92 protein-coding genes (2 of these 92 running past the window's edge) are annotated in these 115343 nt (G+C 41.7%); 52 read left to right on the top strand and 40 right to left on the bottom strand.

Features of this window, described 5'->3' with window-relative positions; genetic code table 11:
* The 3 genes from L1077_RS05300 to L1077_RS05290 form a co-directional block, all read left to right on the top strand.
* On the top strand, positions 1–18885 hold the 3' portion of the coding sequence (locus L1077_RS05300; protein WP_237135902.1) for a non-ribosomal peptide synthetase. 1224 nt of this gene lie to the left of the window's left edge; only the last 18885 of its 20109 coding nucleotides appear in the window; its start codon lies off the left edge, out of view; its stop codon occupies positions 18883–18885.
* Positions 18886–18979: 94 nt separating this feature from the next.
* Positions 18980–19642, top strand: a complete 663-nt coding sequence (locus L1077_RS05295; RefSeq protein ID WP_237135901.1) for a DNA alkylation repair protein — start codon at positions 18980–18982, stop codon at positions 19640–19642.
* A 79-nt stretch (positions 19643–19721) separates the two neighbouring features.
* Positions 19722–20195 carry a GNAT family N-acetyltransferase gene (locus tag L1077_RS05290; protein WP_237135900.1) on the top strand — a complete coding sequence of 158 codons (474 nt, stop codon included), beginning with the start codon at positions 19722–19724 and terminating at the stop codon, positions 20193–20195.
* 90 nt (positions 20196–20285) lie between these two features.
* On the opposite strand, the gene L1077_RS05285 is transcribed toward L1077_RS05290, so the two are convergent.
* Together L1077_RS05285 and L1077_RS05280 are read right to left on the bottom strand one after the other, a co-directional pair.
* Positions 20286–20507, bottom strand: coding sequence for a hypothetical protein (locus tag L1077_RS05285; protein ID WP_039608023.1), 222 nt, complete (start codon positions 20505–20507; stop codon positions 20286–20288).
* Between the two features lie 256 nt (positions 20508–20763).
* Positions 20764–20988, bottom strand: a complete 225-nt coding sequence (locus L1077_RS05280; RefSeq protein ID WP_237135899.1) for a hypothetical protein — start codon at positions 20986–20988, stop codon at positions 20764–20766.
* Between the two features lie 279 nt (positions 20989–21267).
* Here L1077_RS05280 and L1077_RS05275 point away from each other — a divergent pair, with 279 nt between their 5' ends.
* From L1077_RS05275 to L1077_RS05255, 5 genes are read left to right on the top strand one after another with little or no spacing between them, the layout of a single operon-like run.
* Positions 21268–21921, top strand: coding sequence for a non-canonical purine NTP pyrophosphatase (locus L1077_RS05275; RefSeq protein ID WP_237135898.1), 654 nt, complete (start codon positions 21268–21270; stop codon positions 21919–21921).
* On the top strand, positions 21908–22564 hold the full coding sequence (locus L1077_RS05270) for a cupin domain-containing protein (RefSeq protein WP_237135897.1): 657 nt from the start codon (positions 21908–21910) through the stop codon (positions 22562–22564). The genes L1077_RS05275 and L1077_RS05270 overlap by 14 nt, the downstream gene beginning before the upstream one ends.
* On the top strand, positions 22561–23283 hold the full coding sequence (locus L1077_RS05265) for an SDR family NAD(P)-dependent oxidoreductase (RefSeq protein WP_237135896.1): 723 nt from the start codon (positions 22561–22563) through the stop codon (positions 23281–23283). Before L1077_RS05270 ends, L1077_RS05265 begins: the two co-directional genes overlap by 4 nt.
* 11 nt (positions 23284–23294) lie before the next feature.
* Entirely contained in the window at positions 23295–24545 is a 1251-nt protein-coding gene (locus L1077_RS05260) for a condensation domain-containing protein (protein WP_237135895.1), read from the top strand.
* A 6-nt stretch (positions 24546–24551) separates the two neighbouring features.
* Positions 24552–25922: a cytochrome P450 gene (locus L1077_RS05255; protein WP_237135894.1), complete on the top strand. Its 1371-nt coding sequence runs from the start codon at positions 24552–24554 to the stop codon at positions 25920–25922.
* Positions 25923–25942: 20 nt separating this feature from the next.
* Here L1077_RS05255 and L1077_RS05250 read toward each other — a convergent pair whose 3' ends face one another.
* Positions 25943–26857: a LysR family transcriptional regulator gene (locus L1077_RS05250; RefSeq protein WP_237135893.1), complete on the bottom strand. Its 915-nt coding sequence runs from the start codon at positions 26855–26857 to the stop codon at positions 25943–25945.
* A gap of 117 nt (positions 26858–26974) precedes the next feature.
* Here L1077_RS05250 and L1077_RS05245 point away from each other — a divergent pair, with 117 nt between their 5' ends.
* Positions 26975–27421: an SRPBCC family protein gene (locus L1077_RS05245; protein WP_237135892.1), complete on the top strand. Its 447-nt coding sequence runs from the start codon at positions 26975–26977 to the stop codon at positions 27419–27421.
* Positions 27422–27565: 144 nt separating this feature from the next.
* Positions 27566–28345 carry a hypothetical protein gene (locus L1077_RS05240; protein ID WP_237135891.1) on the top strand — a complete coding sequence of 260 codons (780 nt, stop codon included), beginning with the start codon at positions 27566–27568 and terminating at the stop codon, positions 28343–28345.
* Between the two features lie 45 nt (positions 28346–28390).
* Here L1077_RS05240 and L1077_RS05235 read toward each other — a convergent pair whose 3' ends face one another.
* The 6 genes from L1077_RS05235 to L1077_RS05210 all read right to left on the bottom strand — a co-directional run bounded on the left by L1077_RS05235 (position 28391) and on the right by L1077_RS05210 (position 33650).
* Positions 28391–28966 carry an NAD(P)H-dependent oxidoreductase gene (locus L1077_RS05235; RefSeq protein WP_237135890.1) on the bottom strand — a complete coding sequence of 192 codons (576 nt, stop codon included), beginning with the start codon at positions 28964–28966 and terminating at the stop codon, positions 28391–28393.
* A gap of 37 nt (positions 28967–29003) precedes the next feature.
* Positions 29004–29381: a MerR family transcriptional regulator gene (locus L1077_RS05230; RefSeq protein WP_237135889.1), complete on the bottom strand. Its 378-nt coding sequence runs from the start codon at positions 29379–29381 to the stop codon at positions 29004–29006.
* A gap of 57 nt (positions 29382–29438) precedes the next feature.
* Positions 29439–29804 (bottom strand): DUF2306 domain-containing protein, encoded by a 366-nt coding sequence (locus L1077_RS05225; RefSeq protein ID WP_237135888.1) that lies wholly within the window; start codon positions 29802–29804, stop codon positions 29439–29441.
* A 732-nt stretch (positions 29805–30536) separates the two neighbouring features.
* Complete coding sequence (locus tag L1077_RS05220; protein WP_237135887.1) at positions 30537–31535, bottom strand: sphingomyelin phosphodiesterase; 999 nt, start codon at positions 31533–31535, stop codon at positions 30537–30539.
* A gap of 277 nt (positions 31536–31812) precedes the next feature.
* The gene (locus tag L1077_RS05215; protein ID WP_237135886.1) at positions 31813–31986 is read right to left on the bottom strand and encodes a hypothetical protein; all 174 of its coding nucleotides are present in this window, start codon (positions 31984–31986) and stop codon (positions 31813–31815) included.
* Positions 31987–33482: 1496 nt separating this feature from the next.
* Positions 33483–33650, bottom strand: a complete 168-nt coding sequence (locus tag L1077_RS05210) for a hypothetical protein (RefSeq protein WP_237135885.1) — start codon at positions 33648–33650, stop codon at positions 33483–33485.
* Positions 33651–34064: 414 nt separating this feature from the next.
* Here L1077_RS05210 and L1077_RS05205 point away from each other — a divergent pair, with 414 nt between their 5' ends.
* The 5 genes from L1077_RS05205 (at position 34065) to L1077_RS05185 (ending at position 39640) form a co-directional block, all read left to right on the top strand.
* The gene (locus L1077_RS05205; protein WP_237135884.1) at positions 34065–34676 is read left to right on the top strand and encodes a LysE family translocator; all 612 of its coding nucleotides are present in this window, start codon (positions 34065–34067) and stop codon (positions 34674–34676) included.
* Between the two features lie 38 nt (positions 34677–34714).
* On the top strand, positions 34715–35425 hold the full coding sequence (locus L1077_RS05200) for a sulfite exporter TauE/SafE family protein (protein ID WP_237135883.1): 711 nt from the start codon (positions 34715–34717) through the stop codon (positions 35423–35425).
* 144 nt (positions 35426–35569) lie between these two features.
* Positions 35570–37471 carry a hypothetical protein gene (locus L1077_RS05195; RefSeq protein WP_237135882.1) on the top strand — a complete coding sequence of 634 codons (1902 nt, stop codon included), beginning with the start codon at positions 35570–35572 and terminating at the stop codon, positions 37469–37471.
* Complete coding sequence (locus tag L1077_RS05190) at positions 37468–39171, top strand: HEAT repeat domain-containing protein (protein ID WP_237135881.1); 1704 nt, start codon at positions 37468–37470, stop codon at positions 39169–39171. Before L1077_RS05195 ends, L1077_RS05190 begins: the two co-directional genes overlap by 4 nt.
* Positions 39172–39277: 106 nt before the next feature.
* A complete protein-coding gene (locus L1077_RS05185) occupies positions 39278–39640 on the top strand; it encodes a glyoxalase superfamily protein (protein ID WP_237135880.1) in 363 nt (120 codons plus the stop codon).
* A 41-nt stretch (positions 39641–39681) separates the two neighbouring features.
* On the opposite strand, the gene L1077_RS05180 is transcribed toward L1077_RS05185, so the two are convergent.
* Complete coding sequence (locus L1077_RS05180) at positions 39682–41040, bottom strand: hypothetical protein (RefSeq protein WP_237135879.1); 1359 nt, start codon at positions 41038–41040, stop codon at positions 39682–39684.
* 161 nt (positions 41041–41201) lie between these two features.
* Between L1077_RS05180 and L1077_RS05175 the strand changes: the two genes are divergently transcribed.
* Positions 41202–41567, top strand: coding sequence for a HopJ type III effector protein (locus L1077_RS05175; protein ID WP_237135878.1), 366 nt, complete (start codon positions 41202–41204; stop codon positions 41565–41567).
* Positions 41568–41654: 87 nt separating this feature from the next.
* Positions 41655–41903, top strand: coding sequence for a TIGR03643 family protein (locus L1077_RS05170; protein WP_237135877.1), 249 nt, complete (start codon positions 41655–41657; stop codon positions 41901–41903).
* A 47-nt stretch (positions 41904–41950) separates the two neighbouring features.
* On the opposite strand, the gene L1077_RS05165 is transcribed toward L1077_RS05170, so the two are convergent.
* The 5 genes from L1077_RS05165 to L1077_RS27420 all read right to left on the bottom strand — a co-directional run bounded on the left by L1077_RS05165 (position 41951) and on the right by L1077_RS27420 (position 48348).
* The gene (locus L1077_RS05165) at positions 41951–43528 is read right to left on the bottom strand and encodes a hypothetical protein (protein ID WP_237135876.1); all 1578 of its coding nucleotides are present in this window, start codon (positions 43526–43528) and stop codon (positions 41951–41953) included.
* Between the two features lie 185 nt (positions 43529–43713).
* Positions 43714–45162 (bottom strand): hypothetical protein, encoded by a 1449-nt coding sequence (locus L1077_RS05160; RefSeq protein ID WP_237135875.1) that lies wholly within the window; start codon positions 45160–45162, stop codon positions 43714–43716.
* A complete protein-coding gene (locus tag L1077_RS05155) occupies positions 45155–45937 on the bottom strand; it encodes a hypothetical protein (protein ID WP_237135874.1) in 783 nt (260 codons plus the stop codon). The genes L1077_RS05160 and L1077_RS05155 overlap by 8 nt, the downstream gene beginning before the upstream one ends.
* A 72-nt stretch (positions 45938–46009) precedes the next feature.
* Positions 46010–46789, bottom strand: coding sequence for a Hint domain-containing protein (locus L1077_RS05150; protein ID WP_237135873.1), 780 nt, complete (start codon positions 46787–46789; stop codon positions 46010–46012).
* 38 nt (positions 46790–46827) lie between these two features.
* On the bottom strand, positions 46828–48348 hold the full coding sequence (locus L1077_RS27420) for a S8 family serine peptidase (RefSeq protein WP_275424201.1): 1521 nt from the start codon (positions 48346–48348) through the stop codon (positions 46828–46830).
* Between the two features lie 841 nt (positions 48349–49189).
* Between L1077_RS27420 and L1077_RS05130 the strand changes: the two genes are divergently transcribed.
* Positions 49190–50821: a calcium-binding protein gene (locus tag L1077_RS05130; protein ID WP_237135872.1), complete on the top strand. Its 1632-nt coding sequence runs from the start codon at positions 49190–49192 to the stop codon at positions 50819–50821.
* 68 nt (positions 50822–50889) lie between these two features.
* Here the strand turns inward: L1077_RS05130 and L1077_RS05125 are convergent, their stop codons facing one another.
* Positions 50890–51120: a hypothetical protein gene (locus L1077_RS05125; RefSeq protein ID WP_063362337.1), complete on the bottom strand. Its 231-nt coding sequence runs from the start codon at positions 51118–51120 to the stop codon at positions 50890–50892.
* A gap of 247 nt (positions 51121–51367) precedes the next feature.
* On the opposite strand from L1077_RS05125, the gene L1077_RS05120 reads away from it, so the two are divergent.
* The 4 genes from L1077_RS05120 (at position 51368) to L1077_RS05105 (ending at position 58881) form a co-directional block, all read left to right on the top strand.
* Positions 51368–52543, top strand: a complete 1176-nt coding sequence (locus L1077_RS05120; protein ID WP_237135871.1) for an efflux RND transporter periplasmic adaptor subunit — start codon at positions 51368–51370, stop codon at positions 52541–52543.
* Positions 52544–52549: 6 nt separating this feature from the next.
* Positions 52550–55699, top strand: coding sequence for an efflux RND transporter permease subunit (locus L1077_RS05115; protein ID WP_237135870.1), 3150 nt, complete (start codon positions 52550–52552; stop codon positions 55697–55699).
* A 174-nt stretch (positions 55700–55873) separates the two neighbouring features.
* The gene (locus tag L1077_RS05110) at positions 55874–58258 is read left to right on the top strand and encodes a hypothetical protein (RefSeq protein WP_237135869.1); all 2385 of its coding nucleotides are present in this window, start codon (positions 55874–55876) and stop codon (positions 58256–58258) included.
* Positions 58259–58416: 158 nt separating this feature from the next.
* Positions 58417–58881, top strand: coding sequence for a hypothetical protein (locus tag L1077_RS05105; protein ID WP_440589537.1), 465 nt, complete (start codon positions 58417–58419; stop codon positions 58879–58881).
* Positions 58882–58886: 5 nt separating this feature from the next.
* Here L1077_RS05105 and L1077_RS05100 read toward each other — a convergent pair whose 3' ends face one another.
* Complete coding sequence (locus L1077_RS05100) at positions 58887–61157, bottom strand: acyl-CoA dehydrogenase (protein WP_237135868.1); 2271 nt, start codon at positions 61155–61157, stop codon at positions 58887–58889.
* Positions 61158–61357: 200 nt separating this feature from the next.
* Here L1077_RS05100 and L1077_RS05095 point away from each other — a divergent pair, with 200 nt between their 5' ends.
* The 6 genes from L1077_RS05095 (at position 61358) to L1077_RS05070 (ending at position 66799) form a co-directional block, all read left to right on the top strand.
* Positions 61358–63172: a M2 family metallopeptidase gene (locus L1077_RS05095; RefSeq protein WP_063362342.1), complete on the top strand. Its 1815-nt coding sequence runs from the start codon at positions 61358–61360 to the stop codon at positions 63170–63172.
* 130 nt (positions 63173–63302) lie between these two features.
* Positions 63303–64112 carry an ABC transporter permease gene (locus L1077_RS05090; protein ID WP_237135867.1) on the top strand — a complete coding sequence of 270 codons (810 nt, stop codon included), beginning with the start codon at positions 63303–63305 and terminating at the stop codon, positions 64110–64112.
* Positions 64109–65011, top strand: coding sequence for an ABC transporter ATP-binding protein (locus L1077_RS05085; protein ID WP_237135866.1), 903 nt, complete (start codon positions 64109–64111; stop codon positions 65009–65011). Before L1077_RS05090 ends, L1077_RS05085 begins: the two co-directional genes overlap by 4 nt.
* A gap of 60 nt (positions 65012–65071) precedes the next feature.
* On the top strand, positions 65072–65548 hold the full coding sequence (locus L1077_RS05080) for a SixA phosphatase family protein (protein ID WP_237135865.1): 477 nt from the start codon (positions 65072–65074) through the stop codon (positions 65546–65548).
* A gap of 61 nt (positions 65549–65609) precedes the next feature.
* Positions 65610–66071 (top strand): GNAT family N-acetyltransferase, encoded by a 462-nt coding sequence (locus L1077_RS05075; RefSeq protein WP_237135864.1) that lies wholly within the window; start codon positions 65610–65612, stop codon positions 66069–66071.
* A gap of 83 nt (positions 66072–66154) precedes the next feature.
* On the top strand, positions 66155–66799 hold the full coding sequence (locus L1077_RS05070; RefSeq protein ID WP_237135863.1) for an NAD(P)H-binding protein: 645 nt from the start codon (positions 66155–66157) through the stop codon (positions 66797–66799).
* 133 nt (positions 66800–66932) lie between these two features.
* On the opposite strand, the gene L1077_RS05065 is transcribed toward L1077_RS05070, so the two are convergent.
* A complete protein-coding gene (locus tag L1077_RS05065) occupies positions 66933–67328 on the bottom strand; it encodes a hypothetical protein (RefSeq protein ID WP_237135862.1) in 396 nt (131 codons plus the stop codon).
* Between the two features lie 215 nt (positions 67329–67543).
* Between L1077_RS05065 and dld the strand changes: the two genes are divergently transcribed.
* Complete coding sequence (gene dld / locus L1077_RS05060) at positions 67544–69259, top strand: D-lactate dehydrogenase (protein WP_237135861.1); 1716 nt, start codon at positions 67544–67546, stop codon at positions 69257–69259.
* A gap of 166 nt (positions 69260–69425) precedes the next feature.
* Positions 69426–70361, top strand: a complete 936-nt coding sequence (locus tag L1077_RS05055) for an endonuclease/exonuclease/phosphatase family protein (protein ID WP_237135860.1) — start codon at positions 69426–69428, stop codon at positions 70359–70361.
* 41 nt (positions 70362–70402) lie between these two features.
* Here the strand turns inward: L1077_RS05055 and L1077_RS05050 are convergent, their stop codons facing one another.
* Together L1077_RS05050 and L1077_RS05045 are read right to left on the bottom strand one after the other, a co-directional pair.
* Positions 70403–71746, bottom strand: a complete 1344-nt coding sequence (locus L1077_RS05050; protein WP_237135859.1) for a serine hydrolase domain-containing protein — start codon at positions 71744–71746, stop codon at positions 70403–70405.
* Between the two features lie 69 nt (positions 71747–71815).
* On the bottom strand, positions 71816–73249 hold the full coding sequence (locus L1077_RS05045) for an MATE family efflux transporter (protein ID WP_237135858.1): 1434 nt from the start codon (positions 73247–73249) through the stop codon (positions 71816–71818).
* A gap of 268 nt (positions 73250–73517) precedes the next feature.
* On the opposite strand from L1077_RS05045, the gene L1077_RS05040 reads away from it, so the two are divergent.
* A complete protein-coding gene (locus L1077_RS05040) occupies positions 73518–73736 on the top strand; it encodes a DUF1289 domain-containing protein (RefSeq protein ID WP_237135857.1) in 219 nt (72 codons plus the stop codon).
* A gap of 659 nt (positions 73737–74395) precedes the next feature.
* Here L1077_RS05040 and L1077_RS05035 read toward each other — a convergent pair.
* Together L1077_RS05035 and L1077_RS05030 are read right to left on the bottom strand one after the other, a co-directional pair.
* Positions 74396–75517: a response regulator gene (locus tag L1077_RS05035; RefSeq protein ID WP_237135856.1), complete on the bottom strand. Its 1122-nt coding sequence runs from the start codon at positions 75515–75517 to the stop codon at positions 74396–74398.
* A 14-nt stretch (positions 75518–75531) separates the two neighbouring features.
* Positions 75532–76611, bottom strand: coding sequence for an HD-GYP domain-containing protein (locus L1077_RS05030; RefSeq protein WP_063362356.1), 1080 nt, complete (start codon positions 76609–76611; stop codon positions 75532–75534).
* Between the two features lie 91 nt (positions 76612–76702).
* On the opposite strand from L1077_RS05030, the gene L1077_RS05025 reads away from it, so the two are divergent.
* Positions 76703–80704, top strand: a complete 4002-nt coding sequence (locus tag L1077_RS05025; protein WP_237135855.1) for a hybrid sensor histidine kinase/response regulator — start codon at positions 76703–76705, stop codon at positions 80702–80704.
* A 92-nt stretch (positions 80705–80796) separates the two neighbouring features.
* Here L1077_RS05025 and L1077_RS05020 read toward each other — a convergent pair whose 3' ends face one another.
* The 4 genes from L1077_RS05020 to L1077_RS05005 are packed head-to-tail and all read right to left on the bottom strand — an operon-like array spanning position 80797 to position 83571.
* Positions 80797–81285, bottom strand: a complete 489-nt coding sequence (locus L1077_RS05020; protein WP_237135854.1) for a GNAT family N-acetyltransferase — start codon at positions 81283–81285, stop codon at positions 80797–80799.
* 51 nt (positions 81286–81336) lie between these two features.
* On the bottom strand, positions 81337–82317 hold the full coding sequence (locus L1077_RS05015; RefSeq protein ID WP_237135853.1) for a hypothetical protein: 981 nt from the start codon (positions 82315–82317) through the stop codon (positions 81337–81339).
* A 3-nt stretch (positions 82318–82320) separates the two neighbouring features.
* The gene (locus L1077_RS05010; RefSeq protein WP_237135852.1) at positions 82321–83238 is read right to left on the bottom strand and encodes a hypothetical protein; all 918 of its coding nucleotides are present in this window, start codon (positions 83236–83238) and stop codon (positions 82321–82323) included.
* 48 nt (positions 83239–83286) lie between these two features.
* On the bottom strand, positions 83287–83571 hold the full coding sequence (locus L1077_RS05005; protein ID WP_237135851.1) for a YciI family protein: 285 nt from the start codon (positions 83569–83571) through the stop codon (positions 83287–83289).
* A 266-nt stretch (positions 83572–83837) separates the two neighbouring features.
* Here L1077_RS05005 and L1077_RS05000 point away from each other — a divergent pair, with 266 nt between their 5' ends.
* From L1077_RS05000 to L1077_RS04990, 3 genes are read left to right on the top strand one after another with little or no spacing between them, the layout of a single operon-like run.
* Positions 83838–85277: a PepSY domain-containing protein gene (locus L1077_RS05000; RefSeq protein ID WP_237135850.1), complete on the top strand. Its 1440-nt coding sequence runs from the start codon at positions 83838–83840 to the stop codon at positions 85275–85277.
* Between the two features lie 12 nt (positions 85278–85289).
* A complete protein-coding gene (locus L1077_RS04995) occupies positions 85290–85961 on the top strand; it encodes a TonB-dependent receptor plug domain-containing protein (RefSeq protein WP_237135849.1) in 672 nt (223 codons plus the stop codon).
* 53 nt (positions 85962–86014) lie between these two features.
* Positions 86015–87400, top strand: a complete 1386-nt coding sequence (locus L1077_RS04990; protein ID WP_237135848.1) for a TonB-dependent receptor — start codon at positions 86015–86017, stop codon at positions 87398–87400.
* A gap of 202 nt (positions 87401–87602) precedes the next feature.
* Here L1077_RS04990 and L1077_RS04985 read toward each other — a convergent pair whose 3' ends face one another.
* On the bottom strand, positions 87603–89009 hold the full coding sequence (locus L1077_RS04985; protein ID WP_237135847.1) for a hypothetical protein: 1407 nt from the start codon (positions 89007–89009) through the stop codon (positions 87603–87605).
* Between the two features lie 830 nt (positions 89010–89839).
* Positions 89840–90733: an IS5 family transposase gene (locus L1077_RS04980; protein WP_237135846.1), complete on the bottom strand. Its 894-nt coding sequence runs from the start codon at positions 90731–90733 to the stop codon at positions 89840–89842.
* A gap of 377 nt (positions 90734–91110) precedes the next feature.
* On the opposite strand from L1077_RS04980, the gene L1077_RS04975 reads away from it, so the two are divergent.
* From L1077_RS04975 to L1077_RS04960, 4 genes are all read left to right on the top strand, one after another.
* Positions 91111–92049, top strand: coding sequence for a hypothetical protein (locus L1077_RS04975; RefSeq protein WP_237135845.1), 939 nt, complete (start codon positions 91111–91113; stop codon positions 92047–92049).
* A 728-nt stretch (positions 92050–92777) separates the two neighbouring features.
* A complete protein-coding gene (locus L1077_RS04970) occupies positions 92778–93539 on the top strand; it encodes a metalloregulator ArsR/SmtB family transcription factor (protein ID WP_237135844.1) in 762 nt (253 codons plus the stop codon).
* Positions 93540–93550: 11 nt separating this feature from the next.
* Positions 93551–94582 (top strand): ACR3 family arsenite efflux transporter, encoded by a 1032-nt coding sequence (gene arsB / locus L1077_RS04965; protein ID WP_237135843.1) that lies wholly within the window; start codon positions 93551–93553, stop codon positions 94580–94582.
* Between the two features lie 9 nt (positions 94583–94591).
* On the top strand, positions 94592–95080 hold the full coding sequence (locus L1077_RS04960) for a phosphatase domain-containing protein (protein WP_237135842.1): 489 nt from the start codon (positions 94592–94594) through the stop codon (positions 95078–95080).
* Positions 95081–95174: 94 nt separating this feature from the next.
* On the opposite strand, the gene L1077_RS04955 is transcribed toward L1077_RS04960, so the two are convergent.
* Positions 95175–95621, bottom strand: coding sequence for a helix-turn-helix domain-containing protein (locus tag L1077_RS04955; RefSeq protein ID WP_237135841.1), 447 nt, complete (start codon positions 95619–95621; stop codon positions 95175–95177).
* Between the two features lie 251 nt (positions 95622–95872).
* Between L1077_RS04955 and L1077_RS04950 the strand changes: the two genes are divergently transcribed.
* The 8 genes from L1077_RS04950 to L1077_RS04915 all read left to right on the top strand — a co-directional run bounded on the left by L1077_RS04950 (position 95873) and on the right by L1077_RS04915 (position 100063).
* Entirely contained in the window at positions 95873–97036 is a 1164-nt protein-coding gene (locus tag L1077_RS04950) for a DUF819 family protein (RefSeq protein WP_237135840.1), read from the top strand.
* A 459-nt stretch (positions 97037–97495) separates the two neighbouring features.
* Positions 97496–97867, top strand: a complete 372-nt coding sequence (locus L1077_RS04945; RefSeq protein ID WP_237135839.1) for a hypothetical protein — start codon at positions 97496–97498, stop codon at positions 97865–97867.
* 173 nt (positions 97868–98040) lie between these two features.
* Positions 98041–98331 (top strand): hypothetical protein, encoded by a 291-nt coding sequence (locus tag L1077_RS04940; protein WP_237135838.1) that lies wholly within the window; start codon positions 98041–98043, stop codon positions 98329–98331.
* A 33-nt stretch (positions 98332–98364) separates the two neighbouring features.
* Positions 98365–98658, top strand: coding sequence for a hypothetical protein (locus L1077_RS04935; RefSeq protein WP_237135837.1), 294 nt, complete (start codon positions 98365–98367; stop codon positions 98656–98658).
* A 39-nt stretch (positions 98659–98697) separates the two neighbouring features.
* Positions 98698–98994 carry a hypothetical protein gene (locus tag L1077_RS04930; RefSeq protein ID WP_237135836.1) on the top strand — a complete coding sequence of 99 codons (297 nt, stop codon included), beginning with the start codon at positions 98698–98700 and terminating at the stop codon, positions 98992–98994.
* A 51-nt stretch (positions 98995–99045) separates the two neighbouring features.
* Positions 99046–99354: a hypothetical protein gene (locus L1077_RS04925; protein ID WP_063362383.1), complete on the top strand. Its 309-nt coding sequence runs from the start codon at positions 99046–99048 to the stop codon at positions 99352–99354.
* An 88-nt stretch (positions 99355–99442) separates the two neighbouring features.
* Complete coding sequence (locus L1077_RS04920; RefSeq protein WP_063362384.1) at positions 99443–99739, top strand: hypothetical protein; 297 nt, start codon at positions 99443–99445, stop codon at positions 99737–99739.
* 18 nt (positions 99740–99757) lie between these two features.
* The gene (locus tag L1077_RS04915) at positions 99758–100063 is read left to right on the top strand and encodes a hypothetical protein (RefSeq protein WP_237135835.1); all 306 of its coding nucleotides are present in this window, start codon (positions 99758–99760) and stop codon (positions 100061–100063) included.
* Positions 100064–100219: 156 nt separating this feature from the next.
* On the opposite strand, the gene L1077_RS04910 is transcribed toward L1077_RS04915, so the two are convergent.
* From L1077_RS04910 to L1077_RS04890, 5 genes are all read right to left on the bottom strand, one after another.
* Positions 100220–101503, bottom strand: a complete 1284-nt coding sequence (locus L1077_RS04910) for a hypothetical protein (RefSeq protein ID WP_237135834.1) — start codon at positions 101501–101503, stop codon at positions 100220–100222.
* A 300-nt stretch (positions 101504–101803) separates the two neighbouring features.
* A complete protein-coding gene (locus L1077_RS04905) occupies positions 101804–102775 on the bottom strand; it encodes a glutathione S-transferase family protein (protein WP_237135833.1) in 972 nt (323 codons plus the stop codon).
* 88 nt (positions 102776–102863) lie between these two features.
* Complete coding sequence (locus L1077_RS04900; RefSeq protein WP_237135832.1) at positions 102864–103283, bottom strand: DoxX family protein; 420 nt, start codon at positions 103281–103283, stop codon at positions 102864–102866.
* 242 nt (positions 103284–103525) lie between these two features.
* Positions 103526–104245, bottom strand: a complete 720-nt coding sequence (locus L1077_RS04895) for a DUF4397 domain-containing protein (RefSeq protein WP_237135831.1) — start codon at positions 104243–104245, stop codon at positions 103526–103528.
* A 147-nt stretch (positions 104246–104392) separates the two neighbouring features.
* Positions 104393–104677, bottom strand: a complete 285-nt coding sequence (locus tag L1077_RS04890) for a putative quinol monooxygenase (RefSeq protein ID WP_237135830.1) — start codon at positions 104675–104677, stop codon at positions 104393–104395.
* 102 nt (positions 104678–104779) lie between these two features.
* On the opposite strand from L1077_RS04890, the gene L1077_RS04885 reads away from it, so the two are divergent.
* Positions 104780–105658: a LysR family transcriptional regulator gene (locus L1077_RS04885; protein ID WP_237135829.1), complete on the top strand. Its 879-nt coding sequence runs from the start codon at positions 104780–104782 to the stop codon at positions 105656–105658.
* Here the strand turns inward: L1077_RS04885 and L1077_RS04880 are convergent.
* On the bottom strand, positions 105655–106575 hold the full coding sequence (locus tag L1077_RS04880) for a hydrogen peroxide-inducible genes activator (protein ID WP_063362392.1): 921 nt from the start codon (positions 106573–106575) through the stop codon (positions 105655–105657). The genes L1077_RS04885 and L1077_RS04880 overlap by 4 nt on opposite strands.
* Before the next feature lie 297 nt (positions 106576–106872).
* Here L1077_RS04880 and katG point away from each other — a divergent pair, with 297 nt between their 5' ends.
* The gene (gene katG / locus L1077_RS04875) at positions 106873–109086 is read left to right on the top strand and encodes a catalase/peroxidase HPI (protein ID WP_237135828.1); all 2214 of its coding nucleotides are present in this window, start codon (positions 106873–106875) and stop codon (positions 109084–109086) included.
* Positions 109087–109149: 63 nt separating this feature from the next.
* On the opposite strand, the gene L1077_RS04870 is transcribed toward katG, so the two are convergent.
* Positions 109150–109653 carry an RNA methyltransferase gene (locus L1077_RS04870; RefSeq protein WP_237135827.1) on the bottom strand — a complete coding sequence of 168 codons (504 nt, stop codon included), beginning with the start codon at positions 109651–109653 and terminating at the stop codon, positions 109150–109152.
* A gap of 387 nt (positions 109654–110040) precedes the next feature.
* Between L1077_RS04870 and L1077_RS04865 the strand changes: the two genes are divergently transcribed.
* Positions 110041–110208 (top strand): hypothetical protein, encoded by a 168-nt coding sequence (locus L1077_RS04865; protein ID WP_237135826.1) that lies wholly within the window; start codon positions 110041–110043, stop codon positions 110206–110208.
* Between the two features lie 354 nt (positions 110209–110562).
* Positions 110563–110727: a hypothetical protein gene (locus tag L1077_RS04860; RefSeq protein ID WP_155731824.1), complete on the top strand. Its 165-nt coding sequence runs from the start codon at positions 110563–110565 to the stop codon at positions 110725–110727.
* A 151-nt stretch (positions 110728–110878) separates the two neighbouring features.
* Here L1077_RS04860 and L1077_RS04855 read toward each other — a convergent pair whose 3' ends face one another.
* From L1077_RS04855 to L1077_RS04840, 4 genes are read right to left on the bottom strand one after another with little or no spacing between them, the layout of a single operon-like run.
* Positions 110879–111397: a GNAT family N-acetyltransferase gene (locus L1077_RS04855; protein WP_237135825.1), complete on the bottom strand. Its 519-nt coding sequence runs from the start codon at positions 111395–111397 to the stop codon at positions 110879–110881.
* Positions 111398–111426: 29 nt separating this feature from the next.
* Positions 111427–111873 carry a methyltransferase family protein gene (locus L1077_RS04850; RefSeq protein ID WP_237135824.1) on the bottom strand — a complete coding sequence of 149 codons (447 nt, stop codon included), beginning with the start codon at positions 111871–111873 and terminating at the stop codon, positions 111427–111429.
* 58 nt (positions 111874–111931) lie between these two features.
* A complete protein-coding gene (locus L1077_RS04845) occupies positions 111932–112534 on the bottom strand; it encodes a Crp/Fnr family transcriptional regulator (RefSeq protein WP_237135823.1) in 603 nt (200 codons plus the stop codon).
* Positions 112531–113001: a GNAT family N-acetyltransferase gene (locus tag L1077_RS04840; protein ID WP_196760590.1), complete on the bottom strand. Its 471-nt coding sequence runs from the start codon at positions 112999–113001 to the stop codon at positions 112531–112533. The genes L1077_RS04845 and L1077_RS04840 overlap by 4 nt, the downstream gene beginning before the upstream one ends.
* A gap of 377 nt (positions 113002–113378) precedes the next feature.
* On the opposite strand from L1077_RS04840, the gene L1077_RS04835 reads away from it, so the two are divergent.
* Positions 113379–115343: the 5' portion of a methyl-accepting chemotaxis protein gene (locus L1077_RS04835; protein ID WP_237135822.1), read on the top strand. Its footprint extends 1407 nt past the window's final position; 1965 of the gene's 3372 nt are visible here — the first part of the coding sequence; it begins with the start codon at positions 113379–113381; its stop codon lies off the right edge, out of view.

The following is a 115343-nucleotide window of genomic DNA, read 5'->3' as shown; positions in this document are numbered from 1 at the left end:
GCAACTGACTGTGTACCCTTAGAGCAAAAACATGTGCTTGCTGGTATTTCATCATTTGGCTTTGCAGGCGTAAACGCCCATGTGATTTTGCAATCACCACCAGCTCAAATAGCAACCCCAATCAATTTAGGCGCGCCAGCTGGTATTATGCTCTCCGCCAAAAAGCCTGAGGCCTTAATGGCGCGCGCAAAAGCACTCAAAGCCTTTATTGAAGCGCAAAACTTAACTGATGATAACTTGGCCGATTTGGCATTTACCCTACAAGTTGGCCGCGAAGGCATGAGCCAACGCTTGGCTTTTAGTGCCAGCTCAATGACTGAAGTCAAAGCACAGCTTAATTTGTTTATTGAAGGTAAAAGCGGCACTTGGCAACAAGGTAAAGCAGACAAAGACAACGCAAGTACCTGTATAACAGCAGATAATCAAAACACCTCAGACGCACTAAGCCAATGGCTATCAGGTGCGACTGTGGAGTGGTCAGCACTTTATACTGATGCCAAGCCACAGCGACTTGCCCTGCCCGGCTACCCGTTTAATCCAAAACCATACTGGATAACCTCAAAAAAAGATGCGCCAACAACCGAGGTTTTACACCCACTACTGCATAAAGCGTTACCGGCTTTTGATGAACTGCTGTTTAGCTCGACTTTTACTGGTGACGAATTCTTTTTAGCTGACCACCAAATCAATGGTGAGCGCCTGTTACCTGGGGTTTGCACGTTTGAAATGGTCCGTGCAGCCATCGCGTTATCCCACAATTTAGATGCGTCTCATACCATTCAAATTAAAAACGTCAAATGGCTACGCCCTATCAGCATTGAGCAAGGGACATCCACTGAGCAAAACACCGTTTATGTATCCCTTTGGCAGTCAGATAGTGCAATGCAATTTGAAGTGTGGCAAAAGCACGAAGGCGAACAACAAGTCAGTGCCTCAGGAGAGATGCAAGTGTCGCAGCACAGCGCGCCCGTCACCTTATTTGAATTAACCACTGAGTCTGATCAGCTGCTTTCACCAAGTGACGCTTACGCCACGTTTAAAAACATGGGCATAGACTACGGCCCCCGCTTTCAAGGCCTACAACAGTTAAGCAAACAAGGTATAACAGCAACCGCCAAAGTGGCCGTGCCTTCATCGTGCAGCCAAGGCTTTGGCTTATCACCTGCCCTTGTCGACGCAGCGCTGCAATCCTTAATCATATTTGCCGACCAGTCACACGCAGCCCTGCCATTTGCCACCGAGCAAGTGTGTTTTTACAACGCACAGCAATTAAATGAAGCACAGCACACTGAAGTCTGGGTCAAAGCGACACAAACAAGCAACGGCACAGATAACACACAAAAGTTTGATTTGGATATTTGTGATCTCGATGGCAACTTACTTATGGGCATTAAAGGTTTTTCAACTCGAACAGTGCCATTAGATGCTGTCAAACCAAGCACACAAGACCTGCTCACGCTTACGCCTTGCTGGCAAGCAGTCACACCCGACTTTGCAACCTCTCCTGAACTGCACGCTGCATACTTTGGGCCACAGGCATTAAAACCAGATTGGTTAACTGAAGGTACAGACACCAATCAGCTGGTTTGGCTGGCACAAGATGAGTACGCACAGCCGCTGGCTTTATTCCAACAACTCAAGCGCATGTTGGCAGACGGGTTTGATAGCAAGCCACTATCAATCACCTTAGTGACAAAACAAACACAAGCCGTTTTTGGCCAAAATGAACAAACTAACTGCGAAGGTGCAGGCCTAATTGGCCTACTGCAAAGTGTCGCACAAGAATACCCAAGCTGGACGGTGCGTATCATAGATGCGGAGCAATTAGATTCTCTCCCAAGTGAATTTACAGCGCAGCCTGCAGGGCTGTATGCGCATCGTACCGGGCAATATTTTAGCTTTGAGCTGGCGCAGCACACTTATCTAGATGCGGCAGCTAACAATGCAAGTCTGCAAAAACGAGGCACCTATCTCGTACTGGGCGGGGCTGGCGGTCTTGGCCAAGTATGGAGCGAATGGATGATAAAGCACCACGATGCGCAAATCATCTGGCTTGGCCGCCGTGAACTCAACACCGACATTCAAAGCGATATTGACCGCTTAGCAAAGCTTGGTAAAGCCCCTGTATACATTCAATGTGATGCCAGTGACAAAGATGCGATGGAAAGTGCATCTAAAAGCATCACCAGTCAATTTGGTGGTTTAAATGGTGTGGTACATTCAATTTTACACCTAGAAGACCAAACGCTGGCAAACATGGATGACGCGCAATTTAACCGCAGCTATCACGCCAAGCAGCAAACAGGTGAAGTTGCACTGGAAGTATTCAGCCAAGCAGATTTAGACTTTTTCTTGTTCTTTTCATCTATGCAGTCGTTTTCCCCTGCTGCGGGGCAAAGTAACTATGCCGCAGGGTGCGTATATCTAGATTCACTTGCTCGCACATACCAGCATAAGTGCCCAGTTAAAATCATCAATTGGGGATACTGGGGCTCTGTGGGCGTAGTCCAAGACGAGTACTACCAAAAGAAAATGATGGCGATGGGCATTGGCTCTATCGAGGCAGAACAAGGCATGCAAGCACTTGCCACCTTAATGGGCTCAAATTTAACGCAAGCGGGCGTGCTTAAAATCACGCAAGCCGCACTAACCGATACCTTTAAGTTACAGAGCTTTAGTGCACAAGGCGCGCAGCACGCATTCGCAAAGCAAAGCTCTGAACATCAAGCGCCTAAGCAAGATAGCAAAGCGCAGGTTGACCTAAACCCACTTTGCGCGGCACTCTGCCAAGCTGGTTGGCAACACCCAGCCCAGCGTGAACAAGCCCTTGCCATTTTGCCAGAGTATTTCAGTAAGTGGTGGACAGAGACCGAGCGCTATTTAGAGGCGCACCAGCTAATGAAAAATGGCGTTATTAAAACTGTTGAAGCTGTCCATAACTCAACCCCATCAGAGAATCTACTAGATAATTGTTTGGCGAATTTGCCTGCCATTTTAAATGGCGAGATCAAAGCCACAGATGCGCTCTTTCCCAATGCATCCATGGCCTTAGTCGAAGCGGTTTATCAAAATAATCCGGTTGCGGATTATGCAAATGCGGTGTTGATTGAGCAGTTGCAATCCTACTTGGCGACAGCTAATTTGGAGCCGATACGCGTGCTTGAGATAGGCGCTGGTACTGGCGGTACGACTCGCTCGGTTTTACCAGCGCTTAAACAGTGGCAAGTTGAAGAGTACGCTTATACCGACTTATCCAAAGCATTCTTTAACCATGCCAAGGCGCAGTATCAAACTGATTACCCATTTGTTGATACCAAATACCTAGATATCAGCAAGCCTCTTGCAGGACAAAATATTGATATCGGCAGCTATGATGTGGTGATTGCCACTAACGTTCTACACGCCACAGCTGACATTAAAAACACCCTGCAAAATGCCAAAGCCTGCTTAAAACAAGGCGGTGTTTTACTTATCAATGAAGTGGTACACACCTCCTTATTTACACATCTGACATTCGGCTTGTTAGAGGGATGGTGGCTAAGCCAAGATAAGCACTTACGCTTAGCAGGCTCGCCGATGTTGTCTATCGAAAACTGGCAACAAGCCCTTTATGAAACTGGATTTTTAAACGCCTTTGCCGCTGGTGATACCAGTGCGCCTCAGCAAGTTTTTTGTGCCCAGAGCGATGGGGTTTCTTTACAAGCAAAAACACCCACACACACCAAGAACAAAGACAAAAAAGATAACCCCAAAGCAACACAGAGTATGAGCAGTACACCAATACAACAGCCACAACACAATGCAGAACCCTCTGTGCTGACTGAATTTGTCCACAATGCGCTATTTGACATTGCAAGTGCCGCCCTAGACATGGCTCCTAACGAGTTAGACGCAGATGAGTCATTTGCAGACTATGGGGTAGACTCTATATTAGCCATTCAAATGCTGGATGAGATCAATGCCAAGTTTAACGTAAATTTGCCAGCGACCTTGCTGTTTGACTACCCGTCAATTGACACACTGAGTGCTTATATCATCGCAGAGCATAAAGAGCAGGTTTTAGCGGTAATGCCAGCACAAAGCGACAGCAACGCATCTGAACAAGCGGTTGAAGCGCAGCCAAGCCCTGATAGCACGCACAACTTGCGCACGCACGGCTCACACAACAAAGTAGTGCAAGCAGAGCAAGAAAACTTAACAACACAAGCACCTGTTCACAGTGGCAAAATCGCCATTGTGGGCATGAGCGGTCAATTTGGTGATGCAGACAACCTCGAAGAGTTTTGGACCATGCTGGCGGAAAAATGCACCTCAGTCAAAGCACAAACGCGATGGGATTTATCACGCCTTAGTGCCAATCAGCAAAGCTGGAGCAAATACGCCAGCTTGCTGAATGACATCAGTCTGTTTGATGCGCCCTTTTTCTCAATTACACCGCAAGAAGCCATGTATATAGACCCACAGCAAAGACTCTTTTTGCAAGAAGCGTATAAAGCATTAGAAGATGCCAATATGATCACCAAAGTCGCAGGCCAAAATGTCGGCGTATACTTGGGCTGCGCGCAAAGTGATTATGCAGGCTTGGCCGAAGAAGATGCGCCCGCACAAGTGTTTTGGGGCAATGCAGGATCGGTTATACCCGCTCGTGTCTCTTACTTTTTAAATTTAAAAGGCCCTGCCCTTGCCATAGACACAGCGTGTTCTTCCTCTTTGGTTGCCCTTCACAGTGCGTGCCAAGCTTTAAACAACAATGAGATCAGCAGCGCCCTTGTCGGCGGTGTTGCTACTTTATGCACGCCTAAATTTTCCATCCATGCGGGTAAAGCGGGCATGCTTAGCCCAGATGGTACCTGCTATACCTTTGACGATCGCGCCAATGGCTTTGTGCCCGGCGAAGGCGCAGGTGTGCTTGTACTGAAAAAGCTTGAAGACGCCGAGCGCGATGGCGACCACATTTACGGTGTGATCCTAGGCTCTGCCACCAATCAAGATGGCACCACCAGCGGGATCACCGCGCCAAGTTCTTTATCACAAGAGCAATTGCACCGCGATATTTACGCACGCTTTGACATTGCACCCGACTCAATTCAAATGATAGAAGCCCATGGTACAGGCACAAAGCTGGGCGACCCCATCGAGTTTCAAGCGCTGACCCGCGCATTTAGAGCCCACACCGACAGCAACGAGTTTTGTGCGCTGGGCTCGGTCAAAACCAACATCGGCCACTGCCTGACCGCAGCAGGCGTAGCTGGGGTGATCAAAACACTACTTGCCATGAAGCACCGCACAATTCCTGCCTCGCTTCACTATGAGCAAGGCAACAGTCACATCAATTGGCATAACACGCCATTTTTTGTCAACCAAGAAGCCATCGCATGGCAAAGTAACAACGGGCAAAAACGCCGGGCAGCGGTGAGCTCCTTCGGTTTTAGTGGCACCAACGCCCATGTTGTACTTGAGGAATATCAGCCTCAATCAATCAAGCAGCAAAGCACGACTACGCAACCTGTGATCATCACCCTCAGTGCCAAAAGCAAAGAGTCACTCAATGACAAAGCGCATGCCTTGAAGTCGTGGCTGACACGTAAAAACCTACAAGACAGCGCCCTGACTAACCTTGCCTTCACGCTACAAAGCGCCCGTGAAGAGATGGACCATCGCATGGCATTTACCGCAAGCACTATTGCAGATGTGCAAGATGGCCTGACGCAATTTACAAACAAGGCACGTGGTCACTACAAGCAAGGGGAAGTCAAACAAGGTAAAGAGATTTTAAGCGCACTTGATAGCAGTGACTTTATGCGTTGGATAGAGCAAGGCGACTTAAACAAGTTGCTGGCGCTTTGGGTTGTTGGTGCTGACATCGATTGGCCTTTATTGTACACACAGCAAACGCCAGCGCTATTGCGCTTACCCACTTATCCGTTTGCTAAAACGTCATTTTGGCTACCAGAGAAAAGTACACATAAATCCGTTGAAAAATGCGAGTCAAGTGCTGCGCTCGACTTTAATGGTCCAAGCGAAAACGTGCAAAGCACACAAGCTTTTGAACCTATTCCACAGCTACCAATCAAACAGGCACTTAATGCACCATCGGCACTGCTCCATTACAGTGCAAACTGGGCGGAAAAGCCGTTAACTTCTACTGAGCCTGCAACATATCATCGTCAAGTTGTACTGCTTGGTGACAACTTACCGGAAATATACTCGGTATCAAGCACGCGTCTTAGCTGCACGGCCACTGAAACTCAAGCGCAATTAGAAGCCTATACAAATGGACTTATCGGCTATTTTAAGCAGCTCGAACTGCAGCAAGGCACCATCACCAAAAAGACGCCGAGCAAGTTACTTGTTCAAGTTGTGGTGAAGGACCAAACCTCACTTTTATCTGCACTCAATGGTGTACTGAAAACAGCCGCCATCGAATACAGCAATATTGAGACTCAGCTAATTGCCGTTGATGATACAAATAATTTTGAGCACCTTGTTGAGGATGAAGCAAAAAAACAAGACGCCTGCATACGCTACCAACAAGGGCAGCGACAAGTTTTAACCTTTGACTTGCAAGCCTATCAGCAAGTTGACACCACCACTTTGCCTTGGAAAGAAGATGGTGTGTATGTCATAACTGGCGGCCTTGGTCAGCTTGGCCAAACCTTTGCCAAAGAAATCATCCAACATACTCAACAAGCACATATTGTGTTTGTTGGCCGCCGTGCACACAGTGATGCGATTCAATCACACCTTGATGCACTTGGATACGAGCCTTCAAGATTGAGCTATGTATCATTGGATATTGCCAATCATGATGACGTCAACGCCCTGTTTGCAAGCCTCAAAGCCAAGCATGGTGGTATCACAGGCATAATTCACAGTGCAGGAGTGATCAAAGACCAACTGATAAGCAATAAAACACCGCAAGAAGTCGCACAGGTGTTTGCGCCAAAAGTGGCGGGCTTAATCGCTTTAGATGAAGCAAGTAAAACATGTGATTTAGACTTTTTTGTCTGCTTCTCTTCCATTGCGGGTGTATTTGGCAATATGGGACAGGCAGATTATGCCTGTGCTAACGCCTTTATGGACCGCTTTATGGCTGCTCGTCAAACGCAAGTATCACAAGGCATGCGTAGCGGTTTAAGCCTGTCGATTAACTGGCCATTATGGTCAGAAGGCGGCATGCAGGTTGACTCATTAACCACGTCTATTTTGCAATCTCAAGGCATTAAAGTGATGCCGAATGAAGTCGGTATCGACGCGTTTTATCGTATTTTCACCTTGCACAACATCCCTACTCAGCACTGTTTTTTATATGGCGATGCCAGCAAATTAACACAGCTTTGGCACAGGCCTAGCACCACAACTCAAAGCTTCAACACTGGCTCTGTTGAGGGTGGAAAAAGCCACACCCAGATCCGTGACCACGTTAAGTCAATTATTACCGACATCACTAAAATCGATGTACAAGACTTAGATGATGAGGTTGATTTTAAAGACATGGGCTTTGACTCCATCATGCTGATGTCAGTGGTGCAACAGCTTGAGTCTGATACGTTTTTGAACATTGAAACTTTACCACCCGCACTGCTTTTTGAGATAAGCACAATCAATGAGTTATGCGACTATTTGGCTGCGCACCAACTGCCAACGCAAATGGATGAGCCTTTGGCTCAAAGCACACCAGCGAGTGCAAATTTACATGGGCCTATGCCACTGTCAAAAGCCCAGCAAGGTCTGTGGTTACTGCACAAGCAAAACCCGCAACTAAGCACTTACCACGTACCAATGGTTTTTGAAGTCAATGACTTGAATGTGGACTGCATGCAGGCTGCGCTTAACTGGCTCAGCCAAAAACACCCCATTTTGTCGGTGCAGCTTGCTGAAGTGGAAGGCTTGCCTCAGCAACAAATCACAGGGCTTACACCCACACTAGTACAAAATCACACGCCAGTGGCATCAAAATCAGCCTTGATTGATTTGATCCAAGCAGACATCAAGCTGCCATTCGCGATGACACAATCACACTCAGCACACAGCCCGCTGCTGTGGCGCGCAACACATTGGCAAGTCAACGGCCAGCTCGATGTGGTGGTTTTAGTATTCCATCACCTTATCATTGACGGTGTCTCTGCGACCCTATTGCTTGAACAATTATGGCAAACTTACCACGCTCTCGTCGCCAATGAACCGCTAGAGCAAGCTCAACCAGATACTGGCTTTTTCACCTACCTTGAGTGGGAAAAGCAGATGCTTAACAGCGAGCAAAGCACACAGCTAACACACTATTGGCAAACACAGTTGCAAGGTGTTGAGTCTGAGCTGACATTAGCTGGCAAGCAAGAAAAGCAAAGTGCGAATAAGCAAGCAAAGCGACTTGAACTGGCGATAAATAGCAACCAAGTGCAGCGTATTCACCAATTTTGCAGTAGCAATAAAATAAACCCTGCCGCGTTTTTCTTATCTGCGTTTCAAACCCTGTTGAGTGCTAAAACGCAGCGTGATGACATCACTTTGGGCGTGCCAGTGCTGCACCGCCCAACCAGTGATATGGCCAACTCATTAGGCTTGTTTGTAAACCAGCTGCCACTTAGGGCTTCTGTCAATCAGGTGCACTCATTCTCGCAATTGGCTCTACAAAACCAACACCAGCTTGGCGAGCTTATAAAGCACAGCGGCTATCCATTTGCTGAAATCGTCCGCGCAACGGGTGCTAAACGCGCGATGCACAGCCATCCGATTTTCCAAATCGGGTTTGCCTACCATAATTTCTTAAAACCAGATTGGATTGAGACTAATCAAGACTTGGTGAACGCCATTTGGCCTGACTGTGTGCAAGAACCTGAACTAGATTTAAGCTTGGAAGTCACGCCTTTATCACACAGCTTTAAGGTTGCGTTTAAATTTGATGAAGCCGTCTACCCTTCAGCAATTATTGATGCATTGGCTAAAGACTATACGGCTTTAATTGATGACGTAATGTTTGTAGGCGAGCAAGCACTTGGCAGCTTACCAGTCTTTGCTAACTTAAAAACCCTGCCTGCGGCTCAACCGACCCTAGTCGATTTATTTGAAGCACAAGCCGCTATGCATCCAGAGCACATTGCGGTTTGCTTTGGTATGCAGTCAATCAATTACCGTCAACTCAACGACAAAGCCAATCAATTTGCAAACACGCTCTTAAATCACCCTGAATTTAAGCAAGGCACTGAAAACCTTATTGCGCTATGTGCCAAACCTTCTATTGAGTTAATCGTCGCGATCCTGGGGATTTTAAAATCAGGAGCAGCCTATGTGCCCCTTGATCCCAACTCACCTGCGACGCGCATTCAACATATTTTAGAAGACGCCAAACCAAGTATTTTGGTGCTTGGCACAGAAGTGCAGCATGCAGGGGCCTACCAGCATCATCAGGTGATTAACTTGCAATCCGCCCTTGCAACTACTGTTCAGGTTGCCAATATCAATCGCGCATCTGCATCCAGCTTGGCGTACATCATTTATACATCGGGCTCAACGGGCAAGCCAAAAGGCGTTTTGGTTGAGCATCACAATGTGTGCAGCTTATTTAACAACACCCAATCGTTATTTGGTTTTAATGAGCAAGATACTTGGTGCTTGTTCCACTCTTATGCCTTTGATTTTTCGGTCTGGGAAATTTGGGGTGCGCTACTACACGGCGGCAAGCTTTTGATCCCCGATGAGCTTACTCGCAAAGAATCCGTGAGTTTTGCCAAATTTGTCATCGATAACCAAGTGACTATTTTAAACCAAACGCCATCGGCATTTTACCCACTGATGGACAAATTGCTGGCAAGCCCACACAATGCACTGCGTAAAGTGATATTTGGTGGTGAAGCACTCGATGTGAGCAAACTGGCTCCTTGGTTTGAGCAAGCACAGCCACACGCCGAGCTTGTCAACATGTATGGCATCACCGAAACCACTGTGCATGTGACCGAAGTCACCATAGATGCGAGCATGGTATATGGCGCACAAGCGCGCAGTACCATAGGCCGTGCCCTACCCGGCTACGAAGTATTGTTGTTAGATGAACAATTCAACCCAGTTCAAGCAGGGCAAGTTGGTGAAATTTTTGTCGCAGGTTGTGGCGTGACTCGAGGCTATCACAATCAGCCCGCGCTGACTGATACGCGCTTTATTACTCACAGCACCGGCAAACGCCTTTACCGCTCAGGTGATTTAGCCCGTTTCAATGAGTCTGGTTTACTGGAATACATGGGCCGAGCCGACGACCAAGTTCAGATCCGTGGTCACCGCATTGAACTTGGCGAAGTCCAACATGCACTACAATCACTGAGCTACATCACAGACGCCTATGTGACTAGCGCACAAAAGCAACGTGGACAAGTTTTGGTGGCGTATATCATTGCCCCAGACGCGCCGTCTACAGCGCAAATTCGTGCCGATCTACTGTTCAAGTTACCTGAATATATGGTGCCTGCTTATTTCGTATTGGTGCCCCATTTCCCAATTACTCCAAACGGTAAGATTGATAAGCAAGCATTGTCGAAGCAGTTACCATTTGTGCAGTCACAAACTGCAATGTTAGACGCAAAACCTAACGCCAGCACCCTCACTGCAACACCTAAACTGACTGAGCAATCAGAGCTCAAAGCAGCGGTGACGCAAATTTGGCAGCAAGTTTTAGAAGTCGAGCACATCGCCTCCAATGTGCCATTTTTCGAAGCTGGCGGTGATTCACTGCTGGCCAATGTGCTCACTGCTAAGTTTAAATCACAGTTAGATGTTGAGTTTCCGCTCACGCAAATTTTTCAATCCAGCACCATAGATGCGATGACAGACTTTATCGCCCAAGCACAAAATGCGCATACGCAAGCACCTGTCCAAGAGATAACAAGCGATGCAGCTAATAGCAATTCTGACAATCAAGAAAATCACACTCAAGATATCGCACTGATCGGCCTATCTTGCCAGTACCCTGATTCGCAGAACCACACCGAGTTTTGGCATAATTTGATCAACGAAAAAGACTTACTCAAACGACTCAGTGAGTCTACCGAGCAAGGCGACATTACCTGGCTCGACTCTTGGGTTGAGGGCCAAGACCAATTTGACCCAGAGTTTTTCAATATCTCTGAAAAGAACGCCAAAACAATGAGCTACTCGCAACGTCAATTGCTACTACATGCATGGAAAGCCATTGAAGATGCAGGCTACTGCGCTGAAAACATGCCAAATACGGGCGTGTATGTATCATCCTCTGGTGCGGATAACCCAGATTTAAACCTGCAAGACAAGTTTAAAGATGGTCAGTTTATTTTAAATGCTCAAGACTATGTGGCTTCGACCATTAATCAACCTGGTACACTGCCAACCACTATTTCATATCACCTTGGTTTTACTGGCCCAAGCTTGTTTGTGCACTCAAACTGCTCATCGTCTATGTCTGCCATCTCGTTGGCATGCAGCGCACTAAAAGCTGGCGAGATTGATTACGCCATTGTCGGCGCAGCTTGCCTTTACCCGCAACGTTACACTGGATATGAGTACGAAAAAGGACTCAACTTTGCAGGCGATGCACGCTGTAAGGTATTTGATGAACAAGCCGACGGTATGATTGGTGGCAGCGGCGTCTCTGTGATTGTATTAAAACGCGCCGATGATGCAGTCAATGACGCTGATAACATCTACAGCCTCATTCGTGGTATCAAGGTAAATAACGACGGCAAAGACAAAGCGGGCTTTTTCGCTCCGGGCACCAAAGGCCAAATGCACGTCATTGAGCAAACTTTAAAAGCGTCAGACATCTCCCCTGCTTCTATCAGTTATGTGGAAGCCCATGGTACTGGCACCGCCCTTGGCGACCCCATTGAGTTTTCATCTTTGCAGCAGGTCTATCAGCAATATAGCGGCGACAAACAGTTTTGCGGTTTAGGCGCCGTTAAATCTAACCTTGGTCACACAGATACGTTGGCGGGCCTCACTGGCTTAATTAAAACGTCGTTGGCGCTTTATCACAAAAAACTGCCAGCCTCATTGCATTTCAATAACGTTAATCCGCACATAGATTTAGCAAACTCTCCCTTTTATATGGTCGATAGCACACAAGATTGGCACACGCCGTTGTTACCAAGGCGCGCAGCTGTGAGCTCTTTTGGTATTGGCGGCACCAACGCCCATGCCGTGTTGGAAGAAGCCTGTAATATCGAGCATCACGAGCTTGAAAGCCAGCTGATAAATACACCGGCCATCATTGTGCTCTCTGCACACACGCAAGCGGTATTAGACAAACAAGTGGCGCAACTACATGACTATTTAGCTGCTAACAACTTAACTGAGCGAGATCTAAGAAGACTGGCTTTTACCTTGCAAATCGGCCGCACGGTGATGCCAATTCGCACAGGGTTTGTGGTCAGTTCTATTACTGAGCTGAAATCAAAACTCGCCGCGTACGTGCCAACAGCCACAACTAAGCCAACGCACTCAATTGATTTAGAGAATGCGATAAGAATTTTAGATCATCAAGGGATCTTAGCCCATTGGGTAGAAACCGGTTTCACAAACTGGGACTTTATCTATCAAGGTGCAAAGCTGCCAAAGCTCAGCTTGCCTACTTACCCATTTGCACTTAAAACCATTGGTCTTGGCGATATACAAACCGTGCAAGTACCTAAAGTGGGTGATGATGAACAGGCTAAAATGACGCTGAAAGCCCCTGTTTGGGTCAAAAAAGCCCAAAAAACAGGCCAAGCTAATTCGACTGCCGCTGATACAGAACACCACCTTGTTTTATGTGACTGCACTGCACATACGCAATTAAGTGAACTGCCAGATACGCAAATACATACATTGCACTCTGAACACTTCGCGATTGAGCAAAAAATTGCCGACTATGGCTTTCAACTGGTTGAGCTTATCAAACACTTAGCAAAGGCCAAAAAGCAGATAAAACTGCAACTGGTCATTGGCGACACTGCATCCGCCGATACTCAAGCGAACCTCTATACTGGCTTCCATGCGCTATTAAAAACAGCCAGCCTTGAGCACACAACACTGCAAACCCAATTGTTGGTAATAGGCACAGAAGTAATAGAAAGTGAAGTTGCTAGGATACTCCGTGCCGAACAAAGTGGCTTTGATGATAAATTTGTTCGTTACACCAAGGGTGAGCGTGAAGTATTAACCTATCAAGCAATTACACCAACTGAGCCAAAAATGCCGTTTAAAGCAAATGGCGTTTACCTCATCACAGGTGGTTTTGGTGGCATAGGTCAGCACTTTATCAAGGCGATCAGTGCACAGCCATTTAATAAAACCATTGTCGTGACAGGTCGTAAACCGCAAACCCATCCTGAAGTGCAAAAGCAGTTAGTGGCACTGAGCACATCAAATACACAATTGCAGTACCAAAGCGTGGATGTTTCACACAAAATGAATGTGCTTTTGATGGTTCGTGACATCCTTGCCAAACATGGCTCGCTGTGCGGTGTTATTCACGCGGCAGGCATTGTTAAAGACACGCTTTTAAGCAAAAAAGATAAGCACAGCTTTTCGCAAGTACTAGCCCCAAAAGTTTCGGGCGTGGTTGCATTGGATGAAGCCACTCAAGATTTGGCATTGGACTTTTTTGTCTGTTTTGCGGGGCTAAGTGGCGTAAATGGTGCTTTGACGCAAGTCGACTATGCCACTGCCAATGCCTTCTTAGATAGCTATATGCACTATCGCAGTGGACTGCAACAACGCGGTGAACGCCAAGGTATGAGCGCCAGTATCGACTGGCCGTATTGGCAAGATGGCGGCATGAAGATCAACCCTGATTTTAAAGACCTGCTGGCACAAACTGGTTTTACACCTATGCCAACACGCACAGGCATTGACGCATTTTACAGTGCGCTGCAACACCCTCAAACGCTCGTTGAATATACGAAAACGGCGCAGCCAACCAATGCCAGCAGTACGCCCAATCCACACCTGTTTGACAATATCGAGACACTCACTGCTGAGCTAAAAACGGGCTTAAGCGGCATTGCCGCTGACCTTTTAGGGGTGGATGCCAACGAGCTCGACCCTGATACAGACTTAGGTGACTTTGGCGCAGACTCTATCGCTTTTATCACCTTTATCAATCAAGTGAATACCAAATACCACCTAACATTGTCGCCGAGCGTGCTGTTTATGCACTCTACTTTAAACAGTATTTTGGCCCATATTTTGGACGAACATAGCGATAAATTGGTTGGGAACAACTCAGAACATACTGAGCTTCAAAAGGTCCAAGTTACTGAACAGACGGATGAAACAGATGATCGCATTGCGATCATTGGGATCAGCGCACAATTTCCACAAGCAAATAACATTGATGCATTTTGGCAAAACCTCGCCAATCAAACAGACTGTGTAACTGAATTTGACTGGGCAAGTGAAAATACTGATACCCGTTCACAACAACCGTTACCAAAAGACATTAACTGGCTTGGTCGCCTTGAGCGCAACCAACACTTTGATCCGCTGTTTTTCAATATTGCCCCAGCTGAAAGTGACCGCATTAAGCTCCAAGAAAGCTTGCTGATGTCACATGTTTGGCAATGTATTGAAGATGCTGGCTATGATCCAAAATCCTTAGCAGGCACCAATACTGGTTTATTCATTGGCTGTCAGGCTGGATATCACGAGGGCTTAATCACCTCCTCCGCCTATGCGCCAAATCGCATGAGCTACTTCTTGGATTTGCACGGCCCAAGTGAAGGCGTTGATACTACCTGCTCGTCTTCTCTCGTTGCCATCCACAAAGCCGTGCAAGCCATTCAAAATGGTGAATGTGATCAGGCCATCGTGGGCGGTGTGAATGTCATTGACTCTCCAAGTGCATCAATTGCCATGCATGACATTGGCGCGCTCTCACCCACAGGGCGTTGTCGTACATTCTCGGCAAATGCCGATGGTATTGTGCGCGGCGAAGGTGTGGGCATGATCTTTATTAAAAAGCTAAGCGAATCAGAGCGTGATAAAGATCACATCTATGGGACGATTTTAGGCTCCGCCATTAATCACGGCGGCAAGTCTCAAGGCTTTACGGTCCCCAATGCAAAAGCGCAAACTCGACTTTTGGACAAAGCTTGGCAAGATGCGGGCGTTGACCCAAGCACGCTCAGCTACATTGAGTGCCATGGTACTGGCACCTCACTTGGTGACCCTGTTGAGCTCGATGCACTCAAGGCCGCCTATAAAAAAATCAGCACGGCTACAGATAACGCGCAAACCTGTGCGCTGGGCTCAGTGAAAAGTAATATCGGTCACCTTGAAATTGCCGCAGGTATTGCTGGGGTGATCAAAGTACTGCTGCAACTTAAACACCAAACTTTAGTGCCATCACTCCATGTAGGTGAGCTCAACCCATACTTAGGCCTTGAGCACTCACCATTTAAAGTACAAACAGAGATGACTCCTTGGCAAAGTGAGCAACAACGCCGTGCTGGGGTGAGCTCATTTGGTATCAGTGGCGTAAACGCCCATATCGTACTTGAGGAATACAGTAAACAGCCTGTCGTCGAGGCCACAGCAGCGGATACTGAGTCTGCCATCGTGCTTTCGGCTGCTAGCCAATCGGCGCTAGAAGCAAAAGTTAAGGCGCTCAATACCTTTGTTGAGCAGCAACCGACCGTGTCTTTCGAGTCCCTCGTTTATACACTGCAAATAGGTAGAACGGCGCATAAATACCGCACTGGCTGGACTGTTTCCTCTGTTGCGGATTTAAAACAAAAACTCGGCGTTGAGCTTGAAAGCAATACTTTGATGATTAAAAAGGTGCCAAGCACAAAAGCTGAGGCGATTACTGATAACGATGTATTAAAGCTTGCACACAATCCAGCGGCTCTACTACGCTTTTGGCTTGAAGGTCACACAATCAATTGGTCTGCGCTGTATAAAACACCGGTGCAAAAAGTCAGCTTGCCAAGTACACCGTTTTTAAACACAAAGCCGCCTGCCGCACCTTGGTTACTGCTAGAGAATCAATGGCAAGCTATGCCACTGAGTTGCCCGCTAGATTGGCAAGCACAGCTACAACCGCTGCTTGCCAACAAAAAAGGGCTTATCGTTGCAAAGGATAAGCAAAGCGCTGAGCCACTGCGTGCTAAGCTCAACGGCTGTGACGTGGATATTGTACATTTTTCAGAGCTCGAAACTTTTGTATTTAACCAAGATACGTTACCTAGCTTTGTTTACTTCATTGCCGAGCAAGCAGAAACAAAGCCTGCGAATATAAAGCCTCTGTACGAATTTATACAGGCAATTGCCAAGTTTGATAAACACGCGATGCAGATGTTTTACGCTTTGCCAAATAGCCAAACTAACAGCAGTTATGACGACCTCAGCGCACTTCTCAGAAGCTACACCATGCGCAACCCTGCCCATGTTTGGAGTCTGGTTGAGTTTGCTGATAACTGTTCAAACTGGGCTGACAAATTACTGCAAGAGCTGGTTTGCACAAGCTTAAACAGCGATGCCACTCAACCTAACCAAGTGAAGTATCAAGACCAATCTCGCTTTGGCTTAGCACTGAACAAAGCTTCTTTACCTGCAAATAACTCTGCGCTCTGTGCAAACAACTTTAAGCAACAAGGTGTGTATTTGATTGCTGGCGCACTGGGCGAACTAGGCATGGCACTGTGCGAGCAATTATTGACGCAATTTAACGCCACCCTTATCTTGCTTGGCAGACGCAAAGAGGCGCAATGTCTTGACTCGCTCAATCAACTCAAAGCATGTGGTCGCCAAAGTCAGGTCCATTACTTGAGCGCAGATGTCGCTTGCGAGCAAAGCCTTGAGGAAGTTCATAAGTACATGGATGAACACAACTTGCCGTTAAATGGCATACTGCATTTAGGCACCGCCTTTAAAGAAGATGAAAACAACTGGGCTGACTTTGAACAAGCGATGCAAGTCAAAGTGCAAGGCTCAATCAATCTGGACAAGGTATTTGCACATACCGACCTTGATTTGTTTGTGATGTTCTCATCCATGGCGGTATTTGGCAGTTTAAATCACCTATCCTATTCATACGGCAATGGCTTTCAAAACGCATTTGCCCACGCCCGTCAACAACAAGTACTGGCAGGTGAAAGGCATGGTAAATCACTGGCCATAAATTGGGGGTACTGGCATTCGGACGACCCTATTAAAAGCATTGAAAATGGCTTTGCCGAGAAAAAAGGCTATCAGCTTATCACCATGCCTAAGGCGTTTAGCTTAATGCAACACTTGTTGAACAGCGAAGTCACAAATATGGGCGCTTTACTGAGCACATCGCCTGATAAAATCTATCAAAATACCGTGCGCTTAATGAGCCGCGAGGTTGCGCCCGCTGACACGGTCACACACTTATCAGGTTCACAGATTGAAGTAGTGAACAGCGCTGATATACGAGGTGCAGTGATCCAAATTGTCAGTAATGTGATTGGTATAGCAGCAGATGAGTTAGACCTAGATTGCGACCTATACGAATATGGCTTTGATTCCATCTGTTTACTGAAAACCTTTCAGCAATTAAAAGAGCAGCTTAATATTGAGCTACAAGCAGATGCGTTTAAAAACATGAATACCATAGCGGCATTCATCGAAGACATTGAAAAGCTCTATGCTACGCAGCACACAGATAGCCAAAGTGAAGAAAGCCAGCAAAAGCCTGACTTTATTTTAGATGCGGGCTTCACCCCAACAGCTAATACTACTGGGCTAACAAAAGCCTATGAAGGCGACGTAAAATCAGTGCTACTCACTGGCGCAACGGGCTTTTTAGGCAGCCATATTCTTCAGCAATTAATGGATGAGACAGATGCCACCATCTACTGCATTGTCAGAGTAAGTTCATTAAATGAGGCCAAGCAACGTATTGTGCACTCAGCCAAAAGCTACCAGCTCTCCCCTGATATGAGCCGCATCGAGCCCATGCTTGGAGATATGGAAAAACCACAGCTTGGTTTGTCTGATAAAGATTGGCAAAGCTTGTGCGAACATGTGCAGCACATAGTACACACGGCTTCTTACGTGAATCATATTCAGCCTTATTTTGCATTTAAAAAGTCTGTGGCGGGCACCAATCAGCTTTTACAAATGGCCACCACGCAGTCGCTCAAAATGATGCACTTTGTCTCGAGCACAACCGCCAGTACACAAGTCAAAAATTCGCATTTTTCTGTGAACCCCATCGAAGACTTTATCGACGTCACTGATGCTGAGCTCATTTGCAGTGGCTACGGTCAATCTAAATGGGTGCAAGAGGAGAATATCCGCCAAGCTTCAGAATGCGGTGTGCCCTACACCATTTATCGCTTTGCGCAAATTTCAGGGTCGTCACAAACTGGCATTGGCAACACCGATGATATTTTCCATCGAATTTTAAAAATGATGATGCGAACGCCTGTTCAGCCCGCAGAGGTTCCGTATTTACTGGATATTATTCCGGTTGATAAAGCCGCTGCCGCCATCGTACTTGGCATGAATGATGAGCAAAAACGCAATACGGTCTTTCATGTGGCAAACAAAACACCATTGCCTGTCACGCAGTTTTACGACATGGCAAAAAGCCAAGGCTTGCGCTTTGAGCAAGGTGAAAAGCATGCGTTTATTGAATCATGCAAACACTATATCGAACACGCAACGGAGGGGAATACCCAAGTCATTATGGATGGCTTACTCACGCAGCGCCCAGGATATGATGAATATTTGTTTGAAGCGTACCTAATGCCCATGGCACCGTACGATAAAGACAATTATTTAGCGCTGGTCGAACAATACCAAGTTGGATTAGATGACTGGGAGGCGCTATTTAACACCTACTTTAAACAGTGGCGAGAAGACCTGCACTACCAAGTTATTTGGCAAGAGGCTGAACTCCCCTCTCAATAATATAAAGGCTCAAAGTCGCCAGCATATTTGTGCGGCTTTGAGCTTTTCCTATAATTCAGCTACCGTGTTTTAAAAAAACGTACTGAAATACGCGATGCATATTAAAGACACCGCACATCAAGCGCTTGCAGAGCTTGGCTACCCAGAACAAAAAGTCAAAACGGCACAAGCTCGACAAATATCAGCAACTCTGTACCGCGCATTACCTGATCATCATATCGATTCAGTGTTTGAACTCTGTGAACAGCTACTTGAGTCAAGAGAGTGGATGCTCAGTTTAATCGCCTTTGACTGGGCATTTAGAGTTAAAAAACAATATACCCCAAGCACATTTGAGGTGTTTGAACGCTGGCTACTCGAATACGTAACCGACTGGTATGACTGTGACGATTTTTGCACACATGCTTTTGGTGAGTTAATCGTGCAGTACCCACAGTTAATAGATAAAACCCATGCATGGGCTAAACATGACAACTTTGCTGTTAGAAGAGCCGTTGCCGTGATCTTAATCTACCCGTTAAATAAAGGGAAATACCCCCAAAGCGCGCCTTTAAACGCTGCGAATCTCTTGTTCAATGATGAGCATGATTTAGTGCAAAAAGGCTATGGCTGGTTACTCAAAGTACTCTCTAAAACCTCACCCAATGAAGTCATTGACTATCTCAAAACACATCATAAAGAGATGCCACGTGTGGCATTTCGATACGCACTTGAGAAACTAGATAAGCAAGCCAGAGCTGAATTGATGTCACTGTAAAGCCAAGCTGTTCCCGTTATGGTAATTTTCGCCGTTATCATTTATGATTTTGTTACTTTATAACAATTAAGAGCATCCTATGATAACGATAACAAAGCTCTGTGATAGGTACCTTGAGCAGGTAAAACGCGTCCAAATCGAGCAGGATCAAATTGAATTTGCAGGCACTGCGTCAGAGTTTTTAGAAGAAATATGCGACACTACGCATTTGCATGTCATAAAACACCAAAAAGAGGTGATTGGTTATTTTAAGCTTGATCTCGCCTATGCGCAAAAATACGACTTTTGTCCTGAAGATGGTGTTGGGATCCGCGCATTTGTCATCGATAAAGGTCAACAAGGTAAAGGCTTTGGCAAGCAGGCTGTTGCCGCACTAATCCCTTTTTTAAAAGCATTTTACCCGCAATTTAATCAAATTTACTTAACCGTCAACTGCCGTAATTCGTTAGCTTATGAATGTTATAAAAAAGCTGGATTTACAGACACTGGTGAGAAGTATTTAGGTAGTCCAGCTGGGCCAAACTATATTATGCAGGGTTCATTAATTGACTAATGCTGCAGATTGGTCGGGATTAAAATATAAAAAATATCTTATCTAAATTAAAAATATGCACTTATAAAAAGTGCATATTCCATTCAAGACCTATAGATAGTCCACCTCTGCTAAACCGCCATCACGACGACAACGATCTAAGTCAGCTTGAAACTGAGCCCTGAAGATAGACTTGGATGACCATAAATAATTATAGTTATTTTTATCTATACAAGTTACCAAAATAGTCATGTATGCATGAGCCGTTGATTGTACACCGAGTGTCATCGCCACAGCTGCTACACCACCAAATAACATTGATTTTAATTTCATTTTTATTAACTCCCTTGTTTAATCACTATTTAAAACTCGGAGAAAATATATAAACAATTTAAAAAGGTGTAAATACAGAAAGTTAACTTTACAAAACTTTACCTTAGTGCGGTTGAAGGTTTATAAAATCCATGGATCATCAAGAATAAATATTATATTAATATGACAAAAACAAAAGAGGTAAGAAAGTAAAAAAGCTATATTCCAGCAATATCAAAAAGTACGCCTACTAGGCAGACGTACTTGAGAACTTAAACTAAATAAGCTTTATATCTGGAAAACCACCCTCATTAAAGCAACGTGATAGAAAATAGTTTTGCTCTCTAGGGTTATAGGCAGTAACAGACCATAACTCTATGAATTCAGAACGATCTACGCAGGTAATAACCATAGTATTACTGCCTATTGATGCAGAAACTTGGTTACTTAACGCTAAAGTGACTGCAGTAATACAGCCAAACAACATTGATTTAATTTTCATTTATAAAAACTCCTTGTTTAATTTTGAAGTGAAAATATATATAAACAAAAAACCAGTGTAAATAATAAATTTACAAAACTTTACTTCAAATTAAAACAAAACCAATAGATACTTTGATAGAGCTATTTATAATTTAGAAGCTAATTTATAAATAACGGAAACAAATAATTGTCTTGTCAGACATGTCCATTCTGAATTAACAAAAAAATTACACATTTCATCCACATTTGCGAATTAAGCTGGCTTCATGGGATACATCCAAGCCACCTGAAGAATTGTATGATTGAGCATGCTGCATTTGATGAAATCGTCATAGCGAGCCACAACCTTGGTAAAACGCGTGAGATCAGCGCGTTAATAAAACCCTATTGCCACAAAGTTCGTTGCGCTCACGCATTGGGATTAGATGAAATAGAAGAGACTGGCGCTAGCTTTTGTCAAAATGCGCAATTAAAAGCGCTCAATATTGCCAAGCACAGTGGCAAAGTGGCAATTGCGGATGATAGCGGATTGTGCATAGATGCACTAAATGGTTTACCTGGGCTGTACACTGCAAGATGGGCCAAACAGGCCGGCGGATTTGATGGCGCCATTGACCATGTGTTGACCCGCATGGCCTTAACACAAAAAAGACAAGCCAAAATGGTGTGTGCATTAAGCCTTGCTTATCCTAGTGGTCATGTTTGCTCTTTTGTTGGCGAATTACAGGGTACTATTAGCTGGCGCGCATCAGGGCGAAACCGCATTGGCTTTGAACCAATATTTATTCCTCATGGGCACAACTCAACACTTGCATCACTCCCCACTGAGAAACGAAATGCGCTTCACCCCAGAGCCAGTGCATTTAAACTGCTAAAAGAACATATATTTTGCAAACCGGCAATCACACTGCACCAACCGCACAGTGAGGAGGTACGCCATGCCACTGTATGAGCAATATCTCGAGATCAATCTAGCCTCAGACCTGAAAATTGAACTCAAGCTCAGCTTAACAAGTAAATTAAATTCTACCCAGTTACAGAAAATACAGGCACAAGTGCAATTTTTGTATGACAGAATATGTGAAATCAGCGCAACAGAATTTTTAAGAATTATTCCTAATTTACTTTTTTGCCGTTTCAAGTGGCTTGATAGTATTGATATTACTGTGAAACCTCTCTTACTTGAATATAACCACAACATTATCTGTCAAAGAAGTATTATTGAATACGAGACGCAGCCATTTGGTACTGTCGATATTTTATTTGAGAACGAAAAGTTTGGTATTTACTTGCTTAACATCAAAGCTGGTGAGTCAATCCCCGCACACATGCACCTGCAGATGGAAGAACACGAGCTCGTTTTAGATGAAGGCTTAATGTTTAACGGAGAAAATATAGAGCCCGGCAGTAGCTTCGATTGGCCAAAAGGCGTGGTGCATGGTTACAACAACTTAAGTGCATCACCCGCTACCATCTTGTGTATAGATCGTCCTAAGTTTATTCCAGAGGACGAAATTATTGTCAACCATACTAATCCTTTAGGATCAGTGACACCTGCCAATATCAATTACTATCAAGGTATCTCAGCAACATGAGCAAAACAGTTTTAGTCACAGGTGCCAGTTCAGGCATAGGCTACCAAATTTGCAAAGATCTACTCACCAAGGGTGCGCGGGTGATCGGTTTAAGCAGGACCATAGATAAAAGCCACCTGCTTAATGAATTTGAGCACTTTATCCCGTGGCAATGCGACTTATCGGATATAGCTCAAGCTGGCGACTTGTTTCAGTCTTTGATTGATAATATCGGCCCAATTGATGCCTTAATATACGCAGCGGGCGTTTGTTACCATGAGCAGTTTGGCCAAACTAAAATGAACTCCATCACTGAGCAACTGAATGTCAATCTTGTTTCCGCTTTTTTACTTTGTGAGCAAGCTATTGCACATATGCCAAAACAAAGTGCCATCATATTGCTCAGCTCAACACTGGCTGAAAAGCCCATTGCTACCAGTGCGATATATAGCGCGTCAAAAGCAGGACTCGAACAAGTAATGAAGGCATCTGCTCTTGCTGGCGCAGCCAAGCAAATCAGCGTCAATGCCGTAGCACTTGGCTGTGTCGATACGCCCATGTTAAACCAACATAGAGACGATAACTTAGGACAGCAAACACGATTAAAAGCACTCGCTGAGCTACACCCTTTTGGACTCGGTAAAGCACACGAAGTAGCGCAAATCATTACCACCTTATTATCTCAGCCGTGGACAACTGGCAGTGTCATTAAGGTTGATGGCGGCCTTTCATTAAACTAGATAACAGCACTATGACTACACTCCCAATTACATTATTACAAAATATGATGCTGGCCTTTTGCAGCGCAGCCCCTCATTTGCCCATTGCCAACGCTGGCGGCGTCATCAAATTTGACCATGTTGATGCCGATAAACTCGTCGAGGCACAAAGAGCCGTGATGGCCTGTCACGCGAGTTTTGATTTTTATTTTCAGCAAACACCCAATGGCGTTGAACAACATCAACATGCAAACTGCGAGCACTCTTATCCAATTATCGATTTATCCGCACTGCCTTTTGAACGTGCAGAGCAAGTAGCACGTGACAAAATAGAAACACTATTTACCACTCCTATTTCTGCATTTGAGTACCCGCTACACAGAAATGAAATTTTCATACTGCCGAATAATCAAGTGTGGCTAGCCTTCTTAGCTAATCATTTAATCTGTGATGGATACAGTGCATTTGCTTACTTAAAGCAAGTTGTAGACTATTACGATAAAGGACATACCCCGACAAATACTCAATTTGAACCAGTACAGCTCGCTAGCCAGCAAGCAGAGTACCTGACATCAAATCAATATCAAAAGGACAAAGCATTTTGGCTAAACCACTTAGCCGCGCCGATTGAATTTAGGCTCTTCTCACCAACAAACCCGTTAAAAAGTAAAGCGATACACCTTTCTTTACCTCGGTCGCAACTCACACCAATCGTTGAGTTTGCAAATCAACATGCACTGAGTTTATCCACATTGATGCTGACCCTTTGGATACGTCAATTAAACCAAGATTTCCCCCTATCTAACTCGGATAAATTACGTATTGGTTTACCTGTCCATGGTCGTAAAAAAAGTGAAAGTAATTTATTTGCATTTATGGCGAATATGTTGGTTCATGAATTTTCATTATCTGATGAACTCGATTTGGCAGCACAAGCCCAGCAAGTCTCCACACAATTAAAACATACCTACAGACATAAAAAGCTCCCTCCAGAACTGTTGTACGAAGAGCTTAAATTGCCGCCACATATACCACTCAGTGAGTTCAGATTTGGCTATATGGAACTGGAAAAGCTCAGCGATACACCGGGTATGCCGAGATCATTCAGCTATGAGTCGCATCAGCATCACAGCTTACCGCTACAGCTGAATGTGATTAACTTCCATGGTGTAGATCAGGTAGACTTTTTAATCGAATACAACCCACATAACCTAAATGAGGAACAAGTGGTTAAACATATCCGGTCTCTCTTTGACGCCATTAAAAACATCGCTAGTAACTGACAAAAAATGAAGCAAATACCAAAAGTAACTAACAAGGAGATCAGCGCATTGGGCATCAAATTTATGGATGACCCTGCTGGATTTCTGATGACACTTGCAGATAAATTTGGAGATGTACTGCAATTTAAACTTGGACCATTTAAAGTCACTTTGATCTCTAACCCCAGCATGATCCAAGAAGTGCTGATTGGGAAAGTGAAGCAATTTCCTAAATCGACCCGAGATACGAACATTCTCAGCAAAGCCATCGGCCAAGGTATTGTCACCGCTGATCAACAAACTCACAAACCTCTGCGTAAAATCGCCCAACCCGCCTTTATGCATCGTCGCCTGCAAAGCTACCAAAGTGTATTTGAGCAATATGCTTCAGAATCAGTTTCTAAGCTTAGCCATGGCGATACTGTCGATATGGCAGTAGAGATGGAACGGTTATCGCTGCAAATTACGTGCAAAACGCTGTTTGGTTTGTGTAAATCTGAACTGAAAAAAGCCAGTGCAGTATCAGAAGCGATGAATGAATTACATCATTTGCTCAGTAAAAACTTTGAAGATGTCGTCAACTTTCCTGCCTGGTTCCCCTCCCCGCTTAATGTCAGAGTAAAAAGAGCACGTAAAATCATAGATCAAATTATTGATGAAATTCTTTTAAAAAGAAGGAATGAGCCGTTTCAAGATCATGGAGACTTATTGTCATCCTTACTTGAAGCCACGGATGAAACAGGCAACTCACTCACCAATGAAAATATAAAAGACCATTTGGTGTCTTACTTTATCGTCGGCCATGAGACAACCTCGAATAGCTTAATGTGGTGCTGGTATTGTTTGGCAAAATATGATGCTGAGGCCAATAAAGTATATAAAGAAGTTATCCATCATAAAAATGGTGAGCCGTTGTCCTTTGATAAATTTCCAGCGACTCTTGCGTTTATTAAAGAGGTGTTGAGGCTATTTCCACCTGTATGGCTGATTGGCGCGAGACGCGCAACCGAGAATACGGAGATCGATGGATTTAAAATAAATAAAGGCGATAAAGTATTTATCTCTCCTTTTGTTGTACACAGATTAAAGAGCAATTTTGATAGCCCCGAATGCTTTGCTCCAACTCGCTGGGAAAATGAGCCCGACATAAAAAAAGGCAGCTATATCCCCTTCGGTGCGGGCCACAGAAACTGTATAGGGCAGCATTTTGCGATGCAGGAAATGCTGAGTGTTCTAGTCACGTATTTAAAGCAGACAAGAATAGAGTTTTTAGATGAGCAAATAGACCCACAAAACATCAATGCCAGATCCACACTCTCTAATCACAATGGCATGCCAATGCGCATAAACAAGCAGCTTCAAGCAACAAAAATTAATGAAAAACTCAAAGCTTGTTAAGTTTGATTGTCACGGCCAGTTTAATTTGAGCATTCTATTTTAAACTGGCTGTTATTGCAGTAAGCCTCTATAAAATATCGAAAAGCCTGATGCTTTTTAGTCTCCCACTCTTTCTTTTTTGAGAGCAAATACAAAGGCTTTATCGGCCACTTGAGATCAGCGATAACGGGCACTAATATGCCTTTTTTAAGTTCATCACGAATTGACACATCAAGCATTAAACCAATTCCCAACCCCGCTCTGGTTAATTGATATACGGCTTCTATATCATTGGTGGTATGTGCAACGCCGTTATTGAAGTCGAAGCTATGTTCACTCAAAAACGCCTTTAGCATGCCATGAGGGTTAAGGCTGGAAGGCAGGATAAACTTGTGTTCTTTCAAGTCGGTAAGGCTTTTTATTGCTTGTAATCTTTTGGCATATTCAGGCGCTGCACATGCAATTAACTGCGTGTTGAGTAATGAGGAGGTTATCATCTGTGGACTGTCGCTTACATTACCTAAGCGAAACGCAAAATCAATATCCTCTGCATAAAGGTCCACAACGACATCACTCAATTGAATGTCTAAGCGTATCTTTGGGTGTGCTTTAGCAAATTCAGTCAATGCCTCCATCACTACTGAGCGACACAAGGATTTCGAAATTGAAACGGTTAGCTTACCTGTAAGCGCACCTTGCTCTGATTTCAGTACTTCTTCAGCTTGCTCTATCGAACGCAATATATCTTTGCATCTAGCATAAAATCTCAGGCCAGCCTCAGTCACCTCTAGTTTTTTATGAGAGCGAAAAAACAACTGCGCCTCTAAGCGACTTTCTAGCATGGACAGCTGCTTACTGACGGCAGGCACGGATAAATTCAAACTCGCAGATGCTTGCGTAATACTGCCTTGTTCCACCACTGTCACAAAGGCTTGATACTGATTTAGCCTTGACATTCGCTGCTCCTTAAATATGGTTTCCATTTAGTTAATCTAGACTCTATTTATCTTCAATTTAAGTCAAGTCTATTTTCTCTTATAGTCATTGGACTGAATAAAATTTAAGGGATTTATATGATTGAACTGACTAAAAAAACAATAACGATATTAGCCCCAGTAGAGCGCGTATTTGAGCATGTTATCAACATGGAAAACTACAAGTTTTGGTTTCCCGATGTCATTGCAATACAAGCCAATGACACTCAACCACACGCAAGCGTTGGAAAAACCTATCTTGAAACCTTGGCTATTGCAGGCAGCGATCAGACGCTCACCATAAAGGTCGTAGAATGTGTAAAGAATACCACTTTTGTCACCCAAGGGGATTTAGTTGGCATTTTACCGCAAATGACTGTCTGCTTTTGGGAGAATGAACTTGGCTGCCAGCTTGAATTAAGCTACCACAGTAGAGAGTCCACACTTAACGAGCAATCGCCAATTATCATGGGGTTGCGCGAAAACCTAGCGCCTAGAGCCGAGACAGGGCTTACTCAACTTAAACACTTGTTAGAAAACCCATAGCACATGTACTAGGTCAAACAAAACGCATAAAAAACGATCAAAAAGTCATATTTGATTGATTCTAAAATGCCCTATGTGATTTGATATTTCCTGGTCACCAAGCATACAGTGTGTGTGCTTTTATTTTTCTAAAAAGGATTGGTAATGAAAAAAATAGTTAGTTTATTCCTATTCACTATGTCTTTTATGACATTCAATTCTCTGGCCACTGTTATTGGCGACACTGCGACCATACACAGGGCATACCCAGATATTTACACGAATTTTGTATCTCCAGTCTCAACCGTTGTAACGGATGACTCGTCTGATGCTGTAATGGTTCAATCTCATGCTTTAATCAACATTAACAGTGCTACCATTACGATCGATTACAAAAATTCAAGCGGGTTTGGCGGAGCAGATGGACGTACATTTGACGGCTATATTTTTAGAGGGTTTAGCTTTCCAATAACTCAGGCAAACCTGATTAGAAGTGATATCCAGACTACACATGTGACGTTTGACCAAGATAATATATATATAGACATCTCAGGGGGCTTTTCTGCCGGAGACAAGATCATCGTATCGTTTGAGGTAGCCTCTCCTGCACGTAGCGCCTTAATTAATATAGACAACCTTACACCAGATATTGCGATTCCTTCGGAAGGTGGCTTGGTAAACTTCGATAAGTCACTACAAAACCTGGGTGGGACAGCAGCAACCTATGAAATGTATGTACATTTAGTATTCCCAAATGGTCAAATACGTACCTTAGACACACCGCAACTTTATAAAATTCAACCTCAGCAACAAAAAATGAGCCAGGGCTTTGGCGTTGAAGTTAAACCTTGGTTCCCTCAAGGCCAATATTCTGTTGTTTATACCGCAATTGATACATTTAATGGTCAGTTTTACACAGACTCCGATATATTCTTAAAGCAGTAAACGACGTATCTTATCAAGTAATTTACTGCTAAAAGCGCAATTAAATTAGATCCCTTGGCTGCCAAGGGACTTCACCAGTTTTTCCCAATTCTGCTTTTCTTCTTGCGTTGCAAATATCATAGATCCAAATAAATTCGTTGCCGCTTTTTCAACCCCACTAAACTGTAAGGTATACTTATCTAATTGCTCCAAAACAGGCCTAGCCTGTTCTTCAAGATAAGGCTCAGGCATATCCATCGTGAGTACAATGCGGGCTGTTTTACCAATTAATAGTGGTGTTGGTTGTGGATTATCCTGCTCATACTTAAAAGCGAAATGAGGTAGAAAAGATCTATCAAAAAGTCCTTTTAACTTTGCAGGTAGACCGCCCCACCAAATTGGTGAGAAGATCACAATATGTTCAGCCCATAGGAGCCACTTTTGAAAGTCTTTTAAATCTGGTTCCAAATCTTGCTCTGTATCGTAGCCCGAGTCTAAGATCGGGTTAAAAGCCATTTCAGATAAATTGAAGTGCTTTACTTCATAGCACTCTCTCGCCTCAACAGTGTATGTATTGGCTAATTGTTGGCAAAAACTCGTGGATTTCGGGTTTCCATTAAGAATTAGTATTTTCTTCGTCATCTTACTCATTTCCAATTTTAAGAGGTCGATAACGATTCTACTCTCTCCCCTTAGGGGTAGAGTCAAGCATTGTTGGACAAGAGTTTATTGCCGATAGGCAGGCATCCACTCTTCCTATTCGCTCTTTTAATATCTCTGTTTGCTGAGTTAATTGACACTTCAGTTTTATCAAAAAAGTCTCAATTTTTGGCCAATCGACTTCTCCATTGTCATACACTATCACCGCCTCTAATTGAGATAGCGTTGAGCCCAAAGATTTTGCCTCTTTTATCAGATTCAAAATTTCGACGTGTGAAGCATTATAATATCGATACCGTCCCTTTCGAGGTGGTAAAGTAATTAACCCTCGCTCTTCGTATAAGCGTATCGCTTTTATAGAAAGTCCTGTTTTTTTCGCTACTTCACCTATGTACATAATACTTCTCTACTCTTTGACAGCTTCGCTAGATTAATTTCCAGCCTCAAGTCTCTATTAGAATAACAGTTGATGCAATAGTAGCCCTGGTACACTTGCTGCCACAATGGCTGAGATGACTGTACCAATATATGCTCCACTCATACAGTGCAGATGAAGCTTTTGGTTTTGTTTATAAATAGCATAAGTTCCAATGCTCACCGACACTATCACTAAAATTGCGAATAAATGTAGCCAGGTTAAGCTGCCAGTAGGCTGGATTAGAAAAGAAATTAAAGACGCTATAATCATCAATGCTACCCATACTCGACCAAAAAGCTTATGTAGTGAAGTGCCTTTTTTCATCGCTAGATTAAGAAACCCCAATCCAATAGCAGGAGTGACAGCAAACAAATGTATTAAAATAGGCAGTGAGATATCCATAAATACCTTTTTAATTTTTATCAACGGAAACTGTGAAAATATTTATCTAAAATAATTATTCTTTAAGACTGAAATTTAAATTAACAAGCTCAAATTTAAATTTTCACTAAAGAGAAAAGGGAAGTAAATCCCCCCATTTCACTCGGTAAAACTAGCAGTTACATAACATTAATCAACAAAGGGGGTGCCGCCGTTTCTTCTACATATCCTTTCCAAAAACCTTGCTTCATAATGCGACTCAACGGTCTCAACCCATTCAAGAGTCCCTTATTTATAACAAGACACCATAAAGCCGCCATAAGCATTTACAGAGATGGAAGTTGATGAAGCCACCAGTATAACAGCAGCGATTAAGAGTTTATTTAACATTATATTTTCCTTATTTGTTAACACTAAATTCGATACTCACCTTAGATACAAAAACCACTTTTTGCCATCGACATTACAACTCTGCCATACCTGACAAGACCATATGCATTAGTATGCTCGTAATATCTGCTAGACATTTATGCTTAATACAGCTCAAAAACCTGGTTAATATTTACACAGCCCAATATTGCATATCATATCTTTCATGTAAATAAATATATATCAGGCATGTTTTATGTGATGTTTTTGTTTCTTAAAAATCAACAATCAAGTTGTAGGAGTTTTTAGCGATAGGAAAATTGGGGGGTACTTCAAGTAGTGGCCAGAGATTTAATTCCATGGCGCACTACTTTTCTTCAAATATCAGAATTCAAAGTTTACTTGCACTGGGTAATGATCAGATAGTTCATTATAATAACCATTATGATAATAGCGCCCTGAACTTAAGTTCCAATTGCCTTTCAAATAGCTCCAATAAAAGTTACTCTCTGCTGTAGGGTAACGAACTGACATGCTTGGATTATTTTTAGGTTGTTTATAATCTTTGTGCCAAAATACATAATCTAAAGTGTCGTTGTACTCTAGGCTGTAATCAAAATAGTATGCATTGGCTTTGGTAAACCAATTATGTTTTGCTGAAAAAGAGCCTACTTCAGGTGTTTCAAAGTTCAACTTACTATGAGAAGTCGTCAGCATATCTGCAATTTCATGTTGCTTGCTCCACTCGACATTCATATCACCACCGATGATTACAGGCTCATTGGCAGGAATATTTTCGGCTTTGATAAATGTTTGAATTTCGCCTAACTGCCCCATACGAACGCGATGCTCTTGCTCTGTATTGCCATCATGTGTTGCTTGCAAATGCGTGCCAACTAAATGGTAGCGTTGCCCATTTTTTTCGATTTCAACATAAGCGAAACCTTTGTTCGCCAAATAATCCCAGCTTCCGCTTAAGCTATTTTTGAAAACATGTGCTTTTTGTGAGACGATTGGGTACCTAGAAATAATCACAACCCCACCACGAATAACAAATGGGCTATTTGAACAGTTCCCTGTTAAGCTATCCCATCCGCTACCGCTGCAATCTTGTCCCACATTAGGCGTTTGATATGGGTAAATATCTGACAAAGCAGATAATGCTTGCTCTGCGTCACCATTGAATACCTCATTGACAAGAATAACATCTGGACTGTCACTCAGTGATTTAATCACCTCCGGCAGTCGCTCAGCTCTATTACTTTGGTCCCAGTCCTGAACGTTTAACTGCATAATATTGTATGCCATCACCTTAAGCGATTGAGCCATACTCTGTGTGCTCAACAGTATCAAAACGCAAAATAGGGTTAGTTTGATCTTCATTTTTTCTCCAGTACTTCATTATTTTTGTATGTTTCGCTGAGAAACTCGCGCATTCGCGCACTTACAAGACGACTTACGGCGTAACAAATTTCGGTACAAAGAGGTTAAGCTTTGAAAGTGTCTATCTCATTTCAAAAAATGGTTATTTAAATGAAGGTTTTTATTTTTATGTATGACGATTTTAAGGAGGATTTATTACATATAACTAGAGAGGATTACAGCCATTTAAATAGCTGTAAGTAAGGGGCAGATAGCTCCCTTCTTTATACATCCGTATTTATGGCGCACATTCTGCCCAGTTTGTACCACATAAGTCTCGATGTGTTACAGGACAATGCCATGTGCCTCCCCAATTATCTCCGCCATTCACTTTTTTTGTGGCCTTTCCATTAAGTACAGCATGGTCTTGGCATAGTTGTTTAATTTTATTCTTTTTTAGTTTTAATTTCATTTTTCTTTCCTTGTGAGTTAATTCTCACAACTAACGTAACTTAACTTAAAATATAAAACAAGCAATAAAAACAGAGTTAACAAAACACTTAAACAAAATAAAAAACATTAAAAATAACATTGATTTTTAACCACTTATATAAAACCAATAAAACCATTTATAATCAAACTAAAGATAAAAAACAAAATAACCAGTACAATCAAAATATTAAAAAAATCTTCGTAAAAATAAAAGTCACCTTCCTCTACTGCACACCAGGTTGATTGTAAAATTCACTCTTATCACAGGCCTTCCATATGATGTCACAAAATAACCAGGATGCTTCTAAGCTAATTATTATTTGACATAATCAGTAGGAAAATAAATTTAATTTACAACATAAAATAAGAAGGGTGAAATCAGCCAAACACGAAACATTAACAATACAAAAAGATGGCCTTGTTGGACAAATAGACCTTTCCTAACGGTTTTGTCATTTTACTGATATTTAAACATACCTAGCCCATTCACCGTGTTGGTCACTTTGGCTTTAATCATCACATCTGTGTGTTAGCTATTAAAGATGCAGCTTTTTAGCATCTCACCTGTAAGTTGTTTAAAACGATACACGCCTTTTTCAACCAGTGGGAGCCTGACTATTCTTTTAGGTGTTTTAAACAAAGTTGATGCATTAATATTATGGCATTGTTTTTCGGGGACCTTAGTCCCAATATTGGGCGTTTTCCGTTGGGGATACGAGCTACGTCACCCTTAGCCGCAATTTCATCATAGCAATCACGCGTATCATGAGCACCATCACTGAAAGCTCTGCACTGACAGTGTAATAACTAGCTACATCTATAGCTAAATGCAACTTACGCCAAGTTCAGCGCTTGTTTGAGCTGTATTTTCGTACATGTTATTCGCCATTGCTATAAACTTCTATACCAGTGCTTTCGACAAACAATATCGGTAACTTCTTATGTTGTAGGCTTGGTTAGGTTTGAAGATTAGGCTGCGGTCCTCGTTTATACAGGAAGTTGTAACATGGGGCTGAATAGGTGCACCCATTTATTAAGGATTGAGTGTACGACCCCTTCAAGTACTCGAAGTGGCAAATTAAAACAGACCCAAATGTCAGGCAAGTTTCAATTACAAAGTCAGAATATTTTATTTGAACGGCCACGCCCATCATATTTGTCAATAATTTGAAATTACCGAATCGCACCGTCACTGAGCAAAATAGCAATATTGCCACACAGTATCAATGCGCGATTACAGGCAGCACAATTTTTAATTTTCTTTGCCATGTTGGCTTTGATTGCGTTATGTTTTTGATCTGATCACGCAAAAGGTCTGAAGTTTAATTATATAAGAAACAAAACTCCCCACTGAAATTTAAAAAAATCTGGTTAACTATTCAAAGCACTCTCAAAAACGAAGAAAAGGATCTAAAATGAAAGAAACCCCAAAACTTATTAAAGGGGGGCGCCCCCCTTTAATCTATAAGCCTGTATTTATGGCTCGCAGAATTGCCAAGCTGTTTTACAAACTTCAGGGTGTGTCATAATCTTCCATGTTTCTACGACGAAACCACCATTAACCTCTTTAGTCTGTTTTGCATCAAGTGACTTTTGAGATTTAGAAAGTGCTTTTAAGTTGTTCTTTTTTATTTTCAATTTCATAACTTTGTCCTTATTGGTTAATTTCCAAACTCAAGTTAGCACAAAAAAAAACAAAAAGAACAATAAAAATAATAAAAATCGCACTTAATTAAAACATTAATATTACAATATTTACAAAGCAGAGGCTTTCAAGATTAATTTAACAAAAACCATAAAAACAAAATGCAACAATCAAAAACATAAAATTAAATTAATAATGATTTACAACTTAAATAAACGTAGCCTTGATAAATTCAACGCATTACAATTCAAATAATGATACTTTTCAATTTAAAAAATAATTCCTAGCCGTTCGCCTTTCCACTTAATTCAATAATATATATTCGCTTTAAAGACTCGGTAAATTTATAACCACACCAAAGATGACAAAACATGTTAAGGTAGTGGCAAATCAAAAAACTTACTAAGTGCTCTATGACAATAGAAAGTTATCTTGCTCTATTCAGCGCCATGTTTATCGTAGGGATCATTCCAGGGCCTGCTGTATTTGCTATTACCACAGCTTCTATGACAGGCGGCTTTCAGCGTGGTGCCGCTATGACATTAGGTCTTATCATTGCTGATTATTTTTTCATACTCTTGGCGGTATCAGGGCTGGCTTTTATCGCAGAGTCTATGGGCAGCACCTTCGCGATAATAAAATATTTATGCGCTGCTTACTTAATTTGGATGGGTATTAAGCTGTTTAGAACAACACCTGCTATCGATACGCAAACGCCACCAGCAACCAAACATCATATTGATATTTTGGCTGGTTTCTTATTAACTATGAGTAATCCAAAAGCCATTATATTTTACGTTGCACTGTTCCCTGCCTTTGTGGACTTTCATACCATTACAATAACTGACATTTTAGGCATTTTTATCTGTGCTACCTTAGCATTTGGTTCGGTCAACCTCGGGTATTCATACCTCAGTGCAAAAGCAAAAAGGTTTGTTTCTACATCAAAGCGAATGGGGGTTTTTAATAAACTTGCAGGCAGTTTATTGTCAGCCTCCGGAGTGGCCGTAGCGATGAGGACATAACAATCTAATACAGGCTTCACTTTCAAGGATAGATTAATATGGAACTATTGCTTGGGCTAGTTGCATTTATAACGTCACTGATTGCAGCCATCATTGGATTTGGCGGTGGCATGTTGTTGATTGCTCTACTGCCATTATTTTTAAATCCCGCGCTGGTGATCCCCATACATGGACTCACTCAAATTACCAGTAATGCATCACGGGCGCTGTTTTCTCTTTCTGATGTCCAATGGTCGCTCCTACCCGCTTTTTTTGTCGGCTCAATACTCGGTACGCTCCTTTTTGGTGTCGTTTTATATAACATGCCAACAACCTATATTCCGACTGCAATTGGCCTGTATATCTTGTTAAACCTTTGGTACTCACCTTTTTCGAATTTTATTAAGCGTTTTGAAAACTTCTATATCATTGGCGCCTTACAAACCGGGCTGGGATTAATTGTGGGTGCCACAGGGCAACTATCTTTGACAGTGCTGACCAAACAGCTTCAGTCCAAAGACCAAGTTGTAGCTACCAGTGCAGTGTTCATGACACTAAGCCATTTAGCAAAAATTCCTGTGTTTTTGTTAGTCTCTTCTGAGCTATTACAAAGCGGCCCTATTATTATTGCCATGATGTGCGGCGCAATGCTTGGTTCATATATTGGCACTAAGCTGCGTTTATCCGCGAACAACACACAACTCATTGGTATCATTAAAGTGTTACTCAGTGCTCTGGCAATTAACATGCTACTATCAGCTCTTTTTTAGCCGTCTAACAACTAAACAAGATACCGTAAAGCGGCTTTTTTACCTTTATCAAACACAATACTAATGTCTCAAGCAGTTTACTTCACACTCCTTCCATATTCTTAGCATATAATGAAATAGATTTAGATAAGATAGAGAAACGACATGCGCTTGATCCCATATGCTCTTTTGAGCTTAGCCACTTTGACTGGGTGTCAATTCAGCGAAAATGACACGCCTGAAGTTACGGTAGTAACACCAGCTCCGGAAGTACAAAGTAATTTGGAAATCACTGAGATATCAACTGGTCCGCTAGATATGTTAGCACCAAGTGATACCGTTAAAACTTATTACACGGTAGATGTAACGGGTTTTAATAATATTGACGTTGAAGTCCATTTTTACCTAATGCACTCTGATGAGCTAGATTCACAAAGTGAGCAAGAAGCTGCAATTGAAGATATTCAGCAAATCGCCGTTGTTGAATTAGCAGGGCTTTCTGCTGGTACTAGCGACCACGAAATTGAACTGACATTGCCAAATTCTTTAGAAGGCGGTAACTACCACATCTTGGCTCAAATTGATCCAAATGACCTACACGTGGAAGACATTGAAGAAGATAACCACCCTTCTGTTGATCACGATCCTCATTTAGAAGGCAACTTCCCACATGCTGACATTGTCGTTCGCCAGCAAGAAGGTCATGATTATAAATTACTTGGCGCTGAATTTGGTCAAGCGGCGCTAATTTTGGACACGCCGGACGTCGACAATGGTGCAAGTGACCACCACTCTGATCTTGTTGGTTACTTTGCAGCTGACTATGAAGGCACAAACTTAGGCCTTTCGCATATTAAAGCAGAAGTCATGGTTGCTGGTAACTGGGTTGAAACACACTTTTGGGATGCAACAGCGGGTCAATATACAGACACACTTGCCCATGAATTCAGAGCTGAGCTACATGATGAGCATATTGGTTTTGACATCGCATTAGAGCCTGAATTAATCAAAAGCCTGCATGAAAACTACGACGCGAATGCACAAAACAACCTTGAGCTGCGTTTTACGCTCATTGATGCCGCACAAGATGCAGAAACAAACACTGATAACAATCAGGTGTTAACCTCTATCCCGTTCTACTTTTTTGAGCAAGAAGCTGCAAGCGAAGAGCCTGCTAGCCGCTCAGCAAGACAAGCTAGCTTCACTGAACAAGCCATCGTACCTGCCTCCGTTGGTTTGGCCAATATCAACTTCCAAAGTGAATTTGATAAGTCATACGGTGACAAATCTAAGTTCAGTGTTGGCGTAGACTTACAAGGTCAGCTATTTATCGTGCCAACTGGCGATCCAGGTGGTCGTATTACTGGTGAAGGTACTGTTGAAGCTTACTTCTTCAAAGCGAAAAATACCTTATTCAGTATTTCTTATAATGGCAGTGCTTACATCAGTGGCCTAAATACAGGTTATGAATCTGAAATGATCATCTTCAACAATGTTGTGTTTGAAGATGAAAAGTTTACTGCTAAATATGAAAAGTCATGGGAAAAGAAATGGGAAGAAGACAAAACGCTTGCCCAAGCCACATTTACTGTAGGCCCAATCCCTATCAAGGTGGAAGCAGGTGTTACTGGTAACTTAGGCTTTGAACTAACCGTTGGCTACAATGCAGAGCTATACGCAGAAGGCGATTTATTCCATGTCGACTTTGGTGCTTTTGGCCGTGGAGGTGTGAACCTACTCGTAGCTTCAGCAGGAGTGCAAGCGATTTTAACGTTAATCGATAATACGTTTGCCATGGAGTCAAATGCAGGCTTTGCACTTCTCACCAACAACAACACAAATCCACATATTTACTACGGTATTGAACTGAAAAATGACCTTGATGTAATTTCAGGTAAATTTGGTTTATATGCGGAAACCTATGGTGTTAAATGGTGTAAAAAGTGGGGGATCCCTTATCCTTGCGGTAAGAAAACATCTCGCTATGATCTTTGGTTATATCAAACCAATAGTGTATTTGATAAATCTTGGACAATTTACTCCAAAGAAGGTGAAATCGATCTATGATCACGCTTAATAAAGCGATGCTAGCCAGTGCACTTTGTGCACTGGCTGTTTCTAATACAGCCGAGGCAAGCTGTTCTGCGCAATACAACTTTGTTATCGATACGCACACCACATTTAACTACGACCAAGTAAGCCAGCAAGGGCAACAAACCCATATAAAGCTCAATGGCTTGCTGACTATCAAAGCTGCAAAGCACAATGACGAAGACGGATGGTGGGCAATCAAAGCGGATAAGGTGACAGCTGGTCAGGGGCAATTTGCATCAGAGCTTGCCAGCTACACAGTCCCATTTGCATTTAAGTTAGCAAAAAATGGGCTAGTCACAGACTTTTGGTTTCCAACCAAACTAGACACTCAGACGCAAGACCAACTTAAAGGCCTAGCCTACTATTTTCAGTTTCAGCGCAGCAATCCAGCTTTAATCAAAAAAGAGCAAGATACGCTAGGCCGTTATACCGTGTCTTATCAATTTAAAGATGATGTGATCCACCTGAATAAGCACACCTACGCCCTCCATGATAAAACACAAGCGGCATTGCAGACGGTAAACGTCGCTTCATCTGGTCATCAAATCACACCTAATGCGTGTTTTTTTGAAACTCGAAAAGGTCAGGAGACGTTGCTTTTTTCTGGTCAATCACAAAGCTTAAATTTAAAAACCAAGCAACAATATCAATTGCGACCAACAAGCTCAGCATATCCCTCAGCTCTATTTAGTTTGCCTACGAATTTAGATAGCTGGCCAAGCACAGAAAAAACTCTCAGTGAAGACGAGCTTGCCCAGCTCAAAAAGTCCTTACAAAGTTTGGTGAGCAAAGAAAATTTAACCGATATTTCAGCTTACGATTTAGCCAAGCAGCTAAGTCAGTTTGATGCGGTTATTGGCTCACTTGAGACGGTATTTTTACAACAAACACTCTCCGATGAAGCGCAAATGCGCTTGTTTAATGCTTTAGGTCAGCTTGATAGCGCAAACAGCCAATTACTACTTGGCCATATACTGGTTAACGCAGAGAAAGATCCTTTAATGCAGTTTCGTGCTCTTCGTGCCTTATCTCAAGGACAAAGCGCGCTGAGCCCTGAACTTAGCACCTTGCTGACAGAGCAAATCGAAAGTGGCTTCAATAGCTTAGACTCAGAAGTGACGAGCAGCTTTTATATGACCATTGGTGCGATGCTCAACAGTCGCACTGCCAATGCCCAATCTGCTCAGCTACATAATGTATTATCTGAGCAATTGTCTTTGGTTACCGAAACAAATATCAAATCAGCGCTAATCACCAGCCTTGGTAACAGCCGAGATGGACAACACTTCGAGCAAATCGACAGCTATGTAGAGGACTCAAATAAGAGTGTTCAACGAGCCTCAATTAGAGCGCTCGGTATGATGCAAACTGAGCAAGCGTATACGAGTTTAGAAAAGCAACTAGCTAAACCGCAGCATCAAAATCAAGTCGCACTACTAAAAGCGTTATCAAATTATCAACTTGAATCAGCTGCCAGTGATGCTGTGCTTGCAATTGCCGTGAACAACCCGACAGCAGAGAGCCGTTATGCAGCTATCCAAGCTCTTGCAACACAAGAGCACAAAGACGGTATTGAAGCCACATTACGCACTGCGTTAAAAAAGGAAACGTCTAAACGAAACTTTAAAGCCATTGTTGAACTGCTTCACAGTACAAAGCAAAACACACCATAAACTTTCAAATAGTGGCTTCGTCTAACTAATTGCTAGTCGAAGCCATAACTCAATGTCATTTCAACGCTTCGCACTAAGCTAACTTAAATCTACTTAGGACCCGCCAATGACATTCCACTCCCCCATCCCGATCATTCGTAGCTTTGATAAGCAAGTCGCACACGCTTTTTATATCGAGTTTTTAGGGTATAAAATAGACTGGCAACATCAATATCAAGCTGACTTACCCATGTATATGCAAATATCAAAAGATACCTGCATACTTCATTTGTCAGAGCATTATGGCGATGCCTCTCCCGGGATGAGTATCAGAATTGGCTGTGATGATCTTAAGCCTTATCACACCCAGCTAATTGAAAAACAGTTTAAGCATGCTAGGCCCGATATTACCGAACAACCATGGGGACTTGAAATGGCCATATCTGATCCATTCGGTAATAAGCTGATCTTTTTCCAAAGTGCCGAGTAGAAGGTGAATGAGGTCACCTTCTAAAAGTGAGGACCCCATATCTAATCTTTCATTTGTTCTATCGCGACAATCTCAGAGCGGTTCATTGTCAGCTTATAACGCTCTAACTGGGTGTCTTCACCTGATTTAAAGCGCATAACTAAGTTGATTTGATATCGCCGCTCCACCGAGTTTTTCGACACTTTATGCCCTTCAAGGCTGTAAAGCTTTCCCGCACCCTTTTTCAGATAGCGCGCAAAAGAGCTCATATTAAAGGTGATCCTTTGCTGAACTTCCTCATACCCCGGTAAAAACTCGTCAATTTGCACCTGATTTTTACAGCTAAAGTGCAGTAAATTTGCTTCCTGACGATTTTGCCTGCCGCGCTTTTTAAGCAGCTTATCAACATCATCAGGTATATCTTTCTTTTTGATGTGCTCTAACCAAATGGTTTGCGTGCAGACGGTTTCATCATTGACCGAATTTTTAAATTTGTTGCGCCACTTGGGTCTGCCTTTTTGTACCTTACGCCATGCCCATTGAGTCAAATCATCTTTAAAGGTTTCTCTCAAACCATAAATGACCCCCAGCAGTGCGATAAGCGCTATCGTGATCTCTTCAAAATTTGACCGCGCATTCAGTACCAAATACATCACAAACGCCATGATCACCGCAGTCACTGCACCGCGAGCAAGGCGCTTTAGGTTGGCACCTAAGTTGGTCGTTTCTTTATTAAATACCACGCCATATTCTATGAGCCTTTCCAACAAGCGCATCTTATTGGTGATTCGATTTGGGTCGTCCAACGTCACCTGTGAGTTATAGCTTTGCTTTTCTCGATAGAGGTTTTCTTGTTTACAAAAATCTATTACCTCGCCCCGCTCTTTACTAAACTCACTTGATTTAGGGCCCCGAGCCAACAACTTTAAAAAAGCTTGCTCTGTATGCCAACTTAAATAATTATCAGCATTTTGAAAATAGGATTTAAGCCGGTTATCCGGTGGCGTATAGCGTCTTAACTTCACCAAGAGTTTTGCGCTTTGCTCAACCAATTCAATAGCTGCAGGATAAAACTCCTCAGCTTGTTTGAGCTTTAGGGTTTGCTTTACATCAGCGTCTAGCGCAATGCGAATTTGATAGCAAAATAAATTGAGGTTGACACGATAATCGCTTTTTTGCCCTTTGCTTTGGCTGATAAAACGACTTCGAACAAGTGGAAGATGTAATTGCTCAGAATAATAGGCACTGTGACACTTGATATTGGCATTGAAGTAATCGACTTCATTTAGCGTGTTCGCATTGATCCCCATGTCAATTGGGATGGAAAAGTATAGATCAAGCTGGTTTGTCTCTTTTGGCAGGAGCTGATAGTTGATTTTAAATGATAGGCTTTCGTCTTGGCTTAGTTTTGCTTTGCTCACTCGAATAATTTCCCTCCTATTTTTAACACCTGATAAGTATAACACAAATCCTTTTCTTACATTGGTTTAAGCTACTAAAAACTCAAGTATCACGACAAAATTTCATTATGATTAGATTGCCAATACAAGGATAATAAAGCTTTTGATTAATAGGAATTAACATGTCAGACACACAAAATGAAACGCTTGAAAATTTTATTGAGCGCGTGACACATCAAGGCGAATCAGTTGAATTTGAACACACTATCCAACTCATAGATAATTTATATGAATTCACACCTTGCGAATTTAAAAATGGCGAGCAAAATAATAAAGCAGGTACAAATTTAGGGTCATGCAAAATTCTCGCTTTTGCAAAACAGCACAAATTATCTGAGCAAGCCACCCTGCATTGCTTTGGGCAATACTACCGTCATGACGTCCTGCAAAACCCAGATGGCGATGACCATGGTAATATCAGAAACTTTATTAAGTATGGCTGGAGCGGGGTTTCGTTCGAAGCTAGTCCTCTCAAGGATCGCGCTTAGTTTGATAAATTAAGGGCTTTCAAATATAAAACTGATCGGTTCGCTAGCCAATACGTACAGTTTAAAAACTCAATTTTTGGCAGCAAAATGGAACAAGTAGATACTTCCAGAATTATAGAAATGGCTTGGGAAGACAGAACCCCTTTTGAGGCAATACATCGTTTGTATGGCCTTGATGAAAAAGCGGTAATTAGATTGATGCGTGACGAGCTCAAAGCCAGTAGCTTCAAACTTTGGAGAGCGCGAGTTTCTGGTAGAAAAACCAAGCATCAAAAACTGCGCTCTCCTGATGTCAGCCGTGGTTATTGTCCGACTCAGTATAAACATAGAAAATGAAACTTAGGTATGAATACAACTAGAGTTCATACCTGTTTTAATCGTCATTATTCAATATTTAAATAACCAGTGCGTTGTAGTTCTGACGCTTTGAACTTCACAGGATCTTGCAATCGACAATCGCCTCCCTGCCTCGCAAACCCTTTTATAAAGTCCGTATCATCTTCATTTGAAAAACACGTTTTAGGCACCATAATAGACTTTAGCTGTGCTGGTGAAAATGCCCAATTTTCATCCACCTGCAGCTGTAAACTCTGTAAATAAAGCGCATATACTGTCGCCGCTGGTGCTATCCAAGATGTGTGCTTTTCATAGTCGGGTGCATAACGCAAACCAAATGCATCAAAGTGCATTTTTGGCGTACTGTTTGCACCTAATTTTGGGAAAGTTTCTGCGCCGGTATTAATAAACATATCAACCGTTTCATGCATATTGAACTCATCAGCATATTCTGATGCAGTTTCTCGCCAAAACTGTTCTCCGGTCTTGTCTAACTGACTATCCTGCACACCCGTTGTGAAAGAAGCGATACGCAATCGGTTATCAAACTCAATAATGTCTAATGCGTGAGACAGCGGATCAGCCTCATGCAAAGCGGACTGCAAGCCTAATATATCCTCTAAATTAAACATAACTTCATAAAATGGCTGCAAAGATAGTAGCATTGAACTTGCTTCTTCAATCGTCAACAACCCATCACAATGTTTATTGAAAACACCTGAGACCATATCGGCCGTATGTGAGCCCGAATAGTTAACAAATCTAACACCGTGCTTTTGAAGAACATCTTGTTTTAGAGAGTCTGCAGCAGCCTGAAACTTTGCCAATAGCGCATTACTGTCTTTTTGGCATACCAGCTCATGATTTGCTTCAAATGGCCTAAACTTTCTTATGTCAATAACGACAAACCCTGCCCTTGGCGTGTACTCTGCCATATAGCCAATCACCCTATTACCATGGGCATTTTGGTGAGAGTTTGTCTCGGAGTTAAATTCATCTTGAGGTACGCGTTGCGCATATTGATTGCCTAATTCACCTAACCAAAATGACGATGCAAACCCAGGAAAAGACTCCCCGCTTTCAGCATCTGTAAACGTAAATTTATCAAGCTCAGATAATATTTTTACACCAACTTTAGAAAGTAACAAATTAGGGTTGTCAGCAACAAACTTGTTGGACTCCGCATCATAAGCATAAGCCGCTTTCATTCTGCTTCGGTAACGCAGTGCAACTTGTAAGGCAATTTCACGATCCAAAACGAGTATTGTTTGGTCTTCATCGACTCTTTGGCTTTCAAATTGTCCATCAGTAAAATTAACACGGACCTGCTCACACAACTCATGTCTCGACGCTACTGGTTCAAGCGTACAATCGATACCTTCTTGCTCCATCCAAGCCATTGTATCTTTTGAATACTTCTCAGCTGCAGCTTTAAGTGCCTTTAGGTTTTGTTGAGGTTCAGGCAATTTATTCGTGGGCGGGCCTGGCTGAACAGGCTCCTCAGGTAGCTCAGAAACAGGCTCTTCGGGTAACTGCGAGACTGACTCAGACGAGCCGCAACCTGCGAGGCTTACCAAACATATCGCCAACAACACCCTATTAAAATAGTGTCTTTGTTTTTCCATATTATCATCCTTAAAATCTAATGTGACTTTTAATAGCTGTAACTTACGAGATTTTATAAGGTAATATCGGTGCAGATGAATGTGCTCATACTTTGAACAAATGAATTTTTAGAGAGTAGGTAGTGCCAATTCCAATAACTAGCTGTGTGGGAGTAAAACACCACACAGCCTTAAAATAACTAGGTTTAGAGGGCCAAGTAACCTAGGGTATTTAGTTGATCTGCTCGGTATTTAAGAGGATCTTGAATCCGACACATGTAATCGCCCTTCCACATAAATGCGCTAATACCATACACATACCAATAACCGTCTGCATCATTACACGTCTTTGGTAAGATCTGATCTTTTAAAAGCGCTGGCGCAAAGCCGACTTGAAAGGTCTCATCGTATAGTTTCGCTTGTTCGTGTATTGCGTAAGATACAGCTACAGGCGTTGACCACGAAGATGACAACAATGCCCAATCCGCCGCATATTGCATACCAAATACATCAGATGTCATTTTCGGCGTACTATTTTGATTAAAGAAATTAGTGCGGCCGTAACCAAAGTTTACATACATGTCTATATGATCATGTCCTGAAAACTCGTTGCTAAAGTCTTTAAATACTTTTTGCCATCCACTTTCACCTGTCGGCGAAACATCTGTATCTACATTCTCTGATGTATATGGCTGAACTCGAATACGATTAGGGTAATCAATCACATCTAACGCATCATCTTTGTTATCTGCATTGATAACCGCTGCTTGAAAACCAAGTACTCCTGGTGCTTCAAACATTGCATCATAGTACGGCTTCATCGCCAAGAGCATGTTACTTGCAGCATAGTTTGACAGGTTACCCGAACACTCATTGCGCTGCCACGCTTGCTTTACGTGATAGCGGTTATAACCCCCAGAGAAATTAATATACTCAACTCCGTATTGCTCAATAACATCTTGTGTTAAAGAGTCCGCGGCCGTTTGCATATAAGACTTAAAGGTTTGACTGTCTTTGTTACACACAGCTTCTTGGTGCTGAAGGTACGGTAAGAATGTTGCTGTATCAATAACCACAAATTCAGCATTAGGATTATGCTGAGTTAAGTATCCAAGCACTTTAGAACCATGGCTAAAGTGTGGCTGTTGCGTGATATGATCTTTTGTATCACCTGGCGCTGCGCTGCCATATGCAACCGCTAAATTTCTCAACCATGCAGACGCTAAAAATGCTGGCCCTTGGGTCTCTGGATCTTTAAAGGTATCCAATTCTGTCAGTAGCTTTTTACCAAGTTTAGAAATCGCCACCTCAGGATCGCCTTCAACAAACGTATTTGTTTGCGGATCAAACTCTAAATGCGCTTTGATACGACTGCGATATCTTAATACTGTATGCAAGTCCATCGCTGAGTCTAGTACTAAAATAGTTTGTCTTGGATCTGTGCGATTTTGATCAAATGCACCATCACTAAACTTAACAACGCTGGTTTCACACATTGCATGAGGCGCTTCGCCTGCACACTGAATGTTTTCACTTTGGATCCAAGCGACGGTATCTGCAACATACTGATCGCTAGCAGCTTTTAAAGGATGTGCCTGAGCTGACATCGCCACAGCACTTGCGACCACGCTCAGTGCGATTGATAGTTTACCCATTGTTTGTTCCTTGCTTGTTAAATAGTTCTTGAACACGTGCAATTGATTCATCGATACTCGCATGTCTTACAAATACAGAACCAAATAAGTTCCCGTATATTTTGCGAATTTTATCATGTTGCGCATCAGAGTAACCCAATTCGTCCATCACGATTTGCGGGTTCTCTAATATTTGCGACTCCTCAAATGAGTTAAGTGAGGCAAATACAAGCTCTTCTAAGTCCAAGTCTTGTCTTTTCGAAAACGCCACATCTTGATTTGCCTGTTCATTTAATTTTTCTGCAAGCTGTGCTGTCGTTTCATACAAAGGGTAAGGCTCCCCTTGCTTTGCTAATTCATCCAATATTTTTATCGAGTACACTCTCGCCATAGCTTGATCATCACCAAATTCAGCCATTGCGCCCTCTAAATCAACCAGCGTATTTTTTGCTACCTCGATAACCGCTGGGTCATTCAATAATGCTTGTATTTCCGCTTTAACAAACCCTGATGAGTTAAATTTACCTACTGAGGCTTGCATACGATTGAAAGACACTAACATGCGCTCTTTCGTGCTGACTTCCCCTTGTTCAGGCAGTGGGTGTAGCTGATCTATATCTTCAGCAATTTTGTTGCTCAGCTGCTTTAACTCACTCACTTGTGAGATCTCAACTTGTTTTGGCTGCGTTTCCGTATTTTTTACTGTCGGTTGTGAATCATCATTTAGCCAATATGCACCTCCAAGTGCAATACCAAGCACCACCGCACCAGCGAGCGCTGACTTACCAATATTCATCCTTAAACTCCTCAAACAAATATAACACTAAAAGAACAAAGGGAAGCTAAGCTTCCCTTTGCGTACAGAGGATTACTGACGAACAATAACCTTACCTAAATCAGCAGCGAACTGGTTCTGCCAAGTTAAGTCACCAACAAACATACCGTTAGCTACGATGATGTGGTTAGTTGTTACGTCGCCTTGAGTTTCGAAGTTGTAAACGTCAAACTTAGTGTACTCACGCTCAATTGAAGCAACTTTAAGCTCAACACCTTCAGCGTTGTACATAGAGTGGCCAACTTTAACGTCTTTTGCAGCAACCATAGTACCGTCACCAATTAGCATACCGTGGTGTTGAGTTACTTTAAGCTCGTTACCATCTTCGAAAGTAAATACGTATAGAGCCGGTGTTTCAGGGCCTTTAGTACGTGCTTTCATTTCAAATACTTCAGTAGACATATTGCTTAGTGTTGCATCATCATTAAGCGCAACTAGGCTGTCTTCAGTACCTAAGTCTTTCGCGCGAATGTCTTGGATTTTGCCATCTTTAAGTACACGGATTAGTGTATCTTGCTCAAAACAACCACACTTACAAACTGCTGCGATATTATGGCTGAAAAAATCAATTACAGGGTAGAAGCCATTTGCTTTACCCCAATCACCAGCGCGCTGAGTGATTTTGCCATTTTGAACAGCCCAGTCGATACGCATATGACAAGCGCTTGTACCAATCGGTTGGTAAACACAACGGCCAGCAATACCAGCATCTACTTCTGCACGGTTAGAATAAGCAGCTACATCCATAGTTGCACTAGCCTGAAAAGCTAGAAAACTTGCAAATAAGCTTACTAATAATGTGAAGACTTTCATTTATTTATTCCTTTATATTTAAGTTTATGGTTAAAGAATTATTGATGGTTTGCTTTTAGAGTTACATTGTTGAACGCTGCATAACCATATGCTGAGATGTACCATGTACCAGCTTTAGGGTTATTGATTACACAAGACTCATTTGATGTGTCTGGATTCTCAGATGCGCAATCACTATCGAACGCCCAAGGCTCTGCACCATGCTTGATATATAAATCAGCATCACCAGAACCACCACTTAATGTCACTTTTAAGCTAGTAGCACCTGCTGGTACTTCATAAGTGAATGCTTTAGTCTCATTTTTACCGCCACTGATGACTTTTTCAAAACCACCGTCATCACCGCCTGCTTCTACATAAACAAGCTTATTAGGTGAGCCTTTTACGTCACTGATTTTGTTCTCAGACGCACCGCTAGAAAGCGCAGCAGTTACTTGAGTTGGTGAACTAGTTGGATTTTTTTCAAGGAAAAGTGCAGCAACACCAGCTACGTGAGGAGCTGCCATTGACGTACCACTAATGGTTCTTGTCGCAGAGTCTGCACCAATCCAAGCAGATTTGATTGATGAACCAGGACCAAATACATCGATACATTTACCCCAGTTTGAGAAACCAGAACGTGCATCTGAAGATGTTGATGAAGCAACTGTCACAGCGGCTGGTGTGCTTGCTGGAGAACGAGTACATGCATCAGAGTTTTCGTTACCAGCAGCAACAACAAATGAAATGCCTTTGTTTACTGCGCTTGTCACAGCGTTATTTACCGCTTGTGATTTACCACCACCAAGACTCATATTTGCAACAGATGGACCATTTGCGTTATTTGCAACCCAGTCGATACCTGCGATAACGCCAGCATAAGTACCCGAACCGCTACAGTTAAGTACACGTACACCAACAAGTTTTACATTCTTAGCAACACCATAAGTAGCACCACCGATTGTACCAGCAACGTGTGTACCATGACCGTTACAGTCTGCTGAATTACCATCGTTATCTACAAAATCGTAACCATTGACTGAACGACCACCAAACTCGTTATGGCTGTTCTGAATACCTGTATCGATTACGTAAGCAGTTACACCAGTACCTTTGTTTGGTGCTTCAAACTTATTATTTAGAGGAAGGTCTCTTTGGTCAATACGGTCTAGGCCCCAAACAGGGTTATTCTGAAGTGCTGAATAACCCGATTTAGATTTGATAGGCGCCACAGTGACAATCGCGTTTTGCTCTACAAAATCTACATCAGGGTGAGATAATAACTTAAGTAGCTGCTTTGCATCAGCATTTACAGCAACACCTGAAATACTGCTAGAATATTGACGTGTTACTTCAATGCCAATTTCCGTTGTAAGTGTATTTGTCAATTGTGTTGTAAATTGAGCTTTTACTTCATTATCAGCCGACGCAATGCCTTGAGGTACTTTGTACACTACGATGTAGCTGTCTTCAATTGCTTGAGTACCTGGTGAATTGCTATAAAACTCCGCTGCTTGCACTGAAACAGCCGATCCCGCTAGCAAACCCATTGCTATAGGGGTGAGTTTCCATTTGTTCATAAATTATCCTTATTATGCTTGTAAGTGTTTTTATATCGAAACATCTCTCTAAGTAAGTGCGACAAAACTACAGCAAACATCAGTCATACACCCACTTACTCCTCAATGGATGCATATTAATATTTACATACAAGGAATCAAAAATAAACACCCAATACATCAAATTACAACAATTAAATTACACTTTATTAATTTAAAAGGGAAAATTATTTGTATTTGGAACAGTGGAGAAGTGCTTAGGAATAATTTTAGTCTTCTTAAAAAAATGAATAATATACTAAAATATCAAGTACGATTTTTTACCTAATGAATTGCTATCATGGCTGTATATTTACGCCCATCACATTCATAGTTCACAAGATAAGATATGATAAATCAGATAAATACGTTTTCTTAAAATAAAAAGTTAATGCGCACTCACTAACTTTAAAAAACTTTATTATATGGCATAAATACAAATAAACACTTGTTAATCCAAATTAAAAAGGTAGTTTTTGCAACAATAAAAAAAGAGCAAGTAGCAAGATATTGAAATGTGCCGAATGATTGGAAAAGGTTTAGTGACAATAACAAAATAAAAACAACCTTAATGTATAACTCATTCTCGAATAATTAATTTAACCCCCATGCATTGCAGCCTCTAAAAGTGCATAAAAACTGCCCAGAAAAAAACAAATCAAAAAATTAACATAAAATACACAGCGCAGTTCACTTTACATACAGTAATTCCATGTTGCTTGCACACTTTATTGCTAACTTAATATCCGTAAAAGTAGATGAAAAATATCATCTTAAATCTTCACTCAATAATGATAAAATTTAGAATGTAAGGACCTACTTCATGCGCAAAAATTTATCAAAGTTAACCAAAATAACGACCTTCGTGGCGTTATCCTTAGGTTTTAATGCATCCAGTTACGCCTGCACAGGCCTAGACAACAGTATTAATGTAACAACCAATACCATACATAATGGAATGATGACCTATTTGTCATTCACACTGACTAATAATCAACATACCCTTCACGCGATAGGTGGTGATAGCTTCGTAAAAATGACATATGGCAACACCTGCGAAATATTCAATATCAGTAATTACAATGGTGTACAGGTCAATTTAAGTAATTATGGAAATACATACAATGGTCAAAACCTTCATACTCACCAGCTTATCCATGGCGGCAATGGCAATGATGTCATTAGGACAGGCAATAAAGTAGATTACGTCTACTCAGGTGCTGGAAATGACCAGCTATTCACCTTGGGCGATACAGATATAGTAGATGCAGGCGAAGGTATAGACTGTGCAGAAGTAGGCACAGCAGGCTCTATCCCTCAACGCCCTGAAAATCATGAGTTATCGAGCTGTGCTAATTTCTCGACCATCATAAGTAAAACCCACAGCTGTACTGGCGGCGGCGCCTTGTTCACCGATTATTATGTAAATGGTGTTTGGGGCATTCAATCCAAGATCAACAGTGTGAGCTACACCTTTGAGCAATATGGTGAATTGGTTTTTGTTAACGCCAAACTTGGTAACTCAACAGCCTGCTCAACACCTAACACCTCAAATATCGACCTTATTTTTGCCAAATTGAGTAGTGGGAACGATAGCTTGAATGCCTCAGCAGTTACTTACAACATGACGGTATATGGCCTAGAAGGTAAAGATAACATCACCACAGGCAGTGGCCACGACTGGGTATTTGGCGGCAGTGATAAAGATACTATCCGCGGTGGTGCCGGCAATGATTGGTTAATGGGCGATTCACGAATTGAAACAGACAAACGTGGCGTTGTTTTTACGCTTCCTTTAGGCAGCTCAGCAACCGCGCAAGACAAAGTATATGGGCAAGATGGCCACGACGTGATTTTTGGTAATGGCCATTCCGATCACCTTGAAGGTGGCAATGGAGATGATCTCGTTTTTGGTAATGCCGGTGATAAAGATCGCTTACATGGTAACAGTGGCGACGATATCTTAGTGGACTCTGGCGGTAACAAGTGGAAAAAACGCGCAAAGTTATGGGGCGGAAGTGGAAACGACATCGTATTATGTGAAGATGGTGACTGCGAACTCTTTGGTGGTGGTAGTGCAGACTTTGTCGCAAGTTTCTCGCAATATAATCATGATGTTGGATTATATGGTGGTGATGGCGGCGATACACTTTACAACCGTGGCGACCAATATCCTGAAGGCTCCGGTGGCGGTGGTAACGACCGATGCCATGGACCATGTAAGCTTATAAAATCATCAGGCACAGGGATTGGTGGAGACAATATAGAAGCTGCGGTTTATTACGCTGCTGGTGTCATGACCGCTGTATATGAGGGCGCGATTGATATGCGCAGCTTCAGTGGTAATCACAGTGATTTTAGTAAGCGCATCGCCGATTTGGTTGACCAAGCAGCGCTCGATTACTGGCAAAATAATCGTCACCATTCAATCTATGTCATTGAAGGTCGGAAGTAACTAAAAGCCTTAACTCGGCAGCCACCTTTGCGCTACCGAGTTACTGCAAATTAAACGCAAACGGTAATTTACGTCACCGCTTCTAAATAAATTAAGTTCTCCATTGCTTCTTCATTGGTACTACCGCATGTTTCCCTGTCGGCTTTAAAGTCACTGCATACTTGGGGGCGCTCTGGCTCACCAAAGATAGAACATAAATTATTGTCGTTTAAGTACTCACAACGAATATTTGCAGCCTTTCCCAAAGAGCTAATACTTGGTGCTATACAGCATGCTCCACAGCCTAATCTACAGTCCAAAATCAGCACCTATTCAATTCAAAAGCGCTATTATACGCGTTGTACGGCCGTCTGTATGTAATCTAAACAAAATATATACCGCCTTTAACAATTGTAAAAATGTAACAGGGTACGTAATGCTTTGTTACATATTGAGGTGATATCAAAACACCTTGAAATATCTAATGGCGTATTATTGATGGTAATTGATACGAGCTTGATTAGTACAAGCGTATCCCAATTGTCAATTCAGGAAGGAATTAACATCGTGGCTAGTAAAAAACAAATTATATTACCGGGTGTCGTCTTACTTGGCGGTATCGCAAGTGCAATCGCATTTGCGTCGATGAAAACGCCACCCGCTGAAAAAGAAAAAAAAATCGTTCACCCTTTAGTTGAGGTAGCGCCAGTGCAGGTTGCGCCTCTAGAAATGTCTGTAAATTCCTACGGCATTGTAAAACCTAAATACAGCACCAAATTAGTCGCGCAAGTCAGCGGTCAAATCATTGAGCTCTCAGGGCAGTTTGTAAAAGGCGGGTTTGTCAAAAAAGGCGATGTATTAGCACGCATTGACCCCAATGATTACGAAGCCGCATTGATTGACGCAGAAGCCACGCTTGCGCAAGCAAGTTCAGCACTAGAGATTGAGCAAGCTCAAGCACATGTTGCGAAGACAGAATGGGAGCGCATTAAAAGTAATGCAAGTTCTACTATCCCTTCTGAGCTGTATTTAAGAAAACCACAACTTGCAGAGAAACTTGCCAGATTTAAAGCGGCGCAAGCAAGTGTAAAGCGTGCAAAAAGAAACTTAGAGCGTACATATGTAAAGGCACCTTATGATGCCATCATTGAAAGTCGAGCGCTCAGTCTAGGCAGTGTTGTTAATCTGGGTAGTTCGGTAGGCGTATTAAATGCAATTTCTGTGGCAGAGGTTCGCCTACCCGTCGCGGATAGCGATCTACAACACCTGAAAAACAACGGAATTGACGCCAGTGTCACCTTAACGGCTAAAGTTGCCGGACAAGATGTTGCCTGGCAAGGTACAATAGTCCGTAGCGAAGGTGTTATTGATAACCGCAGCCGTATGACTTACTTAGTTGCACAAGTAGAGCGCCCTTATGATAACAGCCAAGCTCCACTGCGCTTTGGCGCGTATCTAAACGCACAAATCAAAGGCAAACTGCTTAACAACGCAGTAGAGATCCCACACCACCTTGTACGTGATGGTAAAGTCGCTATTTTAAACAAAGATCGTACTCTTTCATTTAAAACGTTAAATGTCGTCAGAGAATACGATGGCTTGGTAGTTGCTAACCAAGGTCTTGAATCAGGACAGAAATTAATTACCACCTCTTTAGAGTTCCCAACCGAAGGCATGCAGTTAAGCTTAGACGATGGCCAAGCTGCAACACCTTCTAATGCCCTTGCATTAAAAGAGGAGTAACAGCGTATGGAAAGCCAAGAAAAAGGCATTATTGCGTGGTTTGCACGCAATCCAGTTGCGGCAAACCTGCTGATGATTTTCATTCTCGTCGGCGGTCTGCTCACAGCATTCACAATGCAAAAACAATTGTTCCCACAAAATACTAACTACTGGTTAAGCATCCAAGCCATCTACCCGGGCGCTGCACCTCAAGAAGTCGAGGAAGGGATCACAATCAAGGTAGAAGAATCAATGGAGGGCCTTGAAGGCATCAAACGATTGATCACCTACTCTAACAGAGGCTATTCACAAACTTGGATTGAAGTCGATCATCAGTACGACCCCAAAGACGTACTCGATGAAGTTAAAATGCAGGTTGACTCTATTTCAACCTTCCCCGCTGACATGGAGCGTCCTGTCATTCGCAATGAAAAGAATGAACAGGAAGTCATGCTCCTGACATTAAACGGGGACATGAGCTTCGAAGATCTCAAGCACCTTGGTAACAATTTGCATGACGAAATGCTTGCTTTGCCGGGCGTAAATTTAGTTACGTTCAATGGTGGCCTTAATTATGAAATTGGCATTGAAGTTAGTCCGGATAAACTACGTGAGTATGGTCTGACATTCAGAAATATCGCGGATGCAGTACGAAACTACTCTGCCAATATGTCAGCAGGTCAAATTCGCTCTGACAATGGTTACATTTCAATGCGAGTTGAAAACCAAGCGTATCGCGGTCACGATTTTGAGCAACTTCCTTTGATCACATTAGAAGATGGTGCGCAGATTCGTTTAGGTGATGTTGCCACTATCTCAGATGGCTTTGAAGAAGGATTGATGTACTCACTCTATAACGGCAGAAATTCACTAATCTATGAGGTTCGTGCGTCAAAAGACCAAGATATCACCAATGTTGCAGGGATCATCAAAAACTACCTAAATGAGAAAGAGGGTCAATTACCACAGGGCGTGAAACTAGAACCATTTTTAGATTTCACTTACTACCTTGAAGGCCGCCTCAACATGATGATTGAAAACATGGTCATCGGTGGCGTACTCGTTATGCTTATGTTGGCGCTGTTTTTAAGAATTAGGTTAGCATTTTGGGTCATGATGGGTTTACCAGTATCGTTTTTAGGCGCATTTTTACTCATGCCTGCTGGCTCTATCGACATCACCATTAATCTAGCCTCTCTATTTGCCTTTATACTGGTACTCGGTATTGTGGTAGACGATGCCATTGTCGTCGGCGAATCAGCACATGCTGAAATAGAGAAACACGGTCACAGTTTAGATAACGTTGTCCGTGGTGTAAAACGAGTTGCAGTCCCTGCGACATTTGGTGTACTCACCACCATTGCCGCGTTTTTCCCACAAACATTATCTACCGGCCCAGAAGCGGCATTTTCTAAAGCCATTGGCGGTGTTATCATTCTTTGCTTAATTTTCTCTTTGATTGAATCAAAGCTTATCTTGCCCGCGCACCTAGCGGCAATGAAAGACAAGCCAAGCAACCCTAACAACCCATTCCACCGCCTGCGTGAAGCGCTAGACAACGGTCTAAAAAACTTCATTGAAAACACCTATAGACCTTCTATTGAAAAGTGCATTCATTATCGCTATACGGTGATCGTTGGTTTTATTTGTATCCTCATTGTCAGCGCGGGATTATTCGCTGGCGGATTTATTAAGTTTGTTGCCAACCCTAAAATCCCTCATGATTTCCCGAGCATTCAAGTTGAAATGAACTTGTCCTCTTCAGAATCGGCAACACTCGAAACCATCAAAAAACTCGAGGCTATGCTTAATAAAGTAGAGCAGCAAATTGAGCAAGACTACGATCAAGTTATGGTTAAAAACTTCGCTATCAATATGAATGGCAGAACCAACGCCACTATCCGTGCTGTGCTGGTTGAGCCGCATTTACGCCCTATTGATACTTTTGAATTAAGTGCAATGTGGCGCGAAAATATGCCACCACTACCAGGTGTAAAAACTTTAAATATTCAAGATAGTATTTCTGACGGCGGTCGAGATGATGGTGATATCAGCTTCCGACTTGAAGGCAAAGACAAAGACACCCTAAAAGAAGTAGCAGAAAGATTAAAAGATAAGCTCAGAACTATTGAAGGCGTTGGTGATGTTAACGACTCTATGCAATCTGCTACAGATGAAATCCAGCTGGAGCTAAAACCACTTGCCTATAGCATGGGACTTACGCTTGCTGACATTGCTTCGCAAGTAAACTTCAGTTATTACGGTATTGAAGCTCAGCGGATATTAAGAAATGGTGAAGAAATTAAAGTGATGATCCGTTACCCTGAATCACAGCGAGATGCCATCAGTGATATTCAAGACGTCCGTATTATCTCGCCTGCAGGTGCAGAGATCCCCTTGATTGAAGTCGCCAACATTAAGCAAGTAGAAGGTGTAAGCCGTATACGTCGTGAAAACTCCAAGCGTACTGTCAGTGTGTGGGCATCCATTGATACTGACAAAGCAGAACCCTTTAAGATTGCAGAACAGATCAGTGAAGAATACCTACCAAGTTTATTAGAGAGCTACCCTGGAGTTTCAAGTAGTATTGCAGGCCGTATTCAAGAAGAAATGGACAGCGTTGCAGAGCAGTTTAGAGACTTCGCAATCTCTATGATGATCATCTTTGCATTACTGGCGATCCCACTTCGTTCTTACTCTCAACCTCTGCTGATCATGTCCGTCATTCCTTTTGGTGTGGTTGGCGCGGTGTTTGGTCACATGGTACTTGGCATGACCATGAGCGGCCTATCTATGTTTGGTATTATTGCAGTGGCAGGTGTTGTTGTGAATGACTCGCTGGTAATGGTCGATTTTGTTAATAAAGCCCGAGAGCAAGGTATGAGTATAAAAGAAGCCGTTGTTGAGGCAGGTTGTCGCCGCTTCAGAGCAATCCTTTTGACCTCTCTGACGACATTTATTGGTCTTGTACCCATTATTATGGAAACCAGCTTACAAGCACAGATTGTCATCCCGATGGCTGTATCGTTAGCATTTGGCGTTCTATTTGCCACGGTCATCACATTACTGCTAATCCCATGTCAATACGTCATGTTAGAGGATATTAAACAACTCTCAAGAAAGGTACTACGCCGACAAAAAGCCGAACAGCCTCAAGTTCCCTCTAACGTCAACTAACAGGAATACTTCACCTTCTGAAAGAGCCCAGCATAAAACTGGGCTCATACACTTAATTACAAATACTATACAATCGCCTACCTTAGTGTTCAGTTTTCATTCAATTAAATCCAACTATCTTTCATGTGGTTAAAAATAAAACACTACAAAAACAGCATATATTAAGGATTAAAAATGCGAAAACTACTCATAGCTCCACTAATCACATTACTCACAGCCTGCGGAGGCGGCGGTGGTAATGATAATTCAAGCAATACAATTCCCCCCCAACCAGACCAAAGTCAAAATCAACCTGTCGCTGAAAATAATGCCCCCACAATAGTGATCACAGGCGAGACCATTGCGTTGTCCAAAGAATCCATCGCATTATCGACCCAGTTTGTTGATGCGGAAAATGATTACTTAACTGTTAACTGGAAAAGCTCTTTAGCCGATGTCACGTTTAAGCAAAACTCACTCTCTGAAACAGTAGTTTCCTTTCCAACTGTAACTGAAAAAAAGAGCATAGTAATAACCTGTGAAGTATCAGACGGAGTCAATCAACCGGTAAGTAAAAACTTTAACATCACCCTTTACCCTGAAAGCATCGGTGCACACTTCCAAATGGATGAGGAATATAAGTTTGAAGGCGGTAGTAATGTCAGCATCAATGTGCCTTTTGAAACAACATCCACGATTAAGTCGGTAACTTGGGACATTGAAGGCTTTGATCCTGACTATCAAGATGTGACTGAGCGCTTAGCAGATACACATGGCGACTCCTCGCTTATCCTTCAACTTCCCGCAGTCACCGAAGTCATAGAGTTCTTCGTGACCATCATTATCGAAACAAATAAGGGTACACACAAACAAACGGCAAAAATAAAAATTTCTCCAGCTGATGGGCCTGTATTAAATGTTTCTCTTGCAAAAGGATATGCTGTTTCTTCAACAGCACATTTGAGCATCGTGCCGACAATTGCAAATTCTGATGATATTATTGGTTATGCGTGGAGCTGGGCCCCAGACCCACAACCTACAAAGCCTTCATCTACAAAACGTATTTATCAATTGTACGCACCAAATGTTGAGCAAGAAACTGACTTTGACGTGTCACTAGAAGTCACGATGAAAGGTAACATTACAAAAACAGCAAACACAAAAGTTAAAGTATCACCGATACCCGCTGATAATAAGCTCACGCTCTCTAGCTCTCACGCCCTTGCCGCTGCTGGTCAAACCGTAATTATTAAAAGTAACCTAGAAGATACCTCTGAGGTGGAGTCTGTAACTTGGGATATTGACGGTGGCTTTGATAAAAGCTTGCTAGTAGAGGCGCCTAATCAGCTTACAATAGAATTGCCAGAACCTGACGACCTTAAAGAGCTTTATTATGTGCATTACGAAGTTAAATATAATTCTGGCGTAACCAAAACCGCTAAGATCCCTCTAGTATATCTCAGTACATCAGCTACAAGAGGAGAGATCCAACTCAAAGACAAATATCAAGAATTTGAGATCTACCCACAAAAAGAAGTCACAACCAATTACACATTAGCTAGCAGTGTTAAGTTAGACAGTGTACGAGTAGTTGCAGCATTTGGCACATATACTTATGACAAGCTTGAATCTGAATATCATGATAATAATCTTGCAATTACAGTGCTAGACAATGATGTACCTTTAGCTGGTCGACGATTTTTCAAGGTCATTGCTAAAGCAGGGTTAGCTGAAAAAGAATTTAATATCACGGCAAGGGCATATGACTCTTTATTACGAGCTTATTCTGGTGTCGATGAAGTTTTTGTTACCGGTGACCGTATCTCTGTCTTCGGGCAATTGATTCACACAGGCGGCAATTCTGAGTTTACCTCAAACTGGTCTTCAGACACGGCAAGGTTTAAATTTGAAAATCCAAAAACGCTAACAAATGAAGCAATCATCAATGAGCCATTTAGTCCAAAATCTGACACTATTAAACTGAGGTTATCAAGCCAAGATGGCAAGGACACAGCCACCAGCAGCGAACTTCAAATCAGACTTGTTGACGATATTACAATCAAAGGAGATAAGTACAGCTGCGAGGTGAAAGATCGTATTTTGCAAAAATGCGTTAGTGGAAATGACCAGCTGCATTTTGAAAACCAGCCAGAACAGTTAAAACAAGTGGTTGCTAGAGGGAACTATGTCTGCTTGCTAGGCTATGATGGTAAAGTTCAATGCGATGGTGACACCGAAAACCCTGTACTGGATGTGCCTAACTTGGAAAATATCATTAGGCTAAATACAGTCGGATTAGAAACCGTCTGTGGGCAACAGCAAGATGCAAACTGGCAATGCTGGGGGACGCTTGCAACAAAGATTGATAGCTTGCTTGAACAGCCAGGTCAAGTTCATCAAATTTTAAACCTTAATGAGCAAACTTGCCTAGTCCGAGACGGAAAGATGCAATGCTATCAAGACGATCAAAAAACCTATGAAAGTACGGGTAAATTTGTATCAACTCTACTCGAAAAAGACGGCCAAATTTGTTATCAGCCTAAAAGCTCATACTCCATAAGCTGCCCCATCAATAACTAAACTGTCCCACTCACCTCAGTCAGGTCTGAGGTGAGTGCAGGGCCATGCTTAATGACAAAAAACCATAAAAAGCCACCCCTTTATACTAAGTCGAAATTATAAACCAATCGAATTTCACTAGTCACCTTTACAAATGCCAAGAATAAAGACACACTAGTGTGAGTGTTTCGTTATTCTCTCGTATTATGAAATTATCTGCTTTACTTATCTTTGCTCTTTCGTTTTTAATAACAGCCTGTGACAATGAAGAGGCTGGTCGAGGTGACAAAGACACACCAGGTTATACCGCAACCATGTATTTTGACGCACTTTACAATAAAAAGGATATGAAAGCGGCCCTAGACCTTGCTACCCCTCGACTTGCGAGGATCATGCGCTCGTACGGCACGCCCTCACAATTCACTAGAAACCTTGTCAACATGCAATTCGACCATGTCACAATTGAGCTAGATATGACAAACAAGAGTTTGCGAGAGCAATATGGTAAAAATGCCAAAGTAAACCTGATTTTTACGGGACAATTGCACGGTGACCAAGTAGACGACATGCGTAGTGTGCAAATGGTTAAACGCAAGGGCAGCTGGTATGTAGACAAAATTAACCCAGACCCTTACGCACGATAAGATAATTAAGAGGCGCTCGAGACATCAACACTGAGCGCTTCATCACATACCTGCAACCACTCCTCTAGCAATTGCTTGTCCCCTTCAGAAATAATTCCAGCTTCACACGCTGCCACCAATTGCTCAGGCATAGATTTATCATACAGTTTTACAGTCTGCTTTTTTTGCCACCTTAAAAAGTCGTGATACGCTGCGGTCACTTTTTTTGACAAATTCAGTGCTGACTCTAGCTTTTCCAATCCAAGCATGTTTGTACTGGGGCATAATGCACTGATCCGCATCCGCGTAGTGTGGTTTTCATACACACTTGCACATAACGCTTTAACCTGTTCATCAGACATCTCTCGAGAACGAGTGCCAAAAGGGAAAAATATGCGCTTAGCGATACTTCGAAGCCACCTAGGTAAAAAGTTATCAATAAAGCTTTTCACCGCACTACTGTAACTTGATAAATGGTAAGACATCGCAACGTGAAGTAGCGGTAAATCACCACACTGATGCCCATCATCTTCAAATTTTTTCAGTACACAAGATGCCAAATACAAATGACTTAGCATGTCCCCTAACCGAGCAGACTGCATTTCGCGATATTTGAGCTTTCCACCAAGCCTCAACATGGCAATGTCACTTAGCGATGACAATACTTGGCTATACCAAGTGAGTTTTTGATAGTAACGCGCCACATCACCACTTACAGGGCTACGTACAAAGCGCCCCACAGTTAAACCGTTTAACAGAGCTTTCACTGCATTTTTACCTGAATGCGCAATGTGTTCGACAAGTAATTTATCGAAAACCTTCAGCCCCTGCTCTGGATCTGTCATTTGCGCTGCTTCCATCTCTTTTAAGATAAAAGGATGACAACGACTTGCGCCTTGACCAAAAATCATTAAATTTCGTGTGAGTATATTGGCACCTTCTACAGTGATGCTAATTGGCATGCCTGCATAGTGATTGGCTAAGTAATTTAATGGGCCTTTTTGTATTGCCTTACCACCATGAATATCCATCGCATCATTGATAACTATCCTCGCTTGCTCTGTTAGATGATATTTAGCAATGGCGGTTATCACCGATGGTTTTTTCTTCAAATCCACCGCAAGCGCCGTATTCTCTCTTGCGGCTTCAATACTATAAGTTAACCCATAAATTCGAGCAGCTGTACTTTGAACCCCCTCAAACTGACCTATCGGCTGTTTAAACTGATAACGTAGTTGGCTGTATGCAGAAGTCGATTTTGCACATAACTGCGCAGTGCCTGCGCTCAAAGCTGGTAGTGAAATTCCCCGTCCAGCACTTAGGCAAGAAACGAGCATTCGCCACCCTTTCCCTACACCACTCTCCCCACCAATGACCCAATCTAGTGGGATAAAAACCTCCTTCCCAGAAGTGGTGCCATTCATAAACGCTAAGCCCATTGGATCATGGCGCTCTCCTTGTTTAACTCCATCATGTGAAGTTGGGATAAGCGCACAGGTAATACCACGCTCAACTTCATCGTCCAGCAGCTTATCTGGGTCGTATACTTTAAACGCCAAGCCCAGTACATCAGCCACAGGGGCAAGCGTGATATACCGCTTTGACCAAGTCACTTTTAAACCCAATACTTCTTGACCTTCATACTCTTGGCGACACACTGTGGCATGATCTGTGATCCCACCAGCATCAGAGCCAGCATGTAACGATGTCAGTGCAAAGCACGGTAATACTTCACCACTGGCCAATTTTGGTAACCATTGCGCCTGTTGCGCCTGAGTACCAAAGTGCAATAGTAATTCCGCAGGACCTAAGCTATTTGGCACCATCACGGTCACTGCAGCGGACAAACTACGCGTTGCAATCGTAGATACAACGACAGAATTAGCTTGTGCACTAAACTCCTTACCGCCAAAGCTTTTGGGAATAATCATTGAGAAAAAGCCTTTTTCACGCAGAAATTGCCAAGTTTCCTTAGACAAATCACCTCGTGCTGTTATCTCAGTCTCATCAAGCATGGTCATTAATTCAGCTAACTCATTATTTACAAAAGCTTGTTCTTCATCTGATAAGCGAGGCTTGCCAGACTTGAGCCACATCCCCCAATCTGGCTTACCACTAAATAAACTGGCGTCCCACCACGTGTCTCCCGCTTTCATTGCTTCTCTCTCAGTGTCTGAGAGTTCAGGCAAAGCGCGTTTAAAGTAATTAAATGTCGGTTTTGAAATCCATTTTAGGCGTATATCTTTGACCGAAAATATAACCCAAACTGCAATAATTAATAATAAAATTAGCCACATGAGCGTTGTTCCCCAACTAAGTATCAAGATAAGTATGGATGAAAAACACACTAACTCAATAATTCACTCGCTTTGTTGATCTAGGAATAAATTTAACGACTTCGCTAAATATTTTAACGTCAAGTGTAGCTACAGATAATTGAGCACATTAGCAGACGCTGCTATCATCACCGCTCTCTATAACAAAAAGTGAAAACACAATGTCAGCAAAATTTAAACTCAGCCTAAGCGCAATCTTTGTCGCTGGGGCACTCTCACTGAGTGGCTGTAATTCAACAACAACGACTGAAAAACTAACTGAAAAAGACGCTGAGGTATTTCTTGCAGAAGCTGAAAAGCAGCTACAAGATTTATCTGTAAGAAGCAGTAGAGCAGCATGGATTTACGCAAACTTTATTACTGAAGATACCGCGGCGCTATCAGCAGAAGTTGGCAGAGAATACACAGCAGCACTGGTTGCACTTGCCAATGAAGCGGCTAAATTTGATGACCTAGAGTTAAATTACGACAACCGTCGAAAGCTTGATAAATTAAAGCTTAACTTAACACTTCCTGCGCCAAAAGATCCGCAAAAAACAGCAGAGCTTGCAAAGTTATCAGCCGAGCTTGATGGCATCTACGGTAAAGGTAAGTACTGTAATAACGGTACTTGCATGAGCCTAGGTGACATGACAGCTAAAATGGCCACCAGCCGAAATTACGAAGAGCTGCTAGATATCTGGCAAGGCTGGCGCGAGGTCTCAAAACCAATGCGTCCGCTTTACAAAGATCTTGTGTCATTAGCAAACGAAGGTGCTAATGAGTTAGGTTATGCTGATACTGGTGCAATGTGGCGTAGTAAATACGACATGCCAGCAGATGATTTTGCAAAAGAACTCGACCGTATTTGGGGTCAGGTTAAGCCTCTTTACAACTCACTACATTGTCACGTGCGCGCCAAGCTTGGCGAAAAATACGGTGAAGACAAAGTACCGCAAGATCAGCCTATTCCTGCGCACTTACTTGGTAACATGTGGGCACAGACTTGGGGTAACGTTTATGACTTAGTTGCGCCAGAAAACGCCGATCCAGGTTATGATTTAACCCAGTTACTTAAAGAGCATGACTACGATGCGATTAAGATGACCAAAGGCGCTGAAAAGTTCTTTACTTCTATGGGTTTTGAACCATTACCAGAAACTTTTTGGACACGTTCACTGTTCTTAAAGCCGCAAGATCGTGATGTTCAATGTCACGCATCAGCTTGGAATTTGGATAATAAAGATGACCTGCGCATCAAAATGTGTATTCAGCAAACCGGTGAAGAGTTCTCTGTTATTCACCATGAGTTAGGCCATAACTTCTATCAGCGCGCATATAACAAGCTGCCTCTCTACTATCAAGAAAGTGCTAATGATGGTTTCCACGAAGCCATTGGTGACACCATCGCGCTATCAGTGACGCCAGGTTACCTGAAAGAAATCGGTCTACTTGAACAAGTACCTGATGAATCGAAAGACATTGGCCTATTGATGAAAATGGCGATGGATAAAGTCGCGTTCATTCCATTTGGTCTGCTAGTAGACCAGTGGCGCTGGAAAGTATACTCAGGTGAAATCAGCCCAGAGCAATACAACCAAGCTTGGTGGGAATTACGTGAAAAATACCAAGGTGTTAAAGCGCCGGTAGCACGTACCGAGAACGACTTTGACCCAGGTGCAAAATATCACGTACCAGGTAATGTGCCATACACTCGCTATTTCTTAGCACATATCTTGCAGTTTGAATTCCACAAGTCACTGTGTGAAATTGCTGGTAGCAAAGAAGCAATCCATCGCTGCTCAGTTTACAACTCAAAAGAAGCTGGTGAGCGTTTGAATACCATGCTTGAAATGGGTAGCAGCCGCCCTTGGCAAGAAGCCCTAGAAACAGTAACAGGTAATCAGCAAATGGATGCGACTGCAATTTTAGACTACTTCGCACCATTACAAGCGTACCTTGACGAGCAAAACAAAGGCCGTCAGTGTGGTTGGTAATAATTAACTAAAATTCAATAGCGCAGCGACTTGCTGCGCTATTTGTTTCAAGCGCCATATTCTGCAACACTTTTTTGCTTCCTCCTCTTATGAATTCGAGCTAATGTATTGATCTGAATGAGGAGACCTTATGAATTTTCAACGCACTTGGCTATTTGGCCAATTTGAACTTACACGTTTATTTGCCACCAAACGAGGCTGGCTCGCCATTGCCGCATTTTTTCTTGTCTGGCTTATGGTATTACGCTACCCCATTTACAATGCAGTCCCTTTCATCAGTAGCTATGAGTTTTCAGACATTGTCGGGCAAGTCGCGGGCACTGTCGGATTGTCAGCATTGATATCTTGGCCTGAAGCAGAGCTTGCGATGTTTTGGTTGATTGGTCTATTTACCTTCCCTATGTTCACAGTCTTTGTTACAGCAGATCAAACCGTCGAAGATAGAAACAGAGGTACTTTAAGGTTTTTAACCATGCGCAGCACGCGACTAGAAATATTACTTGGTCGATTTGCAGGACAAGTGATGATCTTGGCGTCACTTATCGCCCTAGTCACCGTTGCAACGCTTGCCATGATGCTTTATCGGGATGCCAGTTTACTTGCATCCGCTTTACCCAAATCTATCGCGATTTGGGGCAAGCTGCTGCTCACCTGCTTACCTTTTATCGCGCTGATGAGCTTACTGAATCTGATCACTAACTCAGCAAGAATGAGTATTGTTTTTTCCATTTTATTTTTTACCATTGTAGCCTCTGTGATCAGTTATTTAGGCGTCCAGTACCCTATGCTTGATTGGTTAAATTACCTTATACCTGGACATCAAGTTACAGAGCTGACTGGTTGGCGAAATACCCCCGCCTCTGCTTATCTACTCCCAGCATGCCAAACACTGGTATTGCTTGGTATTGGACATGTTTTATTAAAAGGGAGAGATCTATGAGCGCAGTGATTGAAGTAAGCTCTTTGAGCAAAACGTTTGGTACAAAACAAGCACTGAATAATGTTGCTTTTACGATTAACAAAGGCAGTACGGTCGCGTTAGTTGGCCCAAATGGGGCGGGTAAAACAACATTATTCAGCATTATTTGCGGGTACTTAAAGCCATCTAACGGGTCAATTAATGTGCTTGGTCACAGCCCCGGCGATGCTCATTTGTTTGGCAAAATCTCCGCGCTGCCTCAAGATGCGCAACTTGACCCCAAATTTTCAGTCGCAAAGCAACTGAGCTTCTTTGCTCAGTTACAAGGTATGTCGCGTAAAGCGGCCGAAGCTGACACACAGCGCGTGTTAGAATTAGTCGACTTAGTCCATGTTGCCAACTCAAAAACAGGGGAGCTATCTCATGGCATGCGAAAGCGTGTGTGTATTGCACAGGCATTACTGGGCAGTCCACAAATTGTATTGCTTGACGAAGCAACTGCCGGATTAGACCCGAAAAACGCCAAAGCAATTCGCACCCTCATTGCCTCTTTACAAGGTGATATGACGTTCATTTTGAGCTCACACGATCTCAGTGAACTCGAACGACTCTGTGATACCGTGCTTTATCTGGAGCAAGGGCAACTCTCAAGCCATCAAAGCGATCTTTACCAAAGTGAACAAGGCAGCTTTGTTACTTTGCAAATGCTTAACCTAGACGGACCCATGAAAGACAAAATTGCGAAATTGAGCGGTGTAAAAAATATCAAACAAACCCAATCTGATGAGCTTGTTATTGAATATGCCAAGCAAGATGAGCCGTTTGATTTATCTTTACTCACCCTGATCCATGAAAACAGTTGGACTTACAAACAACTGGTCAATGGCAGAACGCTTGAAAATCAATTATTTGTTGATTAACAACATCATTAAACGTGTTATGGACCATGCTGTGTGTATTTGCTTACAAATGAGGCGCATATGAAAACACTCAGGTTGGTCCGTCATGCAAAATCAAGCTGGAAAGACCCATCTATTGACGACTTTGATAGGCCACTCAAACCAAAAGGCATTGCACGGGCAAATAAACTAGCAGCCACGCTCGGGCCATTGCCAGATACGCAAATTGTGACAAGCCCAGCAAAACGCGCAATAGACACTGCCAAAATTTTACACCGCGGCTTCGCGCCCAAAAATGATTTGTTGCAATGCGATGCGCTTTACACCTTTGACTCAGAAGTATTAATACAGACCATTATGCAGTGCCATGATTGTGTTAATGATATTTTCATTGTCGCCCACAATCCCGCTATCACGGCTGTGGCAAACCTCTTGGGCGCACCTAACCTTAATAATGTTGTGACGTGCGGATATGTTCAATTAAGTCTCAATGCGTACAGTTGGGAACAGGCCACTACTGCAAAAATGAAGTATGTTAGACACCTATTCTTAGATTAAGACTTGACCACCCTATTTTAGGAACTAATATCAGTGAGTAAACAATACGACAAGGAAAACTATGCAGTTTATTCAATTAAGCAGCCAAAGTGCAGGACTTGCAGCGCTATTTAATGAAATTGATACGTTAATGAATAGCCTCTACCCCGCAGAAGCCAACGATCTAATACCAATCGAAGAAGTGGATAACCCCAATACTTATCTCATCGGTCACTATGACGAAGAGGAGCTCGTCGCGTGCGGTAGCTACGTTGTTAAACAAGATCAATCAAAATACGCGGAGTTAAAGCGCATCTATGTCAAACCATCTCAACGAGGTAAGGGCATGGCGAAAGCGGTTATACAACACCTGCTCTCGCAAGCTAAAGCAAGTGGGCTAAAGCAAGTCAAACTAGAAACTGGCGATCAACAGCATGCAGCAATTAAGCTATATGAAGCGTTTGGATTCGAATTCTGCGATGCATTTGGGCAATATCGTCCAGAACCCTCTTCTGTATTCATGCAGCTTTCACTCGAAAGCTAATTACATAACTCAAAATGCTTGCTATTAGCTGATGCACTATATCTAATACACCATCACGGCAATGAATAAAGTCTAAATAAACAATGAAAACAGCAATTGTCCTCGGCGCGACAGGTCTTATTGGTAAAAACCTTGTGCAACAACTTGCAGAACATCCCTCAGTGAGTCAGGTTACTGCTGTTACGCGGCGACCTGTTGATTATCCATCGCCTAAGATCACAAACCAAGTAGTGGACTTTGATAACCTGAGTCAATTCGCCCATATATTTCGAGGTGATATGCTGTTCTCTTGTTTGGGCACCACCAAAAAACAAGCAGGCACGATTGCAAAGCAAAGAACCGTCGACTTAGACTATCAGCTTCAAGTTGCTCAACTTGCTGCCCAAAACCAGATCAAGCATTATTTTTTGGTTTCTTCCAGTGGCGCCAATGCTAATAGCCGCAGCCCATACCTGCAAATGAAAGGTGAACTGGAGCAACATGTGAAACAGCTGCACTTTGACACGGTCAACATCTTCCAACCTTCATTACTGGTTGGTCAGAGATCAGATACACGCATCGCGGAAACCCTCGGAAATTATTTATTACCGACTATCTGTAAATTGCCTTGGCTGAAAAAATACCGTCCAATCTCTGGGCAACAAGTTGCGAAAAAAATGGTATCAGTGGCGATGTCAGAGCACAAAAAAACTCAAATCTATGCACTGGATGTGTTATTCGATTGCTAGCAAAATTCGAAAACTAGAGGTCATCGCCTCACTTTTATAACAGAAATTCGAGGGAATGAATTGTTACCCCAAGATCACAAAATATGGATTAAATTCGTTTGGCATATGCCCCGAGATACAACTTGATTTAAACTCAATTACGGCCAGCCTGCGTGGCGTAGCCCGCGCATTCACACTGGAGCTCAACACCTTGAACACGAACCCGCCATTTAAGCTTGGTGTCCGACTTTTTAGTATCAGCTTCGAATTTATGGGTAAGATTACGAGAACAGGCAGACTGCACTTGTGCAGACGCTTGGGATTTTGAAATAGACAACGGATACCCCAATTCGACACACGCGCCCATTACGAATTTTTGCTCATCATGCATCACATTGTAAATGCCATTCGATATACTGGACTTTGGCAAACTCTGTACTTCGCTCCCAGTGCTTTTCGAGTTCTGATTGCCCTCACATCCAGTCAGTATAAAAGAAGCTATGATTAGGGTAGACCCCGTTAATACATTCAGCCAGTCCTTGATTAGCATATTAAATTCTCTTATTTTAGAATTTCGCGACTTAGATATTATTGTAGAACCCTCGCACTGTTGTGCCGTTAAATTTCTTCATCTACCGTAATATTTCCTTTAAAAGGGACTTATTAACATGCAAATCATTGGTTTCACTCCTTCTTAACCTTGCTGTATACTAGTCCCCAATCCCTCGTCAAGAATGCAAATGTAGATCAATTTCCGAGAACAGCATGACCAATAACGCTTCAAATACCGCCCTTATACAAGAACTCAAGTCTATCGTTGGTAACAGCTCTGTACTAACCGATAACACTAAAAAGCAGCCATACACCAAAGGATTTCGTTTTGGTTCAGGCGACGCATTAGTAGTAATAAGACCCGCTACTTTATTGGAAATTTGGCAAGCACTTAAAGCCTGTGTTGCCGCAGATGTTATTGTCATCATGCAGGCCGCCAATACGGGTCTGACTGGCGGCTCTACACCAGATGGCAAAGATTATGATCGTCCTATTGTCATCATCAGCACTATGCGCATTGATAGCATTCAGCTTATCGACAATGCCAAACAAATTGTTGGCCTAGCAGGTAGCACGTTATTTGGTCTAGAAGACACGTTGGCACCACATGGTCGTGAACCGCATTCTGTGATCGGTTCATCATGCATTGGCGCATCCATTGTTGGCGGGATTTGTAACAACTCAGGTGGCGCATTAGTGCAAAGAGGCCCCGCATATACTGAGTTATCTTTATTTGCACAAATAGATGACCAAGGAAACTTATCACTGGTTAATAATCTCGGTATAAACCTTGGGAATACCCCCGAGGAAATCCTGACTAATTTGCAAGAACAAAATTACACAGATGCCGATGTGCAATTCCCAGAGCTGCGCGCATCCGATGATGAATACCATGAGCGTGTAAGAGATGTTGATGCCGATACCCCTTCAAGATTCAATAATGATGGGCGCCGTCTTTATGAATCTTCAGGCTGCGCTGGTAAACTTGCCGTTTTTGCAGTGAGATTAGACACTTACCCTGTTCCTGATAAGCATCAAGTATTTTATGTGGGCACGAATGACCCTGCCGTTTTAGCGCAAATACGCCGTGACATTTTATCTAAGTTTGACAACTTACCGGTATCAGGGGAATACCTACATAGAGACTGTTATGACGCCTCTAAAAAATACGGTAAAGATACCTTTTTGGTAATCGACAAACTCGGTTCTAAATACATTCCAAAAATGTTTGGGATCAAACGTACCGTGGATCGCATTGCTGATAACTTTAAGTTTTTACCCAATAAGTTTTCAGATCGCATCATGCAATATTTAAGTTGCCTGTGGCCAAATCACTTGCCAAAGCGCATGGATGAATATCGTGACCGTTATGAGCACCACTGGATTGTGGAAATGAGTAACGCTGGTGTTGCTGAAGCCAAAGCTTACTTTGATGAGTTTTTCAAAACCAATGAAGGGAGTTACTTTGAGTGTACCGAAGACGAAGGTGAAAAAGCCATATTACACCGCTTTGTCGCCGGTGGCGCGATTGGCCGAATGCAGACCATGAACAGCAAAGAGATGGGCGCAATCATGACCATTGATGTTGCCTTCCCTCGTAACGAACAAGATTGGTTTGAGCAATTACCTCCTGAAATTGATGAGCAAATTGCTGTAAAACTCTATTATGGCCATCTTTTCTGCCATGTTATGCATCAAAACTACATCATGAAGCCAGGTGTGGATGCAAAAGCTGTCAAAAATAAAATCTTAGAAACATTCGATAAACGGGGGGCTGAATATCCAGCGGAGCATAACGTGGGACACGAATATTTCGCCAAAGATGCATTAAAGTCTTTTTATAAAAAGCTCGATCCAACTAACTCATTTAACCCGGGGATCGGCAAAACCAGTAAGTGTAAACACTGGCATGAGCCCGCTGATAAATAGTCTTTTTAGCTGCAATACTTAGCAAGTATTGCAGCGCGTCACGCCATATACTCGCCACTGAGTTAAATGCCCCTTTATTCGCGATGAATAAAAATATTTATATAATCTATTTGCAATATTTTTGATACACTATATCGCTATTAGAAATATTCAAGTTATTAGAATTATGAACCATACTTTCAAAGTCAGTGCACTTGCACTATGTGCGCTACTTACCAGTGCCTGTAACGCAACAAACCCAAACGAAAAACTAGATACAGGACTGCGTGTCGTCACTTGGAATATTGAGCACCTTGCTGCTGATAACAGCAAAGGCTGTAAACCAAGAACTGAGCAAGAGATCACCGCTTTACAACACTATGCAAAATCACTTGATGCGGATGTTATCGCTTTTCAAGAAGTGGGCTCTATCCAAGCACTAGAGACTGTTTTTGACCAGTCGCAGTGGCAGCTCATTTTATCTGACAGAAAAGACAGCCCAAGCTACACATGTCGTGGCAATGGATTGACGTCAACACAACAAAAAGTTGCTTTTGCTGTGAAAAAGCCTCTAAATGTTGAAAAAGTCGTTCATCATAAGCAATTTTCTGACATACAAATGGGTTTAAGAAGCGGCTTAGAAGTCCAAATTGGCTACCAAGGTAAAACAATTGACTTACTGAATGTACATTTGAAAAGTGGCTGCTTCGTAGATGACTATCGTCGTTCTGACAAAAAGTCATGTAAATTATTGGCCAAGCAAGTGCCATTACTGGATAACTGGGTTGAAACAAAAAGTGCTGAACAAGCGAACTTCATCGTGCTTGGAGATTTTAACCACAGGTTGACCGCACCATATAACCGCGTGAGTCGTGACCTATACTACCCTAATGGGCTTGCAGACAAGGCGCCAAACGACTTGTCTAAAGCAACCTTCTTCAATGCCAACCAAATGCTAACTGGGTGTCACCCATACTACCCTGCACCAATCGACCACATTTTGGTATCAAACACATTGAAGCAAAAGTATGTGCAAGGCAGTGTGAAGTTCCACTACTTTGATAATATGAAGCCAAAAGAAATGCTCAGTGACCACTGTGCACTGAGCATTGATTTAAACTAGGTTCAGTTTAATACTGGCGGACAATTCAATACTGTCCGCCTTTATTTTTCTAACTGTTCAATCACATTCAGTACTGACTTGAACAAACGTTTATTTGCCAGGCCAATATGTTGATTTACAACCGCGCCATAAGCACCAAAACGCACCACAACCAATTGTTTTGATGGAATGATCACAACGTACTGACCGCGATGTCCTCGCAGTGACACCGTATCTTTTGGTAATTTAGGCAACCAAAAACTCATATCGTTGAGCCACAATTGACCACCATAATGTTTATCAACGCCATTGCTCATCATCACCTCTTTTAGCCAAGCTTCAGAGACAACTTGTTCCCCCTGCCAACGGCCATTATTGATAAACAATTGACCTACTTTGAGCCAGTCATGGACACTTAGAAACATTCTCGCACCGCCTCTGAGGTTACCTGCTTCATCAAACTCTGCGATTGCATTATTAATACCTAATGGTGCGAAAAAATGTTTTTGATATAAATTATTAAGTGACTGAATATCACCACCTGATGCATCCATCAATGCGCGGCTTAATAGCTGAGTTGTGCCCGTGGCATATTCAAATTGACTCCCAGGTTGATAGGCTTTTGGCAATTGCGTGACGTAATTAACCGAATCCCCAGTGTGATACCACATAGGCGCTAAGTCTTCATATCCATGAATATCCGGTGTTTCAGCCCATTTGACGCCAGAACTCATATTCATGAGGTTTTTCACTGTCATAACGTGCTCACCAAAACGCTGTGACTGCTCCAAGGTTAGCTTTCCTTGGTCGACCAATAGCCCTGTTATTAACCCAGTTAAGGTCTTAGCCATAGACCAACTTAGCATCCGTGACCCGCCGTTATGAAACTCATCATACTGCTGTGCAACCAGCTGACCTTTATGCATAACAGCGACCGCAAAGGTGTTATCACTCCAAGAGTAGTCTTTATGATTAGTTGCGAAAAAAGCGTCTAATGAAAGATCAGGACGAAGCGCTCTATTAATTGGTGTACTGGGTGATGGCGCTGGAAAATCGAGATCCGCTGTTTGTGCATGCAGCTGTGCAGGTGATAAGTCATGAAGCAAAGTACAACCTAAGCCTTCACGAAAGACAGATGTGCGAGTTAATGTCGACCCATCTATTTGAGTCGACAGAGATACTTGTTTAGCCGTGCTATCAATATCAAGTTGCAACTCGCCCTGCACCGCCCCAAGTGCCTCGGGGATAACGCGCTGCTTAATAAATTCAATTGGCTCCTCGGAGATAAAGTGTCTAGAGCATAGCTGATTAGCACTGTAACCTAATAATACATTAGGATCTGAATTACAGCCGCTCAACAAGATAACCGATGCAATACTCCCCAGTAAAAAGTTTGTTTGTTTCATATTTATACCTTTTATTATTCTTCGATGCTATGACGAATAACTGAACAATAAATACAAAACACATCTAGGTTAACTGATAGCACTGCCCTTTGAGAGGTTTAATTGCTCACGCTGAGATACACAATAAACCAACAACCCTAAGCCTAATACAACATTAGCAAGTGCTAGACCCCATACAATCCCAGTAAAACCGGCCATATATGCCCCTAAAAATGCAAACGGGATCGACAAACCAAATAACCTAATAATGCTGACATTAAGTGCCGCCAGACTTCGACCTGTGGCATTGCAACAACTGACATACAACATGGCAGCCGCCAATGTAACGTAAGATATAGGCAAAACTGTCAGAGCCAGTTCGATTGAGCTACTGACAAATGTTTGTTTACAGAACCCCACACCCAATAAATCTGCTGCACTAAAAAGTATTACAGAGACAACAACCTGCCACAAAATACAGGCAAGAACAGATAACTTAATGCCACGCCTAACTCGTAACGACTTTTTCGCCTCCCAATTTTGACCAACAAAAATAGGTAAAGAAGTCGTGAGTACCATAGGCAATAGCAATGCCAGAGGCTCAAGACGCATCACAACACCATATGCTGCAACCGCATCACTGCCTTGTGAAGCGACAATCGCCATCAATACAGATTGTGCAATAGGCGTCAGTAATTGCATTGACGCGATAGGGACTAACAGGCGCGTTAAACAGCGAAACCCTTGACGGCTTTGTACCGATAGTAAACTAACTTTAATTGAAATATTTTCTCTGACGACCAAAAGATATAAAGCCCAGATGCAACCAATCACAGCTGCGACCAAATGAGCTACCCCCAGCTTTTCTAAGCCAGTTAACGCCATATTAGATGTAGCCCAAGGAGAGAACAGCGCTGCACTTACAGCAACTTGAATCGATGAAAATAGAATCAACAGCTGCGCTGCAGCGCGCATATTACCGAACGCCCGTAAAACCCCAAAAATGACCATAACAAGGAAAAAGAACACCACGGCACTCAAACGATACTGCATGTAGCTTTTAAGAGGCACCCACACTTCATCTCGTTGAGCAAAATCTGAAAAGCCGAGTAGATTCAATATTGGCAACAAGTTCAGCCAAATACACAACGCCAATATGGCACCAACAAGTACGGTAAATATCAAGCTCACCGCAGCAAGCTCCTCAACTTGACGTGCCTGTGTTAAACGCGTCGCAACAACGATGCCAAGCCCGATTGCAAAAGCAAACAAAGTCGCCTGAATAGGAAGTGTATAACTCATCGCAGTTAGCTCTTCCACGCCCAATCGAGATGCAAAATATAACTCAATTAAGTCTGCACTAAACAACGCTAAAATAGCGAAGAGCATAGGTATCGTTAACTGCTTTAGTACTGCGCTGGTTGACCCAGTTAATATCCAGCGCCTCTTTACTGCCCTTGCACGTTGCTTAGCACAAGACTGGTTAGGTACATTATTAAAATCTTGTGATTGAACACTTGCCATGTTGTGTGGCCAACTCCTTGCGTTTATTTTTCTTTGCAGAGTAATTATTTATGACTTATGTACTAAGCTTTTGTTCATTGACTATGTACACAAAGTATGAAGACTTGTAATTTCTTTCATAGTTCCCCAAAAAAATGTAGAACTCGACAAAACAGCGTGAAATTGAGACAAAGCTATCGTTCAAATTTACAAAGTTACATTACTGACTTTTATGAGACTCAAAAAAGCGTCATACTAATAACGTTAGCATCCGTTATAGCAGTATCATATGACCAATAAAACGTCAGAATCAAAAGAACCATCCCCCTCACCTTGCATTCGCAACTGTTGCTTAGATAGCCAAGACATTTGTATCGGGTGCTTAAGAAGCATTGATGAGATTGTTGGTTGGGCCGGAAAAAGTGAAGAGGAAAAGCGGCAAATTCTGAGCAGGTGTAAAATAAGAGCACAACAAAGGCGCCAAGCCAAAACAATGAAAGACATTTAGGCGATTAAATCTACCAAGCCTCTCAAGTTCAGGTAAGAGTCGGCCTTCATTAATATAAGCGTATAAACACTTTAACTATGCGTATTAATATCAAGATTCAGGCAGGAAACAAAATTCCATAAAAAACAAAATAAAAGAATAAATTAAATAACACAATGCAATAAACAGTAAGCTCATCTCTAGTTTACTCTTAGCAACATGCCTGGATGTAAACTTAGAAACCAGTGAAAAAACATTCCTCTTCTCTAAATTGCAATTTAAAACCAACCTACAAGCTGGAATTATAATAATCGCAAAAAGAATAAAGATGGCAAATAGGGTTATATGATATTCAAAGAATGATTGCGCTTCTAATGACTTCATCTTCGTGCACATACCAACTACTTCCTTTAGTTATCAAGTTTTAAATGTCTTAGCTGTACAATTATGCGCTCACTAAAGCTACATTAACCTATATGTTTATTAAAGTTGAATTTAACCATTTTCATAAGCTCACTTTAATAGATTTAAACACTCCCGCTTCACGAAAAAATAAACAAGGCTAAAAGTCAGAGACAAAAGTAAATATAAAAATAAAATATCAGACGGCTATTTTCTTTACAACAAATAATCCAAAACTTAATTTACAAGCAATAAAAACTGTGGATAGTTAATGTTAATTAATCAATTAGTTTATCGAGATTAATAAAAAAGTCGTTGAACGTAGCTGACATATCCTCAGAGTGCTCTTGAATTTGTTGCAGGTCGTCTTTGGCACTGTCTAGTGTTTCTCTAATAGTCTGCTCTTGCGCATCACTCACACCAAACGACATCATGGAATCTTCTACATCAAAGATAAGCCGCTCTACTAGCTCTTGGCATGCATTGTGGTAGTTTTTAAACACTTGCTCAATGTCTTCTAAGTCCCTGCTTGCTACCTGACTTAACTCTCTCAGCCCTTTGTTTTTTGCTTGTATTGCTTTAATGTTAGTTTCTAAACTTTTTAGTCTGGCATCAGCCCCCCTGACAACTAAAGCTAAAATATCATTAAATCGCCCGTATTTTTCCTCATCATCAATCGGCATGTTTTTGATTAACAGCGAACAATAGGCACTATTAAAAAAACTACGCTTTTCAATATTAATAACAGTCTTGCTATCTCTGCCTTTTCGAAGTAATTCACTCTCTAGTGGGTTAATCGCACCACAATTGCTAAAATCGCGAAACTCACCTAATAACCCAAGCTGAACAGACGCGTGTAAGTGTAGGTTTTGACACGTTGCCAACATCGCATTCGATAAGTCCGAAAGTGTGTTACATTGATAAGAATTCTCTATAAACTCCAAACACAAGCCAAGCTCACTACAGCTCGTAATGGCTGTCATGGTGACTTCTTCAGCCGCTTCACAGCTCACTTTTAAAGTGTCTATCTCACAGCTGTATTTAACTAGGCGGTCGATACGAAAACTCAACTCTTCTACATCGAATGGCTTGGTAATGTAATCATCGCCACCCGCTTTAAACCCTTCTAATTTATCTTCAATGTCATCTTTGGAAGACACGAACAACACGGGCGTTTTTGCGTTTTGAGGCGCCTGCCTAATGACCTTACATACTTCATAGCCATTCATGCCCGGCATCACCACATCCAATAAAATCGCATCATATTTTCGCTCACCAAATAAGGCTAATGCCTCTTCTCCGTTATAAGCCGAAAAATATTCATGGGATTCACCTAGCATTGTTTTTGCAATGTCATGGTTTACTTCATCATCATCGATTAACAAAATTGAGTACGACATACGCCCCCCAAAAACTAATCTCGATACTGCTGAGAAATATCAAAAAACAAATTTTCTTTTGCCAAAAACTCATCTAGCAATTCTGGATCAAAATGACTCGCTCGCCCTTCTCGCATAATTGCAATGGCCTTGTCATGCTCCATCGCGTCTTTATAAACCCGTCGACTTATCAACGCATCATACACATCAGCTATGGCCATCATACGTGCGCTGAGTGGGATCTCTTCCCCTTTTAGCCCTTGCGGATAACCTGAACCATCCCACTTCTCATGATGATAGTGAGAAATCTCTTTTGCTGTTTGTAAAAAGCTATCCGTTTGTCCTAACGCCGACTCGGCTGTTTCAATGGCATTACGGCCATACACGGTATGGCTTTTCATTATTTCAAATTCATCAGCGGTCAGTTTTCCGGGCTTTAACAAAACATTATCCGGGATCCCCACCTTGCCGATGTCATGTAATGGCGCTGATTTGTAAAAATTATTGATTACTTCCGGTGTTAAGATTTCTTTGTATTTATCTTTCTCACATAAAATCGTTGCTAGTAGTTTCACGTAGAGTTGTGTACGACGAATATGATTACCGGTTTCCTGATCCCGTGTTTCTGCCAAGCTTGCCATGGCCTGTATCGTCACGTCCTGCAAACGTGACATTTGCTCAGTACGCTTTTGTACTTCTTCTTCCAAATAATCATTTTTGTTCTTTAAAATATCTTTGGATTCTTTATTTAATAAATGGGTATTGAGTCGAGCTAATAAGATAGGAGGACTGATGGGCTTGTTAATGTAATCACACGCACCGAGCAAAAAGCCTTTCTCTTCATCTTCTACACTGGTTTTGGCAGTCAGGAAAATGACCGGGATTTCTTGATGCACTTCATGAGATTTCAGGTACTTGATTACCTCATACCCATTCATTTCTGGCATCACTACGTCAAGCAGAATAATATCAACATGGTTTTTCTCAACCACTGAAATCGCAGCTTCACCGCTTTTTACTGCCAAAACACGATACTTGTCTTTAATAATTTCAGTCATGAAAGCGAGGTTTTCCTTCACGTCGTCCACTACTAACACCGTTTTGAGCTGATCCATAGTTTCTTCTATATGTTTTGTTGCACAATTGTTCACCACACAAAAAATATAGGTCTATTATTACTGAAACGCCAAGCACGGACTGGATTAGATGAAAAGTTTACGAGTCAGCTTCTTTATCACCTTCTCAATAATGCTGTTGGTCAGTATTGGGATCGGGTTGATGTCTCATTATGTGCGCACCGAGGTTAATGCGCTATCTGACAAGCAAACACAGCTGTTTAAGCTTACCGAGTTATCTCATGAATTAAAGCTCAGCTCAGACAATCTCACAAACTTTGCCAGAGCTTACGCCGTCACCGGCAACGAAAAATGGCAAAAGCTATTTAGTTACACGCTGTTAGTGCGCGATGGAAAAGTCCATGCAGAAAACGCAAATACCTATGATTATTGGGATAGTCTAGCTGCGCCTCATTCAAGCATTCCTGAGTTTGTAAGAGTAAATGATGCCCACAATATCATAGAGCGTTTTCAACAACTCGGCGCACAAGACTTTGAATTACTGCAAATGCAAAATGCGCTTTCAACCTCTAATTCACTGGTCAGTTTAGAACGCCGTGCATTCAATGCAATTGAAGGCATACACAAAGACACTTATGGTAACTGGGTTAAAGACTCAGACCCAGATTTGATCAGCGCTCAAAAGATTCTATTTAGTGACAATTACTTAGTAGAAAAGTCTAAGATTATGTCGGCCATTGGTGAGGCACATAGAGCCATCACATCCAGATTAAATGCCGAGTTAGAAAATCATCAAAATAGTCTCAATACTGCATATATGCTGAGGAATGTCTTTAACCTTATTTTGCTTATCAATATTGCCTTATCTTTTTACCTACTTTGGAAGCTATACATCAACCCCGTTGCGTCAATCCAAAAGCAAGTGGTCAGCAATGTTGAGCAGGGTAATTACAATTTCACATTGGATGAGACCGTCAAAGGTGATCTTTCCGATTTATCTAAATCAATGAATAAATTACTCAACGACTTGTCCGAGCAGCTCGAATTCAACACCATCATGAAGGATTTTGGCTTGGCCCTTCGCGGAAAGAAAAATCCAAACGAGTTAGGTGAAGAATTGCTCCAGTTTTTAGAACAGCGTTTATCCGTCCCCCTACTCGGTTTATATGTTTTTGAAGAGCAAAAAGTCCTGACACGCGTTGCAGGCACAGGCTACAGCAGTAACTGCGCGAGAACTTACAGTAACTACGACTCTATCCATTTTCATGTTTTGAGTACGCAAAAACCCTATTCCATGAAGTTTGAGAAAGAGCAATATGCAATTGAACTCAATGGCGAAAAGCTCTCAATCAGCGAGCTCTATTACTTTCCTTTAGTAGTAAGTAACGACAGCATTGGCTTACTTGAGCTGGGTAGTCTCGTAGAGCTCACCGATCAAGATTACAAGTGGATAAAATCGGTGATAAATGACTTAGCAGTCAGTTTGCAGTTAACACAAAATATTGATTTACAGTCAAAAGCAGAAAAACGCATCGTCGAGCAACTAGAGCTGAATAAAAAAATTCTCGATGCCATACCCAGTCCCATGTATTACAAAAATAGTTCAGGTAATTATTTGGGCGTAAACAGTGTGTTTCACCAATACTTCGGTACATTTGATGCCGATGTACTCGATGCCACGGCTGAAGATATTTTTAATTATGAAATTGCGCAAGTGTTCGAGCAATCTCACCAAGACCTTATTGATGGCAAGTCTAACCAACACTATGAAATAAAAATTGAAAACTCCGAAGGTGAGCCCCGTAATTTTATTGTCTATGAAGCTGTATTTACCAATGCAGAAAACCAGCTAGCTGGCGTTGTTGGTTTATTGCTTGATGTGACTGAACGCAAGCAAATGGAACTAGAACTCAGATTGGCGAAAGATAAAGCCGACGAAATGAGTACAGCCAAAGGCGAGTTTTTGGCAAACATGAGCCATGAAATTCGCACTCCTATGAATGCTATTATTGGCATGAGTCACTTAGCTTTAAGGACAGAGCTCACTAGCCAACAATCTGGCTATATCAACAAAATTGATCAAGCAGCTAAGAGCTTGCTTGGCATTATTAACGATATTTTAGATTTTTCAAAAATCGAATCCGGCAAGCTTGAAGTAGAAAATATTGATTTCTCACTTCAAGAAGTCATGGATAATGTGGTCAATATCAATGTCATTCGAATGCAAGAAAAAGGCTTGGAAATGTTATTGGATATTGCCCCAGACGTCCCTATTAGTCTGGTCGGGGATCCGCTTAGACTCGGCCAGATCCTTATTAACTTATGCGGTAATGCAATTAAATTTACTGAGCAAGGGGAGATCACCATCTCGGTCAGCGCTGTCGCCCAAGAGAATGATCAAACAACGTTAAAATTTACCGTCAAAGATACTGGGATAGGCATGTCCCGGGAGCAACAGAACAAGTTGTTTAAAGCGTTTTCGCAAGCCGACGGCTCAATCACCCGAAAATATGGTGGAACTGGTTTAGGCTTAAGTATCTCTAAAAAGTTAGTTGAGCTAATGGGCGGAGAAATAGGCGTAAATAGCGAAAAAGGTCAAGGCTCGGAATTCTTTTTCACTGTACGCTGTGGCCTGCAATCCGCGAAGTTGACCAATGTAATTTGCCCTGACAGCCAACTCGCCGGCAAGCATGCATTAGTAGTTGACGATAATGAAAGCGCTCGTGCTATTTTGACAAACTTACTCAAAGCAATGAAGTTCCAAGTGACCTGCGCCGCCAGTGGTTCTGGCGCCATCGAACTGGTACAAGGCAGCGAGTTTGACATCATTTTTATGGACTGGAAAATGCCGAATATGAGCGGCATAGATGCTATTTTGCATATTCGCTCCCTAGAGCTACAAAAAGAACCCAAATACATCCTTGTAACTGCCTATGGCACTGATATTGGTATGAACTCTGAAATTCATGATTTAATCGATGCCATTATATTGAAGCCCGTCAATGCATCAGTACTTCTTGACGCGATCATGGAGTCATTCAACCTCTCAGAACAATCAAATAGCTTGAGCAGCTCGGAGCAGGTTAATCAAATTACACCAACTTTTGAGCAACAAAAAGTGCTGCTAGTTGAAGACAATAGCACCAATCAAGAAATTGCGAACGAAATGTTGAGCTCCTTGAACCTCAATGTGACTATCGCGGATAACGGCCAAATTGCTGTCGAAATGGTACAAAAACATGCTTTTGACATCGTCCTAATGGATATTCAAATGCCTGTCATGGATGGCTATACAGCAACTAAAAATATACGTGAACTAAGTCAGTATAACGCACTTCCTATTGTCGCCATGACGGCAAATGTAATGAAGGAAGATTTACAAAAATGTGAAGCCGCTGGCATGAATGGGCATATTGGTAAACCCATCAACTTTAATCAAATGGCCCAAACCCTCCACAGCCATTTGTATAAAACATCGAGCCCAACTGAACAACCACCTCCTATTGCAGTGAATCCCCCTTGTGAAGTCAAAGACACAAACGCTAAAAAAGAAACTGAGCTTGAAGGTGTTGACATTCAGCGTGCAATAAAGCGCTTAGGCGGCAATGAAAAAGCGTTTTGGAGTATCATTAAAAAGTTTGCCAGAAATCAGATTGAAGAAACTATCAACCTAAATCAAGCACTCGTCATCGGCGATTTAGAACATGCTGAGCGAATCGCACATTCATTAAAAGGCGCCAGCGCAAACTTATGTATCGACAACCTATCAAAACAAGCATCTGACATTGAGCATGCGATTGCCAATCAGAAAAAAGTGGACCCCCAATCCGTCGAAATACTGACAGACTACTTGAGAGGTTTACACAAACAATTAGGTGAGTTACATCATGAAGAAGCTCCACCGCCGCCCTCGTCAAACGTGGTAAGCCTGACCATTACACGAGATGATTTCCTTGAATTAGAGGAACTACTGCTCAGTTGTGACACTCAGTCAATTGAAAAAGTGCATGAGCTTAAAGGGCATCATAAAATTGATGAATCAACATCTGCACAGCTAATTGAGCTCATTGAGGATTTTGAATTCGACCAAGCCAGAGAAGTGATAGCAAAACTGTTAGAGCAATCAGCATAACATCCGTAATGGTCATACGATTTTATTAAAATGCCCATTGTTTTGGTGGTGTTTGAACTGATTGGATTCGCCTAATAAACGCAAGTTCATAACTAGTTAGTTGGACTGCGGTACACGTTGTTGTGAATATCATGACCTGCAAATTGAAAACTTATCTCGTCAATTTTTTCAAACCCTAATCGTTGATAAAACACGTTTGAATCATTTTCAACCCAAGTATATAGCCAGTATCTATCCCCATAACGCTTTGACAGCTCGTCTAGTAATTGTCTACCAATACCCTGCCCTTGAAATCCACTGTGAACATACAATTTTTCAACTTCAAACCCGTTATCTTGGCCTTGATGATGCGAGGTGAAGTTAATCAACAAAAACCCCAAAACCGCACTATCACGTTCGTAAACCAATAGTTTGTTGTCTTGATTATTTATGATTTTCTTAAAGTAATCTGGCGTAAACGTCGCCAATGCAAAAGCAGCATACTCATCTCGCATACCATCTGTTGTGTAGGTTGTTAACCAAACCTGCAGAGCCAATGCAGTTAGACATTGCGCATCTTGTGATCTTGCTTCTCTAATCATTTTGAATTCAATTTAATATTTAAATTAACGGCGTTAATACCACATTAGTCACTAATTTTGATTCTCGAGCATGACAACCTCCCCTAAAAAGCCAGCTTCTTGAAGCGTCGCGTAGCTCAAAGCATTTGGTCCAGCATGCATGACGGAATCTTCACCATCTAAAACACCATTTCGATTACTGTCTTTGTTCAATGCACCTATGTGTGCAAATTGGCCATTTTTACGGTATCTAACTGCAATAAAATCACCTGGAGAGATATCTTTTCCCCACCTCAACCGTGTACTTTCACCGCTAAACTCTAATAACTTAGCCTTATGCCTCAAGTTGGTCACCAACCAAGCGACATTTCGGTCATATACTTTGCCATTGCGTCTGATTGCATTTGCCGCCATTAGTACATCCGCACAATCAACACCCAAATAATGTTGGCTCTGATAAGGAACCGAGCCAAATATCGCTGGCACGTTAAAAAAGCTGCTTAAGATACCTAGATACCCGTCACCTTGCGTAAAAGAGACCCTTAAAACCTGCTTATTCAGCCCTCGGTGATCATTATTGTCTAACCCTACACTCTTTAATTTGCGCCCATCCTTATCAATCACTTCAACTTCAAACCAAAAACTCCCCGCATCACTCTGATAATAAGGTGAATTAAATACGTTATTGTGCTTTAACCAAGCGGGCGATACCGTTATATATTGTTTATCATCAAACTGCTCAAGATGCTTTTTCTGATAATGTATTTTACCAAAGCCGGACCATTGATAGGGTTGTGGCTCCCAAGGGTGATTCGCATTTTTGTAGTATTGGCTTGTATCTGGAATAATTTGAAACCACTTAATCTGTGCCCCTTCAGGTGCTTCCACTCTAAGATCAACAACATCTCCCGAAGGCAACATAACGGCATTTCTATTTTCCCAATCTTGCTCGTTTTCTAATTTTGATTGTATTTTAATATCTGCACTGGCACTAAAACTGAGCAATAAACACAATATGCCATGTATGAGTGTGTTTTGATTAAACAAACGCATTTATTACCCTCTACTTTTAACTGGTGTTAAATAGCCATCAAACAAGTATGTTAACCACCGAATATCCTCTTCACCAAGGCATGCTTGACTATGTAACTGAGGAGAATCGAGGACCTCTTGATAAACATGTGACAATGCTTCAACTGTCAGAAGTGCCCACTGCTCTTTTTCCAATACACCTAAATTGCTGCCATAAAATGCTTCATCAATTAATGGGTCATATTCTTGCTCAGACGTTTTCAATGCCTTTTCAAGCCGTGATAGCATAGGGTTAACTAGCTTTATCGTATCCCCTTCACTGAACTCCTTTAAGACTTTCTCTTGTGCGGACTGAATCTCTTTTTCTATAGAGTTTTGCGAGTATTTTTCAGCGAGAGGGCGAATACCATGTCTATTCACTAACCCAGTAATACTGGGTAGCGCAGCTTTTGCTGCTATTGCTGCCCCCACAGCTGGATTTAAAATGGCTGACAACCCACCAACAACAAACATGCCATAAGTTAATTTAGTATCTAGCGCATCAATATCATTGGCTAATTTATCCAGCTGACTTTCTTGGCCTGCTTTTTTAGCTCTTACCAAAGACTCTGCCTGCTGGGACAAAATTTCCGATAACAAAGTTTCAGCATGTTCATTGGCAAAGTGAAAAACTCGACGTTTTGGTAAGGTGTTTATTTCAGGTATGCAGGGAGGAAGGCTTCTTATGGTGTGCAAAGCAACGCCAAACTGGCCTTGCATAAATGGGATCACAAAATAATGTTTCTCATCATATTCTTTAATACTTGAATTATTAGACGATGAGATAAACCATGGACCTATTCCGGCCTCTTTTAGAAATATAAAACGCTTATCAACATGACGCTTGAGGTGCCCCACTCCCTGAGACATTTGGTGCAACTTATCTAAAAGTAAATTCTGCATTAAAAGAACCTCCCTGTTTTAATATTACACTAAATTCCTGTTAGTGAACTATATTAAATAGCTTAACTCCTTCATTGACTTTGTTGGTACAAACTCGGTTATTTTATATTCAGCAATACCCGTTTTAAAAAATGGGTCTTCATTTAAGGTTAATTCAAGTACTTCTTTAGAAGGTGAATTAGCTAAAATAACGCCTCCAGTTCTAGGCTCAGTAGGTCCAGACATTAAAAAAATACCATCGTCATAGCACTGTTCTAAATATTCAACGTGCAGAGGTAAATACTTCTCGACTTCAGACAATCCAACGAGATAATTAAGCGTGACGATAAACATGAGAGTTCCTTTTTTATTATTTATTGGGCGCACTCATTGCGCTTCCCAAAAAGTTACTAGTACTTCAAAATTAGTACCCAATTTGGTCCACCTTAATGTATCAATCGAAATGTCACCTGTATATAGCTACTTTACAATTACTTACAACTTATGAGGTTTTAACACTAATGATAATACTCGAAAAGTCATGCGACAATTTGTCACATTATCAGCTGCAAATTTATTACATATAATCCTCGAATTATCCTTAATATGATAACAATAAAATGCTCAAACACCTGCTGATATGGCATAAAAGAATTGCATTATGTAGCCTAGTTCCTTTGGTTATATGGGCCCTTTCAGGGCTACTTCATCCCGCAATGTCACACTTTGCCAAAGCGTCAATAATAAAAAATAATCCGGTCGCTGTAGATATAAATGATTTACAAAGTTACACAAATATCCAAGAGGCGCTGACACAAAATGGCATTGTCAGCTTTAGTCATGCAAGTCTTATAAAATATAAAGAACACTATTTTTATCAGGTACAAGCGCAGTTACTCAATGACTTGGAAGTACACTACCTTCCTCTCAATAACACTCAACTTCGTCTCACTGACATTGAATATGCTAAATACCTAGCTCAAAATTGGAGCGGGCTAAATATTCAAAGTACACAACGCATTACACAATTTAGTACGGCTTATCCCGAAATAAATAGAATCTTACCGGTTTATCGCGTGCAACTTGATAATGGCAACAACTTATACATTGACACACTAGGAAAGCGCATAGCTACACATAATACGCCACTTAGAGAATCCCTATCGTATTGGTTTAAGCAATTACATACATGGCAATTTGCAGGGGATAGACATAGTCCCTGGAGGCTTATTCCAATGCTATTTGTGAGCACTGCTTTATTTATTGTGTCTTTGTTTGGGTTGGTCGCATACAGCCTGCTGTGGTCCAAGGTTAAATCTAAAAGAAAGTCTGCAAAGTCATTGCACAGAGGTACTGGGTTAGTTCTTAGTTTATCCCTACTTGGCTTTGCAAGCAGTAGCTCCCACATTTTAATTGATAAATTCTTCATACAAGAGTTTAGAGCCTTATTACCAACAAATAGCATTTTTACTCGTGATATAAATCACGACCCCGTAAACGCAATGCGCAGCGCCAATGGTGATAATTTTCAATTACTAAATATTAACGGTGAAGTCGTCAGCCAAGTCGTTCAATTTGAAAAACAAAATATGCACTTTTCATACTGGCAATCACAAGAAACACGATTCGACAACGCAAGTGTTGCACGTTCTGTGCTGCTCGACCGGCTAGGGATTTCTGGGCGAATTCATCATCACCAGAAAATTGATAAATTTGGACCAACGTATGGATTTGTAAATAAGCGGCTTCCTGTACAACAAATAAGCTTTGAGCACTCACCAGAGGTACTTTACAGTGTCGAGATCCATACAGGCTACATTGCTGCCATCGATGACAATTGGCAAAAAGCACGTAGTTGGCATTTTGGTTACCTGCACAAATATCACTTTTTAAACCCGCTTGGCAAAGGCATACGTGATAGCATCATTGCGTTGATCTGCCTTGGTCTCGTATTTGTTGCATCAACAGGTACATACATGTACGTTTCAAGATCACTTCGCCAGCGCCGAGCGAAACAGCAACGTAACTTAAAAAATAACGAATTATTAGAAAATAACTAAGGAACAAGCATAATGAAATCTGGCTTTTCTTATTCCCTCATTGCCGTCGCACTTTTACAAGCTGATATGCTATACGCTCAGCAACAAGGCGATGACATTGAAAAAATCATCGTAACAGCCAGCAGAACTGCAAAGGCAAATACTGATTTAGCCCTCAGTGTCGGCAGTGTATCAAGTGAAGTCATAAGGAACGACAACGCACAGCATGTGTCCGAGTCGCTCGAAACCATCTCTGGTGTGTTGCTGAATCAACTATCCGGTGGACAAGGTCATAATGCAGCGATACGTATGCCGATTAATTTTGGAGGTTATACTCTCTATCTTCAAGATAACGTGCCTCTACAATCCGCAGCTTTTTATAATCACAATGCGCTTTGGTGGGCAAGTACAAACTCCTCACTCTCTCGTTTAGAAGTCGTTAAAGGTGCTGGAACCAGCCTGTATGGTTCAGGAGCCGTTGCCGCAACCGTCAATGTCATTTCTGCGCCAGTGAATAACGAAAATGACAACCTTGCAATCACATTGGGTGAACATGGTTATCAGAGATTAAGCGGCAGCGTAACACATAACATATCTGATACTAATGGTGTTAGAGTGAGCGCTGCACATCTAAATAATGATGGGTGGCGAGTACATAGTAGCGTTAAAAGTCGGAATTTAATGTACTACATGAATTCCAAATAGATGATAAGCAAAGTATCAAAACAAGTTTAATTTCATCTACCCTAGACCAACAAATGTTAGATGCACTTGAAGAAGATGAATTTTTACAAGACCCAGCTCAAGCCGGTCTGCCTACAGAAGTTCTAGCTATCGACCCTCGCCGCACAACTGATTATGTTAGGCTAAGCTCAGAATATATCTACGAAGACAATGACTTTTATGCCTCAGTGATCCCTTACCTTCGTTACCGCAGCAACGACTACATAGCTACGTGGCAGCCAAATATGCCTAAAATTGAATCTAGTGTGAACTCAATTGGTCTACTTGCATTAACTAACTTCAGACATACTACTGATTTTGAAACCACCATTGGTATCGATCTGGAACGCTCTGAGGGAGATGCCTACTCCTATCAACCAACAACACGCACAACCACAGGATGGGCTGCGGCGACATACCCTGAAGGCCATGTTTTTTATGATGATGCAACGACCTTTGTTGGTATTTCGCCTTATATTCAGCACTTAGGTAAGATCACAGAGCGCCTAAATTATGCTGTTGGCTTACGCTATGACAATAACAAATATGAGTTCAGTAATACTCTTCCGGTCTATGATAATGATGGGTTTGGTAATCGCTCTATCGCCAGTCGCAATGATACGTTTGAGCACCTGAGCCCAAAAGCCAGTTTAAATTATCAATTAAACACACATTCTAGTATTTATACACGCTACGCCAATGCAATACGCATTCCCACGTTCTCTGAGCTGTATCATTTAAAAACGAAAGAAACGAGCGCGCAGCTAAGTTCATTAAACGAAGAAGTATCAGATACCTATGAAATTGGCTATAAAGCTAACTTTGACAAGGTTTCAGTTGAACTTGCTTACTACGTGATGGATGTGAAAGATGCCATTGTCACCGCATATGATGACTTTGGTTCAAGTCTTCGCGTTAATGCCGCTGAAGTGCAACATCAAGGATTTGAATTTGGCACCACTTACACCCTTTCACCTGCTTGGTCTCTTGCGTTAGCTTACAGCCAGTCGAATCATAAGTTTGATCATTACATCCAAGATGAGGGGCGAATTGACTACAAAACGAAAAAAAGTAAAGAAGTCGATCTGTCTGGTAATAGCCTAGTCATGGCTCCGGAATATGTGGCTAACCTACGTTTAAACTACAACAGCCAAACCATTTCTGGGTTAAACATTACTGCTGAAATAAAAAGCATCGGGGACTATTGGATGGACTCAGAAAACTCTCGAGAACATAGTGGTTATACCATTGCAAATTTAAAAGCAAACTATCAAGTCAATGACGCGCTTAAAGTGCATGCTCGAGTCGCTAATATCGCAGATAAAACATATGCCCTACAAGCTGAGATCCGCTATAACCGAGAGCGTATACAGCCTGGTAGTCCTCGTATCGCGTATATTGGCTTAGACTATTCTTTTTAAGGTTTAAGGGGTAAAACATTAACAAGCAAAAAAGTGTCCAGCTGAAATGCTGGACACTTGTTTGCTGAACGTTTATGTGAACAGATACTGTATAAATAGCGTTTTAAGACAGGAATGAGCCACGGCTCGATAAATTAATAGACGCTCTAATATTCCGATAAATGAATAACCATATTTAACAGTAATCACCCATAAGTTTAGTTTAATGGAAATCGGCTTGAAATTGCTGCCCTTGCAGCATCGTATCAAGGACCCCACTTTCCAACCATTTATCAAATACAAAGTCCCCATATTCATCTTCATACCCAGAGGTCTTCGTATATAACCATTGTTTGCAGCCTAACTGATGCGTTTTTACTTTTGAGCGCTCTGCTTTTCCAATGGTATTCATTATTTCTAAAACATTAGGGGCATTATCCCTATGTGATAACTGGTTAAAAATACCGCTTCCAAGTGTGTCACCATTGTTATCAAGTAAAAACGTGTCATCGCGGACAACAATAAGTGCAGGAAACAACTCATACGCTTTTAATAGGCTGACAACGCTTTGGTACACTGGCTCTATTTGACAGACTCCTGCGATGTGATCAACTTGATATTCATACACCTCCTGCGCAGTGAAATTAACATGTTCCGTATGGGTATAAGCTGTTGCTTTTATAAAGGTTAAACCACGCCCTCGCTCAATGTGAACCATTAAAATATAAGCTTCTAAGGCGTCATGGTAGAATGTCTCAAGATTTTGACCTAAGCGGCTTTGCTGTAACTTTTTTATTTCTCCTTTTTGAAATAAGCCTGTCAATGATAACTTACGAAGTGAGGGGTGCGAGCATTTGTCCAAAAATACGTCTGGAAATACGTAGCCCGGATTTCGTGACAAATCACCATCACATTGTAAAAAATATTGCGCTTCTTTCAGCTTTGGGAAATTTGAACTCAGTAAATTCTGCACAGAGTCAAGGCTTGGCTCGAGGCAGGCCTTACGTTTAAGGTCGTGCAAAACCTCAATATCTAAACATGTGAGGTGGTTTAGCTCTATTGGTTCATTTAACTTAAAAAATCCAGATATTTCTAAGTTAGACAAGTTCGGCATTTTCTTCAGAAGCTTTGTCACATCTCCCACTGAGCCATTGGACCAAGTGCCATTAAAAAGCAATTCAGTGGACCCTAACCACAGTACTTTTAACCTCGGATACCATCCTTTAGATAAAACCTCTGTCACCAAAGAATAATCCATTGGATCAACGTCACTGTTTTTTGGTGAATATTCTGTACTCGAAGTACCTACAAATAAACGCTGCACATCTTTTGAGAAAGAAGAGTGGATATACGCCTCAAAAATATCTAAGTGATGTGCGCCCATTACAAATAAGAAACTACATAAGTCGTCATATTTTGGTTTGGTTGTGACATACCGACACGGTGGCAAAGGCTTTGCACCTAACCACCACTTTCTGTGACCCTGCGCTCCCTCACTGAAACCTTTATGTTCATCAGGAAACCTAAGCACCAAATCAAGAAAAGCCATATCCTGCTTTGCAACCAGCGGACTCTTAAAATAGAGCAAACGTTTAAGCATCACTTTTATACCAAAGATTTTCGTACTCACACCGGCTCTAACACAATAACTTTGGAAAAGTTTCTCTAACATACTACGCCCTTGTAAATTACTTCTTCAAATTGCTTTATTGTTTGCTCAACGTCATTTCATACAGTAAAGACAATTAGATAACATATGACCAATATCATAAATGCAGCTACCGTTAAAAGCAGGTCCAAACGAATGCCAAATTCATACTTGGCTATTAGTTAATACCCATATTACAAACACGCCTAACGATGCCTGTATACAAGTAGCTGCAAAGTAAAAGTTATATCTTTTAGATACTCTATGCTTCCAAAAAATATAAGCTAAAGGGGCAGTTATAAAAGGACTGAATACAAAGACGACTCCCCCCCAGAAACCAAGTACTTCTCTCAATTCTATAAAGCTAGATAGCTCATCAGCTAAATAAAACTTATTAATAGTGAGAACCCTAAAATAAATTCGACTATAGCCTCAAAAATTTTTATTTCATGTTTCATTAAACTGGCCTATTAAGAATACCCACATAACTCAAAATTCCATAGCTGCATGACACCAATAAATATTAGCTATATAACAAATTATTCGCATCTTTGACATATTCTCACTAAAACTGAACTTTTATAGCCCATGCAATGAATAGCTATGGGGAGCTTTGTATAAAAGCACTGACGTTATAGTAATTAAGAAATAAACCTAACTTTTAAAAATAGTTGTACCATCTAAAAAGCTATGAATAAAAGTAAAACTGCTTGGCTTCTCTCTCCTATTTTCAATAGCTAAAACCAACACCAAAAAAAACATATCAACAAAAATATCCATCAAAAACGGCCTTGTCATTTTTACCCCCGAATTCAAGCATACCTAGCCTTGTTCATCGAGTTGATCACCTTGGCTTTAATCATTACTTTTGTGTGTTGACTGTTGAAGGTGCGGCTTGTTAATTTGTCAGCCGTAAGCTGTTTAAAACGATAAACGCCTGTTTCAGCCAGCGAACGCTCATGATAGCCAGACTTTTCCTTCCAGTGTTTTAAACCAAATTGATGCATTAATATTATGGCGCTGTTTCTCGGATGGCCTTTCTCCCAATATTGGGCATTTTCCCTTGGGGGAATACGAGCTACGGCACCTTTGGCCGCAATTTCATCATAGCAATCACGCGTATCATAAGCACCATCACCGGTTACTCTGTCAACATTTCGGCGTAGTGACCGCAGTAAATCACCTAAAACTTCACCATCCGATACATTCACCATTGATAGCTCTGCACTGACAATGTCATGACTGGCAGCATCTATAGCTAAATGCAATTTACGCCAAGTTCGACGCTTGCTGGCTCGGTGTTTTCGAGTATGCCATTCGCCATTACCATAAACTTTTAGGCCGGTGCTATCGACAACAATATCAATAAATCCCTGCGAGGTTGGCTTGGTTCGATATTGAACATCTAGTGTCTTTCCTCGCTTGCACAAACAGCTGTAACCAGGGGAATGAATAGGTGCATCCATTAAATTGAGGAGTGAATTAACGAACCCTTCAAGTGCTCGAAGTGGCAAATTAAAGACAGACCGAAGTGTCAGGCAAGTTTCAATTGCAAAGTCAGTATATTTATTTGAACGGCCACGCCCACCGTGTTTTTCTGCGGTTTGCCATTGGTGAATAGCGTCGTCACTGAGCCAAATAGCAATATTGCCACGCTGTATCAACGCTCGGTTATAGGCAGACCAGTTCTTAATTTTCTTTGTCATGATGGCTTAGGCTGCGCTATTGTTTTTTGATCTGAACACGCAAAAGGTCAGAAGTTCAACTATTTAGGAAAAAAGGCCATTTTCAATGCAAAAATGCTTCATATACAACCTGCTTAAAAGACCCCTTTTAAAATTATAGTTTTAAATAATCTGGTAGCTCTAATGACGACTTCCCACAAGAGATAAATAGATATTCGTTCATGGTTGTAAATATACTGTTTATTCAGCTTAATAAAACTTTTCCCTAATTAAAGTAACAATAACGCCTAAGTTTGGTATAAAGATAATCATATTTATCCATTGACTCGTTACAAGCAGCTGTTACGATTAAAACTTAATCACCAATGGATAACCAGTTATAAACAGGAATTTAGAATATGAAAAAAATGATTATGATGGCCGCTACTGCCTCAACAATAACACTGTCGAGCTATGCGTCCGAGACTCCATTTAAAAATGGTGGATTTGACTTACCTTTTGACAAAGTAAGATCACCGAATATACAGCATAGCCCTTGGAAGGTACAAGATTATGAAACAGGTTACAATCCAAACACAATATACAATTATGGTGGGCTAGTAACGAGAGAATATGACGCCGCTTCCAACAACTGGTATGCAAAAATATATAGCCATCATGCTGAAGAATCAAAGTGTCTAAATTACGGTATAAATTGCCATAGAGCAGAGTTATTCTATTCTCCAGAACAGTATGATACGCATCCAGATTACCTCAATATTGATGGTCAACGCACACAAATTACCTTCCGTTTTAAAGTAGACAAAATTTGGAATAAAGGCTGTAGGATGAAAGCTCCCAACTCTCGATCTATTTGCTACTCCACCTTAATGCAATATGGTCCGCCATCTAATGCCGCTTTTCCTGTCGCACCCATGATGAGCTTTGTTATTGCCAGATACCCAAAAGCAAATGAGCAGCCTTCCATATCGTTACAACATAAAGTACATTGCGCAAAACCGAGCAATAAAACTCACTACTCAGGGATATGCAATGATAAAGGAAACAGTATTGCTTCTTGGTCTGCTGATACCATCATCCCGATTGAAATCGGGCGCTGGTATGTTGCTTATTCTCACGTACTTTGGAGTGAAAACAATGGGGAGTTTTCTGCCGCAATAAAACCAGAAGGTGGAACTTGGACACACTTTTCTAAAAATGGACAACTATTTCACCAATTACCGACTCGCGCAGCAAATGGAAGGCATAGCTTCAAAGCCGGTATTTATGGTCATGGTATAGATACTTCTGACCAAGAGCTGGTGATGTCGTTCGATGACTTCAAGTTTATCAACTAGCAATTACTTGTATATTCTTGAGAGCATACAGTGATTATTTTAAATTTAGTGGCTAATTTAAATTAAAATAGTACTTTTTGCAAAAAGAGCGTCTAAAGTAATGGAGCTAGACTGAATTAAAAATCCAGCTCCTTTAAATACACTATAACAATACTTATATTAATTATACTTTACTATTACACTCATCACCTGACAGTTAGAACCATATTGCCAACCTACGGGTTATCGGCAACTGGACGACCCTGAGCGTAAATTTGGTCACCTGTTGCTTTCGCAGTTAACATTATCGACAGCATTGTAGCTGCATAATCGCTTTATGGTTTAAACCAAAAGCCTCGGAAAATAATTTCTCCATAGACGAAAGTAGAAAACCTTACAATCTCGAATTCTATTTTATAAGATATAAACCGACCAATTAAACTGACAGTAGCATTAGATAAAAATGGAAATATAAGCATTAAAAAAGCAATTACTTTAAACATCAATATTATTTATAGTTTTAATTATAGCCTATATCATCAACAAAAAAATAAAATAATATAACCCTGTTTTCCACTCGAAAAAACTCTCAATAACGTAGTAATGGCTTCCTAAGAAAAGTAGTCACAACATTGTCATCTAACACTTCAATTGATTACTATAAATTCTAATTCAAAGACCTTGCGACTATTACATAACAAAGTTAGTATATAACAAATTCGTTATGTACTAACTTTGAGTGTGCTTATATGAAAGTTTTATTTTTATGCACCGAGAACTCAGCACGTTCTCTTATGGCTGAAGTGCTTCTTAAACATCATAGTAAAGGCCAGTACGATGTGTACAGTGCTGGCACTAGCCCGAGTGGCGCAGATCCTCGCACGATTAAAGCCATTGATCATTTTGGCTTAAATAGCCAAGGGTTAGTATCACAACATATAGATGAATTCGCCGCGATGCACTTCGACTATGTGATAACCCTATGTGCTAACGCAACAAAAGAATGTGAAGGCCGGGTCAATGGCGTAAACTGCCTTGCTTGGGATATTGCCGAGCCTAAATCTCGCCAATGTGATAACCCTTTTGAAAAAACACTGCAAGAAATCAATGAAAAAATACAATCCCTGTTGATTGAAAGTACGACACAAAAGCCTGCAACAATCCAACCAACGGCATTTTACAAAGCATTGGCTGATGAAACACGTCTAAAAACCTTGCTGATTATTGCAGTAGAAAAAGAGGCTTGCGTGTGTGAGCTAATGACGGCACTGGATGAGTCAAGCCAGCCGAAAGTATCTCGTCACCTCGCACAGCTGCGTAAAATTGGGATCTTATCTGATAGAAAATACCATCAGTGGGTTTTTTACTCGCTTAACCCGACATTGCCTGAATGGATGAAGCACATTATCACCTCTTCAGTCATCAATGAACCAAGTTTTATCGAGCAAGAGTTAAATAGGCTCAATACCATGGGGGATCGCCCTACTCGTTTTGCAAACTTGTGTAAATAAGGCGCTATTTTATGGGTATTTTTGAGCGTTATTTATCAGTTTGGGTTGCTGCCAGCATTGCCATCGGTGTTGGGTTTGGTATGGTATATCCGCCTTTATTTGAATTCATTGCCACCCTGACTTATGCCAATGTCAATCTTGTGGTCGCAATTTTTATCTGGATAATGATTTATCCCATGATGGTACAAATAGATTTCTCAACCATCAAAGAAGTCGGTAAAAACCCGCAGGGCCTCGTCCTGACTATCATCATAAATTGGTTAGTCAAACCATTTACCATGGCTGCATTAGGCTGGTTATTTTTTGAAGGACTCTTCGCAGATTTTGTCAGTCCAGAAACAGCGCAAGAATATATTGCAGGTATGATCCTGCTGGGTGTTGCCCCATGTACCGCCATGGTTTTTGTTTGGTCTCAGCTGACTAAAGGCGATGCAAATTATACGTTGGTGCAGGTGTCTGTAAACGATGTGATCATGATCTTTGCATTTGCGCCAATAGCTGGGTTGCTACTTGGCGTATCAGATATTCATGTTCCGTGGGATACGTTATTTATATCTGTGGTGTTATACGTTTTACTCCCCTTAATGGCAGGTATATATACCCGCAAAAAACTCAATGCTTCAGGAAAAAATGAGGCGGCCATAGAAACCTTACTGGCAAAATTAAAACCTTTTTCTGTAGTAGGTCTGTTGGCAACCGTTGTGCTTCTATTTGGTTTTCAAGCCAATACCATCATCTCTAAGCCAATGAATATTGTTTTAATTGCAATTCCTTTGATCTTGCAAACGTATGGCATATTTTTCATTGCTTATTTCGCTGCACTCAAACTGAAGCTTAAGCACAACATCGCTGCTCCCGCTTGCCTTATTGGCACATCAAACTTTTTTGAGCTAGCAGTGGCCGTTGCCATATCATTATTTGGATTACATTCAGGTGCCGCACTTGCTACCGTGGTTGGTGTTCTGGTAGAAGTACCTGTGATGTTGTCTTTAGTCACAATCGTCAATAAAACCAAACATTGGTTTGACCCACAAACACACTAAGAGGCAATTATGCAAACTCACCCTTTTGATAAGCTGTCACTGGATAGTGGTGCTACCTTTATTTTCACCCCTTGCCCAGGTACAAAAGATGTCGCCGTTACCGAATCTGTTGCTCAACTTAAAGCCGCTGGAACAGATGCAATTATTACACTGATGTATGACGGAGAGCTTCATAAAAATAATGCACAGAGCTTAGCGCAAGTGTGCAAAGAGCAAGATGTAAAATGGTTGCAATTCCCACTACCTGATGATGATGAACCTAATCAAGATTTTGTTAATGCATTTAATAACCACATCGAAGAAGTTTTTTCTATCCTTGAAAGTAAAGGTACAGTGGCAGTACATTGCAAAGGGGGTTCTGGTAGAACTGGGCTCGTGATTGGCCTTTTAATGAAACGCCTTGGTTACGATCACGCTGACATCCTACAGCAAGTACAAACGCTTAGACCAAAAGCCCTTAAACATCCGTCACAGTTGCAATTTTTCAATACATTTTAGTCATTAATCACTGCGCATCTAAACTAGATGCGCAGTGATTAATGCCTTCTTTACTCTACATTACACTGCTTTTTCTTAAGAGATAAAATCGCTGTTAGTTGCGCCAAATGTCATATTTATCACCTTGCCACTTAAGGAATGAAAACAGATAAGCGGTGCCTAAAAGCATCAAGCCACCCACTAATGCAGCCTCATGAACTAAACCTACCCCGCAAAATAAAAAGCCAGTTGTATGACTTAAATAAACAACTCTGTTCGCTGTGCAGCGCTTAGGCCTTACCTGTAAAAAGTTAAATACAAACCAGACTTTAAGTACAATGGGTAGCGCGCGCCAATTTTGCATGCTATTCGTCATCGCCAATTCCTCAAGTTCTAACGTCTGTATGCTGACATCAAGGGCACTGGCTAAGCACTTTTTTGACTCTAAACTCGCGTTAGCACCAGCCTCAATTCGCTGAATAGTCCGCACATTTAGCCCCGACATATGAGCTAGCTGCTCTTGAGATAAACCTCGGCTTAATCGAAGTTGCTTTAGTATCATCTTGTTTCCTTGAGTATTTAATGTATGAAGAATGATTGAAACTATGACATGACGGTCTAGAAAATACCTCGACTAATGCCCGACAGTGACCCGACTCACCAACGACATCTGCAAAATAGCATATTTATCAGTTACTTTTGATAACTTATAAAGTACAAAATTGTAACTAAATTTAAAATTTAGCGTCGTTTTTTTCGGTAAATTCCGCTAGCATAGCGAGCAATTTATAATAATTAGAAAATGAGGAAAGTATGATCCAAGATGGTTTTGCGTTTATCGCATTCTTAATGTTTGTCTCCAGCATCGTAATTTGGGGAGAAGACAAATATAAAAATGGACCTTTTTTTAAGTATGTCCCCGCGGTCATTATTATCTACTTTTCAGCTATGGTCATGTCAACATTAGGCGTCTGGGAAATGACAGACTCTGTTAAACAGGCACGAGGCGAAGTTAAGACTGCTATCTTACCTGCTATGATATTTTTGATGTTACTCAGGGCTGATTTAAGGGATATTGTAAAACTAGGCCCTAAATTACTAGGCACTTTTTTTGCTGCCACCTTAAGTATTGTGCTGGGCTTCATCGTCTCATTCGCCCTGTTCCAAAGTTACTTAAATGATAATGCAGCACTGACTTTTGGTGCGCTAGCTGGCAGTTGGATTGGCGGTACACAGAATATGGTCGCCGTGCAACAATCGCTTGGTCTAAATGATGCGGGTATGGGGTATACACTGCTCATAGACTCTATTGATTATGCGATGTGGATCATGTTCTTACTGGCCTTAGTCCCTTTTGCTCACAAGTTTAATGCATGGACAAAAGCAGACACCAGTACACTTGACGAGCTGCAAAAAAAGCTCACGCTTTCCAATGACAAAATCAGAAAAGAAACGACATTTCCAGACATGATGTTATTACTAGGCAGTGCTTTTGGCTTATCTGCGCTGGCCATCTACATTTCTGGCCTTTTACCTCATAATGCTGTGCTGACGAGCACAACGTGGAGCATTATGATAGTGACTATTGTTGGCGTTATTTGCGCAATGACGCCGCTAGGTAAATTACCTGGTTCACCTCAGCTGTCCAATGTATTGCTTTATACCTTGGTTGGCCTGATCGCAGCAAATGCTGATTTTGCAGAGCTTACTCAAGCGCCTGCATACATTTTAGCTGGATTCGTTATTCTGCTGATCCATGGTGTGATCCTCACAGTGATAGCAAAAATATTCAAACTTGATCTCTTCACCTGCGGGATTGCATCTTTAGCTAACATTGGGGGTGTGGCATCCTCACCTGTTCTTGCTGCGGCCTACAGCCAAACACTGGTTCCGGTTGCAATTTTAATGGCGCTAATGGGCGTAATTATTGGTACAGGTGCAGGTATTGGAGTAGCGATGCTATTGCAAGCGATGTAGTTACTTCGTAATAAACATGTATGGTGAGAGTATACTCTCACCATACCCTTCATTTATAAATATAAAAACAACAATCAATTATTATAAACAATAAAAACCTCGCATTAATAAATAAAATAAAACTATCGTCTAATGGTAATAAGCCTACAATCCTCGCAAACCCCATGACATAGCCTGATTTTCCAAATAAAAAATTAATTAAATTATAAACCGCTAATTTAGAAGGTTATTTTAAAAACGCAAAATTTACACTTGATTACTTATTGATCACATATTCAAACAATGTTAAAACATAAATCGTAAAATATAAGTAAGTAAAAATAAACAGGGCTTCTTTCATCAGAGTAAAAGCGATTGAACTAGGTCAAATACATGACAAAAAGCTATAAAGCTTACTTTTTTAAAAGGGTTTACAAAATAAATTCGTTATCAGCCATATTATTTAATCAAGGAATCGACATGAAATTTAAAGGCAAAGCGCTAAAAAGCCTAATTGACACTCAGATTAAATCAATCATTTTATCAAGTGTTTTTATGCTGATATCTTCCAGTGCATATTCTGCTGTCACTTTAAGTGAGTTCATTCAAATGAGCGAGCAATTTGACCAGGCAAACCCTGATTACATCATCTGCTACCACCCTAGATACAATATGAGTTTTTCGGAGTATCTTAATGAACTCATTGACATGGGGAAAATTACACAGCCTGTTGCGGATTGGGCAAAATCACAGGGGTACTACCCATATCTAGGATATTTTTTTGAGACATCTAGCTGGGAAGTCGTACTTTCATGCAGAGTCAGACCTTATACCTTTACCTCTATCAACTAGCGCATTACATACAAAGTCCGCATATAAATTGGTAAATCAAAAATGGCGGGCGTTGCAAACCCGCGACTTACCTTTTGTGACGATTTTTTGCCAATAAAACAGACAAGGTTATATGCGATACATGTGTTCACAATTAGACATCATCAATAAACTCACTCACAAAGGAAATAAGTATGTTGATCAATGCAATCGCATTAGTTAGCGCACTCGCATCATCTTCTTATCAAGCAAATAATGTGTTCACCATAGAGGACTATGAAGAGCGTGCTCGATTGGACAGCCAAGTAAGAAATCGCTGTACATCTATTCCGGTGTCATATTCAGACGTAAAAGTTCGTATAAATTGGGCTTATAACCAAGGCCTGATAACAGAAAGAGCATCGTACTGGGGAAAAGCCTACGCGTATTACCCTGTTATAGATATGTTTTCACATCAAATAACCGCTATTTGTAAAGGGGGATAGGTGCTCCTGAAGCACTTATATAAAAGGCTATATATGAAAAGACTATTGTTTATTACCACTATGGTTAGTTCTGCATGTTCATTTAGTGCGAACGCTGCCATGGATATTTGGACTTTTCAGCATCGTGCAAGCATTGATGCTCAAATGCAAGGTCGCTGTATATATCAGACGCCTGTCTACAATTATACCGCTCGCAATTACTGGGCATATGAAAACAGACTCATTACAGCTAGGGCTGCAGAATGGGGAAATACATTTGGTTTCTACCCAGTGATAGATATATTTACTGGCGAAATTTCAGCAGTTTGCTCCGCTGGTCGTAGCTAATTTTTTCATCTTAACTCAACAAGTAATAAGGAAATAATAATGCGTAAGTTAACAGTCGCTTTTACTGGTTTTTTGACTATAGCCTCCTTTGACTCCTTTGCCGCCTTAAATATGCAACAGTATGAATTCAGAGCATTACAAGATGCCAAAATACCAGGACGCTGTGTATATAGTCCTATCTCATATAACCAAGTCAAACTGCGTATTGACTGGGCGCTTGGCCAAGGTTTAATCACGGAGCGGGCTTCCTATTGGGGTAAAGCATATGGCTATTACCCTATTGTTGACATGTTTTCGAATCAAGTCGCTGCTGTCTGCAAAGGTGACCTAACATAGCCGCTTCAAATACACGCAAAGATAATCAATGCTATTTATAAGGAAATTATGATGTCTATAAAAATACTTGCTGCTGTAAGTCTAATATCTACTCTTTCACTGATTTCGTTTAATTCCGATGCTGCGATGGATTTGGGACAGTACAAGAGATATGCAGAGTATCACCAAGGGCTTCCTCATCGAGGATGTATAGGCGGTATTCCGTTAACTTATCACGATGTTTTAATTCGAATTAATTACGCACTCAATCGAAACATCATAACTGAGCGAGCCGCAAATTGGGCAAAAGCCAATACATACTATCCAATTATCGATCCTTTCAGTTACAAGGTAACTCTGGTATGTAAATGGACCCCCTAAAACACCTAACTTATAAGTTACACGACATTACATATATCGCTTTCTTTATAAACCAAACCTTAAATTTAATTATAAAAAGGACATTATTATGAATATTAAAGTATTTACAATTGTAAGTGCGCTTTCTTTATTCTCATTTGAGTCTTTTGCAGCCATGGACTTAAGCACCTATCAACAAAAAGCCTACGCTGATAGCCAAGCACCTGGACGATGCATGGGCAACATTCACGGCCCACTTAACTGGCGAATGTACATTGATTATGCATTACAAAATGGGCTCATAACCACACGAGCTGCAAATTGGGGTAAAGCAACTGGCTACTATCCAGTCATTAACCCCTTTGAAAATCGTGTAACATTAATCTGCTCTGTTGGTAGACCATAAAATCGAAAGGAATAAAATATGAAGTTAGCATCACTATTACTACTTACTATACTGTCAACACTCGCATCTTCGGTAGCTGCCAACAGCGACGCAAGCTCTGTAGTCACGTTAGACGAATATATTGAGAGAGCAATGTTAAATATAGGTAAAAGGTGTACCATGGGCCCAAGACTTACAGTGGCTCAAGTAAGAGAACACAACTTATATGCTCAGAATTTAGGATTGATCACCGCTGAAGCCGCTCTTTGGGGAAGTAATAATGGTTTCTACCCTTTAATTGATTTATTCACAGAAAGAGAAATCGCTCTTATCTGCAAAGCTTAAACAAGCTTCGTACATTTAAATAGTTACACCATATACTGTGAAATGACGCAAAAAAGCTTTGATGCTGGATATAAAAAAGGCACCTACAAGGTGCCTTAAAAACCGCACTTAATACAATACGCCTTATTAACTATATCGTCTTAACTCACATCTGAGCTATTTGACCTCAATACGTATTTGCGTATTTCCGTTGTCTATTTCTCCTACGCCTTTTGAAGCAACCGCTTTGTGACCTGAACCCCTTACTTTTCTGATGTAAGTATAATTGCCGCCATCAGCATAGGTATTTTTATATTGCCAATGACCATTCACTCGTTGATATAGCTGTATATCACCGCCAAAATATGGCTGGTGATTATTACCGTTAACTAAAATGCTGTGTACCGTCCAACCAAAATGGTTGGTTAAGTATGTTGCGCCAGAGTAATTATGATTGGTCGCAGTGATGGTATTTACTGCCACTTTGTTTGCAGATTGAATATCTAACTCTTTCACATAACGTGACCCTTTAGTCGGGTCAAAAGACGTGCTTTCGGTAAATAAAACATGCACACCGCCCCCCGTCCCTGCTTCTTCAGCAACAATGTCTTTCACATAAATATATGTCCCATTGGCTTCTGAGTCGTAAACCAAAGTCCGGGAGTCGTTTTCAGCAAGTGGCAAGGTGAGCCTTTCGCCTTTAATGTTGTACCAAGTGTTTGGGTTGAAAGTATGAGACTTAATCACATGAATGTTTGAGCGGCGATCTAGGTTGTAATTGGGGTGATAGTTATATGCTACATAAATTGCCCCATCATCATTAGTATCACTGACCGCATAATGACCGCCTTCGGCTAATTTAAATTCATGACCATTATTATCAAACCACAGTGTCCGTACAGACTTTTGCCCTGCATATTCATAACGGGTGAATACCGCAAGACGGTTTAAAGCATTGTCTAAGTGTAACTGTGGGTATGACTGATTAAAGTCACCGTGATTGGGCAAGCCTTTAAGCTTTTGAAACTGAGTGCCATAAGGGGTTGTTGATTTGTAAAGGTGCCCGCTTCGATATTTGTGCCCAAGCCCACGCGAAGACAGTTGCACATAAACATAACCGTTTTTATCAATATCGACTATCGCATTGGTATGTGGATCATTCCAATTGCTCTCAGTATGCACTTTTACTTTTTGATTGTAGTTTTTCACTACATAAGTGACTAAGTTGCCATTTTCGTTATTAGAAAACACCTCAAAGTGATTATTGTTTTTTTCCACCGCGACTGGGATATGTTTATGAGTATAAGTGCCTGTCGCACCACAATACTTGGGCACCCCATTGAATAACTGATTTGTTAAACAAAAATAGCTCGACTGATACCCACTATCATAAACATGAATATTTGATGCCAAACTTGTTGCCGATGACAATAAAATCATAAAACCAACTGAATATTTCATAAAATCTCCTTTTTTGAAATTTTATATTTACACCTCCAATGTTAAAAAACAAATACAATTTATTAATTATTTCATGCTTAAACGAGAAAACGTTAAATATCACTATTTCAAAAAGCACATTAAAATTTGCGGGAGATTAACCGCCAAATAGTCGCTATATTTCATTAATTAAAACGCTCAAAGCACCACATGATTTTACGCATCACATAGACAAAGTATATGCACTCTAAACATATCGGAAAGTTGCTTTGTAAAAATAAAAAGAGCCATCTCTGGCTCTTGTCGTACTTAACTTAATTATCAGCCACGATTATGTGGGCGGGCGTAATCAATATCCGGTCCATTGGGCACAACTTGCGTTGGATTGATCATTGTATGGCTGAAGTAGTAATGACGTTTAATGTGATAAAAATCAACTGTCTCAGCGACGCCTGGGTATTGATATAATTCTCTGACGTAATTAGATAAATTTGGGTAGCTTTCAATTGTACGCTTATTACACTTAAAGTGACCAACATACACCGCATCAAATCTTATCAAGGTGGTAAATAAACGCCAGTCGGCTTCTGTTAATGTATCGCCAACTAAGTACCTATTTTCGCTTAAAATATTTTCTACTTTATCTAGCGCATCAAATAGTTTGTCATACGCTTGATTATAAGCATCTTGGCTGGAGGCAAATCCTGTGCGATATACTCCGTTATTTATCGAGTCATAAACAAATTCATTGATGTCATCGATTTGAGTCTGTAGAGCACTTGGATAAAAATCTAATGTATTGCCTGTAAGCGTATCAAATGCAGTGTTAAACATGCGAATGATCTCAGATGACTCATTACTCACGATCCGCTGAGCTTGTTTGTCCCACAATACCGGCACTGTCACTCTACCACTGTAATCTGCTTTATTTTTGGTGTAGATTTGATGCATAAAGTTGCTGTCAAATAATGCATCGCCTGTACTGCCGGTTGCTTTATCGAACGTCCAACCCTTTTCTAACATGTCAGGGCTCACCACAGATACATCAATGTACTCCTCTAACCCTTTAAGCTTTCTAAATATCAATGTGCGGTGCGCCCAAGGACAAGCGAGTGATACAAACAAGTGATAACGGCCTTTTTCTGCCTTAAAACCTGCTTCTCCACTTGGGCCAACCTCACCGTCAGGGGTAACCCAATTTCGTAATTGCGCAGCCTCTCGTTTAAATTCACCATTACTTGATTTAGTATCGTACCACTTGTCTTGCCAATGTCCGTTAACCAATAAACCCATTTTTTTGCTCCTAACCTATGCTTAAATATGTATCTGCAACTGCTGACATAGCAGTTCAAAGTTTGGCCCAAATTTGGGCCACCGCCATTTATGCTGACTTAGCCAACTTGTGGTCGACACTAAAGCGACCTGCGCCAGTAGAGGCTAAGGCTAAAAAGCCGCCTGCCATGGCGATGTTTTTAAAGAACATAAAAAACTGCATTTGATCCGCAAGGTTATTGTGAAACACCAAAGCACTCACTACACAGAATCCGGCAAAAGCCAATGCGGTTAACTGGGTTAACGCCCCCGCTAAGATGAATAATCCGCCAACCAGCTCAAACGCAATCACTAACGGTAGTAAAAACTCAGGTAAACCACCAGAGGCGAGATACTGAGCGTTGCCCTCAAAGTATTGGATTTTATTCATCCCTGCCAAAATAAAGATGATAGATAAACCAACTCGACCGAGTAAGTTTGCGGCATTCGATAGATGGTCGTTCTTTGATACGATATTGAGTAAATTCATGATGTTCTCCAAAGCTGTAAATTTGTTTTACTGGCATCTCTGCCCGACTTGCTAACAAGTTTACTATCTAATTAGAGAAATAAAATTTGTAAAAGTAGAGGCTTTCATTCTTTTAAAAAGAATGAAAACTATAGGGATAGGCCATAATACGTCAAGTCAATTAACTTAACATACTGTTTAAAATACAAAAAGCAGCACAATGCCGCTTTTAAATAACCTCAACAATCGACAAGTACCATTCGCTACTGCGCTTTAGGCGCGACTTTGAACGATTTGATATTGCCTTCATTTTCAGAAGTAGTTGTAATATACGCTAAATGAATGTCGCCCGCTTCTGCCGATAAAGTCACCTTTGCAATGGGTGTATCTGTGTTTGCGCCCTGACCTGCTTTAACCACAATCAGCTCATTTAGATCCGTTGATAGGTCAACAAACTCTGTCGCATCACCATACTCCAAGTTTTCAGCTAATTTTTTGTCTCCCATATACACATCCACCTTGCCCATATCTGCGACATAGGTATGGATAACAATCACTCGATATTTACTTTTAGCCACTTCTGCATCGTCAATTTTTACTGCATCTAGCTGTGCAGCCTGCGCTGAATCATTATCTAATCGACCATAGCTGTAAACAACATAATCACCGTGCTCTGAAAATCTAAAACGCGTCGATGCAATTGCCACTTCTTTGGAGTTACCCTCTACGGCATAAAATGAAAACACATTGCCATCTGAGTCGTCTTGAACAAGTAACTTTTCGTCTGATTTAGCGCCGAACAACAAACCATTTCCATCTGATAAAGACATTTCTTCATGGCCTTTTTCAAACTCCCAATACACATCCATTTCACTGTTCACCAAGTTAATTGCACTCACATCAGCAGTGTAGGTGTCGTCATTGTTGCACCCAGCTAAAACAGATACCGCAACAGATAAAACCAATCCAGTTATTAATTTCACAATACTCTCCTCAAAGTGGCGTTGTGGGAAGTATATTGCTCACGGTCAGTGCGAGTTGTTATTGAATGTTATTTTTCAATACTTTGATGTAGCTGAGGGTTACAGAAAGCATTAAAGCGTAACGATAACCCGCAAAAAAGACATAATTTAAGCACTGAGCTTGCTGATAGGCTGGCAAGAAAGAATACGCGTATGCTGTTTAGCAAAATAGGCTTGAGTATGAGGCGCATCATAATGACGCTTTAAATCTGCTTCACAGTGCCACGCTTCCCACAAATAAAACACTCCCGGCTCGTCATGAGCATGATAGATTTCAAAATAGATACAGCCGGGTTCGTTGATTGTGTGCGCTCTCAAAATATTCAGTTCAGCCGTAATTTCTGACATATTGCCGTGATTTGCCATTAACTTGGCAACAATGTAATAGCTCATAGGGTATCCTTTTTAAATTGTATCAATAAAGAACAGCTATCATAACTAGCATCATATACGTAAACTATATAAACAAATGCGAACTAACTTTACATATATGTAATGCTATTAAATGACCTCTACCTTTTCTCTATCATTGTCGATTGTGGCAGCTTAAGCCGTGCAGCCAAACAATTAAATACCACTGTCGCGACCGTTTCCCGTAGGCTTTGCGCGCTCGAAGCGCACATCGGACAGCCACTGCTAAACAGACATGCACGAGGCATACATGTCACACAGGCGGGAGAGCAGTTATATCGGCAATATGCAGTGGATTTACAGACGATTCAAACTCAGCTTACAGAGTTCAAATCACAATCTCAGTTGATCAGCGGGCGACTAAAAGTTTTGGCTCCGAGTAACTTGGCCACAACTTCGCTGGCAGATTTTTGGCCAGAGTTTATGTGCACTTATCCTGATCTACAACTCGATATCCAGACCAGTAATCATATCCAAGATATTGCAGAGCAAGGCGCTGATTGCGCAATTCGTGTTGGTCATTTACCAAGCTCTAGCTTAGTGCAAAAACGCCTTGGCACCATAGAGAGTAAACTGGTTGCTGCACCTGAATACCCAGATATTAACTGTGTGACTGAATTATCTGAACATACTTTTGCCATTTCGCAGCAGGTCAATAACCTTACCCTCTCTCATCCGAAGCAAGGGGACTATAAGGTAACCGTCACACCAACACATTTTTGCAATGACATAGCACTACTTAAAGCCATGGTAAAAAGTGGCCGATGCATCGCATTGCTACCATTGAGTGAAGCATCAAGTTGTTTGCAAAGTGGCGCACTAAAAACAGTCCTGCCACAATGGTCTGGTGTTGAACGTCCGGTATATTTGGTGACAACTTCCCGCAAATACCCGTCACCGAAAGTGAAGGCATTTTCAGACATGCTAAAACAGTTTATGGTGCAACAGCCTTGGGCCAGTTAAATACTGCAATAACTCATTGCGCAATGTTTATCGAGCGCCTGCTCAAACAACTTTTGCAATAGGGTAATATCATTCGTGCGCACGTAATTAGGCCGAACAACCAGTGCGATAGTGCGGTGCGGACCCGGCTCATTGAGGTGTAACGCCACCAGCTCAGACTCGCCTTTTATCAGTTGATCAAGTGCCATTTGCGGCACTAAGGTGGTACCCATTTTTCCAGCAACCATCTGGATCAGCGTGTGTAAGCTTGTACTATCAAAGGTTGTGTCTTTTTGCTCTTGCGGCAAGTTACATGCACTCAAGGCGTGCTCTTTTAAGCAGTGGCCGTCTTTAAGTAACATCAGTTTGGCAATATCAAATTGGTCGCTGGTGATCTCTTGCAGCCCCGCCCCGCTCTCATCTTTGTGACTAACCCAGTAAAAATCCTCTTTCCAGAAGTTAAACGCCATCAGCCCATCAATTTGATATGGCAAAGCTAAAATAGCGGCATCTAATTCGCCTTGGCGCAGCATATCGGTTAAGACATGAGACTGCTCTTCTATGATCTTTAACTTAAAATCAGGGTATTGCTGACGTACATCCGGCAAAACTTTAGGCAGTAAAAATGGGCCAATGGTCGGGATCACACCTATTTTCATCGGTCTGCAAAGCGGCGACTTATCTACTTGTGAAAGCATCATAAACTCATCGACTTCCAGTTTAATTTTGCGCGCCTTATCCAGTAAAACCTTGCCTTGCTCAGTCACAAATACATGCTTATTATTGCGCTCAAAAATCACCGTCCCCAACTGTTTTTCAAGTTCATGTATCGCCGTACTTAAGGTCGATTGAGACACATGACATGCATCCGCCGCCTTTTTAAAGTGCAGTGTTTTTTCTACCGCAAGTGCATAGATGATTTGTTTTATAGAGACCATTCAAACGTTCTTTTTTATTGATTGTTTTTTCTATTTTAATCAATTGCACGGTAAGTGCACCCGCACAACTGTTCGTATTTTCGCCACACTTTACTCTGCGTTTAGTTTAATTGTGAATAAAGATAATAAATTCAATGTTATACACATTTTTTGATGTGTTTTTTTTATACATTCTAAAAAACTGATAATTATCATTAAATTATTCAATTTTTCATTTAATACCCGTCTATTTAGGCTCTAAAAGGTCACCACTCAGACAGCATTGAGCTGATTAATGTAACCCTATTGGAGTAAATTATGCGTACTCAACTGATGACGTTAGCCTCGGGCATCGCAATGGCACTGTCTAGTGCTGTGATTGCAGCGCCCAGTGCAACCCAAATTAAAACCAACCAGTTCTGGTGGCCAGAACAATTGGATCTCAGCCCGCTTAGGCAGCATGACATAAACTCAAATCCCTATGGTAAAGACTTTGACTACAGAGCCGAGTTTGTAAAACTCGATTTAGCACAAGTTAAAGCCGACATTGAAAAGACCCTCACTGACTCTCAAGACTGGTGGCCGGCAGATTGGGGACACTACGGGCCACTGATGATCCGTATGGCATGGCACAGCGCAGGCGTCTACCGCGTGCACGACGGTAGAGGCGGTGCTGCTGGCGGTCAGCAGCGCTTTAACCCGCTCAACAGTTGGCCTGATAATGCCAATTTAGATAAAGCCAGACGCTTATTGTGGCCTGTTAAGCAAAAATATGGCAAGCAGCTATCTTGGGCTGACTTAATGGTATTGGCTGGCAATGTGTCATTAGAGTCTATGGGCTTTAAAACCTTCGGTTTTGCCGGAGGTAGAAGCGATGACTGGGAAACTGATCTCGTCTATTGGGGTCCAGAAACCACATTTTTAGCCGACAAACGACGTGATAAAAAAGGCAAACTCAAAGGCCCACTGGCGGCGGTTGAAATGGGCCTTATCTATGTCAATCCAGAAGGTCCACATGGCAAGCCAGATCCCTTATTGGCAGCCGACGACATTCGCCTTTCGTTTGGCCGTATGGCAATGAATGACGAAGAAATCGTAGCGCTCATCGCAGGTGGCCACACCTTCGGAAAAGCCCATGGTGCTAATAAACCTGGAAACTGTGTTGGTAAGGAGCCTGCCGCTGCGCCAACTGAGCAACAGGGCTTTGGCTGGAAAAACAAATGCGGCACTGGCAAAGGCGCAGATACCAGCACCAGTGGCTTAGAAGGTGCGTGGACAGTCACACCAACTCGTTGGTCAACAAACTACTTAGACAATCTCATGAATTTTAATTGGGTGCAAACCAAAAGCCCAGCTGGCGCAATACAATGGATCCCAGATAATCCAGCTGCCGCCAATTTAGTGCCTGATGCACATATCAAAGGGAAACGCAGTGCCCCGATTATGTTTACCACTGATCTTGCCCTAAAAGAAGACCCTGCGTTTCGTAAAATTGTAGAGCGGTTCCGTGCAGATCCTAAAGAGTACGAACTGGCATTTGCCAAGGCTTGGTTTAAGCTCACGCACAGAGATATGGGTCCAAGAGCACGTTACCTTGGCAATGAAATACCAAGCGAAGTACTGACATGGCAAGACTTTATTCCTGAACATAACGGCAAAAAAATCACGCAAAGTGACATCAAAACACTACAAATTGCAATTAAGCGCACAGGTCTCAGTAACGCTGATTTAATTGAAACTGCATGGGCAGCCGCATCCAGTCATCGTGTTACCGATATGCGAGGCGGCGTAAATGGCGCGCGGATCCGACTCTCTCCACAAAATAACTGGACGGTCAATAATCCACGCCAGCTCAAACAAGTGCTCGCACAGCTTGAGCAAGTTAAAGCGCAATTTAACCAACGCTCAAAACGCCAAGTATCTCTGGCCGATGTCATTGTACTTGCTGGTAAAACTGGTATTGAAGGCGCACTTAGAAATGCAAATATGCCAAAAACAGTGCCGTTTAGCCCAGGACGCACCGATGCCTCTCAGGCACAAACCGACGTTAAATCATTCAGCTTTTTAGAGCCTAAAGCCGACGCGTTTAGAAACTATTACCATGACTCTGCCTTTATGTCGCCAACAAAAATGTTGGTAGATAAAGCAAACATGCTTGGGCTATCGGTTCCTGAGATGACGGTGCTACTTGGCGGTATGCGTGTGCTGGAAACAAATACGGATAACTCAAACACTGGCGTACTGACGCATACGCCAGGTAGCTTAGATAATGCTTTTTTTGTCAACTTGCTCGATATGCGCACGCAGTGGAAAAAGTCAGACACACAGCCGGGTATGTACTTGGGTTATGACCGAAAGACAGGAAAACAGCAGTGGCAAGCAAGCGCGGTTGACCTGATTTTTGGCTCAAATTCAGAGCTCAGAGCCATAGCAGAAGTGTATGCATCCAATGATGCTAAGCAAAAGTTTGCCGATGACTTTATTAAAGTCTGGGTCAAAGTGATGCGCTTAGACCGCTTTGACTTGATGTAAAACACAAAAGCCGCGTTTAATCGCGGCTTTCTCTCATCCGAATGTCATCACCCTCTGGGTGCTCTACCCAACGATTAAGCGATTATTAGTATCTCGGCTTGTTAAAATCTGCGCCGCATCAAAATTAGTCGCACGCTTAGCCATACGATCGTATAAAAGTACATTCACGGTGGCAGCCAAATTCATGCATCCAGTTGTCGGCACGTATACAACCGCATCAGCAGCATCGACAATATCTTGTGGCAAACTGCCATCCTCAGGACCAAACACATACAGCGCGTTCTCAGGATGAGCAAAATGCGGTAATGGCGTCGCACCTTCTACCAGTTCAACGCACACCAAAGCACGCCCTGAAACTTTTAAGCTCACTAGGTCATCGACTTGTTGAATTGGGATATTCTCAGCTACATTTTTTGTGTCTGTGTGATATTTTGCAGCTTTTGCGTAGCGGTTACCGTTAAAATACACCGCCTGTGCGCCATAGCACCCAGCAGCACGTAACACACCACCAACATTGGTTGGCGACTTAGGGTTCACCAAGCCTATCGCTGCAAATGATTCACTCATACTATTCACTCTTAATGTATAGGCAGTACAACTACCAAAAAATTCGACGGGCGATTGTACCATGTGCGAAATTTTGTGCCAGTCAGATGAAAAACGCCAATTTACATAAATTGGCAATAATTTGTAACATTTACGATGCCATCAACTCTTGCCAACACGTCTAAAAGCTTATTGGTTTTTCAACGAGAAACAAAGCATATAAAACAAATAATTAAACCATGCCATAAAAACATCAGTTAACCCTCATAAAACATCAACTAAGGCCAACCATCACAACGTTGTTCATCGACAAATATGAATGTAACAGTTCATGTATTTGCATTGAATTTGCATTCGAGATTGACTAATTTTAAAAAGGTACAATTCAGTACAGTTAAGGAGATAACAATGAAATTAACAATCAAAAAAAGTAAAATTAAGAACCTTTCTAGCAAGCCTGCTTTAGGACTAGAAGCAACGCCGCACGTTGCTGGTGGTATGAAACAAGTAGAGACGCGCGAACCATGTCGCTCAATCTGGGCATGCACTCACCCACAGGCGTGTTTCCCAGGTTAATCAGAATGCCTGAATTTGCGGCCACAAATTCAGTACTGTTGGCGACCTTTGAGCTCAGGGTCGTCTCAATTCATTAAGCGCCTCACTCTGTGCTTTTGAACAAAGATAGCAACATATTGATAATTCAGCGATTAACAGCCAAAGCCATTCACCAACCACTGAAATGAAAATCCTCACTCAACAACCGTGATGGCTGTTTGCATCAGAGGTAACGTTAAGGGAAATACAAAATTCAACAGACAATCCAAAGGTAATCAAAAGCTAACCTAAAGTTTTTCCTTGTCAGTATTTGCTAGGTTAAGAGTTGCCAATAAAAGGTGAACCTTACATCCAGTTAAATAAAGGAAATTAATCATGAAGTTGAAAATGAAGAAAAGTAAAATTAAAAACCTTATTCATACACAAATCGTCGATAGCAACTTAACACCCAACGTTGCTGGTGGCATGCCCGTCATAGAGACTCGCTCTGCTTGCAAGTCTAACTTTGCATGTACCGGAGGCTCTGCCTGCTTGAGTTAAAACCGCCTTATCTTTATCCTTGTTTTTTGACCCAAAAACGGCTTTACAAGCCGTTTTTTCATGCGTTTCTAGCTGTGTTATTGAACTTTGAATGTTCTCATCAAACAAGGAGCAACAGAGCTTCATTTAGTAATGTTCAGTGTGAGGTCTATTATCGCTTGAGTACATAAACATGTTCATCGAATCTCATTCCTTGATGCAAAGCTGTATTTTGCGTTATCTGGTTTAAGCCAAACCCCGCTTTTTCCATCACTCTGATTGACGCTATGTTGGGCGCCGAAACGGGATTGAATAATGATGTTACCTGAGTTTGCTTAAACACTTTCTCAATGAAAAGCGCCACGGCCTGAGTGCCAATGCCTTTTCCCCAAAACTCCTTAGCGAGCCAATATCCCAGCTCAGCACACTGCTCTGCTGCAGCTTTATCGGGTAAATAAGCCCCAATCACACCACAAAATTGACCATGTGATTCAATCGCATAATTCAGTGCATTTTGACGACACCCTATATCCAACCACCACTTTGCATCTTGCAAAGTGTAAGGCGCAGGCAGTCTATCAGACAAATATCGAGTCACCTCAGAGTCATTTAAATAATTAACTAAATACACATTGTCTGATGGCTTAAGTGTTCTCAATGTTACATCTTGATTCATCACATTTAGGGGCACTATTTAGCCCCCTTTCCTCTATTTATTCATTATATCCAGCGTCTCACTTGGCAACAGTATTGCGCATACTCTGAACCAAACTTCTGTCGCATTGCCCGCTCTTCAAAACGGATATACCAACGATCAGTAATGACAATAAATCCTAGCCAGCATACTAAACTGACAATTCCAGCTCCAAATAATAACGCAGCCCCGAGCAAAGAGACCGCAAAACCCAAATACATAGGGTTGCGGGAGAATTTAAACGCGCCGTGAGTAACTAGCTTCCCCGGTTCCGAAAAAGTCATCACATTGGTACCAAGATGGACAAAGAGTTTTTTAGCACCCGCAGCCAGTAGCAATCCAGCTATCAAAAAGGGCAAACCCACCAAGTTATAGGGATAAACTATAAGATGGTTCACATCTAAGGACCAACACAATAACGCCATGCTGATCAGGGTGATAAGATATAAAAATGGTGGCAAGAGTTTTTGCATTTATTCGCTCCTCAAATAAAAAATGACTTTACTGAGTGCGTGATATCTTTACCTTAACTTATGTTAAGCCCATTTTTTTGCGTATACGAGATAAGCTCACATCGGTGATACCCAAGTACATAGCGATTTGATTCAGCGCGATTAACTCACTGTCTTTACCAAACTCATCTAGAAATTGCTCATATCTTTGCTGTGCATCAAGCAGTAACAAGCTGGCCTCTCGCCTTTCTTTTTTCAATGCTAATCGTTCATACAGCCTTCGAACAAAAGTACTCCACTGGCTGTTTTGCTCAGCAAATCTAATCAAATCCTGATAAGAAATTGAGGCTATTTCACACTCACTTAATGCTTGAGCAGAAAAAGGACTCGGAGAGTGCGCTATCAATGAACCAATACTGGTAAAAGCACCACCGGGTTTAACCAACGACTTATTAAACTCTTTGCCATCAATATCGATATAGTAATAACGTCCAAAGCCAGAGAGTAAAAAGTGCACGTCTTTAACAATGTCCTGACTTACAAAAATATGTGATTTTGGCTGGTAAGTTTTAAACTCAAATACATCAATGCAAGCTGTGACTTCTCTTTCTTCAAAAGGGGCTCCCCCCCTTAGAAAATGTAATAAACGCGCTTTATTTTCAAAACTATCTTTATTACTCATGAAGCACTTCGTTTAATAAAATCAGTGTTATGTTTTACAAATAGCAATGTCGTCTGGTCATAAATCTCATTACACCAATGATGCTTACTGAGCACCAGATCTGGTACTTCAGCCACACTATCTGAGACGGGTTCAAAACCAAACTTTTCATAAAACGCAGCGAGATGTTCAAATGGCAAGCAATATACCTGTCGATATTGTGCTGTGTTTTCTACTAAAAAGGTGACTAACTTAGCTGCAATCCCTATTCCTCTAAAATCGGAGCTGACATAGATGCCACCAAGCTCTGCATCATAGTCGGTGATTTTTTGAATACGACCTAATCCAACTTTTTGCCCGTCAATTAAGGCTATGGCGACTAGATCCGTTTCGAAGCTTGATAGCTTAAACCCCACGCGTTGATACTGCTCATTGACCCAGTGGATCTCTTCATCATTTGCTTTTCTTATCGTTATATTGATGTCCACAGTATGTTTGCTCCTAAAACAAAAACATCTCTATGATTGAATAACATACACCTTACTTAAATACCAGTGTTCTGTCGTGACATCTTTACTATTACTGTGCTTTGGTACTTTTATTATGCTGTCTAAAATTAAAAAAGTGCATTTATTTACATATAAAACCTGACCTCTCACAGGGAAGTCAAGCCTACCAAATTTAAACACAACCAATTGTTATTAAATGCTTAATTCGACTATTCTTAGCTAAGTTGTGACACCACATTTAAGATGTTATTCAACTTCAATTGCTAATAATAAAACGCATTGCGATTTAGCTTCTATACTTGTTCTCAGGACTTTTTCTATTTCTCGCATCACCTGCGGACTAAGGGAATTTGAATATGACTAAATCCAAGCAACTTACTCTTTTTTCTACATTGCGCGCAAAGCTGATTGCGGCTTTTTCGGCTGTGATGATCACGCTCGCCGTGATTGGCTTTATTTCTTACTTTGCCTTAAAAATGGCCTCAGATGGATTTAAAGATTATCGAGAGTTAGCTCGTGATAGTAACCTTGCAGGCATTTTACAATCCAATATGCTGATGGTACGGATGAATGTGAAAGACTTTTTATTGACTGGCAGTGAGAAAGACATTCGCCAATACAATGAATATTTCACGCAGGTAGAGACCTTACTCAAAGATGCAACGCGAGAAATTAACAAACCCGAACGTGCAGAAATGGTGAAACAACTCACCACAAAAATAGCAACTTACAATGAGACGTTTGACCTGATAAAAGCGTATCGAGTCCAACGCAACGACTTGGTGTTTAATAAACTCAACGTCATTGGCCCACAGATGGAGCGGGAGCTTACCAAACTGATGTTCAGTGCATCAGAAAGTAACGACACACAACTTGCTTATTTGACGGGGGTTGCGATGCGTAACCTGTTACTTGGTCGCCTTTATGTCATAAAGTATTTAGAAAGTAATGACGAAAGCGCAGATCAGAGAGTCAAACAAGAATTCAGTGCGTTTGAGCAGCAAATGGATTTAATTGAACAGCTCACCAACACTGCGGCAAATCGTGAATTAATCGCACAAGTCCGCGCACTTGAAGCAGACTATAAACAAGCTTACCTCAGCGTGCATGACATCATCGTAGCTCGCAATGATAAAGTAATAAATACCCTTGATGTGCTTGGACCTCGATTTGCCAAACTGGTTGACGATTTAAAGCTTTCTGTTAAAACAGACCAAGACAAACTAGGGCCAATGCTCAAAGAAGCCAATGAGTCAGCAGTGACCAATATTATGATGACATTTGCAGTTGCCCTGCTGCTCAGTGGCTGTATCGTCTTTATTCTGACTCGAAATGTAATGGCTCAGCTTGGTAAAGACCCAAGCGAGCTAGAAAATGTTGCTCGGGCAATTGCGCGTGGCGACTTAGATGAGCAATATGATGAACGCGCGCCAAAAGGCGTGTTTAAATCTATGATGGGTATGCGTGATAGTCTGCGCCAAATACGAGAAAAAGAAAAAGAAGAAAAACGTATCGCCAGTACCAATGCGCGTATCAAAAGTGCACTGGATAACGCCAGTGCGTGTGTGATGATCACCAATACTCAAAACCAAGTTATCTATCTAAATGATGCCATTTACGCCATGTTCGACACTGCAAGCAGCGATATCTGTACTGTGCATGCGCACTTCGATAGTAAAGGCATACTAAACCAGTCGCTTAGCCAATCTCTCCCTGATTTCGCTGAATTCGAGCAAAAAGCGCAGGGCCTTAGCGACAGCTACGCTAATGAGCTAAAAATTGCAGGTCGAACGTTTGCAGTGGTTGCAAGCCCCGTTGTTGTAGAAGGCAAAACAGTTGGCTTAGTTTACGAGTGGGAAGACAAAACACAGTGGTTAGCCAATGAAGCAGAAAAAGCGCGGGTCGCATCGGAAAATGCCCGCGTAAAATACGCGCTGGATGGCTCATCTGGTCAAGTGATGATCACCGATGATAACTACAAAGTGATTTACCTTAATGGCGCATTAGAACAGATGTTTAAAGAAGCATCAGCTGACGTAACGCGGGAGCTCACAGATTTTAACTCTGCAAATATTAAGCACAATGCGTTAGATTATTACTTCTCTCATTTTACCAACCTACTTGCTGAATTTGACGGCCTTACAACCAGCCACCAAAGTGAATTTGTAATTGCTGGACGGACATTTAATGTTGTTGCCAGTCCCGTCAAAGTCGATGGTGAGCGCGTGGGGACCGTTCTAGAATGGCAAGATAAGACACAGTGGCTCGCGCTTGAACGGGAAAAATCACGAGTTGCTTCTGAAAATGCGCGGGTGAAATAC

It is taken from the genome of Pseudoalteromonas luteoviolacea, assembly GCF_021654285.1.
Lineage (GTDB): Bacteria > Pseudomonadota > Gammaproteobacteria > Enterobacterales > Alteromonadaceae > Pseudoalteromonas > Pseudoalteromonas luteoviolacea_J.
Note: the sequence above shows the minus strand (reverse complement) of the source record. Positions and strands in the feature narration are given on the sequence as shown.

Bases quoted from the DNA above. Each gene is read 5' to 3' on its own strand.
- L1077_RS05295 (WP_237135901.1), top strand. From the start codon at position 18,980: ATGCATATTAAAGACACCGCACATCAAGCGCTTGCAGAGCTTGGCTAC.
- L1077_RS05290 (WP_237135900.1), top strand. From the start codon at position 19,722: ATGATAACGATAACAAAGCTCTGTGATAGGTACCTTGAGCAGGTAAAA.
- L1077_RS05285 (WP_039608023.1), bottom strand. From the start codon at position 20,507: ATGAAATTAAAATCAATGTTATTTGGTGGTGTAGCAGCTGTGGCGATG.
- L1077_RS05280 (WP_237135899.1), bottom strand. From the start codon at position 20,988: ATGAAAATTAAATCAATGTTGTTTGGCTGTATTACTGCAGTCACTTTA.
- L1077_RS05275 (WP_237135898.1), top strand. From the start codon at position 21,268: ATGATTGAGCATGCTGCATTTGATGAAATCGTCATAGCGAGCCACAAC.
- L1077_RS05270 (WP_237135897.1), top strand. From the start codon at position 21,908: ATGCCACTGTATGAGCAATATCTCGAGATCAATCTAGCCTCAGACCTG.
- L1077_RS05265 (WP_237135896.1), top strand. From the start codon at position 22,561: ATGAGCAAAACAGTTTTAGTCACAGGTGCCAGTTCAGGCATAGGCTAC.
- L1077_RS05260 (WP_237135895.1), top strand. From the start codon at position 23,295: ATGACTACACTCCCAATTACATTATTACAAAATATGATGCTGGCCTTT.
- L1077_RS05255 (WP_237135894.1), top strand. From the start codon at position 24,552: ATGAAGCAAATACCAAAAGTAACTAACAAGGAGATCAGCGCATTGGGC.
- L1077_RS05250 (WP_237135893.1), bottom strand. From the start codon at position 26,857: ATGTCAAGGCTAAATCAGTATCAAGCCTTTGTGACAGTGGTGGAACAA.
- L1077_RS05245 (WP_237135892.1), top strand. From the start codon at position 26,975: ATGATTGAACTGACTAAAAAAACAATAACGATATTAGCCCCAGTAGAG.
- L1077_RS05240 (WP_237135891.1), top strand. From the start codon at position 27,566: ATGAAAAAAATAGTTAGTTTATTCCTATTCACTATGTCTTTTATGACA.
- L1077_RS05235 (WP_237135890.1), bottom strand. From the start codon at position 28,966: ATGACGAAGAAAATACTAATTCTTAATGGAAACCCGAAATCCACGAGT.
- L1077_RS05230 (WP_237135889.1), bottom strand. From the start codon at position 29,381: ATGTACATAGGTGAAGTAGCGAAAAAAACAGGACTTTCTATAAAAGCG.
- L1077_RS05225 (WP_237135888.1), bottom strand. From the start codon at position 29,804: ATGGATATCTCACTGCCTATTTTAATACATTTGTTTGCTGTCACTCCT.
- L1077_RS05220 (WP_237135887.1), bottom strand. From the start codon at position 31,535: ATGAAGATCAAACTAACCCTATTTTGCGTTTTGATACTGTTGAGCACA.
- L1077_RS05215 (WP_237135886.1), bottom strand. From the start codon at position 31,986: ATGAAATTAAAACTAAAAAAGAATAAAATTAAACAACTATGCCAAGAC.
- L1077_RS05210 (WP_237135885.1), bottom strand. From the start codon at position 33,650: ATGAAATTGAAAATAAAAAAGAACAACTTAAAAGCACTTTCTAAATCT.
- L1077_RS05205 (WP_237135884.1), top strand. From the start codon at position 34,065: ATGACAATAGAAAGTTATCTTGCTCTATTCAGCGCCATGTTTATCGTA.
- L1077_RS05200 (WP_237135883.1), top strand. From the start codon at position 34,715: ATGGAACTATTGCTTGGGCTAGTTGCATTTATAACGTCACTGATTGCA.
- L1077_RS05195 (WP_237135882.1), top strand. From the start codon at position 35,570: ATGCGCTTGATCCCATATGCTCTTTTGAGCTTAGCCACTTTGACTGGG.
- L1077_RS05190 (WP_237135881.1), top strand. From the start codon at position 37,468: ATGATCACGCTTAATAAAGCGATGCTAGCCAGTGCACTTTGTGCACTG.
- L1077_RS05185 (WP_237135880.1), top strand. From the start codon at position 39,278: ATGACATTCCACTCCCCCATCCCGATCATTCGTAGCTTTGATAAGCAA.
- L1077_RS05175 (WP_237135878.1), top strand. From the start codon at position 41,202: ATGTCAGACACACAAAATGAAACGCTTGAAAATTTTATTGAGCGCGTG.
- L1077_RS05170 (WP_237135877.1), top strand. From the start codon at position 41,655: ATGGAACAAGTAGATACTTCCAGAATTATAGAAATGGCTTGGGAAGAC.
- L1077_RS05165 (WP_237135876.1), bottom strand. From the start codon at position 43,528: ATGGAAAAACAAAGACACTATTTTAATAGGGTGTTGTTGGCGATATGT.
- L1077_RS05160 (WP_237135875.1), bottom strand. From the start codon at position 45,162: ATGGGTAAACTATCAATCGCACTGAGCGTGGTCGCAAGTGCTGTGGCG.
- L1077_RS05155 (WP_237135874.1), bottom strand. From the start codon at position 45,937: ATGAATATTGGTAAGTCAGCGCTCGCTGGTGCGGTGGTGCTTGGTATT.
- L1077_RS05150 (WP_237135873.1), bottom strand. From the start codon at position 46,789: ATGAAAGTCTTCACATTATTAGTAAGCTTATTTGCAAGTTTTCTAGCT.
- L1077_RS27420 (WP_275424201.1), bottom strand. From the start codon at position 48,348: ATGAACAAATGGAAACTCACCCCTATAGCAATGGGTTTGCTAGCGGGA.
- L1077_RS05130 (WP_237135872.1), top strand. From the start codon at position 49,190: ATGCGCAAAAATTTATCAAAGTTAACCAAAATAACGACCTTCGTGGCG.
- L1077_RS05115 (WP_237135870.1), top strand. From the start codon at position 52,550: ATGGAAAGCCAAGAAAAAGGCATTATTGCGTGGTTTGCACGCAATCCA.
- L1077_RS05110 (WP_237135869.1), top strand. From the start codon at position 55,874: ATGCGAAAACTACTCATAGCTCCACTAATCACATTACTCACAGCCTGC.
- L1077_RS05100 (WP_237135868.1), bottom strand. From the start codon at position 61,157: ATGTGGCTAATTTTATTATTAATTATTGCAGTTTGGGTTATATTTTCG.
- L1077_RS05095 (WP_063362342.1), top strand. From the start codon at position 61,358: ATGTCAGCAAAATTTAAACTCAGCCTAAGCGCAATCTTTGTCGCTGGG.
- L1077_RS05090 (WP_237135867.1), top strand. From the start codon at position 63,303: ATGAATTTTCAACGCACTTGGCTATTTGGCCAATTTGAACTTACACGT.
- L1077_RS05085 (WP_237135866.1), top strand. From the start codon at position 64,109: ATGAGCGCAGTGATTGAAGTAAGCTCTTTGAGCAAAACGTTTGGTACA.
- L1077_RS05080 (WP_237135865.1), top strand. From the start codon at position 65,072: ATGAAAACACTCAGGTTGGTCCGTCATGCAAAATCAAGCTGGAAAGAC.
- L1077_RS05075 (WP_237135864.1), top strand. From the start codon at position 65,610: ATGCAGTTTATTCAATTAAGCAGCCAAAGTGCAGGACTTGCAGCGCTA.
- L1077_RS05070 (WP_237135863.1), top strand. From the start codon at position 66,155: ATGAAAACAGCAATTGTCCTCGGCGCGACAGGTCTTATTGGTAAAAAC.
- L1077_RS05065 (WP_237135862.1), bottom strand. From the start codon at position 67,328: ATGCTAATCAAGGACTGGCTGAATGTATTAACGGGGTCTACCCTAATC.
- dld (WP_237135861.1), top strand. From the start codon at position 67,544: ATGACCAATAACGCTTCAAATACCGCCCTTATACAAGAACTCAAGTCT.
- L1077_RS05055 (WP_237135860.1), top strand. From the start codon at position 69,426: ATGAACCATACTTTCAAAGTCAGTGCACTTGCACTATGTGCGCTACTT.
- L1077_RS05050 (WP_237135859.1), bottom strand. From the start codon at position 71,746: ATGAAACAAACAAACTTTTTACTGGGGAGTATTGCATCGGTTATCTTG.
- L1077_RS05045 (WP_237135858.1), bottom strand. From the start codon at position 73,249: ATGGCAAGTGTTCAATCACAAGATTTTAATAATGTACCTAACCAGTCT.
- L1077_RS05040 (WP_237135857.1), top strand. From the start codon at position 73,518: ATGACCAATAAAACGTCAGAATCAAAAGAACCATCCCCCTCACCTTGC.
- L1077_RS05035 (WP_237135856.1), bottom strand. From the start codon at position 75,517: ATGTCGTACTCAATTTTGTTAATCGATGATGATGAAGTAAACCATGAC.
- L1077_RS05030 (WP_063362356.1), bottom strand. From the start codon at position 76,611: ATGGATCAGCTCAAAACGGTGTTAGTAGTGGACGACGTGAAGGAAAAC.
- L1077_RS05025 (WP_237135855.1), top strand. From the start codon at position 76,703: ATGAAAAGTTTACGAGTCAGCTTCTTTATCACCTTCTCAATAATGCTG.
- L1077_RS05020 (WP_237135854.1), bottom strand. From the start codon at position 81,285: ATGATTAGAGAAGCAAGATCACAAGATGCGCAATGTCTAACTGCATTG.
- L1077_RS05015 (WP_237135853.1), bottom strand. From the start codon at position 82,317: ATGCGTTTGTTTAATCAAAACACACTCATACATGGCATATTGTGTTTA.
- L1077_RS05010 (WP_237135852.1), bottom strand. From the start codon at position 83,238: ATGCAGAATTTACTTTTAGATAAGTTGCACCAAATGTCTCAGGGAGTG.
- L1077_RS05005 (WP_237135851.1), bottom strand. From the start codon at position 83,571: ATGTTTATCGTCACGCTTAATTATCTCGTTGGATTGTCTGAAGTCGAG.
- L1077_RS05000 (WP_237135850.1), top strand. From the start codon at position 83,838: ATGCTCAAACACCTGCTGATATGGCATAAAAGAATTGCATTATGTAGC.
- L1077_RS04995 (WP_237135849.1), top strand. From the start codon at position 85,290: ATGAAATCTGGCTTTTCTTATTCCCTCATTGCCGTCGCACTTTTACAA.
- L1077_RS04990 (WP_237135848.1), top strand. From the start codon at position 86,015: ATGTTAGATGCACTTGAAGAAGATGAATTTTTACAAGACCCAGCTCAA.
- L1077_RS04980 (WP_237135846.1), bottom strand. From the start codon at position 90,733: ATGACAAAGAAAATTAAGAACTGGTCTGCCTATAACCGAGCGTTGATA.
- L1077_RS04975 (WP_237135845.1), top strand. From the start codon at position 91,111: ATGAAAAAAATGATTATGATGGCCGCTACTGCCTCAACAATAACACTG.
- L1077_RS04970 (WP_237135844.1), top strand. From the start codon at position 92,778: ATGAAAGTTTTATTTTTATGCACCGAGAACTCAGCACGTTCTCTTATG.
- arsB (WP_237135843.1), top strand. From the start codon at position 93,551: ATGGGTATTTTTGAGCGTTATTTATCAGTTTGGGTTGCTGCCAGCATT.
- L1077_RS04960 (WP_237135842.1), top strand. From the start codon at position 94,592: ATGCAAACTCACCCTTTTGATAAGCTGTCACTGGATAGTGGTGCTACC.
- L1077_RS04955 (WP_237135841.1), bottom strand. From the start codon at position 95,621: ATGATACTAAAGCAACTTCGATTAAGCCGAGGTTTATCTCAAGAGCAG.
- L1077_RS04950 (WP_237135840.1), top strand. From the start codon at position 95,873: ATGATCCAAGATGGTTTTGCGTTTATCGCATTCTTAATGTTTGTCTCC.
- L1077_RS04945 (WP_237135839.1), top strand. From the start codon at position 97,496: ATGAAATTTAAAGGCAAAGCGCTAAAAAGCCTAATTGACACTCAGATT.
- L1077_RS04940 (WP_237135838.1), top strand. From the start codon at position 98,041: ATGTTGATCAATGCAATCGCATTAGTTAGCGCACTCGCATCATCTTCT.
- L1077_RS04935 (WP_237135837.1), top strand. From the start codon at position 98,365: ATGAAAAGACTATTGTTTATTACCACTATGGTTAGTTCTGCATGTTCA.
- L1077_RS04930 (WP_237135836.1), top strand. From the start codon at position 98,698: ATGCGTAAGTTAACAGTCGCTTTTACTGGTTTTTTGACTATAGCCTCC.
- L1077_RS04925 (WP_063362383.1), top strand. From the start codon at position 99,046: ATGTCTATAAAAATACTTGCTGCTGTAAGTCTAATATCTACTCTTTCA.
- L1077_RS04920 (WP_063362384.1), top strand. From the start codon at position 99,443: ATGAATATTAAAGTATTTACAATTGTAAGTGCGCTTTCTTTATTCTCA.
- L1077_RS04915 (WP_237135835.1), top strand. From the start codon at position 99,758: ATGAAGTTAGCATCACTATTACTACTTACTATACTGTCAACACTCGCA.
- L1077_RS04910 (WP_237135834.1), bottom strand. From the start codon at position 101,503: ATGAAATATTCAGTTGGTTTTATGATTTTATTGTCATCGGCAACAAGT.
- L1077_RS04905 (WP_237135833.1), bottom strand. From the start codon at position 102,775: ATGGGTTTATTGGTTAACGGACATTGGCAAGACAAGTGGTACGATACT.
- L1077_RS04900 (WP_237135832.1), bottom strand. From the start codon at position 103,283: ATGAATTTACTCAATATCGTATCAAAGAACGACCATCTATCGAATGCC.
- L1077_RS04890 (WP_237135830.1), bottom strand. From the start codon at position 104,677: ATGAGCTATTACATTGTTGCCAAGTTAATGGCAAATCACGGCAATATG.
- L1077_RS04885 (WP_237135829.1), top strand. From the start codon at position 104,780: ATGCTATTAAATGACCTCTACCTTTTCTCTATCATTGTCGATTGTGGC.
- L1077_RS04880 (WP_063362392.1), bottom strand. From the start codon at position 106,575: ATGGTCTCTATAAAACAAATCATCTATGCACTTGCGGTAGAAAAAACA.
- katG (WP_237135828.1), top strand. From the start codon at position 106,873: ATGCGTACTCAACTGATGACGTTAGCCTCGGGCATCGCAATGGCACTG.
- L1077_RS04870 (WP_237135827.1), bottom strand. From the start codon at position 109,653: ATGAGTGAATCATTTGCAGCGATAGGCTTGGTGAACCCTAAGTCGCCA.
- L1077_RS04865 (WP_237135826.1), top strand. From the start codon at position 110,041: ATGAAATTAACAATCAAAAAAAGTAAAATTAAGAACCTTTCTAGCAAG.
- L1077_RS04860 (WP_155731824.1), top strand. From the start codon at position 110,563: ATGAAGTTGAAAATGAAGAAAAGTAAAATTAAAAACCTTATTCATACA.
- L1077_RS04850 (WP_237135824.1), bottom strand. From the start codon at position 111,873: ATGCAAAAACTCTTGCCACCATTTTTATATCTTATCACCCTGATCAGC.
- L1077_RS04845 (WP_237135823.1), bottom strand. From the start codon at position 112,534: ATGAGTAATAAAGATAGTTTTGAAAATAAAGCGCGTTTATTACATTTT.